The sequence below is a fragment of the Sulfitobacter albidus genome (assembly GCF_018200035.1).
GTDB classification, from domain to species: domain Bacteria; phylum Pseudomonadota; class Alphaproteobacteria; order Rhodobacterales; family Rhodobacteraceae; genus Sulfitobacter; species Sulfitobacter albidus.
The window spans coordinates 1,602,307-1,714,575 of record NZ_CP073581.1 but is presented as its reverse complement, the minus strand read 5'-3'; the positions used below and the strand labels follow the sequence as shown (position 1 = coordinate 1,714,575).

Here is a 112,269-nt window from a genome sequence, read left to right as displayed (position 1 = left end):
ACGTCCGTGAGGATCAGCTTGCCCCGCTCGAAATGATCGAGCAGGCGGCCCGGCGTGGCGATCAGCACATCGACGCCTTTGTCGATCAGCGTGTCCTGTTCCTTGAACGACACGCCGCCGATCAGCAGCGCCTTGGTCAGTTTGAGGTGCTGGGTGTAGGTGTCGAAATTCTCGGCCACCTGGGCGGCGAGTTCGCGGGTGGGGCACAGCACGAGGCTGCGCGGCATCCGGGCGCGGGCGCGTCCGCGCGCCAGCTGTGTGATCATCGGCAGGGTGAAACTGGCGGTTTTGCCGGTGCCGGTTTGCGCGATGCCAAGCACGTCGCGCCCTTCGAGCGCGGGCGGGATGGCACCGGCCTGAATCGGTGTGGGGCTTTCATAGCCGGCTTCGGCAATGGCCTTGAGGACCTTTGGATTAAGGTTCAGATCGGTAAATTTCGTCATATATGTCCGTATGTTGCGGACACTGACTTGGCCCGCGCGGCTAAGGTCGTGTCGGCCCTTGTGACCCTTTGGGGGCGGCGCCTGCCGCAACACGTGGCATGCGTGTACCAACAGGGGCGCGGGCGTCAAATACTTGCGAAATCGGGGAAATGTTTGGCGAGCGCTGCGTCAAAATCGTACCGCGTCTCAAACAGGCAGCCGTGGGTCGACAGGCGGCTGCGCAAGAGCGGCGTGTCGGCGCAGACCTCATCGAAAAAGCGGCGCAGCCCGGCCTCGCCATCCTCGTCGAGGATCATGGTATAGAGCTCATTGGCGGTGATGCCGCCCCGGTCGCGGGGGCGGGCGGGGCCCAGCCCCTCGCGGTAGGATCCGCGCGCCAGCCGGTAGTCAAAATGCGCGCGCCAGCTGTCCCAGTCGGTGGCGTGGAAATGCGCCAGATGCAGATCGGGCAGGGGCGCCTCATTAGGGTTCATCTCTTCGCCGCGAAAGGCGTTGTGGATGCGGAACTTGATCCCCTGCATGCCCGTCCGGGCAAAGAGTTTGCCTGCGATATGGCTCAGAAACCCGCCCTTCAGGTATTGCCCGAAATTGGGGTAGAGGGCCGCGACGATGCGCTCGCGCGATCGGCCCGCGGGCAGAAACATCTTGAACGCCGCATCCGTCGCCGGATCACCGCCTGCCAACAGCTCCATCGGGCGGGCGCGCGCGGTGAGCGTGCCCTCGGGCAGTGCGGCCAGCTGATCGGCCACGGGCGCGCCGGGGGTCAGGAATTCGTCCACATCGAGGTGCATCAGCCAATCAACGTCGCCCGCGCGGTTGTAGCCGTGGGTGGCGTTGAAGGTCTGGCGCGATTGATGTGCTGCGGGGCGGCCGTTGTTCTGGCGCTGCCAATAGCCATCGTCGCAGCGTTTGACGCGGCATTTGGGGTGCGCGCGCAGGGCCTCCTGGGCGTCGGGATTTGGATCGTCGAGATAGACGGTGATGCGGTGCGCGCCCAGCTCCAGATGCCAGGCGGCCCACCGCAGGATCGCGGGCGCCGGTGCCTTGATCGTGGCGACGACACCCCATGTCTGCATCAGACCATCATCTCCTTGGTGGCGGTCAGCGTCACGTCCGGGTAGTCGCGATCGACACGGTCGATGTCCCATTGCAGGCGCGTGAGGTACACGATGTCGCCATCGTGGTCATGGGCGATGTGCTGTTTGTTGGCTTCGGCAAATTTATCAACGGCTTGGCGCGCGCCGTTCACCCAGCGCGCGGAGGTGAACTGCGACGCTTCGAACCGCACGGGCAGGCCGTATTCCAGCTCGATCCGGCTCGCCAGCACCTCGAATTGCAGCTGGCCCACGACGCCCACGACAAAGCCCGACCCGATGGCGGGTTTGAACACCTTGGCCGCACCTTCTTCCGCGAATTGCATCAGCGCCTTTTCGAGGTGTTTGGCCTTGAGCGGATCGCCCGCGCGCACGCCCTGCAGCAGCTCGGGCGCAAAGGAGGGGATGCCGGTCACGCGGATCGCCTCGCCCTCGGTCAGCGTGTCGCCGATGCGCAGCTGGCCGTGGTTGGGGATGCCGATGATATCGCCGGCCCAGGCTTCCTCGGCCAGTTCGCGGTCGGAGGCGAGGAACATCACAGGGCTGCTGATCGCCATGGGTTTCTTGGTGCGCACATGGGTCAGTTTCATGCCACGTTCAAAATGCCCCGAGGCGAGGCGCACAAAGGCGACGCGGTCGCGGTGTTTGGGGTCCATATTCGCCTGAACCTTGAACACAAAGCCGGAGACCTTTGTTTCTTCGGGTAAAATCTGGCGCGGCTCGGCCTGCTGGATCTGCGGTTCCGGCCCGAATTCGGCGATGCCGGCCATCAGTTCCTTGACGCCGAAACTGTTGATCGCCGATCCGAACCAGATGGGCGTGAGCGATCCTTCGGCCATGAGCGCGTGGTCAAGCGGCGGCATAAGCTCGCGCACCATCTCAAGATCCTCGCGCAGCTTGTCGAGCAGCTCTGCGGGGACGTGCTGGGCCAGTTTGGGATCATCGAGCCCGTTGATTTCGATGCTCTCGGCGACCTTGTTGCGGTCGGCGCGGTCCATCAGCTCCAACCGGTCGCGCAGGATGTCGTAGCAGCCGACAAAATCGCGGCCCACGCCGATGGGCCAACTGGCCGGGGTGACATCGATGGCGAGATTTTCCTGGATCTCGTCGATGATCTCGAACACATCGCGGCTTTCGCGGTCCATCTTGTTGCAGAAGGTGAGGATGGGCAGATCGCGCATCCGGCACACCTCGAACAGCTTTTGCGTCTGGCTTTCCACGCCCTTGGCGCCGTCGATGACCATCACGGCGGCGTCCACGGCCGTCAGCGTGCGGTAGGTGTCTTCCGAGAAATCCGAGTGACCCGGCGTGTCGACCAGATTGAAGCGGTAGTTCGTGTCGCCACGTTCAAAATCGAACGACATGGCAGAGGCGGAGACGGAGATGCCGCGGTCCTTCTCCATCGCCATGAAGTCGGAGCGCGTGCGCCGTGCTTCGCCCTTGGCGCGAACCTGTCCGGCCATCTGGATGGCGCCGCCGAACAGCAGGAATTTCTCGGTCAGGGTGGTTTTGCCCGCGTCGGGGTGGCTGATGATCGCAAACGTGCGGCGACGCGCGATTTCGGGGGGAGCGGGGGGCGATTGGTATCTAGCATGGCTTGGGTATAGGCGCGCGGGCGCGGCGGCGCAATCTGGTGCTTGCGGCGAATCGACCGCAGGGGCATGGTCGGAACATTGGCGGAACACGGAGGCGGCAATGGACCTGAAGGAGATCGCGGCGGAATTGGTCGCGGGATGCCGCGAGGGGCGCGAACGCGCGAACCTCGATACGCTTTATGCGGCGGACGCCGTGTCGGCGGAGCCCAATGACAGGGACGGCCAATCGCGCATCACGCAGGGGCGCGACGCCATCAAGGCCAAGCATGATTGGTTCGACAGCGCCATGACGGATGTACAGGTCGAGACATCAGATCCGATGTTGCACGGGGACGACCGTTTCGCCGTGCGTTTTTATGGCACAATGAAAGACGCGCAGAGCGGCGAGATCTATCCGATGGACGAGGTTGCGATCTATCACGTGGCGGACGGCAAGATCGTGCGCGAAGAGTTTTTCTACAACGAATAGCGTAAGCGATTGAAAAAACGGCGCGTGCTGTGGTAGTGCACTGCCGTCGGCTCTCGCAGTCAAACGCTGCCTTTCGGGGGTGGCACGTTTCGGACGTAGAGTGGGCGGGAGGGTCGACACCCAGCCTAACGCATTGAGGCGCGGCGCAGCAGCTCTGCCACATCGGGCCGGTCCAGCAGCGCCTCGGCCACGTCGAGCCCTGCGTGCGGCAGATCGGAATGGCCGGGGATGACCTCGCCCAATTCACCTGCGATGGCGTCGGGCAGCACGGGGCGGGTGCGGCTGTCGATCAGCATGGATTCGGCGGCGATCCCTTCGGCATAGATGATCTGGTGGCTGTCAAAGAGCAGCTGGAAGTAATCGACAAACCCGCCTTCTTCGACGCGCACGGTGGTGCCGTTGACCAGATGACGCGCGCGCACCAGCAATTCGGCCCGGCCGGCCCCCAATGCGTCGCTGCGTTGGTAGATGAACAGCCGGTGGTCGGGGCTGACGGTCAGATCGCCGTCGTTGTTGAGCGTGCCCGCCGCGATGCGGATGGGGGCGAATTCCCCCACGGCGCGGGTGGTGGTGTGCCCGATCCAGCGCAGGGTCTGCACGCCGTCGTCGCGGGTCAGGATGCGGTCGCCCACGGCCAGATCCTCGACCGCGCGCTGCGCGCCGGTGGACAGCGTGATGCGGGTGCCGCGGGTGAAGCTCACGCAGGCGACCTGCGCGAATTTGCGCGGCCCGTCCTCGCGGTCGATTCCGACGAGGCGGTATTCGACCTTTGCCTGCAGCGCGTTGAGCGGCATCAGGTAGATCTCGGCCACATGGCCCTCGTCGTCGACCTCGACCAGCAACAGCGCTTCGTGCATCTGGCCTTGCGGCGACATGAAGCTGAGCGCGCTGTCGAGGTGCAGCCGCGCGCCGGCTGTGCCGATGGCGGTGTCGTGACCCACGGCAAAACGGTCTTTGCCACGTGCCACAAGCGACAGGCGGGCGGGCTCGGCGCCGAAGGCCACTTCGTACACGTCGTCGAGGATGAGCTCGGTCGCGAAGGACAGAAGATCGCCGGTGTTGGCCCCGTCGGTCGCCCTGATCTGCGCGGCGACATAGACGGGCACGCTTTGCGAGGATTGGGAGGGGCGGGACATGGGACGACCTTTCGCGGCTGCACGTATCCGCTACGCTAGGATTGTGGCGCGGCGGGGTCAACGCGGGGGTCTTTTGCTGGCGTCGCCCGTGCGGCTGGTGTTAGCTGGCGCAAACACCATCAAGGAGAGCGATCATGGATCTGGGGATCAAAGGCAAACGCGCGCTGGTCTGCGCATCGTCCAAAGGGCTGGGGCTGGGCTGCGCCGAGGCATTGGCCGAGGCGGGCGTACATCTGGTGATGAATGCGCGCGGCACCGAGGCGCTGGAGGCGGAGGCCGCGCGGCTGCGCGACACCCACGGTGTCGAGGTCACAACCGTGGCCGCCGATGTGGCAACGCAGGAAGGCCAGCGGGACGTGATCGCGGCGGCAGGCGACGTGGATATTCTGGTCAACAACGCGGGCGGCCCCCCGCCAGGCATGTGGCACGATTGGGACCGCGAGGATTTCATCAAGGCGCTCGATGCCAACATGCTGGCGCCCATCGCGCTGATCAAGGCGCTGGTGCCGGGCATGATGGAGCGCGGCTGGGGCCGAGTGGTCAACATCACCTCGCAATCCGTGCGTGCGCCCATCGGCGTGCTTGGGCTGAGCAATTCGGCCCGCACGGGGCTGACAGGCTATGTTGCGGGCACCTCGCGCCAGGTGGCGGGCAAGGGCGTGACGATCAACAACCTGCTGCCCGGCATCCACGCGACCGACCGCGCCGATGCGCTGGACGGGGCGGTGGTGGCGCAGCGCAACATCACGCTTGAGGACGCGCGCAAGGAGCGCGCTGCGACCATCCCCGCAGGCCGCTACGGCACGCGCGCGGAGTTTGGGGCGGCCTGTGCTTTCCTGTGCTCGACGCATGCGGGGTTCATCGTGGGGCAGTCGATCCTGCTCGACGGTGGGGCGACGAATATCACCATGTGATGGCGGATCCGCTGAAGGATCAGCTGTTTAACGCGCGCACGGTCGGCACGCTGGCGGCGGAATTTGCCGCAGGCGTGCCGGGGTTTGACGCGGACCGGTTTGCGCGCGCCGCCCTCGGCGGCTTTGCCGCGCGCGAGCTGATGGCGCGGATCGATTGGATGGCGGACTGCGCGGCGGCGCAATTGTCGGAGGATTTTCCGACCATGGCCGATCAGATCACCGCAAGCCTGCCCGCGCGCCTTGATCCGGCGCTGCGAGACGATGACTTTGGCCAGTTCATCCATGCCACCCACGGCGTATTGGCCGTGCGCCACGGGCTGGAGCAGCATCGCGACCGCGCGCTGGATCTGATATACGCCGTCACGCAACGGTTCACGATGGAATTCGCGATCCGCCCGTTTCTCAATCGCTGGCCGGAGGAGACGCTGGCACGGATGCGCCTCTGGGCGGAGGATGGCAATTATCACGTGCGCCGTCTGGTAAGCGAGGGCACGCGGCCCCGGCTGCCCTGGGGCGCGGGGGTGGCGCTGGTGCCGGACGACACATTGCCGCTGCTGGATGTGCTGCACGCGGACCCTGCGCGATTTGTGACCCGTTCGGTCGCCAATCACCTCAATGATCTGACGCGCGTGGCCCCCGATGCCGTGCTGGACCGGCTGGCGCAGTGGCAGGCGCAGGGCGCGCAGGACGCAAAGGAGCTGGCGTGGATGACCCGTCACGCGCTGCGCACGCTGATCAAGCAGGGGCATCCGGGGGCGATGGCGGCCCTTGGGTATCGCGCGGATCTGGACGTGACAGCCACCCTTACGCTCAAGCAGGAACGGGTCACGCCGGGGGAGGCCCTGACGTTTGATCTGACGCTGGAGGGGCCACAGGCGCCGGTGATCGTCGATTACCGCATCCGATTTGCCCGGCCCACGGGGCGCGCGGCGGAGCGGGTGTTCAAGCTCAAGACCACGCAATTGGATGGGACGCTCAGCCTGCACAAAAGCCACCCGATCCGCCAGGCCAGCACGTTTCAATGGCACTCCGGTGCGCATCTGCTGACGGTGCAGGTCAACGGGCGCGACGTGGCGCAGGCAGGGTTCGATGTGGCCGTCTAGGCGCGTTCACGTTTTTGCCAGCGGGTGATTTTTGCCGTGGCCCTTGCCGCTTGGCTGGCCTATCCCTGCGACAAATTTGCCCTTTGTTGAGAGTGTCCCCATGCAGCCCGTCATCCTGATTCTCGTGTTCGGCGCGATCATCGCCGCGTCAGTTCTGGCGGCGCCACGCCGCGCTACCGTCGAGGGATTCTTTGGCGGGCAGGGTGTGGACGGGCGCGATCCGGCGCTCTGGACGCTGGTGCTGAGCCAGGTCACCACGTGGATCTTTGCGCGCAGCCTGATGAACGCCGCGATCCTGGGCTATTACTACGGGATTGCGGGCACGCTCGCCTACGCGGCCTATTACGGCTCGTTCCTGACCGGGGGTTTTATCGTGATGCGCCTACGGGCCGATGGCGCGATGTCGGTGCAGGACTGGCTGGGCGCGCGGTTCGGCACGGTTGGCAACGGATGCTATAACTTCGTGATCGCGCTGCGGCTTTTGTCGGAGGTGTTTGCCAATCTGATCGTGGTCGGTCTGATCTTCAACGCCGTGCTGGCGGGCAGCGGCACCACTGCGATCCTTATCGTGGCGGTGCTGGGTCTGGCCTATTCCGCCTGGGGCGGGCTGAGTGCGGCGCTGCGCACGGATGTCGTGCAGATGGTGGTGTTTCTGGTGGTATTCGGCGTGGCCTTTGTGGCGCTTGTCGTCTCGCCCGGATTCGACGTGGGCGCAGTGCTGACGGCGCCGGGCACGGCGGGGCCCTACAACGGGTGGATCCTGCTGGCGGTCGCGGCGCTTCAGGTGTTCAGCTATCCCGCGCATGATCCGGTGATGATGGACCGCGGGTTCATCGCGGATGAGGCGACGACGCGCGCCTCCTTCCTGCACGCCTTCTGGATCTCGACGCTGTGCATCATCGGGTTCGGGTTCTTCGGTATCCAGGCCGGGCTGATCGGTGCCGCCTACGAGGGCGAGCTGATCGGCACATGGGCCACGATGTTCCCGACGTGGGTCTTCAGCGCGCTGATGATCTCGCTGCTGGTCTCGGCGCTCAGCACGCTCGATTCGGCGCTGAGCTCCGCCGCGCGGCTGGGCGTCGAAGAGGCCGGTCTGCCTCGTACGCTGAGCGCCGGGCGGCTTGTCATGCTGGGCTTTATGGTCGCGGGCACGGCGTTGACGCTCTGGGGGAATGCCACGCTGTTCGATGCGGTGGCCGTGTCGGGGACGGCCTCGATGTTTCTGGCGCCGGTGCTGATCGTGGGTCTGGTGATGGGCCGTGCGATCGCGCTCTGGGCCTATCTGGTGGCCTTTGCGGCGGCGATTGGCGGAGCGTTCGTGTATTTCGCGCGCGGCTGGGACAGCGTTTCGGGCTGGCTCTACGAAGGGCACAAATACGAGCAGCTGCTGGTGATCTGCATCGTGGTGCTGGTGGTGGGTTTTGGTGCGGTGCTTGCGGGGGCGCGGCGGGGCTGATAGGCGATGCCCGAGTAAAAACATCGGATAAACGCCTTGCCCGAGACGCCCCGTCTGGAAATCCGCAACCTCAAACGCGCCTTTGACGGGCGCGCGGTTGTCGATGATGTGAGCCTCAAGATCATGCCGGGGCAGGTGACCTGCCTTTTGGGGCCCTCGGGCTGCGGCAAATCCACGACGCTGCGCCTCATCGCCGGGGTCGAGATGCAGGACAGTGGCACGATCCACGTCGACGGCAATCTCATCTGCGACACGGTCACGCGCGTGCCGCCGGAACGGCGCGAGATCGGGCTGATGTTTCAGGACTTTGCCCTGTTTCCGCATCTGTCCGTGGGCGACAACGTGGCCTACGGGTTGCGCAAACTGCCGCGCGCGGAGCGGCACGCGCGCGCAGCTGAGCTTTTGGAGCGTGTGTCGCTGTCGCAATACATCAACGCCTATCCGCACCAGCTGTCGGGGGGAGAGCAGCAACGCGTCGCACTCGCCCGCGCGCTGGCCCCGCGCCCCAAGGTGATGCTGATGGACGAGCCGTTCTCGGGCCTCGACAACCGGCTGCGCGACGGGATCCGCGACGACACGCTGCGCATCCTCAAGGATGAGGATACCGCCGTGCTGCTGGTCACTCATGAGCCCGAAGAGGCGATGCGCATGGCCGACGAGATCGCGCTGATGCGCGACGGGCGGATCGTTCAGCAGGGCGCGCCTTACAACCTCTATACCCGGCCCGTCGATCTGGCATCGGTGTCGTTCTTCTCGGACGCGAATGTGATCCCGGCGACGGTCAACGGCGCACTGGCGCTGACCCCCTTTGGCCGCTTCCTGGCACCCGGACTGGCCGAAGGCACGCCGGTGGATATCGTCTTTCGCCCGCAGCATCTGCGCATCGATTTCGACCGGGGCGGGCGCGGCCCGTTGCCCACGGCCAAGGACGGCACGCCGGCGCGGGCCAAGGTTGTGCGGGCGCGCTTCATGGGCAACGAAAGCCTTGTGGAATTTGTGCTGGACGAGGGTGGCACGACGCTGAGTGCGACGATTCCCAACGTGTTCCTGCCCCAGCCCGGCACGGTGATGTGGTTGACCGTGCCGCGCGACCGGTGTTTCGTCTTTGCACGCAGCGGTGCGGCGCCGAGTTAAGGAAGAGATGATGCAAACGCTACTTGTGGAATTCGGCATGGGCACCTCGCTGCGGCGCGGCGACTATACGCAGGCGGCCAAGCGGGCGGTGCAGGACGCGCTGTGGCACAATTCGATCAACCTTGCGGAGCTTTTCGGCTTTGACAAAGAGGACATGCGCATCACCCTGGATGTGGGTGTGCAACACCCCGAAAAGGTCGATCGGGACGCGTTGAAGGCCGTATTTCCCTACGGCCATGTCACCGTGAACGTGGCGCAGGGCGGCCTCGACGTGCCGCGCCCGGAGGGAGAGGGAAACCCGACGATCATGGCCAATGTGGCGCTTTGCGTCGGTTTCGACATGGAGCGGGCCGATGACTGAACAGCGATTGATCATCGAAATGGGCATGGGCAATGACCTTCACGGCATGGACTACACCAAGGCCGCCCGCCGGGCCATCGAAGATGCCTTCCGACATTCTTCGCTGCCGATTTTTGGCGTCACCGGCCAAAGCTATGATGCGATGCGCGTGCAGGTCACCGTTGGCGTTCAGGAGCCGAACAAATTGGATCTGGACGCCTTGCGCGCCACGCTCCCAAGGGGCCGGGCCGAGGTCACCGGGGTTAAAGGAGGCCTCAACGTCTCTGCCAACGGGGAGACCATCGTCATCGCCCAGGCGGCAGTAGAAGCTTTCCTGCCGCCGGAAACCGCCTGGCGTCTCAAAGACAGCTGATCGAGCTCCGACACCCGCCCATGAGCGCGCCAGGCCCTCCTGCACCCTTTCACAAATACCTATTCACCACAGACCACCGAGGCGGGGCGTCGGCTGTTCACGGCGTCAGAAAATTGAAGTGCCTGCGAGGGGTGAGAGGGTGCATTAGGTATTTTTGAAAGGGTGCAGGGGCCATTGGACGGCAAACGCTACGATCGGGCGCTTGTAGCCGGCGGGTCGAAAAGTTCCGCGAGAGGTGTTGCGGATTGCATCAGATCAAGGCGGAACGTCTGTTGCGCTTGTGTCGTTTCGCACCAGGCGTGCAGAGACCAGATCCGGCCCCAATAGCTTACCTCAAGCGGATGAACGGTGCGTGTGGTGACCGCGCCAGTCGTATCGGTGTAGGTGATGCGTAGCTTTTGGCGCGCGGCAAGCGCTGCACGCAGCGGCGCAAGGAAGGCAAATCCACGGGCGGTGTCGGAGAAGGGGGTCGCCATGAGCGTGCGTGCCTGCGCGGCATCTGCAAGCGCCTGGGGCAGGGCCTTGTCCAGTTTTCCATTCAGGCTGGCGATGGCGGATTTCAGGGTCGGGTCCGCCAATTCTGCCGCGATGGCGAGGCCAAGATTGAGGGCTTCGAGTTCCTTTTCGGTCAGCGAAACCGGCGGCAGATGCGTCAGTTTGCCCGCGCGGTAGCCGGTGCCACGGATCGCTTCGACCTCGAAACCGGCATCAACGAGCCTCTCCATATCGCGGTAGAGCGTGCGCATTGAGACGCCCAGCCTGTCTGCCAATTCCTCGGCGGTATGGACCCGCGCGTCGCGCAGGATCTGCATGATTTGGTAGAGGCGGTCGGCGCGGGGCATGCTGTCTTCCAAAGAAAGATACTGACATAAACTTGTCAGGAGTGCCGCGCAAGGGGCTTGCGGATCGGCAAAACCGAAGGCGGCGGTGTGCTAATCTGGCGGGGCGGGCTTTTGCAATGCAGCATTGGCGCATAGACAGGCGAGGAGGGGGCGCTTGGGCGCCTGACGCTACGCATGGGAGAAATGCAATGTTGAACAATATCGGTCTGCCGGGTCTTCTGCTGATCGCGGTCGTGGTGCTGGTGCTTTTCGGGCGCGGCAAGATTTCGTCGCTGATGGGCGAAGTGGGCAAGGGCATCACAAGCTTCAAGAAAGGCATCAGCGAGGGCGAACAGGAGCTGAAAGACGAGGAAACGGCCGAGATCGCCTCGACGCCGCAGCCCGACGTCGAGACCAAGGACAAGGTGTAAGCCGCCATGTTCGATCTGGGCTGGACCGAGATGCTGGTCGTGGGGATCGTGGCGTTGATCGTCGTGGGCCCCAAGGATCTGCCGGTACTCTTTCGCCGTGTCGGGCAGTTTGTCGGCAAGGCAAAGGGCATGGCGCGGGAATTTTCCAGCGCGATGAACGACGCCGCCGATCAATCCGGCGTGCGCCAGATGAGCACGGATCTGAACAAATCGCTGAAGGCGGCCACCAATCCGGTGGGCGCTGCCATGGACGGGGTGAAAGAGGCCGGCAAATCGCTGGCCGATCTCGACCCCGAAAGCGAGACCGGCAAGCTGTCGGCGCAGCGCAAGGCGGATGCGGCCAAGATCCAGGCCGCCACAGCCCGCGCCGCGGCAGAGCGCAAGGCCCGCGAGGCGCAGGAAGCGCTGGAGCGGGCGGATGCCATGGAGGCATCGCTCAAAGAGACCCCCGAGGCGGACAAGACATGAGTGCAACGGACGATATCGACGACAGCACCGCCCCGCTGATCGAGCATCTGGCGGAGCTGCGCACGCGCCTCATTCGTGCGGTTCTGGCGTTTATCGTGGGCATGGTGATCTGTTTCAGCTTTGGCAGTGCGATCCTCGATTTCCTGCTGGTGCCGATTGAAAAGACGATGCGCAATCTGGGCAATCCCAATCCGGTGATGCAGTACACCGCGCCGCAGGAGTATTTCTTTACCCTCATACGCATCTCGATGGTGGGCGGTCTTGCAATCAGCTTTCCGGTCATTGCCACGCAGCTGTGGCGCTTTGTGGCGCCGGGGCTGTACCGGCAGGAAAAGAACGCGTTCCTGCCGTTCCTGATCGCCTCGCCGGTGCTGTTCCTGATGGGGGCGGCGTTTGCGCATTACGTGGTTGTGCCGCTGGCGATGCAGTTCTTCCTTGGCTTCTCGGACGCGGCGTCGATCCTGACGGCGCTTGTCGTCGAGGGGCAGGCGCCGCGAAAATCAGGCATCGACATCGTCTTCCAGGGGAAGGTGAACGAAAGCCTTGATATCACGCTGAAAATGATCGTGGCCTTCGGGCTGTGCTTTCAGCTTCCCGTATTGCTGACGCTGATGGGCAAGGCCGGTCTGGTCAATGCCGAAGGGCTTGGCAACGTGCGCAAATACGCCGTTGTGGGCATCCTTTTGCTGGCCGCGCTAGTGACGCCACCCGATGTGGTCACGCAGCTGATCCTGTTTGTGGTGGTCTACGGGCTGTATGAGATTTCGATCTGGCTGGTGGCGCGGGTTGACCGCAAGCGCGAGGCGCAGCTGCGCGCGGATGGGTATTACGACGACGAGGACGAGTACCTGGACGACGTCGACCCCGAGGAGCCGATTGTCGAGGACCGCAAGGAATGACGACCGATCCGATGGAGCGGATCGCGGCGGCGCTGGAGCGGATGGCACCGGCGCCGCTGGCCGCTCCGGACTTCGACGCCGGCGCGGGGTTCGTCTGGCACACCGCACCGGATCGGTTGGAGCCGGTGGCACAGGTCTCTCGCGTGGATCTGGGCCTGCTGGTCGGTATCGACCGGGCGCGCGACACGCTGCTGGCCAACACGCGGGCGTTTGCACAGGGGTTTGCGGCGAATAACGCGCTTCTCTGGGGCGCGCGCGGGATGGGAAAATCGAGCGTGGTCAAGGCGGTGCACGCCGAGGTTCATGCCGAACTTCCGCAGCTTAAGATCATCGAACTGCAGCGCGAGGATTTGCCGTCGGTCGGGCGCTTGCTGAACCATCTGCGCGGGGCGGACGCGCGGTTTATCCTGTTTTGCGATGATCTGAGCTTTGGCCACGACGACGCGCAGTATAAATCGCTCAAGGCCGTTCTGGACGGCGGGATCGAGGGGCGGCCGGAGAATGTCGTGCTCTATGCCACGTCCAACCGGCGCCATCTGATGCCCCGCGACATGATCGAGAACGAGCGCGGCTCGGGCATTAATCCGGGCGAGGCGGTGGAGGAGAAGGTGTCGCTGTCGGACCGCTTTGGCCTGTGGCTCGGCTTTCACGCCTGCGATCAGGATCAGTATCTGGCGATGATCCGGGGCTATTGCGACGCCCACGGGGTCGAGATCAGCGACGACGACCTGCGCGCCGAGGCGATCGAATGGCAGGCCACGCGCGGAAGCCGGTCGGGCCGGGTTGCGTGGCAGTATTTTGTGGATCTGGCCGGACGGCGGGGCATCGCGCTGCGCTAGCCCCGCGCGACGCTAATTCAGGAAGGTGTTGGGATCGACGCTGTCGAAACCTTCACGCACCTCGAAATGCACAAAGCTGTCGTCGCCGCTGCGGAGTTTTGCGATGCTTTGCCCACGGCTGACGCTATCGCCTTTCTTGACGCTCACGTCCGTCACATTGGCGTAGACGGTCAGCAGATTGCCCGCGTGGCGCACCACAACGATCGGGATGCCATCGCCGCTTTTGGTGATGGCCGCAACAGTGCCTGCGTCAGCTGCCTTGACGGCGGTGCCGGGGGCGGCCTTGATGTTGATGCCTTCATTCTTGCCCTTGGCATAGTCGCGGATGATCGTGCCGCTGACGGGACGCAGAAGCTTGCCTGCCTTGGCGGTTTGCGTGGTTTTGCCTACGTCGGCCACGGGCTTGGGCGGCTCGGCTGGTTTGGCGGCCTGTTGCGTCGGCGCCGGTGCGGCCTCGGCGGCGGGGGCGACTTTTTCGGCGGGCAACGGCTTGGTCGCCGACGGCGGTGTCGGCGTGGCGGAGCCCTGTCCGGGGGCCGGCGTTGCCTCTACCGTAGGGGCGGGCGCGCGCCGGGGCGGCTGCTGCTGGGCCACGGGGATCAGCAGGAACTGCCCCGCGCGGATCGCAAAATCGGCGCCGAGCCCGTTCCATTCGGCAAGCGAGGCGGCGGGCACACCGTAGAGGCGCGCGATGGTAAAGGCGGTCTCGCCCCGCTCGACCTTGTGGCGGATGGGCTCGTTGCCGGTCTGGCGCCGGGGCGCTGCGGGTGTGGGCGCAGGCTCAAGTGCTGCGGTCTGCACGCCGGGCGTGGCAGGCACGCGGTCAATGGCACCGCCTGCGACTGCGTTGATGTCGACCGGCTGGATCGGGCCAGTGGCGCGCGCGCCGGTGGCGGGGGAGGGTTCTGCCACGCGGGCGGGCAGCGCGATGATTTCATCGCGGCGCAGGGCGACATCGGCGTCTATGCCGTTGAAGCTGGCCAGTTGCGCGGCATCAAGGCCCACGCGCGTGGCCACATCGCGCAGCGTGTCACCGCGCCGCGCCACGGCCACCTGATAGTTGGGGTAGGAGATCACGCCGCGGTCGTCGGGCTGCGGACGGTCGGCGAGCGGCGCCTGAACCGCGTTTGCTGTGGTAAATCCGCCGCCAAGGCCGCGCAGATCGAAATCAAGCGGCTCGGCACAGCCGGCAAGGCTCACGCAGGCGGCACCTGCAAGAAGGGTCAGCCGCGTGGGGCGGCGCGAAATCGCTGTCATGGATGGGTCCTCATCACTGCCTGTCGCCCTGTTGTCGGACGTTGCGGGTACACTACCAGATTATGTGTCTTTACCCAAGCCTTCGAGAAGGGGCACGAAGCGTACGGGCCGTAATTCGTCATATTCCAGCCCATCGGCGGTTTTTCGCACACGAATGAGGTGCTGAACCGCGTCCGATTGGCCCACGGGGACCACCATGATGCCGCCTTCCTTGAGCTGGGCGAGCAGGGGGCCGGGCGGGTCTTCGGCGGCGGCGGTCACGATGATGCGGTCAAAGGGCGCCTGTTCGGGCAGGCCAAAGCTGCCGTCGCCCGAAATCGCGGTGATATTGACCAGCCCCAGACTGTCAAAGACCTCGCGCGCCTCGCGCACGAGACGGCGGTGGCGATCGACGGTGTAGACCCGGCGCGCCAGCCGCGCGAGGATCGCCGCCTGATAGCCCGAGCCGGTGCCGACCTCGAGCACCTTGTCGCGCGGGCTGACCTGAAGCGCCTGCGTCATCAGTCCCACGACCGACGGCTGGCTGATCGTCTGGCCGCAGGCGATGGGCAGGGGCATGTCCTCATACGCGCGCTCGGCAAAGATGCCGCGGATGAAGGGGCCGCGGTCGACCCACTCCATCGCCTCCAGCACGCGCTTGTCGGTGACGCCCTTCGACCGCAGGGCATAGAGGAACTGCATCTTGCGTTCCGCGTCCGAGCCGGGGGCGCCGTCGGTCATGTGTTTAGGCTGTCGAGGCTGGGCAGCACATCCGCCGCCGTGAGATCCGCGCGCATGGGCGTGACCGAGATATAGCCGTCTAGGTTGACCGCCGCATCGGTGCCGGGCGCGGGGGGCACGCGCTGATCGCCGCCGCCGATCCACAGGAACCGCCGCCCGTTGGGGGCGTCTTGGGCGACAGTGTGGAAATTCACGCCGGGGCGGCGGCCCTGATGGGCGGCGCGGATGCCGCGAACGTCCTTGGCGGCGACGGGCGGAAAGTTGACGTTCCAGAACAATGAGTAGCCGTGTGCCTCGGCCCCCGGCTGCGCGAGGATGCGGCGGCAGACGTCGGCGCCATGCGCCACCGCCGCCTCGAACGGGTCATCCAGATCGCGGTTGTCGGGGCCATAGAATTGCGACAGCGCAATGGTGGGATAGCCCTGCAACGCCGCCTCGATACAGGCGCCGATGGTGCCGGAATAAAGCGTGTTTTCAGCCGCGTTATTGCCCCGGTTCACGCCCGACAGGATCAGGTCCGGCTTCGCCTCGGCCATCGGATCGTAGAGCGCGCAGAGCACGCAGTCGGCGGGCGATCCTTCGACCATGTAGCGGCGCGGCTCAAGCTCGGTGATGAGGGTGGGTTTGGTGTAGTTGATGCAGTGGCCGACGCCCGATTGTTCAAACGCGGGCGCGACTGTCCAGACTTCGCCGTCCGGGCCCGCGAGCGTGTCGGCGATGCCTTTGAGAACGGCAAGGCCGGGGGCGTTGATGCCGTCGTCATTGGTGATGAGAATGCGCATGGGGCCCCCGTGATGCTGCTTGCCCCCGTGATAGACGCGGGGACGGGGGCGGGCAAGCGCTCAGAGGCCAAGCTCCGCGATGATCCGGGCGGCCTCTGTGTGGCAGTCGGTGAGGCGCGCGCGGTCCTCACCGGGGTAGAAACGCGCGCGGGTGGCCGTGGGCATCGGCACCGGAGTGGCGATGTCGATGCGCGGGCCGGTGCGCGCGCTCTCGGCCTGCCAGCTGCGTGCCAGGGCCATCTGCGCGGATTTGGACGCGCCATAGCTGGCAAAGAACTTCTGCCCGGCTTGTGGGTCGTCAAAGAATACCGCGCGCCCCTCGGTGCCCAGCAAAGGCGCCACATAGGTGATGAGCCGGGCGGTCGCGGTGACATTGCTGTCAAGCGATTTGGCAAAATCGCGTTCGTCCACATGCGGCGTGGGCGTCATCGGGGCGGCGTGCACCGCGCAATGGATCCAAAGATCCAAGGACCCCCAGCGATCAAAGATTCCCCGGCAGAGCGTCTGCATCGCGCCCGCGTCGGTCACGTTCATCGGGGCGAGCGTCGCCTCGCCGCCCTTTGCCTTGATCCGGTCGTCAAGCTCTTCGAGCGCGCCGACGGTGCGGCCCACGGCGATGATGTGGTGGGCGGGGGCCAGTGCCTCGGCCAATGCGGCGCCAAGGCCGCGCGAAGCGCCGGTGATCAATGTGGTCTGTGTCATGGGCGGGATATGCGGCCGCAACGCCGCAGGGTCAAGGGGCCTAGCCTGCGGGCAGGCGCAGGATCTGCTGGCGGCCCATGCGCGACAGCACGACACGGTCGTCGCCGATGGCCTCGACCCGCCCGCCCGCGACGGTATCGCCGACGCTGACGGTCTGGGTATCGCCTCGCGGCAGCAGGATTAGCGCCGAGGGGGCGGCTGAGCTGCCGAACACGCCCAGAAGGGCGGTGCGGGGCAGGCGCGCGCTTTCGGTTGCGTTTTCGCTCACTTCGGGCGGGGTCGGGGTGCCATCGTGTTCGGTGGCCATTGGGGTCTCTCCTGATCTGCGTTGGCGCGCTGATAGGAGGGTTCGCGGGCGCCCGAAAGGGGGCGCGCGCGGGGTCGGCAAAGGGCTGCTTATCGGCTCTGCAAGAACCCGCCGAGCGTTATTCGGCGGCGGGTTTCATCACAAATCCATCCTCGACCTTGTCGGCTGGCGTGACGGGATATTCGCCCGAGAAACACGCGTCGCAGTACTGCGGGCAGTCCTTCTTGCGCCCCTCGGCCTCGCCCACGGCGCGGTAGAGCCCGTCGAGCGAGATGAACTTGAGGCTGTCGACGCCCAGATGATCGCGCATCTCGTCCTCGGTCATGGTCGCGGCGAGCAGTTTCTCCCGCTCGGGCGTATCCACACCGTAGAAACACGGCCAGGCGGTGGGGGGGAGGCGATGCGGAAATGCACCTCGGCGGCACCGGCGTCGAGGATCATCTCCTTGATCTTGCGGCTGGTGGTGCCGCGCACGACCGAATCATCCACGAGGATCACGCGTTTGCCCCGGATCAGCGCGCGATTAACGTTGAGCTTCAGGCGCACGCCCATGTTGCGGATCTGCTCCGTCGGTTCGATGAAGGTGCGGCCCATGTATTGATTGCGGATGATCCCCATCGCGTAGGGGATGCCCGAGGCGAGGCTGTAGCCAATTGCCGCAGGCGTGCCGGAATCGGGGACCGGGCAGACGAGATCGGCGTCGACGGGGCTTTCCTTGGCCAATTCGCGGCCAATCGCCTCGCGCGTCTCATAGACCGAGCGGCCGCCGAGGATGCTGTCGGGGCGGGAGAAATAGACATGCTCGAAGATGCAGAATTTCGAGGGCTGTGGGCGGAAGGGGAAATGGCTCTCCACGCCCTTGTCGGTGATGACGACCATCTCGCCGGGTTCGATCTCGCGCACGAATTCCGCGCCAATGATGTCGAGCGCGCAAGTCTCCGAGCTGAGCGCCCAGCCGTCGCCGATGCGGCCCAGCACCAGCGGGCGCACGCCCAGCGGATCGCGCACGCCGATCAGCTTGGTGCGGGTCATGGCGACGACGGAAAACGCCCCCTCGACCCGGCGCAGCGCGTCCTCCATCCGCTCGGGGATGGTGCGTTGCAGCGAGCGGGCCATCAGGTGAATGATGCACTCGCTGTCGGAGGATGATTGAAAGATCGAGCCACGCTCGATCAGCTCGCGGCGCAGGGCGTTGGCGTTGGTGATGTTACCGTTGTGGGCAATCGCGGCCCCCCCCATGGCAAATTCGCCAAAGAAGGGCTGCACGTCGCGGATCGCGGTTTGCCCCTTGGAGCCTGCGGTGGAATAGCGCACGTGGCCGATGCCCAGCGGGCCGGGCAGGGTTTCCATCACCTTTTGGGAGGTGAAATTATCGCGCACGTAGCCAAAGCGGCGTGCCGACTGGAAGCCTGCGGCGGGATCGTGGGTGACGATGCCACCCGCTTCCTGTCCCCGGTGTTGCAGCGCGTGCAGGCCGAGGGCGACAAAGTTCGACGCATCCGCAACGCCGACAACGCCAAAAATACCGCATTCTTCCTTGAGCTTATCCCCGTCACCGGCATCGGTGAGATAGGTATGATCGAACGGATGCGCGGGGGGCATGGATTTGGGAGGGGTCTGGGACACGGGGGATGCAAGCTCCTGATACCGGCGGGACACGCCCTGTCTCTTAAGCGGCCTTGCACCGAGAGTCACGCCGCGATTGCGCATTTGGGGCGCCGCGTCGCAGGCGCGCGTCAGGAAGCGCGGGCGTGCGGGCTGGCGGCGGCGCGTTTCAGGGGCTGCGCGCCCTCGCGCGCGCTGAGCACCTGTGCGGGCAAGGTCAGCCGTATCAACCCGCCGCCATTCTCGGGCAGGTTTTGCGCGCTGATCGTGCCGCCGCGTGCCTTGATCAGGCGTTGGATGCCCAACAGACCATACCCACTGTCGACCCGGAATTCCCCGGTTTGCAGGAACAGCTTGCCGGGGTTGTCAAAGCCGCTGCCATCATCCTCGACGCGCATTTCGACAAAATCGCCGCTGGCCGGGATGACGGTGCAGCGGATATGCATCCGGTCGCGCTGGCCGTGTTTGATCGCATTCTCGAAAAGATTGCGCAGAACGATCTGGAATATCGGCTTTTCCCCCGTGAGCGCCAGCGAGGTGCAGCTGAAATGATGCAAGCGCTGCGGATCGAGAATGTCGCGAATGTCTTCGACGATGTCCGCCACGTCGAACAGGGCAAGCTGCCCTTGCGGCTTGAGCGCCATGGCGTGCTCAAGCACGTCCGAGATCAGCGCCATGGATTTATCCGCTGTCTCGCCCAGCATGTCGATCAGGTGCAGCTTGCCGTCCCCCTGGTCGACAAAGTCCTCGCGCAGCATTTCGGTCAGCATCATCACGTTGCGCATCGGGGCGCGCAGATCATGGGCGGCCATGTTCACGAATTGCTCGACCTCGCTGCCGAATTCCTGCAATTGCTGCTGCGCCTTTTGCGCGATCCATTCGACCGAGACATCCTCGGCGCTGCCGATCAGGCGAAAGACGCGGCCCGCCGCGTCGCGCTGCGGAAACAGCGTGGTGCGCACGATGCGCAGCTCATCCCCGATGGGCAGCTCGAATTCGTAGCGGCGCAGCTTGCCCTCGGCGATGGTGCGGCGTTGCTCGTCAACCGCCGACTGGCCGTAGTCGCTGCCGAACACCTCCGCCGAGGTCCGTCCGACGAAATCCGATAGCGGCCGGTTGAGCCGCAGGCGCGCGGCCTTGTTGTAATGGGCATAGACGGGATCGGCACCCGCGCGCACGTCCAGCACAAAGATCGGCGTGGGCACGCAATCAACAAGCGCAAAGAGGTCGTCAATCGCCATGGTGTCAGCTCCGGTTCAGTATATCTTCCGGGCTAACACCTTTGGTCTAAAGCTTTGGTAAAGCGGGTCGGATCAGCTGGCCGAGCAGCTCGAGACCAGCTCTTCGTATTTGCCGGTGATCCAGCCGAGGGCCTGATCGGGGTCGGAATTCTGGATGTCCTCGGCGTAGCTACCGAACACTGCGGACGAGCGGCTGTCGTCCACGATGGTGAACTGCTGGCCGGTGATGACGGTGGAGTAGACAAAGAACGCGATCGCCACCAGCAGGATGCCGCGCGCCACGCCAAAGATGAATCCCAGCGCCTGATCGAACCCGCCAAAGATCGAGCGCTGCACAAGCGACGAAAACAGCGGCGTGAAGAGCGAGACGATCACCAGCGTGATCGCCAGCACCAGCGTAAACGCCCCGATGATCGACAGCTCGCAGCTGTCGGCAAGGAACTCACCCACCACCGGCAGCTCGCGCACCAATGGCTCCACCTGCGGGGCAAAGAGATAGGCCAGCACCGTGGCCGCGATCCAGCCGACGATGGCCATCAGCTCCCGCACGAAACCACGCCCGTAGGCCAGCAGCGCCGAGATGACGATGACCAACGCCACCACGCCATCAATGATGGTAAAACCTTCCATGCCTGTCTGCCCTTCTTGCGCGGCGCTACCCTGCGCCGAAAATTTCACCCACGAAACCGGTCAGATCGGCCATGGGCCGCATCGTGATCCCATCGACGCCCACGGACTTCCCCCCCCTGGGTGCGATGGCGCTTGTAAAACCAAGTTTCTGCGCCTCTTTCAACCTGTTTTCGGTCTGGGTGGCGGGGCGCAGCGCACCCGACAGGCTAAGCTCCCCGAATACAACGGTTTCGGCGGGCAGGGCGGCGTCCTCGCGCGCGCTCAGAAGGGCCGAGGCGACGGCCAGATCGGCGGCGGGTTCGGTGATCTTCATGCCGCCCGCGACATTGAGGTACACATCAAGCCCCGCGAAGGGGATGCCGCAGCGCGCCTCGAGCACCGCGAGGATCATCGCGAGCCGCCCGCCATCCCAGCCCACGACCGTGCGCCGCGGCTGGCTGTGGGGCGAGGGGGCGACGAGCGCCTGTATCTCGACCAGCACGGGGCGGGTGCCTTCGATCCCCGCAAAGACCACCGATCCGGCGGCGGGCTCGCCGCGTTCGGACAAGAACAGCGCGGACGGGTTGGAAACTTCGGCCAACCCGCGCCCGGTCATCTCGAACACGCCGATCTCATCGGCGGGGCCAAAGCGGTTCTTGACCGAGCGCAGGATGCGGAAGGGGTGGCCGCGCTCCCCCTCGAAATAGAGCACGGTGTCGACCATATGTTCGACGACGCGCGGGCCCGCGATCTGGCCCTCCTTGGTGACATGGCCCACCAGCACGACGGAAGTGCCGGTGCGTTTGGCAAAACTGGTCAGCTCATGGCTGGCCGCGCGGACCTGACTGACCGAGCCGGGGGCCGACTCCACATTGTCGGCCCACATTGTCTGGATCGAATCGATGATCGCAAGGTCGGGGCGTTCGGCGTCCAGCGTGGTGAGGATGTCGCGCAGATTGGTTTCGGCCCCAAGCTTGACCGAAGCCTCCGCCAGCCCCAGACGGCGCGCGCGCATGCGGACCTGCGCGGAGGCTTCCTCACCCGAGATATACACGACCTTGAGCCCCTTGTTGGCAAACGCCGCCGCCGCCTGCAAAAGCAGCGTGGATTTACCGATGCCCGGATCGCCGCCTACCAGCGTGGCCGAGGCCGCGACCAGACCACCGCCCAGCACGCGGTCCAGCTCTGACAGGCCCGACATGGCGCGGGGCGGGGGGCTTCCTCGCTCGCCAGATCCATGAGCGCCATGGCCGATCCGCGCCGTGCGCCCAGTGATTTGGACGGCGGCCCGGCGCTGAGCGCCTTGTCCTCCTGTATCGTGTTCCATTCGCCGCAATTGTCGCAGCGGCCGGACCATTTCGGGAATTTTGCCGCGCAATTCGCGCAGGTGAAAGTGGTGGTTGATTTTGCCATGCCCCTAGTTGCCGCAGCGCGCGGGCGGGGTCAAAGGGGTTTGTCGGGTGGGAGCAACTTTCGCGGCCGGGGGCCTCGGGCGCTACTCTGCCGCCTTGGGCATCTCGTAGACGGTATTGTCCAGCGCGATCGGGTTCAGCGGGGTATCCGCCGGGCGATTGTCGACGACCCGCTCGCGGCCCAGCTGCGGCATGATCTCGTCCATCTCCTCGCGCAGGCGCGCCAGCTGTGCGGCGGCCACGGATTCTTCCAGCTCGACCTCGTGCAGCCAATGCTTCATCTCGGTCGAAATCCCCTTGGCCTGCTCAAGCCGCTCGTTGAAGAGGGCCAGCTCTTCCTGGCGCTGCTTGAGGAAGCTGCGGGCGCGCGCGATCTTGTCGTCGGAATAGACTTCGGCCAGTTCGCGGCTGACATGGCTCATCTGCGCGGCGGTCTCCAGCAGGGCAGGCTCCAGATTGCTGAGGTCGGGGTGGTCGCGCAGATAGGCCAGCCGTTCGCGCACACTGTCGAACTCAGAGCTGAGGCGGAACACCTCGCCACGGTCAGCGGCGTGTACCGCCCCGTAGGCGCGCGCGACATCGTCCATGGACATCGCAAAGCTGCGATGCGAATTCTCAAGCTTCATGATCCGCGCATTGGCGGGCAGGAAAAAGCACACGGCAGCCGCGAGCACGGTCAGGAACAATTGCAGATACATGCCCGCGTTGTCGACCGGAGCGCCGCCGACGGTGAGCGACAGTTCAGCCCAGGGCCAGAAACCGAGTGCTGCCATGATCGAGGCGGTCGTCAGCGCCGCCGCGCAGGCGGCGAAAAAGACCAATGCGGCGCGTTGCAAAAGATATTGCAGAAAAAAACCAATGGATTTCAAAACAGACATAATGTTCCCCACCGCAGTGTATCGGCAAAACCTTGCCGATACTACGCTTAAAGTAGAGTAAGGTTCCCGTCCCGACCTGCAAAGAGAAAATTAACCAATATCTCGCAGCTGTGACACGGATTGTCGGTACAAGGCGCTGAAATCTAGCGATTCTCGTGTGATTGTTGCGTTTTATGGCTCACCCACAGGGACGCGAGTACGCAAAAGGTAAAGAGGTACAACCCCCAGGCGGTCTCGATCCGCCCGACTCCGATTCCCTTTGCCAATGTGACATAAAGCGCAATCAGGAAGACGTCTGCCATCGCCAGCTTTCCGAGGATCCTCAATGCGGGCAGCCCGCGCGGACCGATCGCGCCGAAATGGATGAGTGTGAGGCAAACGGTTTTCAGCATCGGCGCCACCAGCGCAAAAAGCGCCACGATCAGCGCCAGAAACACATCAGAGGCCCAAAGCGACTGCAGGCCGGTGAGCACTGAAATCTCCTTGAGACCAAAGAGCGGCAGCAGCCCCGCGCGCATTAACGGCGCACCCCAGGCGATGGGATAAAGCACCAGCAGCGCGAGGTTGAGCGCGCGGACCGGCGCGGCAGGCCTAATCGCGCCAGACACGCTCATAGCGCCCGCCAAGCCCGGTGAGGATCTCGTAACCGATGGTCCCGGCAAAACCCGCCACCGTGTCGACAGACTGGTGCAGGCCGATCAGTTGCAGGCTGTCGGGCGCCTCCGGCAGATCGGTGACATCCACGGTGATCAGATCCATCGACACGCGGCCAACGACGGGCACGGCCCGGTCGCCGCTGTGCAGCTTCGCGCGCGCGCCCATGGCCCGGATCAGCCCGTCGGCATAGCCCGCCGAGATCGTGGCGATGCGCGAGGGGCGTGCGGCGGTCCACGCATTGGCATAGCCGACCGTCTCGCCCACGGCAACGTCGCGGATCTGGATCACCGGAATATCGAGCGTCACCACCGGGCGCGCATCCACGAAGGGCAGACCACCGTAAAGTCCGATCCCCGGACGCACCAGATCGTAGTGAAACGCCGACCCCAGCAACGTGCCCCCCGTCGCGGCAAGCGAGCGCGGCGCGTCGATGCCGGCCGTCATCTCGTCGAAGCTGCGGCGCTGCTGGTCGTTCATCGGATGCCCCGGCTCATCCGCGCAAGCCAGGTGCGACATCACCAGCGTGGGGTTCTGCGCAAGGGCGATATCGCGCAGGGTGGACCATTCGCCCGGCTCCATTCCCAACCGGTTCATGCCGGTATCGAGTTGCAGGCCAAAGGGGTGGCCGGGCAGGGTTTCCACATGGCGCAAAAGCTGGTCGATGGAATTGATCATGGGCACCAGATCGGCGCCGCGGATCGCCTCCCCGTCGCCCGCCATATGGCCCGAAAAGATCGAGATGCGCGGCCCCGATCCAAGCGCGCGGCGCAGCGCAACGCCTTCGGACGCGGCGGCCACAAAGAATTCCCGTGCGCCCGCTGCCGCCAAAGCGGTGCCGACGGCCCCCGCACCGAGGCCGTAGCCGTCAGCCTTGACCACGGCGGCGGTTTCGACCTGCGCGGTGCGCGCGAGACTGCGCCAGTTGTCTACAAGGGCGGAACGGTCGATTGTCAGGGTCGCGGTGCTCATGCGCCTTCTAAAGACGGCAGCGGCGCGCGCGTCAAGCCGGGTGGCCTAGGGAATGTCGAAATAGCTGCGGTTCTGGCGCCACATCTTTTCGCCCACAAGGCAATCGTAGCCCTGCGCGCGATAGGCTTTCTCAGGCGAAGATCGCGGCACAAGGCCCGCTATTTCCAGCACCATCTTACGGGTGACAGCGGCGGGGAAGGCATCCCATTGCAGGACCGGCACGACAAACGCCCCGGGCCCGCCGATCACGCAATTGGTGTAATAGATGTCGAGGTCGGGAATGCCCCAGATCTCGCTGAGCGCATCGGTGGTCATCAGCGGCAGCCCGTTGATCGTGATCCCGCGCGCCAGCACCTCGTCCCGCGCGGCGCGCACGGGCAACCCCATGTTGTTGGGCCCGTCGCCCGAGATGTCGATGACCCGGCGCAGCCCGTCGAACCCGTTGCTCTCGATGCTGTCGGCCGCCGCGCGCAACGCCGAAGAGATCGAGGTGCGCCGCAGCCCGCCCTCGTAATGGGCGGTGATCCGTGCTGCGACCGCCGCGGCCCCCGCAGGATCGGAGACTTCGGTCCAGGGCACGATCACCCGCTGCTGCCCGTCGCCGGCCCATTCGATATAGGTCAGCGCGATACGCCCCAGCAGCCCGCCCGTAATCGCCTTGATCACCGCGTCCGATCCCAGCGCCTCGGCGTAGCCGCGCCGTTGCAGCTCCAGCTCGGCGGGCGACATGGAGCGGCTGACATCCACGGCCAGTACCAGCTCGACATCCACTTCGCGCGCGGCAAGGGGCAGCGCGGTAATCAGGCACATGAGCACGGAAAGGACAAAACGCATGACGCCAGCATGTCCGATGTGCGCGCATCTGTCCAATGTTTCGCAGAATGAACGGGCGCGACGTCACCGCACGGGCGGGTTGTCGGACGCGGGGGAGCGGGTACACTCATTTCCATCAAAGGGAGAGAGAACATGACATTCGCAAAAATCAGCAGCCTGCCGCTTGCGGTCCTCGCCACGGGGACCATGGCACTGGCCAATCCCATCGACACCCAGCTGCCCAACGCGCCCGAGCTTGCCGCCTACGGCGATCTGCCCGTGGGCGTGCGCACGGTCGAGATGGTGAACCCCGATCAGATCAATATCCTTGCCATCGATCCGGCGGCAGACAAGCCCGCCGAGATGCCGCGCTACGACCGTCCGCTGACGGTCGAGGTCTGGTATCCGGCGGTCGCCGATGCGGTGGGGGAGACAGACTACCGCGCGTTCCTGCGCGACGGCACGACAGAGGTCACGCTGACCGGCCGCGCGATGCGCGATGCGGCCCCGGCAGAAGCGGGTGAGAGCGCCTATCCGCTCGTGCTCATCAGCCACGGCTATCCCGGCAACCGTTTCCTGCTGGCGCATCTGGCGGAAAACCTGGCCTCAAAGGGCTATGTGGTGGCGTCGATTGACCATACCGACAGCACCTACCGCACGCAGGCGGCGTTCGGATCAACGCTGGTGAACCGCTCGCTCGATCAGCTGTTCGTGCTGGAAGAGATGGCGAAACTGTCGCAGGAGGGCGATCTGGCCGGGCTGTTTGACGCGGAAAACACCGGGCTGATCGGCTATTCCATGGGCGGCTACGGTGCGGTGATCACGGCGGGCGGCGGCGTGACCGAAGCCTCCGTCGGCTACCCCTGGGGCGCACCGCACGGCACGTTGGGCATCCATCAGGCGGGCTCCGAGACCCACGAGGCGCTGCCGGATGACCGGATCAAGACCATCGTGGCCTTTGGTCCCTGGGGCATGAACACCGGATTCTGGGATGCCGAAGGGCTTTCCGGGGTGCAGGTGCCCGCGTTCTACATTGCGGGATCGCAGGACGACGTGTCGCTGTACGAGAACGGGGTGCGCGCGATGTGGGAGAATACCTCATCGGTCGAGAGCGCACTGCTGACCTACGTCAACGGCGGCCACAACGCCGGCGCGCCGATGCCCGCCCCTGCGGAGAGCTATTATTTCAACGAAGACAAGGGCTTTGACATCTCCGAACATTACACCGATCCGGTCTGGAACACCGCGCGCATGAACAATATCGCGCAGCATTTCGTGACCGCCTGGCTCGATGAGCAGCTCAAGGGCGAGGCCGAGAAGGGCGCGTATTTCGATCTGGTGGAAAATTCCAACGACGGGGTGTGGTCGGTGAACGACGACGGGTCGGAAAAGGAAGACCACAGCCACTGGAAAGGCTTTGCGCAGGGCACCGCCAAGGGGCTGATGTTTGAGGTCAAGACGCCTGAGTAACCGACGATCCGGCGTAGCGTTCCTTCGGTGCGCTACGCCGCGCCGCTAACCGATTTTTTCGAAAAAATCGGATCGGAATTTTCGAAAATTCCGGGCCCCGAAGCGGGCCTTAGAATTCGGTCTCGCCGCCGCTGTTTTGCTGCCAGGGCTGCACCAGGTTGCCGAAGCGCGTGAAACGACCCTCAAAGCTCAGCTCGACCGTGCCGATCGGACCGTGGCGCTGTTTGCCGATGACGACCTCGGCGCGACCGTGCAGACGCTCCATCTCGTCCTGCCAGACCGCCATCTTGTCGAGCTCGTGATCGCCGGGTTTTTCCCGCTCTTTGTAATACTCTTCGCGGAACACGAACATCACCACGTCGGCGTCCTGTTCGATCGATCCAGATTCGCGCAGATCGCTCAGCTGCGGACGTTTGTCCTCGCGGTTTTCCACCTGACGGCTCAGCTGCGAGAGCGCGATCACGGGGATATCGAGTTCCTTGGCGATGGCCTTGAGGCCCATGGTGATCTCGGAAATCTCGTTCACGCGGTTTTCGGATTTGCCGGTGCCGCGCACCAGTTGCAGATAGTCGATGATCAGCACGTCCAGCCCATGTGTGCGCTTGAGGCGCCGCGCACGGGCGGCAAGCTGGCTGATGGGCAGGGCGGGCGTGTCGTCGATGTAGAGCGGGCAGGCCTCCAGGGCCTTGGCGGCGTCCACAAAGCGGCGGAATTCGCCCTCGGTCATGTCGCCGGAACGAATCTGCTGCGACGGGATTTCGGCGGCCTCCGACAGGATCCGCGCGGCAAGCTGTTCGGCGCTCATCTCGAGGCTGTAGAAGCCCACAACACCGCCGTCCACGGCCCCTTCGGTCCCGTCAGGCAGTTGCCCGCGTTTGTAGGCCTTGGCCACGTTGAAGGCGATGTTGGTCGCCAGCGACGTCTTGCCCATCGACGGGCGCCCGGCGAGGATCAGCAGATCGGAGCGGTGCAGACCGCCCAGTTTCTTGTCCATGTCGATGAGCCCGGTGGAGACACCCGACAGGCCGCCATCGCGCTGGTAGGCCGCGTTGGCTACATTAACCGCGTCCGTTACCGCCTTGAGAAAGCTTTGAAACCCGCTTTCGACCTGGCCTTGCTCGGCCAGTTTGTAAAGCTCTTGCTCGGCCTCGACGATCTGCTCGCGCGGCTCACTGGCGACATCGACGGTGGCTGCCTTGGCCGCGATGTCACGACCCAGCGCGATCAGGTCGCGGCGCACCGACAGATCATAGATCATCTGCGCGTAGTCGCGTACCGCAAAGGCCGAAATCGCGGCGGAGGCGAGGCGGGCGAGATAGGCAGGGCCGCCAAGTTCCTTGAGGCCCTCGTCGTCCTCCATGAACGCCTTGAGCGTCACGGGAGAGGCGAGGTTGTTCTTGGCGATCCGGGCGGCTGCGATCTCGAAGATGCGGGCGTGCACGGGGTCGTAGAAATGCTTGGGACCGATGATCGACGCAATGCGGTCGTAGATGTCGTTATTGGTCAGGATCGCGCCCAGCAACTGCTGTTCGGCCTCGATCGAATGGGGCATCGTTTCCGCCGCCTGCACGGCGATACCTGCGGTATTTACGGATGAGATCTCGTTCATTCTTGCCCCCTGATTTTGTTCCGCCGTCTTACCGAACGGGGTCTGGCGGCGCAAATTGTATGTTTTTGTGGATAAGCCGGGCAAACGGTCGCCGCCCCTACATAATGGGGCAGCAGGCGGCATTTCGTCAAGTTGTGGGGTCAGCCCTTGCGGGATTCTTGCCATTCACGGGGAGAGGTGAGGAATTTTTCCACCTCCGCCAGCGTCTGGGGTGTAAACGATTGCTGCGCTTTGGCCTCGGCCAGCACATCCCACCATGTGCACAGATGATGCAGGGCCACGCCGTGATCGCCGAGGGTTTTCTGCGTCTCGGGGAAGATGTCGTAATAGAAGATCACGGCCGTGTGGGCGCAGCTCGCCCCGGTCTCGCGGATCGCGTCCACAAAGCTGAGTTTCGAGCCGCCGTCAGTCGTCAGATCCTCAACGAGCAGGACCCGCTGGCCTTCGTGCATATCGCCCTCGATCCGCGCGCCCTTGCCGTAGCCTTTGGGTTTTTTGCGCACGTAGGTCATGGGCAGGCCCATCCGCTCGGCCACCAGCGCGGCAAAGGGAATGCCCGCCGTCTCGCCGCCCGCGATGTTGTCGAACGCCTCGAAGCCCGCGTTGCGCATGACGGTGACGGTCAGGAAATCCATGAGCGTGGCGCGGATGCGTGGATGGCTGATGAGTTTGCGGCAATCGATATAGCTGGGCGACGGCAGGCCGGAGGCAAGGGTGAAGGGGGTGTCGGTGTTGAAATTGACGGCGCCGATCTCCAGCAGCATGCGCGCCGTGAGGCGGGCGATTTCGTCGGGTGTGGGGTAGCTGGTGGGGATCATCGCGGGCGTCTTTCCTGTGGGGCGGCTGTCGGGATTCAGGTATTTTTGAAAGGGTGCAGGGGCGGGGCGTTCAGGCTGTCCAATGCAGGGGGATCTGCGGATCGAAGACGGTGACGGGGCCGTCGGGCGTGTCGATGTGATCGGGGTGCTCGGGTGTTTCGCGCACGAGCGTCAATGTCGCCTCATTGGCGGGCAGGCCGTAGAAGGCGGGGCCGTGCAGGGAGGTGAACCCTTCGAGCCGGTCGAGTGCGTCGTGATTCTCGAACACCTGAGCTAGGATCGACATCGTGTTGGGCGCCGTGAAGCAGCCCGCGCAGCCGCAGGGCAGCAGTTTGTTCGCATCGGTGTGCGGGGCGCTGTCGGTGCCCAGAAAGAAGCGTGCTTCACCGGAAGTTGCGGCGGCGCAGAGTGCGCGGCGGTGTTCTTCGCGTTTGGCGACGGGCAGGCAGTAGTAATGCGGTTTGATACCGCCCGCGAGGATGTGATTGCGGTTGATGACCAGATGGTGCGTGGTGATCGTTGCCGCAAGATTGCCGTTGCTGGCACGCACGTAGTCGACGGCGTTGGCGGTCGTGATATGCTCCATCACCACCTTGAGGTCGGGGTGATCGCGGCGGATCGGGTCGAGCACGCGGTCGATAAAGACGGCTTCGCGGTCGAAAATGTCGACATCCCCATCGGTGACTTCCCCGTGGGTGCACAGCGGCAGGCCGATGCGGGCCATCGTCTCGAGCACGGGGGCGACTTTGGCAAAATCGCTCACACCGGAGGCGGAGTTGGTGGTCGCGCCTGCGGGGTAGAGTTTGACCGCGTGCACGAGGCCCTCGGCGTGGGCGGCTTCGACATCCGCCGGATCTGTGTTTTCCGTCAGATACAACGTCATCAGCGGCGTGAAATCAGCGCCCAGAGGCAGTGCGGCCATGATCCGGTCGCGGTAGGCGCGGGCGTCGGCAGCGGTGACCACGGGGGGCACCAGATTGGGCATGATGATTGCGCGGGCGAAATGCGCGGTGGTATGCGGCAGCACGGCGCGCAGCATGTCGCCGTCGCGCAGGTGCAGGTGCCAATCGTCGGGGCGGCGGAGCGTCAAGGTCTGTGTCATGACTGGCGTGCTAGCACGGCTTGCGCGCCGCGCGCCAGTGGGACCTCAGGCTTTGGCGTCTGTGCCGCGCTCCTTTTTGAGCTGTTCGAGCCTGCGGGCAAATTTTGGGGCATGCATGCGGGTGGTGACATTGCGGGCAAGGGCTTCGACCAGATGCGGGCGGTCGCGGGCGTCCAGCGCGGCCATCAGGTTTCGCAGGTAGGGCGGGTGCATGCGCCGCGCGCGCATCATCCGCGCAAAGCCCAGCGTGTCGAGACCGTCGTCGGCCATGGCCTTGAGCATAGGGCCGAGCTGTTCGATCTCCAGAAGATCGGTCTGAATCGCACCGCCCATGTGCGGGATGCGCAGTTTTTCCACATTGGGACGGGTGAAGAGCGCTGCGTGCATGGCGTCGGTCGTCTGGTGCGGATCGTAGACCACAAAGGCACGCTCGGCCGCGTCGAGCATGTCAGGCGCGTAGCCAAAGCGCTGGGTGAAATCGGTGCGGCGCATATGGGTGAATCGGTCGTCCCATTCCGTCACGCGCGGGTCCAGCGTTGCCTGCGGTTGCACCGCCAGCACCCGTGCGCCCGGGCAGGCGACCGAAAACGCCGCCGCCGCGTAGCCGCAGGGGCCGGCCCCGTAGAAGAGCACGGTTTCGTATTCGTCGAAAAAGCCTTCGTCGATCATGCGGTCGATGTAGGCATAGACCTTTCCATCGCGGAACCACGTATCGCCGTCCGAGGCGAGGCACAGGGAGGACCAGCCGTAGGTCTGCATCATCTCCCATCCCATGGGATGCGCCAGCGAAGAAAGTGCGGCGATGCCCTGAAGGGTCTCAAACGTGACCAGCAACGTGTCCGAGCGTTCGACGAAGGCCGCGAAGTGGCGCTTGCCGATGCTCTCGAAATAGCCGTCCTCGTCGCACAGCTGTGCGACGGCGGCGCGCCAATCGGCCTTTTTCATCCCCGCAAGCGAGGTCTCGAATGTCAGGTCATCATCACTCATTGTGCTGTCCTCAACGGGCTTCCCGGCGTTTGACGCGGGAATTTGGAGGAGTGCTATCTGATCAATTTGTCGAAATTGCGGTGATTTGGGTGCGAAGCCGGGGCGGTCAGCCGCGTTTGCCCCGGTTGGCGTGGTGCACGAGGAACTGCGCGGCCTGACGGCTCAGGGGCTGGGAGGGGGGTGTCATGAGCAGTCGGCCAAAGAGCGCGCGGTAGGGCTCCAGTTGCAAGAGCCGGTCGAATTCGGCCTTGCGCCAGCGGGCTGCGGCGGTGTGCAGCCGGGCGAGATCGGCATCGGCCATGATGGCGGCGTGCGCCTCGGCGCGGGGGGCGGCGAGGCTTTGAATGCTGGTATCGGTGTCGGTGTTGAAATTCCGCTCGACCCAGTAGTCGAGGCCCAGCATGTCGTCGCTGTGCACCGCACGCCCCCGCGCAGCCTTAAGCACGTAGCTCTCCAGCGCGCCCAGAGGGTAGTGGTTGAGCTGCACCAGACCGTAGTTGTCGCGCCCGTAGTTGGAAAAGATGCGCCGCGTCTTGAACTGATCGGGCAGGGCATCGCCGTTGCCATCGACCCATTGGGCGTGGCGCAGTTTCTTCTCGTTCAGATCGCGGGGCCGGTGCACGCCGGGTTTTCGGTAGGTGCCGTCGTTGCGGTAAAGCGTCTTGAACATCGCCGCGCGCCACGGCCAGTACATCACCGCGGGCGCGCAGGTGGTGAAAGTGTCGAGCACGGGCGCGTCCGTATAGTGCACCTGCGCGTTGGCGCCAAAAAGCCGCCAAGTGAGCGTGATTGCGGTGGCGTCCGGCACGGCGGCGTGCAGCGCGCCCAGCGTGTGACCGCCGCAGTGGATGTTGACGAATTCGTCGATATCGAGCGGCAGGATCCAGTCCGCTTTCTTCACCAGCGGGTGTTTTGCCGCCGCTTTCAGCGCGGTGAACTGGATGCCGCCCTTGTCATAGGGGCCATCGTTGCGCAGGTGGGTCAACACGCCCATCGCCTGCAACCTGTCCAGCATCGTGTCGGTGCCGTCCTGGCAATCGTTGGAGAACACCAGAAAATCGGTGAAGCCTACGGCGCGGTGATGGGCCAGCCATTCGAGCAGGAATGCGCCCTCGTTGCGCACGCATAGAATGGCGGTATGGCGCATCTACCAGGCGCGCCGGAAGCTGACGACCTTGTTGGTTGAGCCGCGCGCGTAATAGGCCAGCCCGCCGTCCATCATGGCGCGGAACACCTTGTTGATGCCCTCGGGGCCGACGATCTGGGGGTGCAGCTCGATCACGGCGGCGCGCAGTTTGCTCAGATCAAGCGCGGGCAGCAGATCGGCCTCGGCGCCTTCGATGTCGCAAACCAGCACATTGGCGCCTGTGTCGCGGAAGGTCTGTTTGGCGTTGAGCACGTCGACGCTGACCTTTTGCACCTTCTCCGGCGTGTCGCCCTCAAGCGGGCTGAGCGAGGAGGACAGCACATTGGCGCGCGCGTAGAAATCAGCGCGCCCCTTGCGCGCGCCAAGGATGGCGTGGGTGATGTGGCAATTGTCCAACTCATTGGCCGCGTGCACTGATTGGATATAGGGAATCAGCGCGGGATTGGCCTCGAACGAATGAACCGCCGTGACCTTGCGTTTACTGGCGATAAGCGAGGACATATAGCCGATGCCAGCGCCCAGTTCGATCACCGTGTCGCCCTCACGCACGACGCGCAGCACGGCCTCGGTCTCCTTGGCCTCATACGCGTTCTTGCGCAGCGCCCCGCGAATGCGCCCGGTGATGAAATGCCCGTCCTTGGGAAAGCGGATGCCGTTGCACACCACATAGGGGTTTTTCTGGTTGGGTGGGGGGGATCCGTCCATGTCAGCTCTCCATATCGAGGGCAAGCGCGTAGGCCACGCGCTCTGTCTCTGTCAGTTTCACCTTGAGCGCCTCTTGGTAAAGCTCGGCAAACTCGGGGGTCTCGTGCAGCTCGGCGGCCTTGTCGCGATGCCAGGCCAGCCCGTGTTCGTGCCAGCGGCGCAGGTCCGCGTCGGCCATCAGGCGGTCGTATTCCGCGCGCAGGCGGGGGATGTTGCGTTTGATGGTGATGTCGCGGAAATCGGACCAATCCATGCGGATCCAGTAGTTGATCCCGATGGAGCGATCGACGTGCAGCGCGCGCCCGCGCTGACGCTTGATCAAAAAGGATTCCGCCGAGCGCAGCGCGTAGTGATTGAGCTGCAACAGATCGTAGCCGATGGATTTCTTGGACGACCGCCAGCCGTTCTTGGCCACTTCGCGGGTCATGTCCTTGCCCGACCCGTTGACCCATTTCACTTTATTCTCAAACGCTTCGTCGAGTTTGTTCGGGCGGTGGCACGAGATTTTCTCGTAGGCGCCGATGTTCTTGAACATCGTCTTGAACCCCCAGACCGTGTGCGGCTTGGGGCAGAATTTCGGGGCGCAGGTGTCGAATTGGTCGATCACCAGATCATCGGAGAGTTTCGTCACGCCGTTATGACCGAATAGTCGCCACGTCATCGCGACATTGGTGGCGTCCGGCACCGCGTCGAGGAAATCCTGCACTGTGCCGTTGCCGCAGCGCACGTTCATGAATTCATCCACGTCGATGTGGATGATCCATTCGGCGTTCTGGATCACCGGCTCTTTCAGGGCCTGGTTCAGCGCGTATTGCTGGGGCGAATTGCCTTTCCAGTCGTCGTTGTTGCGGTGCTGAAGGATGCCCATGGCCTGCAACCGGTCCAGCAGTTCCGACGTGCCGTCGGAGCAGCCGTTGGTGTAGATCAGGAAATTATCGACCCCCATGGCGCGGTGGTAGGCGACCCATTCGACGATATAGGGGGCCTCGTTCTTCATGCAGCCGACGATCACGTTGCCGGAATTGCCCTGCGGCAGCACGCGCGGGGTGATTGGCGTATAGGCGGCGGCGAGCTGTTCTTCGTCGACCGATCCCATCTTGTTGTGCGGGGCAAAGGACGATGTGCGCAGGGTCTCGAAATTCTCGACCGCTTTGGGCGGCATCAGCGCGCGTGCGCTGGCGCTGAGCGCATCGGGGGTGTCGGTCTCGCTGCGCGGGGCCGCTTCCGTCGGTGCAGGGGCGGCGACATCGGCCATCTTGGCCTTGCGCTCTTGCTTGGTGGCGCGGTCGATGCGCCACATGAAGCCCAGCAGATACTGCGACGCGCGATAGCCAAACAGCGGATCGGCCTCTTCCCACGTGCCCTTGGCGCGCGGTGCCTTGAAGGTGGGGGCGAGGGCGGGGTGCGCCTTGGCCAGATCCTTGAGCCCGGAGGCGAAGTGTCTGGCGATGGCGTGCAGGCTCGCCTCGGGGGTCTCTGGGCCGTCGATGGCGACCTCCTGCACCAATTGCCGCCACAGCTGGCGCGGCAGGACGCGTTTGCGCCCCGCGAGCACCCGCAACAGCAGCGCGTTAAGCTGGCGACCGCGTGCAAGAGCGGCGGCAGAGGGGGCGGCGGCGGGGCTGACTTGGCGCGCGGGCGCAAGTGGGGCCTCAAGACCAAAGGTGCTGTGGATCTCTTCGCTGACGTCCGCGCCGTTGAAGAGTGCGGGGTCGAAGGGGCGCAGGATGACGGGGCCGAATGTGGCTTCCCAGAACGCGGCCCAGGCGGGCAGATCAAGCCAGGCGTTGGGCGCCTGCGTTTCGGCGAACACGCCCGCGACCGGGTCAATCGGCGGGATCGCCTTGCGCGCGCTGTCCCACCAATCGGTGCCGACCAGCGCAAGCTCTGCATCGAGGGAGATACCGCGCCCCTCGAGGATCTGTTCGTCGTAGCGGCGCAAGAGCATCCGCACGGGGTGATCGACGTGGGCGATGATCTGGACATCCTCCGACAGTGGTGCCAGCAGCGCGTGCAGACGCGCCAGTTCGCTCTCGCGCAGCAGGCTGTTGCCCAGCTGCGCACAGCTGAGGATGAGCGTATGCGGTTGATGCTTGGCGACTTCGGCAGCCAGATCGCGCGTGACTTCATCGCGCAGGGCCGCCTGTTTTTCGGCCGTGATATACCCGCGGTTATAGCGCAGCGGATCGACGTGTTCGGGATCGGTCACGGCCATGTAGAGCCGCGTATGGTTCTTGTTACCCGGGCTGCGGGCATAGCGCACGCCCTGGGCGTCCAGCGCATCGCGCTGCGCGCTCAGCACCGATTGGATGCGGTGTGCGCTGGTTTCTTCCGGGCCGATATGGAGCAGGATACGCATCAACCGGCCCTGTTGTTGGTGTTGGCGGCACCCCACCACGTCAGATCAGTGCCGATATGGGTGGCCACCGCGTCGCGCGCCCCCGCGTCGGCCACATCGTATTCCAGATAGGCCGGATCGCCCGCAAAGATCGCGCGCAGATGGGCGTAATGCCCGTCGATCCATTGAATCCGCTCGCGCGTCGTCTCGCCGTAGCCTTGCGGCAGGCCGGGAATGTCAGAGGCGGGCAGGCGGTCGATCCCCAGATCGGACCACGCCAGCATCGACTGCGACACATCCCAGCTGTCCCGGCGCGAGGCAAGGAAACGCACGCCGGGGTGGTGTTTGCGGATCGCGTCGATGATCGCAAAATCCATCTGCGGCCAGAGCGATTTGCCGCCCCGCAGGCAGCTCAGCTCGGTCAGGGCGGTGAAATCATCAAACAGCGCGCCGGGATCGCCCGTCTGGAAATAGCCACGGTAGAGCAGATCGGCGACATAGGCATCCGACAGATCGGCATTCGTGGTCTGGCGCGGGCGGATGCGGTGATCAGCCACGCGCAGCCCCGCGATTTTCAGCGCCCGCGCCAGCGTGGTGGTGCCCGTCTTGGGCAGGCCAAGGTTGACGATTCTGAGCGTGCTCATGCGTCCTCCAACAGGCCAAGATCGCGCAGCATGGCTTCCTCCTGCGGGGGCAGGGTCGAAGCACGGCGCAATTGGCGGCGCATGCGGATATAGCTTTGATGCGTGAGCAGCGCGTCGCGCTTGGCGCGGTGGGCGGTGACGGAGGCCTCATGCAGCGCACCGATGCCGCCGCGCGCCTTGAGCGCGTCCATCTCGGCGGCGAGCGCGGGCAGGTGACGCTGGATCGATGTATCCTCCCACGCGGGATCGTTGCGTTCGCGCCAGTAGGTATCGTCAAACGCGCGATTTGCGCGGTTCACGTCGCCGCGGTCGTTCTTGACCAGATAGCTGTCGAGGCTGCGCAGGGCGTAGTGGTTGAGCGTGGCATGCGCCCGCGCGCCCGCCGCCGGAAAGCGCCGGATGCGGCGCGGATTCGCGGCCACGAGGAATTTATGCGGCACCGGGCGGCCAGAACCGTCGGTCCATGTGACGCCTTTGGCCTTCTTGGCCTTTTGGAACGGGCGGTGCGCGCCGTAGTATTGCAGCGGGAAATCCGCGCGGACCAGTGATTTGACCTCGATCGCGGCCTCGCCGCACCACAGATCGGGGTTGTGCGAGCGGCTGAACTGGCCGATCACCGGCGCGTCGACATAGTCCTCGACCCCGTCATTGGCGAAGAACTGGAAATTCAGGCTGATCGCCTGCGGATCGCCGCACGCCTCGATGAGCGCGGCAAAGCTGTGATCGCCCACGTGGATATTCGGGAACTCGTCCACATCCGCGATCCAGACCCAATCGGCGTCCTGCACGACGGCCTGACGCTTCGCGTCCTTGAGCGCCTCCATCTGGTAATTGCGCCCCTCGGCGGGGTTGGGCAGGTGCACGCACAGGCCCTCATCCGCCAGCGCATCCAGCAGCGTATCGGTGCCATCGTCGCAATCGTTTGAATAAAAGAGGAAATCCGTCACCCCCAGCAGGCGATGATAGGCAATCCATTCGATCAGGAACGGTCCCTCGTTCTTGACGCAGGTGACGGCCGTGATCTTACGCTCATCCGCCATGGCGGGCGCCCTCGAAGTCGGGGGAAATACTCATCTGCTGCCTCGTACCGCTGCCGGGTCTGCGTGCGTGATGCCACAAACCTCTTATTGCTTGGTCAATAGCATCGCACGGCCCCCGAATCACGTCAATCGCGGCGTTATTTGCCCGCGCGCCCGCGTGACATATCTACCAAGGTGCCCTTGACGCTTGGCCCAGGCGGTGACCTTCTGGCGCGACATCAATTTGCGGGAGCACACCATGGCCGATACATCCTCCATTGACGGCGTACAGGCGATGCTGGCCGAGCAGGGCTATGTCTGCGGGCGGGCGCTGGCGACGGTGGTGTTTCTGAGCCTCACGCTGGGCCGGCCCTTGTTTCTGGAGGGCGAGGCCGGCGTCGGCAAGACCGAGATCGCCAAGGCGCTGGCCGCCGCACTGGGGCGTCGGCTGATCCGGCTGCAATGCTACGAGGGGCTGGATGCGACCTCGGCCGTTTATGAGTGGAACTTTGCCGCGCAGATGGTCGCGATCCGCACGGCGGAGGCCGCGGGCGGGGCAGAGCGCGGGACGCTCACGTCGGAGTTGTTCTCCGACGACTACCTGATCGAGCGGCCCTTGCTGCAGGCCATGCGCCCGGACGAGAACGGCGCGCCGATTCTGCTGATCGACGAGCTGGACCGCACCGACGCGCCCTTCGAGGCGTTCCTGCTCGAAGCGCTGTCGGATTTTCAGGTCACGATCCCCGAGATGGGCACCGTGAAGGCACCCGAGCCGCCCATTGTCATCCTGACCTCGAACCGCACGCGCGAGGTGCACGATGCGCTCAAGCGGCGCTGCCTCTATCACTGGGTCGACTATCCGGGGTTCGAGCGGGAGATGGAGATTCTCGCGGCCCGCGCCCCCGAGGCGGCGGAGAACCTGAGCCGCGAGGTCGTGGCCTTTGTGCAAAAGCTGCGGACGGAAGATCTGTTCAAGAAACCCGGCGTGGCCGAAACCATTGACTGGGCGAAATGCCTGCTGGCGCTGGATGTTATCACGCTCAGCCCCGAGACGATTGCCGACACCCTCGGCGCGATCCTGAAATATCAGGACGATATCGCCAAGCTGCAGGGATCGGAGGCGAAACGCATCCTCGACGAGGCGCGGGCAAGCCTGCCCGCCTGACAGATGGTCGAACACATCCCCCTTGAGCTGCCCGACGATCCGCGCCTTGCGGGCAACATCACGCATTTCGCCCGCGCCCTGCGCCGCGCGGGGCTGCCTATCGGGCCGGGGCGCGTGATCGACGCCATTCGCGCGGTAGAGGCGGCGGGGTTTACCGACAAGCGGGATTTCTACTGGACGCTGCACGCCTGTTTTGTGAACCGGCCAGAGCACGCGCGGGTCTATGCGCAGCTTTTCCGGCTGTACTGGCGCGACCCGCGTTATCTGGAGCATATGATGGCCGCGATGCTGCCCGCCATTCGTGGCGTGCAGGAAGACCGGCCGGCACAGGCGGCGGAAAAACGCGCGGCGGAGGCACTGCTGGACGGCGCCGAAGCGCCGCCGCAGGAGGAGGAAGAGGCGCCACCCGAGGAGGATGCGCTGATCGAGGTGGATGCCTCGCTGACAATGTCGACCTCTGAGCGGCTGAAAACACTGGATTTTGAGCAGATGGGTGTGGCCGAGATCGCTGAGGCGAAACGCATGCTCGCCCGGCTCAGTCTGCCCATCCGCCCGCTGCCTTCGCGCCGGGCGGTGGCGAGCGTGGGGCAGGGGCGCGTGGACGCCGCCCGCTCGATGCGCGCGGCGATGCGGCGCGGCGGCGAGATGGGGGCGCTGACGCTCAAACGGCCCAAGCCGAAGTGGCCCAATCTGGTGGTGCTCTGCGATATTTCGGGCTCGATGAGCCAGTATAGCCGGATCATCCTGCATTTTCTGCATGCGGTTGCGAATGAGCGCGGGGCGGGCTGGGCGCAGGTACATGCCTTCACGTTTGGCACGCAGCTCACGAATATCACCCGGCATCTGGCGACCCGCGACGTGGATGCGGCGCTGGCCGCCGCCGGGGCCGAGGCGCAGGATTGGGAGGGCGGCACGCGCATCGGGCAGAGTATCGAGGCGTTCAACCGCGATTGGTCACGCCGGGTGCTGGGGCAGGGCGCTGTGGTGCTGTTGATCACCGACGGATTGGACCGCGACGACCCCGAGGCGCTTGCCCGCCAGATGCAGCGGCTGCATTTGAGCGCACGGCGGGTGATCTGGCTGAACCCGTTGCTGCGCTGGGACGGGTTCGCGCCCAAGGCGGCGGGCATCCGGGCGATGCTGCCGCATGTGGACAGTTTTCGTGCGGGCCATTCGATTGCCTCGCTGGAGGCGCTGGCGGCAGCGATTTCGCGCCCCGATGACGTGGGCGAAAAGGCGCGGCTGATGGGGATGGTGGAGGGCGGGTAGGCGCTGCGGGTCTCTCCTATCCGGAAAATCGGAGCCGCCCTTACGCGGTCTGTCGTCTGCCCCCGGTCCCTTCGCCGGTCAAGAGAAATAGCCGTTTCCACGCGCCGGGGCGCGCGGACCCTCGGCGATTTATCTGGACCGCCTGCGGGTCCGGGGGCCGCCTGTGACCACGCAAGGGCGGCTCCGATCCGGAAAGCGGATCAGGTGACCGTGGCGGCGAAGGCGCTCTCAAAGAGGGCGGTGAGATCGGTGAGCGGGGCGGTATGGGCGCCGAAGGCGAGGCTGTCGCCACCGAACCGGCCGATCTGTGTGAGGGTGAGGCCCGCCGAGGTTGCCGAGGCGTGCAGCGCTGCTGCGTTTTCCGGTGTCGCGGCGATGAGGTAACGCGCTTGATCCTCGCCAAAAAGGGTTGGGGTGTCGCTGGCGTCGAGGGAAAGGCCAAGGCTCGCGTGGCGGGCCATCTCGAACGCGGCGAGGGCGAGACCGCCGTCGGAGAGATCGGTGCAGGCGTCGATGCTGGTATGATTGGCGCGGATGAAATCGCCGTGGGCGGCCTCAGCCGCGAGATCCACGGGCGGCGCGTCCCCTTCGCTGCGTTGGAAGGCTTCGGCGAGCAGGGCGGATTGGCCGAGGTGGCCGTGGGTTTCGCCGAGCAGCAGCAGCACATGGGTGTCGGTGACGTCAAAGCCGATGATGCGGTCGGTCGTCTCGATCAGGCCAACGGCGCCGATGGTCGGCGTGGGCAGGATCGCGGTGCCGTCGGTCTCGTTGTAAAGCGAGACGTTACCCGAGACGATGGGCATATCGAGGGCTGCGACCGCCTCCCCGATGCCTTTGATGGCGCCGACGAACTGGCCCATGATCGCGGGCTTTTCGGGATTGCCGAAGTTGAGGTTATCGGTGGTCGCCAGCGGGGTGGCACCCGTGGCGGTTAGGTTGCGGTAGGCTTCGGCCACGGCCTGTTTGCCGCCCTCGACCGGGTTCGCCTTGACGTAGCGCGGCGTCACGTCGGAGGTGAAGGCGAGCGTTTTGTCGGTGCCGTGCACGCGGATCAACCCGGCGCCAAAGCCCGGCGTGCGGGCACTGTCCGCCATGACCATGGTATCGTATTGCTCAAACACCCACGCTTTGCCCGCGTAGTTGGGGCTGGAGATCAGCGCGCGCAGCCCTTCGATGGGGTCGATGGCGGGCACGTCGGTGAGCGCTGCGGCGGGCGGCGTTGCCTCCCACGGGCGGTCGTATTCGGGGCGGTGCCCGAGAGCGCCTTGAGCGGCAGATCGGCTTTGACCTCGCCGTTCAGGCGGATGATGAAGCGGTCCTCGGCGATGGTTTCGCCCACGATGGCGAAATCGAGATCCCATTTGTCAAAGACGGCCTTGGCCTCGGCCTCCAACTCGGGGCGCAGCACCATGAGCATGCGTTCCTGGGATTCCGAGAGCATCATCTCGTAGGCGGTCATCGCCGCCTCGCGCGTGGGTACCTTTTCCAGATCAAGGATCACGCCAAGGTTGCCCTTGTCGCCCATTTCCACGGCGGAGCAGGTGAGGCCCGCGGCGCCCATATCCTGGATCGAGATCACGGCACCTGTCGCCATCAGCTCAAGCGTGGCTTCCATCAGGCGCTTTTCGGTAAACGGATCGCCGACCTGCACGGTGGGGCGCTTTTCCTCGATGGTATCGTCGAATTCGGCCGAGGCCATCGTGGCGCCGCCGACGCCGTCGCGTCCTGTCTTGGCGCCGAGGTAGACGACGGGCATGCCCACACCGGAGGCGGCGGAGTAAAAGATCTTGTCCGCGTCCGCGAGGCCCGCCGCAAAGGCGTTGACCAGGCAGTTCCCGTTATAGGCCGGATCAAACCGCACCTCGCCGCCCGCGCAGGGCACGCCAAAGCAGTTGCCGTAGCCGCCCACGCCCGCCACCACACCGTGCACGAGCTGTTTGGTTTTCCAGTGACCGGGCTCCCCGAACGACAGGGAGTTCATCGAGGCGATGGGGCGCGCGCCCATGGTGAAGACATCGCGCAGGATGCCGCCCACGCCGGTGGCGGCACCCTGATAGGGCTCGATGTAGGAGGGGTGATTGTGGCTTTCCATCTTGAACACGACCGCCTGACCGTCGCCGATGTCGACCACGCCCGCGTTTTCACCGGGGCCGCAGATGACTTGCGGGCCGGTCGTGGGCAGGGTGCGCAGCCATTTCTTGGAGGATTTGTAGGAGCAATGTTCATTCCACATCGCGGAGAAGATGCCGAGTTCGGTGAAGGTCGGCGTGCGCCCGATCAGATCAAGGATGGTCTGATACTCGCTGTCGCTCAGACCGTGGGAGGAAATGATTTCTGATGTGATCTCGGGCTCGGACATGGGGGGCGCTCCACGGGGCAGGGAATGTTGCGCCTGCCATACTGGAGTTGTGCTGTTGCTTCAATGCGCCTGTTGCGCAAACAAAAAGACGCCCCCACACCTAGAGGTGCGGAGGCGTCTTTGGTCGTAGCAATATGTACGCTTACGAAGAGATCGTGACGGATGTTGACGTCTCGTCGTCGCGCTTGGATCCCTGCTGTGCCTTCAGGTACAGCTCATCTGTAGTGGTATCGAGGAAGATTTTCCCATCCACGATGTTGATGGTTTCGGGCAGCAGCGTAATCACCAACTCTTCAGCGTCGATCTTGGCCTCGGGGACAAGATCCACGACCAGTTCGGGATTGCCCATGCCGTCAAAGGTCACTTCGGTGATTGTGCCGAGCTGCTCATTGTCAGTGGTCAGCAGTGGATCACCCACAGTGTTGCGCAGAGCGTCGTACTGGTCTTGCTGCACACCCATGATGGTGGGGTCATACTCGGCAATTCCGATGCCGGGACGCTTGGTTTCGATCTCGACGTTGGTCACGTCATCGCTGACGGTTTGTGCAGTTGCCATCGGAGCGGCGAAAAGGGCTGCGACGGCGGCGGTTGTGATCATAAGATTGCGTGTCATTTGAAGTCTCCTTCGTAGTCTGTTTACCGATCCATGCCGGTGTTGCAGATACAACGGGCGATGCGTGCCTGCGTTCCAGAAAAGCAGCGCTGAGATCTGATTTTTTCGCCCAAGCCGTTGAAATCATTTTTGTTTTGGTCCGATTTTTTTTGGCGGCCCGCTGTGGAGAGCACAACCGGAACGGTCGTGGCCCGCGATTTCGGGCAAAAAAAGACCGGGCACAATGGCCCGGCCAAGTCCAACAGGGAGGTACAGGGCGAGACAAAACAGCCTCAATCCCTGTGCGTGACCAATTAGTGTGCGACGTGCCACCGATCAAGGCAGATTCTGCACAACCTTGGGCATAGCAGCTATGCGCCTTGCGCATAGCGTTGGATCAACTGTCACGCGCCAGCTTGCGGTAGGCGATGATTTCGTCCTGCACGAAATCCTTGAAGGCCGCGACCCGCTGCGATTGGCGCAGCTCTTCGGGGTAGGCCAGGAAAACCGGGACATCCGCCGAGGTGATCTGCGGCAGCACCCGCACCATGTCCGGGAAATCCTGTATAAGGTAGTCGGGCAGCACACCGATGCCGAGATCGTTCAGCACGCCTTGCAACACGCCAAAGTAGTTGTTGACGGTCAGCAGCGACTTGATGTCGTAAAGCATGAGTTGCTGGATCAGATTCAGACCCGCGCCCACCTGATCGCTGTTGGTGTTCTGGCAGATCAGCCGATGTGCGCTCAAATCTTCCAACCGCTCGGGCGTGCCTGCGGCCTTGAGGTATCCGGGTGTCGAATAAAGACCCATCTGTACGGTCATCAGCCGCTTGCGCACTAGATCCGCCTGACTGGGCTCCTTGAAGCGGATGGCGACATCCGCCTCGCGCATGGGCAGATCGAGCACACGTTCCTCCAGCATCAGATCGACTTTGAGCTCGGGGTATTTCTCGTAAAGCTTTGACAGCCGTGGCGCGAGCCAAAGCGTGCCGAAACCGGTGGTGGTGGTCACACGCAGCTCGCCAAAGACTTCTTCCTCGCTGTCGCGAATGCGCGCGCCCGCTGCCTCGACCCGTTTGCTCATGGCGCTGGTGGCATCAAACAGCAGCTCACCCTGTTCCGTCAGGATCAGCCCGCGCGCGTGGCGGTGAAAGAGATTGGTGTTGAGCTGTTCTTCGAGACCGCGAATCTGTCGGCTGACGGCGGATTGCGACAGGTTGAGCCGCTCCCCCGCGTGGGTGAGCGAGCCCGCATCGGCCACCGCGTGAAAGATTCGCAATTTGTCCCAGTCCATGTCGCGCCCTCGCTTTCTGGGCGCAGGCATACCGCATGCAACGCGCCAGACCCAGTACGAAGCGCGGGGAATTTGCCGATTGATTGACACAGGGCTATACAGGTCACAATCTATGACCTATTGTGCACGTTAAAGATGCATGTACGATACAGTATTCGCCGGGTTTCTTGGGAGGGACACCATGACGACGCAGAAGATTTCACTCAACGACCGCTTTGATCTGGAGAAAAGCCCCGTTCTGTTGAACGGCACGCAGGCGCTTGTGCGCGCGGTGATGATGCAGGCCGAACGCGACCGCGTGGCCGGTTTGAACACCGCCGGGCTTGTGACCGGCTACCGTGGCTCGCCGCTCGGCGCGGTCGACATGCAGATGATGCGCGCGCAAAAACAGCTCGCCGCGCATCGCGTCACGTTCCAATCGGGGTTGAACGAAGATCTGGCCGCCACCGCCCTGTGGGGCGCGCAGCAGGCAGAGCTGCGCGGTGAGGGGAAATACGACGGCGTCTTTGGTCTGTGGTACGGGAAGGGGCCGGGGGTGGACCGGTCGGGCGATGTGATGCGCCACGCCAATATGGCCGGATCATCCAAACACGGCGGTGTCGTCATGGCGATGGGGGACGATCACACCGGTGAATCCTCTACCGTGCTGCACCAATCCGAATTTGCGATGGTCGACACCTACATGCCCGTGCTGTCGCCTGCGGGCGTGCAGGAGATGCTGGATTATTCCGTCTATGGCTGGGCGCTGTCGCGTTATGCCGGCGTCTGGGTGGGGCTCAAGACGATGAAGGACACGGTCGAGGTGACCTCCGTCGTGGACGGCGATCCGCACCGGATGTCATTTGTCACACCCGAATTCGATCTGCCCGACGGGGGGCTGAACATCCGCCTTGTCGATGACCGCATCGAACAGGAGGCGCGGCTGATCGACTACAAGCGCTACGCCGCCGAAGCCTTCGCCCACGCCAACAACATGGACAAGCGCATGTGGGGCAAACCCGGCGCCAAGATCGGGTTTGTCGCGGCGGGCAAGAACTACCTCGATCTGGTGCACGCGCTGAGCCTGCTGAATATCGACGCCGCCGAGGCAGAGCGTCTGGGAATCACCACCTATAAGGTGGGCCAGACCTGGCCGCTGAACATGAAGGGCTTTCACGACTGGGCAGAGGAGTTGGACCTGATCGTCGTGGTCGAGGAAAAGCGCAAGCTGATCGAGGTGCAGATCAAGGAGGCGCTGTTTGACGATGACATGCGCCACCGGGTCTACGGCGGGCGCAAGAACGGGGCCGAATTCTTCTCCGCGCGCTGGGCGCTGGATCCGACGGATATCGCGACCAAGCTGGGCGAAGTTCTGTGCGAGGAGGGGCGCGGCACCGACGGGATCAAGGCCGGGATGGCCAAGCTCGACGAGGCGCGCCGCGCCGACAACGCGCCGCAGCTGGCGGCGCGACTGCCGTATTTCTGCTCGGGCTGCCCGCACAACTCCTCGACCAAGGTGCCGGAGGGCAGCCGCGCCTATGCGGGCATCGGGTGCCACTTCATGGTGCAATGGATGGACCGCGAGACGTTGGGTTTCACCCATATGGGCGGCGAAGGCGCGAACTGGATCGGCGAGGCGCCGTTTTCCAACACGCCGCATGTGTTCCAGAACCTTGGTGACGGGACGTATAACCACTCGGGTGTGCAGGCGATCCGCGCGGCCATCGCGGCGGGCACAAACATCACCTACAAGATCCTGTATAACGATGCGGTCGCCATGACCGGCGGGCAGGGCAACGAGGGCGATCTGGACGCGCCGCGTATCGTGGATGAGCTGCGCGCCATGGGGATCAAGAACCTCGCCGTGGTCTACGACGAAAAGGAAGACGTGGATTTTGCCCGCTTCAAGGGGGTGGAGACGCACGAGCGGGCCGAGTTGCAGAATGTGCAGGAACGTATGGCCAAGACGACAGGCGTCAGCGCCATCGTCTATATCCAGACCTGTGCTGCCGAAAAGCGCCGCCGTCGCAAGCGGGGCACCTTCCCGGATATCGACAAGCGGGTGTTCATCAATACCGACGTCTGCGAGGGCTGCGGCGATTGCGGGGTGCAGTCCAACTGCGTCTCGATCGTGCCCAAGGAGACTGAGCTGGGGCGCAAGCGCGCGATCGACCAGTCGTCGTGCAACAAGGATTTCTCCTGCGTCAAGGGGTTCTGCCCCTCTTTCGTGACGCTGGAAGGCGCCAAGGTGCGCAAGGAGGCGACGACGGAGGTGAAGATCCCCGATCTGCCCGATCCCGCGCTGCCCGCGATCAAGGGCACGTATAACGTCGTCATCACAGGCGTCGGCGGAACGGGTGTCGTGACCATCGGCGCGGTGTTGGCGCAGGCCGCACAGATCGACGGCAAGGGGGCGGGCATGATGGAAATGGCCGGTCTGGCGCAGAAGGGCGGCGCCGTGAGCATCCATTGCCGGCTGGGGGAGCGGCCCGAGGATATTTCGGCCATTCGCGTGGCCACTGGGGAGTGCGACGCGCTCATCGGCGGCGATCTGGTGGTGTCGGGCGGCAACAAGACGCTGGGCCTGACAAGCGCCGGGCGCACGGGGGCGGTGGTGAACTCCCACCAGATCATCACCGGCGATTTCACCCGCGATACCGAATTCCAGATGCCATACGATCAGCTTGAGCTGTCGTTGCAGGCGCGTCTGAAAGACCGTGTCGTGCTGTTCGACGCCTCCGATCTGGCCAAGGCAACACTGGGCGATTCGATCTATTCCAACATGATGATCTTTGGCGGGGCGTGGCAGCGCGGCCTGATCCCGCTTTCGTTGCAGGCGATCCGGGAGGCCATCAGCCTCAACGGAGCGGCGGTCGAGCGGAACCTGCGTGCGTTCGAGCTGGGGCGCTGGGCGGTTGAGCATCCGGCCGATGCGCAGGCGGTGCTGACACCCAAGGTCGTGGCGCTCCCCAAATCGCTCGATGAGCGGATCACCTACCGGGCCGAACATCTGACGGCCTATCAGGGCAAGCGGCTGGCCAAGCGCTATCGCAAGCTGGTCGAGGGAATCGACGACAAGGCGGTGCGCGAAGCGGCCGCACGGGGTTATCACAAGCTGCTGTCCTACAAGGACGAATACGAGGTGGCGCGCCTGCTGCTCACCTCGCGCGAGAAGGCAGAGGCGGAGTTCGAGGGCGATTTCCGCATGAGCTTCCACCTCGCCCCGCCCATGCTGTCGAAAACCGGACCCGACGGGCGGCCGATGAAACGCGAATTCGGCCCCTGGCTGGAGCGGCCCCTGCGCCTGATGACCAAGCTCAAGGCGCTGCGTGGCACGCCGCTCGACGTGTTCGGCTACACCGCCGAGCGCCGGATGGAGCGGGCGTTGATCAAGCAGTACGAGGCCGACATGGCCGACGTGCTGCCCAAGCTGACGGATGCGACCCGCGAGGCCGTTGTGGCGCTGGCCGAATTGCCGATGCAGATCCGCGGCTTTGGCCCCGTCAAGCAGGCCAATGAGGCAAAGGCCGCCAAACGCCGCGAGGAGCTGCTGGCCGTCATCCGCGCGGGCGGAGAGCGCATGGACCGCGCGGCGCAGTAGCGTCACGCGGCTGTAACATGGGCCGTGTAAAGGGAGCCAAGGAGAGCGATATGCACCCATGCCTGACCACCCCCCGTGATCTGAGCTATGCGAGCGCCGCGCGTACGCGCGGGGGCCGTGCCGTCATCCGTCTGATGGAGAATACGACTGGACGTGTCGGCCTGATTAAACGCGCGGTCGGCTATCAGGAAGAAGTGGCGCGGGGGCGCAATTTCTTTGACGTGATGATAGAGCGCTACGGGCTGAGCCTTGATCTGAACCGGGGACGCCTGTCGGACGTGCCGCGCGATGGCCCGTTGATTGTGATCGCCAACCATCCCTACGGCATCCTCGACGGGTTGGTGATGGGGCATCTGCTGGCGCGCACACGCGGGGATTTCCGCATCATGGCCAATGCGGCCTTTGCCAAGGCGCCCGATTTGCACCGGCTGCTGCTGCCCATCGATTTTGCGCAGAGCAAGGAGGCTGTCGCCGCCAACCTCGCCACGCGGCGCACGGCGCTTGATTATCTGGGGGACGGGGGCGCTGTCGGTATCTTTCCCGGCGGCACTGTCAGCACTGCGGCGAAGCCTTTCTCGCGCCCCATGGATCCCGGTTGGCGCAGCTTTACCGCGCGGATGGTCGCGAAATCCGATGCGACCGTCCTGCCTGTCTATTTCGACGGGCACACCAGCCGGATGTTCCAGATCGCAAGCCACCTGCACCAGACGCTGCGCATGGGGCTGCTGATCAAGGAATTCCGCAAACGGATCGACACGCCCGTGCGGCTGAGCATCGGCGCGCCCATCGGGCGCGATGTTCTGGACCCTCTGGCAAAAGATGGCAAAGCAATGATGGATTTCCTGCGCAAAGCCACGTATGGACTGGCCCCAGAACCGCTGGATTGGTCCCACGCGGGATATGAATTCGAGGACCGGCATCGCAGCCGGTAGGGCGCACATGGCGGTAGGCATTTTCGACAGTGGCTTGGGCGGATTGACGATCTGGGACGCGGTGCAAAAGCGCCTGCCGGATCAGGAGTTTGTCTACCTTGCCGACAGTGCGCACGCGCCTTACGGTGTGCGCTCTGCCGATGACATTTATGATCTGACCGTCGCCGCCACGCAGCGCTTGTTCGATGCGGGCTGTGATCTGGTCGTGCTGGCGTGCAACACCGCCTCAGCTGCCGCCCTGCGGCGCATGCAGGAAGGCTGGGTGCCGCAGGACAAGCGCGTGCTGGGGGTCTTTGTGCCGCTGATCGAGGCGCTGACGGAACGGCAGTGGGGCGACAACTCCCCGCCGCGCGAGGTGGGCACAAAACACGTGGCGCTTTTCGCCACACCCGCAACCGTTGCCACCCGCGCCTTCCAGCGCGAATTGGCGTTCCGCGCCATTGGCGTGGACGTCGAGGCGCAGGCCTGCGGCGGTGTCGTCGACGCGATCGAGGACGGCGATATGATCCTCGCCGAAGCACTGGTGAAATCCCACGTCGACGCGCTCAAACGCAAGATGCCGCACCCCGATGCGGCGATCCTTGGCTGCACGCATTACCCGCTGATGAAGGACGCCTTTAGCGAGGCGCTGGGCGCGGATGTACGCGTGCTGAGCCAGGCCGATCTGGTGGCCGAAAGCCTCGCCGACTACCTGGAGCGGCACCCTGACAAACGCGGCGCGGGTGATGCGGCGTTTCTGACAACGGGCGATCCCAAACGCGTGAGTGACCGCGCCACGCAGTTCTTGCGACGACAGCTGACATTTACCGCTGCCTGACCTTACGCAAGACACCCTTATTCTGGACGAACACATGATATACAACATCGCAATTCTGGGCGCCTCGGGCTACACGGGCGCCGAATTGATCCGGCTGATCGCCAATCATTCCCACATGAAAATCAAGGCTTTGGGCGGGAATTCCAAAGCGGGCCAAAGCATGGCGTCGGTCTTTCCGCATCTGCGCCACCTGGATCTGCCCGATCTGGTCACGATGGAAGAGATCGATTTTTCCGGCATCGATCTGTGCTTTTGCGCGCTGCCGCACAAGACCTCGCAGGAGGTGATCGCAGCCCTACCCAAGAATCTGAAAATTGTGGATCTTTCGGCGGATTTCCGGCTGCGGAATCCCGCGGACTACGAAAAGTGGTACGGCAACGCGCACGCCGCGCTCGCGCAGCAGGAAGAGGCTGTATACGGGCTGACCGAGTTCTACCGGGAGGAAATCCGGGCGGCACGGTTGGTTGCGGGAACGGGATGCAATGCCGCCACGGGCCAGTACGCGCTGCGCCCGCTGATTGCGGCGGGGGTGATTGATCTGGACGAGATCATCCTGGATCTCAAATGCGCCGTCTCCGGCGCAGGGCGGGCGCTCAAGGAAAATCTTTTGCACGCGGAGCTTTCCGAGGGCTATCACGCCTATGCCGTGGGCGGCACGCACCGGCATCTGGGCGAGTTCGATCAGGAGTTCTCTGCGCTCGCGGGGCGGCCCGTGCAGGTGCAGTTCACCCCGCATCTGGTGCCCGCAAATCGCGGCATCCTTGCGACCTGCTACGTGAAGGGGGACGCGCAAGCCATTCATGATACGTTGAAAACGGCCTATGCCGCCGAGCCGTTCATCGAAGTGCTCCCGTTCGGAGAGGCGCCTTCGACGCGGCATATCCGCGGCTCTAATTTCTGCCATGTCGGCGTGTGTGCGGACCGGATCAGTGGCCGCGCGATCGTCATCGCGGCGCTCGATAACCTCACGAAGGGCTCATCGGGTCAGGCGTTGCAAAATGCCAATCTCCTCCTAGATATTGAAGAGACCGAGGGGCTGATGATGGCCCCGCTCTTTCCGTGAGGGGCCGATGAAAAGCCTGAAAAAGCAACGCCGTATTCAGGTGATCGCCGTCGCTGTCTGCGCGCTGATCGCGGCGACGGCGCTGATTGGCTACGGGCTGCGCGACGGGATCAATTTTTTCCGCGCGCCCAGTCAAGTGGTGGCCGAGCCGCCCGCGCCGACGGAAGTGTTCCGCATCGGCGGTCTGGTCGAGGAAGGCACGCTCAAACGCGGTGAGGGGGAGCAGACGCGCTTTTCCGTCACCGACGGCGGCGCGTCAGTGCCGGTGGTCTATACTGGTGTGTTGCCGGACCTTTTTGGCGAGAACGAGGGCATGGTGGGCACGGGTCGCTATATTAACGGCGTCTTTGAAGCTACTGAAATCCTTGCACGACACGATGAGACCTACATGCCGAAAGAGGTTGTGGACGCGCTGAAGGAGCAGGGCGTCTACCAAGAGCCCGACACCTGATACCGTACGCTGAGGTGAGCGCGCGTTAACTCTTTTTTCGGCAGTGTCCCCCCAGACGCAAAGGGGGCGACCATGCAGACAGTGACCGAGATTGCCGAAGATATCGTACGCCGTGAAGGCGGTTATGTGAACGACCCGGACGACCCCGGCGGGGCCACGAATTTTGGGGTCACGATCCATACGATGCGCAGGCTGGGCCTTGATCTGGACGGCGACGGGCAGATCAGCCCGGCGGATGTGCGCAAACTGACCCGCGAACAGGCGGTGCAGATCTTTCTCAAGCATTACTACGAAAAACCGTTGATTGCGGAGCTGCCCCGCGCCCTGCAGGCGAGCGTTTTTGATATGTACGTCAATGCCGGCGCGAATGCTGTGAAAATCCTGCAACGGCTGCTGGTCGACATGGGCTATGCCGTGACGGTCGACGGGGCGCTTGGGCCGCAAAGCCTGGCCGCCGTCCGCGCGGCCTGGCGCGCCTCGCCCGATCATCTGGTGGACGCCTACGGGATCGCGCGGCGCAACTATTATTTCCGTCTCGCCGACCGTCGCGCGGCCTCGCGCAAATACGCCCGCACGCGGGCAGGCGGGAAGGGCGGTTGGATCAAGCGGGCGGAGGAGTTCATCTCTCCGCGCTATCACCTGAGCCGCGAGGCATTTGCACAAAGGACAGCGTCATGGGCCTGATCGAACGTCTTTTCGGGGTCGTTTTTGGCGGCAATCGCAACGTCGTGCGCGAGACGGTCGAGGTCTTTCGCGAAAACGCCGAAGCCGGGGCCGTACGCGGGGCCGAGGTGCAGCAGCAGGCGATGCAGCAATACGGCAGCGAATTTGTCGCGGCGCCAAAGGGCTGGTTTGACCGCTTCATGGACGGGCTCAACCGGGTGCCGCGCCCGGCGCTGGCGCTTGGCACGCTGGGGCTGTTTGTCTCGGCGATGGTGGCGCCCCTGTGGTTTGCCCAGCGGATGCAGGGGATCGCGCTGGTGCCGGAGCCATTGTGGTGGTTGCTGGGGGTGATCGTCTCGTTCTACTTTGGCGCGCGGCACCAGGTGAAAAGTCAGGAATTCCAGCGCTCTATCGTCGACACGATTGCCCATGTCGGCCCGGTGGTGAACAACATCAAGGCCATCGAGGAACTGCGCCACGACAGCATTGGCGCAGCCGATCCCGGGCCGGACGTGCGCGCGGCGGCTCAGGCGCTGCGCAGTGAGGAGAATCCCGCGCTGGAGGACTGGCGCGCGGCACGCTGACTGCGGCACGATGACCAATCTAATGTGATTGGAACCGGGCGCAGGGGCGTCTATGTTCAGCCCATGATTACAGAGCTTGGACATTTCGCCCTGCTGCTCGCCCTTGGCGTGGCGCTCATTCAAACGGTTGTGCCGCTGGTCGGCGCAGCGCGGGGCTGGCACAGCTGGATGGCCGTGGCGGAGCCCGCGGCGACCGTGCAATTCGTGCTGATCGCGGCATCCTTCGGGGCGCTTACATGGGCTTTCGTGACGTCGGATTTCAGCCTTGCGGTCGTCACGGCGAACAGCCATTCGATGAAACCGATGATCTACAAGATCACCGGCACGTGGGGAAACCACGAGGGGTCGATGCTGCTGTGGGTGCTGATTGTGGCGCTCTTTGGTGCCATGGCCGCGTGGTTCGGCGGGCAGTTGCCCGCCAGCCTGCGCGCGCGGGTGCTGAGCGTTCAGGCGGCAATTGGCGTGGCGTTTCTGCTGTTCATCTTGCTGACCTCAAACCCCTTTGCCCGTCTTGCGGTGCCGCCTTTCGATGGGCAGGATCTCAACCCGCTGTTGCAGGATCCCGGCCTCGCGTTTCATCCGCCGTTCCTCTACCTCGGCTATGTCGGGCTGAGCATGGCGTTCAGCTTTGCCGTGGCCGCGTTGATCGAGGGGCGCGTGGATGCGGCCTGGGGCCGCTGGGTGCGGCCCTGGACACTGGCGGCGTGGGTTTTTCTGACCATCGGTATCGCGCTGGGATCGTGGTGGGCGTACTACGAGCTGGGCTGGGGCGGGTTCTGGTTCTGGGATCCGGTGGAGAACGCCTCGTTCATGCCATGGCTCCTGGCCGCCGCCCTGCTGCATTCGGCCATCGTGGTGGAGAAACGCGAAGCCCTGAAAAGCTGGACGATCCTGCTGGCCATTCTCGCTTTCGGCTTTTCGCTGATCGGGACCTTTATCGTGCGCTCGGGGCTGCTGACCTCGGTACACGCCTTTGCCAACGATCCCGACCGTGGCGTATTCATTCTTGCCATCATGGCGTTCTTCATGGGCGGGGCGCTGGTGCTGTTCGCGCTCCGCGCGGGCGCGATGGAGGCAAAGGGCGTCTTTGGCGTCGTCAGCCGCGAGAGCGCGCTGGTGGTCAACAATCTGCTGCTGGCCGTGTCGTGTTTTGTGGTGTTCGTCGGCACGATGTGGCCGCTCGTGGCCGAGATGTTCTTTGACCGCAAGCTGACCGTCGGGCCGCCGTTCTTTGACGCGGCCTTCACGCCGTTCATGGTGGCGCTGGGTCTGGTGCTGCCGATTGGATCGGCGCTGCCGTGGAAGCGCGGCGGGATCGGGCGCAGCACGACGCCGCTGAAGCTGGCGTTTGCGCTGGCGGTGGCGATTGGCGGGCTGGTCTGGGCGGTGCAGACCGGAAACAGCCTGATTGGACCCATCGGCATGTTCCTCGCTGCGTGGCTGTTGATGGGCACGGCGATTGATCTGGCGCAGCGCACCGGGCGCGGCGCTTTGCGTGAGCGGCTGGGCCGACTGGCGCGCCTTCCGCGTGCCGATTGGGGCAAGGCGGTTGCGCACGCGGGTCTTGGCATCACCATGCTGGGGATCGCGGGGCTGACCGCCTACACCGTCGAGGACATTCGCGTGGCGCAGGTGGATGAACCCTTTACCGTGGGGGACTATGACATGACCCTGCGCGAGGTGAACGATATCGAAGGGCCGAATTACGTCGCGACCCGCGCGATCATCGACGTCGCCCGCGACGGAGAATTCATCGCGACCCTCGCGCCGGAGCGGCGGTTCTACCCCGTCGCGCAGATGCCCACGACCGAAGCCGCGATCCACCAGAACCTTGCGCGCGATCTATACCTTGTCATCGGCGATCCGCAGGTCGGCGGCGGCTGGGCCGTGCGCACCTATATCAAGGCGATGACGAACTGGATCTGGATCGGCTGCGCGCTCATGGCACTGGGTGGCACGCTCAGCCTGACGGACCGCCGCTTCCGCGTGGCCGCAGGGGCGCGCAAGGCCAAGGCAGTACCGGCAGAATGAAACGGCTGATCCTTGCGTTGATGCTGCTGGCGACGCCACTGATGGCGGTGGAGCCCGACGAGGTTCTCGATAATCCCGTTCTTGAAGAGCGCGCCCGCGACATCTCGAAAGGGCTGCGCTGCCTCGTGTGCCGAAACGAGAGCATCGACGAAAGCTCGGCCCCCTTTGCAAAGGACATGCGCCTGCTGGTGCGCGAGCGGCTGACAGAAGGCGACAGTGATGCGCAGGTCGTCGATTTCATCGTGGACCGTTACGGCGAATACGTGTTGCTGAACCCGCGCGCGACGGGCTCGACGATCCTTCTGTGGCTGGCCGGACCGCTGATGCTGGTGCTGGCGCTTGGTGTCGGCATTGCCTATCTGCGCCGCCGCAGCGCGGCCCCTGCGCCGCAGGACGATGCGCTCAGCGAAAGCGAAGCCCGCGCCCTGCGCGATATTCTCGATAAATAGCCCGGCTTTGGCGCTGGTGAGCCGCGTATCTGCGGGCTAGGATGCGCGCGATTGATACCGGAAAGGGATCCCGCATGGACTATCAAACCATCACCTATGAGCTGACCGGCGGCGTCGCCATCGTGACCTTCAACCGGGCGGAAAAGTTCAACGCGCTGACCACGCAGATGCGGGCCGAAATCGCGCATGCCGTGCGCGCGGGCGGTGAGGAGGCGCGCTGTGTCGTGATTACCGGCGCGGGCAAGGCGTTCTGCTCGGGTCAGGATCTGGGGGATCGGGCCAACGCCTCCTCGATTGATCTTGAGCGGACGCTGCGCGACGAATATCAACCGCTGTTGCAGGCGATTGTGGAATGCCCCGTGCCCACCATCGCCGCCGTCAACGGGCCCGCTGCGGGGGCAGGGGCCAACATCGCGTTGGCCACCGACGTCTGTTTTGCGACCGAAAGCGCGTATTTCCTGCAGGCCTTTGCGCGCATCGGCCTGATCCCCGACGCGGGCGGCACCTATGTCATGCCGCGCCAGATGGGCATGGCCAAGGCAATGGGCGCCGCACTTTTCGCGGACAAGATCACGGCCCGGCAGGCGGATGACTGGGGCATGATCTGGCAGGCGGTGCCGGACAGCGAATTCGACGCGCACTGGCGCGAACGCGCGGCCCATCTGGCCGCCGGCCCCACCGCCGCCTATGGCGCGATCAAACGGACGTTGCGCGCCAGCTGGGACAATGACTACGCCGATCAATTGACGCTGGAAGCACGTGAGCAGGGCGAATGCGGTCGCTCGCGGGATTTCAAGGAAGGGGTGCTTGCCTTCACGGAAAAACGCCCCGCGACATTCGAGGGGCGTTAATCAGAGACTAGTGATGCGCGCTGCGCGCCACCAACAGGACATCCGACGGGCTGGGCACGCGGCCCGATGTGTTGGCGACTACGGCCACCGCAATCCCGTCTGCCAGAACCGTATGTACGGTGCCTGAGACCTGTCTGATCGTTATCTCGGGCGGGGTGTCGCCCTCGTCATAGACCACGGCGATGTGGTCATGTTCTTCCTGGCGATCTGGCACCAGGGCACCTTGCGGCCCTTTTTCACACTCCGCAGCGCGGGGCATCAGGCTTTTGGCGTCTTCCCACCCGTATCGCGGGCTTGGCGTTGGACTGGCCATACTGATCCTCCTGAAAGCTGAGATTTGGTCGGGTGTGCGGGGGCGGCATATCACCCCCGCGCACGCTCAGCTTCAGGCGGCCGCGGCGCCGTTGGGATCGAACAGGCTTTCGACCGTATTCTCGGCAATCAGCGTCACGTCGTCTGCCGTCACCGTCGAGGCACCGCCGGTGATCCGTGCCAGCACCTGATCGCCCATGCGGATCAGCGCATCCTCGCCATCGGTATCGACCGAGATGTCATTGTCGGCGTCGATATCGTCGACGATTACCGTGATCGCGTCCTCACCGTCGGTGAAGTCGTTGATCAGCGCGCCAAAGTTCTCTTCGGTCTGCTCGGACAGGATGTGGAAGGTATCGTCACCGTTACCGCCCATGACCGTATCGCCGGAGCCAATGACGATGTCATCGTCACCGCCACCACCGAACATCCGACCGCCAAAGCGGTCATCGCGGATCTCGATCCCGCCGTTGAGATCCTCAAGGCTGCCGCCGTCGCGCAGCTCTTCGAGCTCATCAAGGCTGAGGGGCAGGCCGTTGATGATGCCGCTGAACAGCAGATCATCGCCCTGGTTGCCCGCAACATCATCGGTCCCGCGACCGCCCACGATGGTATCGTTGCCTTCGTTGCCAAAGAGCGTATCGGCGCCGTAATCACCAGAGACAAAATCGTCGCCCTCCTGGCCCTCGATAAAGTCAAAGCCACGGTTGCCGGAGATGATGTCGTCGCCGTCACCCGAGCACAGCATGTCGTCGCCGTCCTCGCCCTGGAGCACGTCGTCACCGTCGCGGCCAAAGATCGTGTCGTTGCCCGCGCGACCGTTCAGAACGTCGTCACCGGCCTCGCCGTCCAGAAAATCCGATCCGACCTCGCCCGAGATGCGATCGTCGTCATCGGTGCCGTTGATCTCAACGGAGGTTTCGTCGTCGTCGCTTCCGCCGTCGACGGCAAACGCCAACAGCCCAAGCGGCAGCAGTCCAAGTAGCATCAACATAGCAGTATCCCCTAAGCATGCGTGATTGCGTTCAGATAGTCGGGGATTTTCGCACCGGTCAAGCACGCGTTAACTATTGTGGCAACGGGCGAAACAATGCTCGTTTCTGGCCGGTTTTGCGTAATCCTCAGCCAAATTTTGCCACATTTGCGATAAACAATAGCAGGGGGAATCACGCATTTATGTGCCCCCGGCGGCGGGGCGCGGCACGATTCGCGCCGCCGGTCACAAAAAAGCCCCGGTGTGACCGGGGCTTTCTCGCTTAGCGTTTTTCGATGTCGGTGTAGGACCGGATGTCGGAGCCCTGATAGAGCTGCCGGGGCCGCCCGATCTTGAGCTGCGGATCGGCAAGCTGTTCTTTCCACTGCGAGATCCAGCCGACGGTGCGCGCCAGCGCAAAGATCGGCGTGAACATCGAGGTGGGGAAGCCCATCGCCTCGAGGATGATGCCCGAATAGAAATCGACGTTGGGGAACAGCTTTTTCTCGGAGAAATACGGATCCTCCAGCGCAGCCTTCTCCAGTTCCTTGGCGACCTGCAGGATCGGGTTGTTCTCGACGCCAAGCAGCTCCAGCACCTCATCGGCGGATTGCTTCATCACCGTCGCGCGGGGGTCGAAGTTCTTGTAGACGCGGTGGCCAAAGCCCATCAGGCGGAACGGATCATCCTTGTCCTTGGCGCGCGCGATGAATTCGGGAATGCGGTCGGGCGTGCCGATTTCCTTGAGCATCTCCAGACACGCTTGGTTGGCACCGCCGTGCGCGGGCCCCCACAGGCAGGCGATCCCGGCGGCGATACAGGCAAACGGGTTCGCGCCCGAGGAGGACGCCAGACGCACGGTCGAGGTCGATGCGTTCTGCTCGTGATCGGCGTGCAGGGTGAAAATCCGGTCCATCGCGCGGCTCAGGATCGGATCGACGTTGTAATCCTCGGCGGGTACGGCAAAGCACATGCGCAGGAAGTTCGACGCGTAGTCCAGATCGTTGCGCGGATAGATGAACGGCTGACCGATGGTGTATTTATAGGCCATCGCGGCAATCGTGGGCATCTTGGCGATCAGGCGGATCGAGGCGACCTCGCGCTGGTGCGGATCGTTGATGTCGGTACTGTCGTGATAGAACGCGGACATCGCGCCGACCACACCCACCATAACGGCCATCGGGTGCGCGTCGCGGCGGAAGCCCCGGAAGAAATTCATCATCTGCTCGTGCAGCATTGTGTGATTTGTCACGAGGCTTTCGAATTCTTCCAGCTGCGCGGGGGAGGGCAGCTCCCCGTAAAGCAGCAGATAGCAGACTTCGAGGTAATGCGATTTTTCCGCCAGCTCGCCAATCTGGTAGCCACGGTGTGTCAGGATCCCTTCGGTGCCGTCGATGAAGGTGATCGTGCTGTCGCAGGCCGCGGTCGAGGTGAAGCCGGGGTCATAGGTGAACACGCCGGCCTGCGCGTAAAGCTTGCGAATGTCGATCACATCGGGACCGGAGGTCGGGGTATAGACCGGCATCTCGACCGTCTTTTCCCCAATCGTGAGCGTTGCTGTCTTGGTGCTGTCGGCCATGTCCGTCCCCTTCTAGGTTGGCTGTCGAAGGGCGTGGCCCCCCGTCTGTATGCCCGGCGTCTCGGGCGCCCGGTCTTGTGTATCTACCGCAATCTTAATGACAGATTGACGACTGTCTCAACCGCTTGCGGCGTCATTCAGGCGGGCACGGGTCTCATCGGGCCCGAGCACCAGCATCATATCGAAAACCGAAGGTGTCACGGCACGTCCCGCGAGGGCTGCGCGCAGCGGCCCGGCAAGTTTGCCGAATTTGGTGTCCCGGTCGGCGGCAAAACCGTTCAAGACGTCTTCGAGCGTTTCTCGTGTCCAGCTAACATCTTGCAGCTGCGGCGTCAATTCTCCCAGTATACCACGGGATACCGTATCAAGGTGCTTTGCCGCTTTCTCATCCGGTGCGATGGGGCGCGAGGCCAAAACAAATTCCGCTTTTTCAAGGAGTTCCGGAAATGTCTTTGCGCGTTCTTTGAGGCAGTACATCGCCCGCTCCAACCCGTCCGACTGTGCGGGCGTCAGCGCGGGTTTGTTGGCGGCAGCCAGATAAGCCTCGATTTCGTGCCGCAATGCAGCGTCATCCGCAACAGCGATGTGCTGGCCGCAGATATTCTCAAGCTTCTTGAGGTCAAACTGGGCGGGCGCGCGGCGGATGCCGTCGATATCGAACCACTCCTTGGCTTGTTCGTCGGTGAAAAATTCATCGTCCCCATGGCTCCACCCCAGTCGGGTAAGGTAGTTGCGCATGCCAGCCGCCGGATAGCCCATCTTCTGATATTCATCCGCGCCCAGGGCGCCGTGGCGCTTGCTGAGTTTCTTGCCGTCGTCGCCGTGGATCAGCGGGATGTGCGCCCAAACGGGCACATCCCAGCCAATGCCGTGATAGATCATCATCTGCCGCGCCGCATTGTTGAGGTGGTCGTCGCCCCGGATCACATGGGTCACGCCCATGTCATGGTCGTCGACAACCACGGCGAGCATATAGACGGGCGAGCCATCCGAGCGCAGCAGGATCATGTCGTCAAGCTGCGCGTTGTCGATGGTCACATCGCCCTGAACCGCGTCGCGGATCACGGTCTCGCCGCCTTCGGGCGCCTTGATGCGAATGACAAAGGGGGTGTTTTCGGGATGATCGGCGGGATCCGCATCGCGCCAGGGCGAGCGGTAAAGCGTGCTGCGCCCCTCGGCGCGTGCGGCTTCGCGCGCGGCCTCTATCTCCTCCTGGGTGGCAAAGCATTTGAAGGCGGCCCCGTTTTCGAGCAGCTGATACGCCACCTCGGCGTGGCGGGCGGCCTGTTCGTGCTGGCTGACCACTTCGCCGTCGTGATCCAGTCCCAGCCAGTCGAGCCCCTGCAAGATCGCCGCCGTCGCCTCGGGCGTATAGCGCACACGGTCCGTATCCTCGATCCGCAGAAGGAATTTGCCCCCGTTGCCGCGCGCGTACAGCCAGTTGAACAGCGCCGTGCGCGCGCCGCCGATGTGCAGATAGCCCGTGGGCGAGGGGGCAAAGCGGGTGACGATCTGGGCGCTCATGCGGGGCTCCTTTGGGATGTCGGTGGTTAACCCTTCGGCAATATTTACCATTTGGTAACCAGTCGGGGCGTAGGTTTGGGCCTGTCTATCCAGTGCGGGGAACGGGGGCAAGCGATGGGGCTGATTGCCCGTTTCGAAAGCGTGATGGCCGGGCAGCGTGGCGCGCTGTTCGGCTGGGTGCCGGTCTGTCTCGCGATTGGCGTTGGCCTTTATTTTGCGCTGCCGGTGGAGCCTTCGATTCTGGCGCTGTGTACCGCCGCCGCCGCCCTGATCGGCGCCGGTGTGGTGGCGCCCCGGATCGGGGAGGGCGCGCGCCCGCTGTTCATCGCGGGTGTGCTGATCCTGGCGGGCGGCGTGATTGCGGCGGGCCGGGCGCATCACGTTGCAGGGCCGGTTCTGGAATTTCGCTACTACGGCGCCATCGAGGGGCGTGTCGTGGCCGTCGACCGCAGCCAATCCGACGCGCTGCGCCTGACGCTCGACCGCGTACGCCTCGACCGGGTCACCCCCGACCGCACGCCCGCGCGCGTGCGCATCTCCCTGCACGGCGACCGCAGCCAGGATGCCCGTGCCGAACCCGGCTCGGCGATCATGATTACCGGACACCTCAGCCCGCCGTCTGGCCCGGTTGAGCCCGGCGGCTTTGATTTTCAACGCCACGCCTGGTTTGCTCGGCTTGGCGCGGTCGGCTACGCGCGTAGCCCGCTGATGGCCGCGGGCGGTAGCGTTGACGGGATGCGCGTGGGGCGCGTGCGGGCGGCGGCTTCCCAGCGGATCACGACCGCGCTGCCCGGTGATATCGGCGGATTTGCCAGCGCCATCACAACCGGGGATCGTTCGGCCATCAGCCAGGACGCTCTGGAGGATCTGCGCGCCAGCAACCTTGCGCATCTGCTGGCGATTTCCGGTCTGCACATGGGGCTGATGTCGGGCGTGGTGTTCGCCGCGCTGCGGCTGTTGCTTGCGGCCATACCGCGCGTGGCGCTGCGCTGGCCCACCCGTGCCATTGCCGCGGGCGGCGCGTTGATCGTCGCCGCCGGATACCTTGCGCTGTCGGGGGGCAATGTCGCCACCCAGCGCGCCTTTATCATGGTGGCCGTCGCCCTGTGCGCGCTGATGATCGGCCGTCGCGCCATCAGCCTGCGCGCCGTCGCCATCGCCGCCGTCATCGTGTTGATCCTGCGGCCCGAGACACTGTTCAGCCCCGGTTTCCAGATGTCCTTTGCCGCCACGACCGCGCTGGTGGCGGTGTTTGGCCTGATCCGCGACCGGGGCTGGCGCCTGGGTCCCGCCTGGATCCAGCCCGCCGTTGCCGTCTTTATCTCCTCGGCGGTGGCCGGGCTCGCCACCGCGCCGGTCGCCGCCGCCCATTTCAATGCCATTGCGCAATACGGGCTGATTGCAAATCTCGCCTCGGTGCCATTGATGGGGGTGCTGGTGATGCCGGCCGCCTTGTTGGCCGCCGTGCTGTCACCGCTGGGGCTGGAATGGATCGGGCTGGAGATCATGGGCCTTGGCCTGCGCTGGATCCTCTTTGTCGCCGGGCTTGTCGCCGATCTGCCCGATGGGCGCCGCTTTGTCCCGAGCCCGGATCCGCTGGTGCTGCCGCTGTTCGCACTGGGGTCATTGCTTTTGATGCTTTGGGTCGGTCGGATGCGGTGGGCAGGCGGGGTGGTCGTCGCAGCATCTTTCGTGCTGTGGGCGCAGACCGATCGGCCCGATCTGCTGATCGACGCGGAGGGCAAGCTGGTCGGGCTCATGACGCCGGAGGGGCGCGCGCTCAGCCGGGACCGCGCGGGCGGCTTTGTTGCCCGCAATTGGCTGGAAAACGATGGGGAACGTATCGCGCAGGACGTTGCCGCGGCGCGTTGGCAGGCGCCCCCGGGTGTGGCGCATCTGACCGGCAAACGGGCCGCTGCGGCCTTTGTCGGCTGCCGTGCGGGGGAGCTGGTTATCAGCAATACCGTGCTTGAGGCACAGGATCTGCCCTGCCACGCCCACGACCCGAAACGACTGCGCACGACGGGTGCGGTGGCCTACCGCCTGGGGCCTGACAAGAAATGGATCCTGCACGCGACCGCCCGCGGCGCCGCGGGAGAGCGGCTTTGGACCCGGTGGGAAGGACAGCGCAAAACCCAGCGTTTGACCTTCACGGCGCTGCGCGAGAGGTTTCTGGGGGCCGGCGCACCGACCGGCCAGATCGCCCTACGAAACAATACCGGTGAGCCATAGCGAGGACGCCCGGTTCAAAAGCATGGGCAAAGGCAGCCCGCAGCCAAGCGCTCATACACATTGAGACACTCTAGCTGGTGCGTCCGGCGCCCAATCCGCGCAATGGCGTGATGGGGCGCCGCTGGGCCAGATCAAACGGCGCACGGCCGCTTGAGCGGTGCATTGCTCAGTAGCTGCGGATCAATCCGACCAGACGGCCCTGAACCTTTACCTGATCGGCGGGCAGCACGCGGGTCTCGAACGCGGGGTTCGCGGCCTCCAGCGCAATGGCGTCACCGCGCCGTTTGAAGCGTTTGAGCGTTGCCTCCTGATCCTCGACCAGGGCCACGACGATATCGCCGTCATCCGCCACGGAGGTTTCGCGGATCACCACGACATCACCATCGTTGATCCCGACCTCGATCATCGATTCACCTTTGACCTCCAGCGCGTAATGCGCACCGGATCCGGCCAGCATCGACGCGGGCACCGTCACGCCGCGCACCCGCTGATTGATCGCCTCGATGGGGACACCGGCGGCAATCTTGCCCATAACGGGCAGCTCCTGAGCCTCGATCGTGACGACGGGCTGGGCAGCGGGGGGCGGCGGTGTGTCGGGCAGATCCCCGTCGATGACGCGCGGGGTAAACCCGCCGTCGGTCATGCTGTCGGGCAGCTTGACCACCTCAATCGCGCGCGCACGATGCGCCAGACGCCGGATGAAGCCGCGCTCTTCCAGCGCTGTGATCAACCGGTGGATGCCGGATTTTGACCGCAGGTCAAGCGCCACTTTCATCTCGTCAAAGCTCGGCGGTACGCCGTCGCGCTGCACCCGTTTGTGGATAAAGGCGAGAAGATCGAGTTGTTTCTTGGTCAGCACAATGCGCTCCCATCCCTGTTTTGTTCTATTTTGTTCTAGGGATGTTCCATTTTTCTGTCAACGGCTATATCAGATCGGGATGATCTCGACAGTCTCGCCCGCGCGCGCGGCGGGGCATGGGGCGGACGTACCAACAGGGCGTCGGCCTGTGACAGGACGCCCAGCAGCGCGCTGTCCTGACGCGGTAGGGGGGTGACGCAGCCTGCGGCAAGCGTGGCGCGCATGTAGTGTTCGCGCGGGCCCCCTTCGGGCATGTCGGTGGCAAGCGGCGCCGTCTGGCGCGGAGCCGGATGCGCGCCCAGGCCCAGCATCGCGCGGATCATCGGCGCCACAAAGATCGTGCCGCACACCATGGCAGAGACGGGATTGCCCGGCAGGCCGACCATCGGGGCATCGCCCAGACGGCCCGCCATCAGCGGTTTGCCGGGGCGCATCGCCACCTTGTAGAACGCCTGTTGCATTCCCAGTTCCGCCGCCACTGGCGCGACAAGATCGTGATCGCCCACGGACGCCCCGCCAATCGTGACGATCAGATCAGCGGGCTGTGCCAGCTCGAACCCGCGCCGCAGCGACGCGGGCGTGTCGCGCGCCACGGGCAGCAGCCTCACCTCGGCGCCCGCATCCGCCAGCAGCGCGGCAAGGCCGTAGCTGTTGGAGGCGATGATCTGATCGGGGCCGGGATCCTCCCCGGGCTGCACCAATTCATCCCCGGTGGCGAGGATCGCGACGCGCGGTCTGCGCACTACCGGCACGATGGCAATGTTCATCGCGGCCAGAAGGGCGATATCGGCAGGGCGCAGCACGCGCGGCCCGCTCAGCGTATCGCCCGCGTGGAAATCGCCGCCGGCGGGGCGAATATTGTCTTTGTCGCCAATGCTATGGCCAAGGGTGATCAGATCGCCGCGCCGGGTTACATCCTCTTGTATGACGACAAAATCCGCGCCCTGCGGCACCGGCGCGCCGGTAAAGATGCGCACCGCCTGACCGGCTTTGACCGTCCCCTCAAACCGGTGGCCCGCCGCCGCCTCGCCAATGACCTTAAAAAGCGCGTCCGGCTCCACCTCATCGCGCCGCAGCGCGTAGCCGTCCATCGACGAGGCGGCAAAGGGCGGCTGGGTGCGCCGGGCAGTCACATCGCATGCCAATGTGCGCCCGGCGGCGGCGCGCAGGGGCACTTTCTCGGTCTCAAGCGTGTGCGTGAGCGCAAACAGCGCGTCCAGGGCTTCGGCGACGGAGATCACGGGGCGGCCTCGTTCAACTGATCCGCTTCCCACTCGGCGTAGGTCTGGCCGGTGTCGCGATGGCGCCAAGCGGTGCGCCCGTTGGTGGATCGGCCATTGATGACGGCGCCCGCCGCCGAGGGGCTTGAAAAGGCATGATTGCTTTGAAAAACAGCGTGCGCCCCATCGAGCATCAACATTCCGTTCTCTACCAAACGGCTTTCGATGTATTTCGCGTGCACCTTTTGGAGCAAATCGCCCGTGGTGCCGATCAGGATCGCGGTTTCCCACCAGTCCTTTTGCGCGGCGTGGTTGCGCATCCGCTCGGACAGGGTTTCGGCCTCTCCGATATAGGCGAGCGGGCCGTCATCGCCGTCGCCCAACAGGACATAGACCCCGGTGCGTGCGGCCTCGGGGCGGGTCAGCGCCTCGCGCAGGCGGGTGCGCGGAAACCGCAGCACGTGGCCTGTCCAGTTGAATACCTCAGCGGTCAGCATCCCGTCGGGCAGCCCGTCGATAAAGAACAGCTCAAGCGAGCGCGCCCGCACGTCTATTCCGCCTCGAAGCGGCCGGATTTGCCGCCATCCTTGAGGGTCACGCGGGTGCCACCGATCTCCATGGTTTTGTCCACGGCCTTGCTCATGTCGTAGACGGTGAGGGCGGTGACCGACGCGGCGGTCAGCGCCTCCATCTCGACACCGGTCTGGCCGGTGGTCTTGACCGTGGCGGTGATGCGGATGCCGGGCAGATCCGCGTCGGGCGTCAGATCGACGGAGACCTTGGTGATCGGCAGCGGGTGACACAGCGGGATCAGCGTCGAGGTTTGTTTGGCCGCCATGATGCCCGCGAGACGGGCCACGCCCAGAACGTCGCCCTTTTTCGCGCGGCCTTCGGTAATGATATCAAAGGTTTCGCGCTGCATCTTGATCCAGCTTTCGGCGGTCGCGATCCGGGCGGTCACGGCCTTGTCCGAGACATCGACCATATGCGCGTGACCGTCACCGTCAAAATGCGTGAGCGCCATCAGACCCCTCCGCCGCCGGTCAGCGGGTTGGCGAGGATCTGCCGCGTGGCGGTTGTCACGTCGTCCTGCCGCATCAGGCTTTCGCCGATGAGGAATGTGCGCGCGCCGAAACGCGCCATATCCGCCAGATCATCCGCCGTGCTCAGCCCGCTTTCGCACACGATCATGCGGTCGCCGGGGATCATCTTGCTCAGCGCGCGGGTGGTGTCGAGCGTGGTCTCGAAGGTGTTGAGGTTGCGGTTGTTGATCCCGATCATGCGGCTATTGAGGTGCAGCGCGCGCTCCAGCTCTGCGGCGTCATGCGTCTCGATCAGCGCGTCCATGCCGTAGTCGGTGGCGGCGGCCTCAAGCTCTTCGGCCTGCGCGTCGGATACGCTGGCCATGATGATCAGGATGCAATCGGCGCCAAGCGCGCGCGCCTCGGCCACCTGATAGGGGTCGTACATGAAATCTTTGCGCAGGGCTGGCAGCTCGCAGGCGTCGCGGGCGGCGGTCAGAAATTCCTTTGCGCCCTGAAAGCTGGGCGTGTCGGTCAGCACCGACAGGCAGGTGGCCCCGCCCTTGGCGTAGGCGGCGGCGAGCGTTGCGGGGTCGAAATCGGCGCGAATGAGCCCTTTGGACGGGCTCGCCTTCTTGATCTCGGCGATCAGCCCGTAGCCCTCGCGCGACGCGCGATAAAGCGCATCGGCAAAGGGGCGCACCGGGTCCGCGGCGCGCGCGGCGGCGTCAACGTCCTCGAACGTGCGCTGCGCCTTGTCGGCGGCGATTTCTTCGAGTTTGTAGGCTTTGATCTTGTCTAGGATGGTCTGGGTCATGGGGCCTCCGGGTCGCCCCAGTTTATGGCGGCGTGGCCCTGCGACTGCAACCACGCATTGGTGCGGCTGAAGGGCCGTGCGCCCAGGAAGCCACGGTAGGCCGAGAGGGGCGAGGGGTGGGCGGTTTCGATCTTGAGGTTGGTGTCGGCGTCGACATCGCGCGCGGCCTTTTGCGCAGGCGCCCCCCAGAGCAGATAGGCGCGGGGCCGGTCCGCCAGCCGGTCAAGGATTTGCGCCGTAAGCGCCTGCCAACCCAGCGCCGCGTGCCCTTTGGCCACGCCCTGCGGCACCGTCAGGATCGTGTTGAGCAGCAGCACGCCTTGATCGGCCCAATCGTCCAGATCGGTGCGGCTGCGCGGGGTGCCCAGATCATCCGCGATCTCTTTGAAAATATTGCCAAGACTGTCGAGCCTGCCGCCAAACCCTTGCGGGATCGAAAACGCCAGCCCGTCGGCCTTGCCCGACGTGTGGTAGGGGTCTTGCCCCAGGATCACGACGCGCACGGCATCGGGCGTCACCCGTTCGAGCGCGTGAAACACCACCGGCGCGGGCGGCAGCGTCGGGCGCGGATCGGCGGTAAGCGCCACCTCGATCCCCGGCAGCGTGTCGGTGAAAAAGGGCAGGGCGGCCCAGTCGCCCAGCCCGCCGGTGTCAAGCATTCTGGGTGATGCGCGCCACGGCCTCGATCTTGTCACGCGCGGCGCCGCTGTCGATGCTTTGCGCGGCCATGGCGACACCTTCGGGCAGGGTGGCGGCCGCCCCCGCGATTTTCAGCGCCGCGGCGGCGTTGAGAAGGACGGCATCGCGATAGGCCGAGGCCTCGCCATCCAGCAGCGCGCCAAAGGCGATGGCGTTTTCCTCGGGCGTGCCGCCGACGATTGCTTCGAACGGGTGCACGGGCAGGCCCGCGTCTTCGGGATGGATCTCGAAATCGGTGACGGCTCCGTTCTCCAACGCCGACACCCAGCTGACGCCGGTGATGGTCAGCTCATCCGTGCCGTCCGATCCGTGCACCAGCCACGCAGCCTCCGATCCCAGCGCCATCAGCGTCTCCGCCATGGGGCGGATCAGATCGCGGCGGTAGGCGCCGGTCAATTGGCGTTTGACGCCTGCGGGATTGGTGAGCGGGCCGAGGATGTTGAAGATCGTGCGTGTGCCCAGCTCGCCCCGCGTTGGCATCACATGGGCCGTCGCCGGATGGTGCATCGGCGCCATCATGAAGCCGATCCCGGCCTCGCTCAGCGCGCGTTCCACCACCGGCGCGCCGACCATTGTTTTCACGCCCATCTGCGTCAGCGCATCCGCCGCGCCGGATTTCGAGCTGAGGTTGCGGTTGCCGTGCTTGGCCACGACCGTCCCGGCCCCCGCCACCACAAAGGCCGTCGCGGTCGAGATGTTGAGCGTGCCCTTGCCGTCGCCGCCGGTGCCCACGATGTCCATCGCCCCCTCTGGCGCGCGCACCTTGTTGCATTTGGCGCGCATCACGGCGGCGGCGGCGGCGTATTCATCGACCGTCTCGCCGCGCGTGCGCAGCGCCATCAGCAGCCCACCGATCTGGCTTGGCGTGGCCTCCCCCGCGAACAGGATGCCAAAGGCCTCTTCGGCCTGCGCGCGGGTCAGCGGCCCGTCGGCGGCGGCGTCGATCAGGGGTTTGAGGTGCTCGCTCATGCCGGCTCCTTCACGCAGTCGAGAAAGTTCTGCAGCATCCGGTGCCCGTGCTCGGAGCGGATGGACTCAGGGTGGAACTGCACGCCGTGGATCGGCAAGTCGCGATGCTGCAGCCCCATGATGGTGCCGTCCTCCAGCGCCGCGGTGATCTCTAGGCAGTCTGGCAGGCTCTTCCGCTCGACAATCAGCGAATGATAGCGCGTGGCGGCAAAGGGCGTCGGCAGCCCGGCAAAAACGCCGCGCCCGTCGTGGTGCATCTGACCCAGCTTGCCATGAACGATATCATCTGCGCGCACGACCCGCCCGCCAAAGGCTTCGCCAATCGTCTGGTGGCCCAGACAGACGCCCATCAGCGGGATGCGGTGCGTGGCGGCGGCGCGTGTCAGCTCAAGGCAGATACCCGCCTGCGCCGGATCGCAGGGGCCGGGCGACAGCAGGATGGCCGAGGGCCGCAGCGCCAGTGCCTCGGCCACGCTCAGCTGATCGTTGCGGTGGATCGCCATTTCGGCGCCAAGCTGCCCAAGGTAATGCACCAGATTATAGGTGAAACTGTCGTAATTATCGATCAAGAGCAGCATTGGCGGACAAACTTCGCAAAAGGGCTAGAGGTCATACCGCGTCGCACGGTATAGTATGCTTAAATGGTCAGGCTTCTCCTGCGGGGTCAAGGGGCTGGACCGGCCTCAAGCAGCGTAAACCGGCGCAGAAAGCCCGGAAATCCTGTGCAGGGACGGCGAATGAGACGACGGCAGTATTTTGATCAAGGTGGATGGCATGGCACATAGCGTGTTGAGCGGGATCGGATTGGGCGCGGTATTCAGCCTCGCGCTGGCGGGGGCTGTCTCGCTTTTGGTGCCGATCACCCCGCAGACGCCGCCCCAGACCGGCGGGGCAGAGGGCGTGGCGCCCGCTGCCGTGCCCCCCGGAGAGGCCGCCCCGCGCCCGGTGGCCGAGGCGCCGCGCCCGCTGCCCGCGCAGCCGCAGGTCAGCCTGCGCGCGCCGGTCGAGCCTGCCGCCGAGCCCCCCGAGGAGCCCGCCGCCGCAGCGCAGCCGCCCGTCGTGGGAACTGCGGTGCCCGCGCCGGTGACGGGCGCGCCCACCACGGATCAAACCAGCCCGACCGCGCCCACGCCAGAGGTGGCACCGGCGCGCACCGCTGCGGCCCCACGTCCCGATGTGCAGCAAAGCGTCGAGGCCGCGCCGGTCATTCCAGCGCGCCCTGCCGTGCCGCAGACCGGCCCCGCCGGTGATCTGACCCAGCCGCGCCCCTTGCCGGATGGCGTGATCGCCCGAAGCGAAGGGGATGCGCCCGTGCTGCCGAACCCGCAGGCGCTGGCGCCGATGCTGCCGGACGGCACGCCCGATCCCGACATCTCGACGGAGACGGCCGCGCTGCCGGAGGCGGACGCCGGTGAGGAAAGCTTTGTACTCGTCCCGCAGATCCCCGCGCCCGAAGAGGACGCGCCCGCAGCGACGGCGGAGGCGGAGACCGCACAGCCGCCGAACGATACGCCTGAAACGGCGCAGACCGCCGAGGCACCGCAGCAGCCCGATACCGAGCAGCCCGATACCGCGCAGACCGAGACCGACGAGCCCGAGACCGTCGAGACCGCGCAGACCGTGCTGCCCCGTGTCATTCCCGCGCCGGGCAGTGCCGGTGTCGCCCAGCGTGACGGCGACCGTCCGCGCATCGGTCGCCCCGCAACGACGTTGATCGCCCCCGATCCTGCGGACACCGGTGCGGCGCCCGCGGTTGCCGATGTCGTGCAGGATCCGGCCACCCTGCCGCCGATCCAGCGCTTCGCGGCAGAATTTGCGAACCCGGACGACAAACCCCTGATGAGCATCGTGCTGATCGACGACGGCGCCCCGCAGGATGCCGATGACATCGGATTGCCCGCGCTGGCCAGCTTTCCCTATCCGATCACCCTCGCCATCGACGCCGATCTGCCGGATGCGCCACAGCGCATGGCGCGCTACCGCGCCGAAGGGTTCGAGGTGCTTGCCATGGTCGATCTGCCGCCGGGGGCGCGGCCCACGGATGCCGAAGTCTCGCTTGGCGTGGCGCTGGCCGCCTTGCCCGAAGTGGTGGGCGTGCTCGACGGGACCGGTGCGGGCCTGCAAAGCAGCCGCGAAGTGGCCGATCAGGTGACCGCCATCCTCAAAAGCGAGGGCCTGGGGCTGGTGGCGCAAGGCAAGGGGCTCGACACGATGCCCAAGCTTGCGGTGAAGGAAGGCGTGCCTGCCGCGCCGGTTTTTCGTGATTTTGACAGCGAAGGGCAGGACGCCCGCGTCATCCGGCGATTCCTCGATCAGGCGGCGTTCAAGGCAGGGCAGGAAAACGGCGTCGTCACCCTTGGCCGTCTGCGCCCCGAGACGATCAAGGCGCTGCTGGTCTGGGGATTGGCGGACCGCGCGGGCCGCGTGGCGCTGGCCCCTGTCTCGGCGCTGCTGCGCGCGCGGGTCGAGTAACCACGCGATTGTGTGCGCCCGGCGCTTGCCGACACGCGCCCGGCGCCCCTAGGGTGGTACACATACACAGGAGAGACAGCATGCGGATGCGCAACAGATTTCTGGCATTGGTTCTGGGCGGGATGCTTGCCGCAGGAACGGCGCAGGCCTGCGCGTTCCACGGCTACACCCCGAACCCGACGCTGGTCGATGTGCTTTTGAGCACCGAACAGGTCGCCATCGTAAAGCGCAGCGCCGCCGATCCGCGCGGCTACGATCCCGTGGCGACGCTTGTTGGTCCGGAATTGACCGACGTGCCCCTTGGCGTCGGCCCCGAGGCCGCGATCCGGCTCAAGGCGCAGCCGGGGGCAAACGTGCTGATCGCGCGCGATGGCTCCTACGGGCCGTGGGTCGAGATTGCGGTGATGGACGACCGCTATCAATCCATGGTCGAGGATGTGATGGCGCGCCAGTCCGACTGGCAATTGGGCGAGGAACGCGCGCGGCTTGCGTTCTTTGCCCAGCGGTTGACCGATCCAAACGCCGATATCCGCTATCTGGCCCTGCGCGAGCTGGATCGTGCGCCCTACGGCATGCTCAAGCAGCTTGATCTGCCGCCGATGCCCGACCTGCGCGCCGACATCGAAGGGGGGATCCGTCGCTTGTTCCGATCCGCATTCTGCTGGCTGGCCTGTCGGGGGATCGTGGCCTTGCGCCGATGATCGCCTCGGGGCTGGCCGTGGCGGTGGGCAACGATATCCCCTTCATGGGGGCCTACGCCACCGCCCTCATAGAGCTTGAGGGTGCGGCGGGGGTTGGCCGGATCATCAACGGCCATCTGAAGTCGGGCCGTATTGATGCGCTCACCGGGGAGCGGTTGCTGGAAGCGCTTGCGTTGCAGCAGAAGACAGCCGCAGGCCCGCTGCGCAATACGATCACGCGTGAAGTGGCCACTTTGGTGCGCGAAGAGCCGCTGTTTGCGGGGGCCGCCGCGCGGCAATTCGGCTACGGCGGGCGGTGGCGCCCGGACCGGACTGCGGACCGTTAGGGCCGGGGCGGGTCTTAAGGTGCTGCACGACCGTCGGGCCGCCACCGGCGTCGCATCCATTTGAGGATCGCACCGAAAAATGCCGCAATGCTGCACAGTCCCCCGACAACACTGACCCAATACAGGATGTCGTCGCGATAGCGCGTGAACAGGCCGCGCGTGTCCGGCTCGGCTACGATGGCAAAGGTGATCCGGGGGTCGCCAACACCCAGCCGCGCGCTTTTGACAGGCCCCAGTTGCCTGAGGTGCACATAGCCGGTCATCAGCCCGTTGGGCAAATTCTCTACCGTGACATCCCACGTCGGGGCGAGCGTATCCGGAAGCGGCATCGGCCCCTTCGGCAGCAGTTGCGACGCGCCCGGCAGTTCCAGTTGAACCTGGTAGAGACCGGCGAACCAGCCGGGATCAAGCACGGTCTGCGGGTCAGGCGGGGCGAGCGAGATGGTCAGCGCAAACGGAACGCCCAGCATCGGCGGCGACGGTTCGGTCGTCACCTTTCGGGAAAGCTGCGTCATGCTGTCGTGCTGCCACGCCGGGATGGAAGGCTGGTGGGCGTTCCAGCCAAACGGTTCCCAACGTTGCACGGGTGCCAACGCCTTGACCGCAAGCGGCGCTCCGGTGGGGGCCACGGATTGGGCTGCGCCGACAAGCCCGATCAGCCCGATGCCAATCGCGCCCAGCGTCGCGGCGGACGCGGTCGCGTAGAAATCAGCGAGCCGGTGGAAAAATCTGCGCATGTCTGGAGATCTCCGATCCCGCGACCCTAGCCGGTGGCGGGCACGCCAGTCTAGCCGTTGCCGCTGCCGCCAAAGCGCGCGGCATCTTCGGCCGCGCGGCGGATCGCGCCGGATTTATGCACCGTCTCCATGAACTCGGCCTCGGGGTCGCTGTCGTAGACGACACCGCCGCCGGCCTGAATATACAGGGTTTCGTCCTTGATGACGGCGGTGCGCAGGGCGATGCACATGTCCATGTCGCCGCCCGCGCTGAAATAGCCGACGCCGCCGCCGTAGATGCCACGCTTTTCCGGTTCCAGCTCGTCGATGATCTGCATCGCGCGGACCTTGGGCGCGCCCGACACCGTGCCGGCGGGCATCCCGGCAAAGAACGCATCGAGCGCGTCCTTGCCCTCGTCCAACTCCCCCACCACGTTCGAGACGATGTGCATCACATGGCTGTAGCGCTCGACGATGAATTCCTCGGTGGGGTGCACCGTGCCGATCTTCGCCACGCGGCCCACATCGTTGCGGCCCAGATCGAACAGCATCAGATGCTCGGCCAGCTCTTTCTCGTCGGCCATCAGATCGGCCTCCAGCGCGCGGTCTTCCTCGGGCGTCGCGCCGCGCGGGCGTGTGCCCGCGATGGGGCGGATTGTGACCTCATTGCCAAAGACCCGCACAAGGATCTCGGGGCTGGCGCCGACGACATGGAAGCCGCCAAAGTTGAAATAGAACATGAAGGGCGACGGATTCGTGCGCCGCAGGCTGCGATAAAGTGCAAAGGGCGGCTGCGGGAACGCCTGCGCCCAACGCTGGCTTGGCACGACCTGAAAGATGTCTCCGGCCTTGATGTATTCCTGCGCGCGGCGCACCGCGTCCTTGTAGCCGTCTCGGGTAAAGTTGCTGACGGGCTCGGGCACCGGTGCGGCCTCCCCCAGATCGCGGGTGGCACTGGCGGGGGAGCGTTCGAGATCGCGCACCGCGTCCATCACCCGCTCCGCCGCCTGCGCGTAGGCGGCGCGCGCGGTTTGCCCGTCGGTGACCCAGGCGGGGGAGACGACCGTGACCTCGCCCTTGACCCCGTCGAGCACGGCAATCACCGAAGGGCGCAGCATCACCGCATCGGGCAGACCCAGCGGGTCGGGGTTCACATCCGGCAGCCGTTCCACTAGCCGGATCATGTCATAGCCGAGATAGCCGAACAGGCCCGCGGCGGCCTGCGGCAGATCCTCGGGCAGCTCGATACGGCTTTCCGCGATAAGGCTGCGCAGCGCGTCCAGCGGCCCCCCATGCATCGGCGTGAAAGCGTCGGGATCATAGCGCGCGGCACGGTTGACTTCGGAGGTCTCGCCCCGGCAGCGCCAGATCAGATCGGGTTTCATCCCGATGATCGAATAGCGCCCGCGCACCTCCCCGCCGGTGACGGATTCGAGCATGAAGGCGTTTTCCGCCGCCCCCCCGAGTTTCAGCATCAGCGAGACGGGCGTGTCGAGATCGGCGGCAAGCCGGGTATAGACGATCTGCGGGCGGCCCGCGTCATAGGCCGCGCGGAACGTCTCGAAATCCGGGGTCAGCGCCATTACTGGAAGTTCACGTTGACGGCGTTGACCGCGCGCTGGTCGATGTTCTGGCCCGCACGTGCCAGCGTATCGTCGGCAAAGATGTTGAACAGGGCGCGCGCCAGCGCCTCGTTCTGCTGGTTGCGCAGCTCACCCACCAGTGCCTGCGCCTCGGCGTTGTCGGCGGCGGGGGTGATCGCATCGAGGCGCACCAGAACGGCGCTCGCGTCGCCGGGCAGGATGCGGGTTTTGCCCGGCTCCATTTCGAACACGGCGGTCATGAAGCCCTGCGGCGTGCCGGTGATGAAGCCGCTGCGGTCCTCGCCGGTGACGACGCGGGTTTCAAGGCCCTGTTCGGCCAGCGGGGTGTCGGCATCGCGGGCGGCTTCGGCGCGGGCCACCAGCGCCTGTGCGATCTGATCGGCGCGCCAGGCTTCGGTCACGTCATCCGCGACCTCGTCAAAGGTTGCGTCGCGCTCGGGCAGGCTTTCGTCAAGGCGGATGGCAAAGATGCCGCCGTCCTCCAACTGGTCGATCTGCGCAAAATCGCCCTCGGTCACGTCGCGCGCGGCGCGGCGGAACGCTTCATAGGCGGCGATGCCCTCGCTGGTGTCGGCGGTCCAGTCGATCTGGCCCAGTGTCATGTCGGTTTCTTCGGCCAATTGCTCCAGCGTGGCGCCGCCGGCGAGTTGGTCGTCGAAGTCCTCGGCCAGTGCTTCGACCTGACGGATGGCGCGGTCGGTGGCGAGCGCATCGCGCAGCTGTGGCTCGGCCTCTTCAAAACTGACGGTCTGCGCGGGCAGCACGGCGTTCACGCGAAAGAGCGCGGGGCCAAGGCCGCTTGGCCCTTCGACCACATCACCGGCTTCGGCCGTAAAGACAGCGTCGGCAGCGGTGCCCAGATCGGTGCGGGCGACATCGCCCAGATCGACGTCCTGCAAGGCCAGACCGCGCTCTTCGACCAAGGCCTCGAACGTGGTGCCATTGACCTCAAGGGCCGCCAGCGCCTGATCGAGCGCGTCCTGATCGCTGAAGACCAGACGTTCCACCAGACGGCGTTCGGGCTGATTGTATTGCGCGTCGCGCGCGGCGTATTCGGCGCGCAGCTCGGTTTCGGGCAGCTCGATGCTGTCGACGATGTCGGTGGGGTTCAGCCAGGCGTAGGTGATCCGCTTGGTCGCGGGCAGGCGGAAATCATCGGCATTTTCCTCGAAATACGCCTTGAGCGTGGCGGTGTCGGGGGCGGCGATCTCTTCCTCCAGCATGGTCTCGTCGAACCGCACCCAGGTGAAATCGCGCGTCTCGCCGACGTAGTCAACCAGTGTCTGCGCGTAGGCGGCGGGCATTTCGACGCCGGACACGATGGCCCCTGAATGAGTTGGCGCGCGGCTTCCTCGCGCAGGCCGGTCTCAAACTCACCCTCGTTCAGGCCCGCGCTTTGCAGCGCCTGGGCATAGCCTTCGCGGTCGAATTCACCGTTGATGCCCTGGAACGCGGGGATCTCGACGATGCGTTCGCGCAGGGCCGCGTCCCCGATGGACAGGCCGATCTGCTGGGCCTCATGATCGAGCGCGCGGTCGCGCAACAGGCGTTGCAGTACGGCACGGTCCAGCCCCAGCTGTTGCGCCTGCGCGAATGACATGGGCCGCCCGGCCTGCTGGCTGATGACGCGCAATTCCTGCTGCAATTCGCGTGCATAGGTGTCCGCGCCCACGGGCATCTCGCCCACGGAGCCGATGGTGCGGATGTTCCCGCTGAGGTTCACAGCACCAAAGCCGCCAAGGCCAAGGAACAACAGACCCATCAGGATCCACATGGCGGTTTTCGACAGGCTCGATTTCTGGGCCATCAGGCGCCCCCTTGCTCGCGTGTTTGCGCCTGTCTACCGCCCGCTTTGACGGGGGCAAGGCGTCAGCCGGTGCGGCGCGGCAGATCAAGATGGGCGAGCCTGTCAAACAGCGTGGCGATGCCGCCCGCGTCGAGGTTGGCGAAGGCGATGCGCAGCTCTTGCCCGCCGCCGCCCTCGGGGTGGAACATCGTTCCGGGCAGGCACAGGATGCCCGCATCGCGTACCAGCTTCGGCGCCAGTTCCGCGCTCGACAGCGCGAAAGGATGGCGCAGGTAGGCGAAATAGCCACCCAGCCCCATCAGCTCCCAACCATCGGCGGCGAAGGGTGGGAAAAGCTCCGCGATGGTGGCGCGGCGCAGCAGGATCTCCGCGCGCTCGCCCGCGAGCCATTGGTCGAGGTTCTCCATACCCCAGAGCGCGGCGCGCTGGCCCACTTGCGCGGGGCAGATCGCGACGGTGTCGAGGAACTTCTCGACTTCAGCCAGACGTGTCTCGGAGGTAATAACAGCGCCGACACGGTGGCCCGTCAGCCGGTACGCCTTCGAGAACGAATAGAGGTGCACGAGGGTCTTGTCCCAATCCGCGCGCTTGAACAGGGTATGCGGCGCGCCCGTCTCGGCGTGAAAATCGCGGTAGGTCTCATCCACGATCAGCGCAATCCCGTGCTCGGCGCACAGATCAAAGAACGCCTCCATCAGCGCGGGTGGGTATTCCTGCCCGGTGGGGTTGTTGGGGGTCACAAGCGCGATGGCGCGGGTGCGGTCGGTAATCGCGGCACGCGCGGCGTCGATCTGCGGCTGCATCGCACCGTCGCAGGGCAGGGGAACGGCGGTCACCCCGCCCATGTCGAGCCACATCTTGTGATTGAAGTACCACGGCACCGGAAGCATCACCTCGTCGCCCTCGGCGCAGAGCGTGGCGATGGCGGCGGCAAACGCCTGATTGCAGCCCGAGGTGATCGCCACCTGCGCATCCGTCACGGCCCCGTCGTAGATCACGCTGGTGCGCCGCGCGAGGGTCAGCCGTAGATCCGGCAGGCCCAGGACGGGGCCATAAAGATGCGTGCTTTCGTCGTTGAGCACCGCATCGGCCATGGCCGCGCGCATGTCCGGGTGGGGCGGGTCGACCGGGGCGGCTTGGCTGACGTTGATCAGCGGGCGGTCGGGGCGGAAATTCGCGCCCTCCAGCCAGCGGCGCGCCTCCATCACGGGGGGCGGAAAGGTGGTGGCGGTGCGCGGTGCGTTCATCGGGATCAATCCTTGCCGCGGTAGGGTTCGACGTATTGCAGCGCCATGTCCCACGGGAAGAAGATCCACGTATCCTGGCTCACCCCGGTGATGAAGGTATCGACCTGCGGCTCGCCCTCGGGTTTGGCGTAGACGGTGGCGAAATGCGCCTTGGGATAGAGCTGGCGCACAAGCTCCAGTGTCTTGCCGCTGTCGACCAGATCATCGACGATCAGCACGCCCTCACCGTCGCCCATCACCTCGGCGTCGGGGGATTTGAGCACGCGCGCCTCGCGGCGCTGGTCGGCCTTGCCGCCACCCGAATGGTAGGACACGACCGAGATCGTATCGACGGTGCGCACATCCAGCTCGCGCGCGACGATCATCGCGGGCGCCATGCCGCCACGGGTGATCGCGACGACCGCGCGCCAGGCGCCCTCGTCGGGGCCTTTGCCGTCCAGCCGCCACGCAAGCGCGCGGCTGTCGCGGTGGATCTGATCCCAGCTGATGTGGAACCCTTTTTCGTGGGGGAGGCGATTGTCCATGGCGGCGTCCTTTTGTCTTATGGCTGCCGGAATACCCCCATTAGACGGCGGAGGGAAGGCCGCAGCAACTCAACGCGCGGGCGCAGGCCAAGCCGGACCTCGACCGTGCGCACAAGATCCGGGGAGCGCTGGAACTGGCGCACCCGGACCCATTTTTCGATCATCCCCGCGTAGAGAAAGGCGCGCAGCAGCCCCGGATCCAGGGCGGGCCCGAACACCTGCCGTGCGGCGGCGAGGTTTGCCCTGTCGGCCCCTGCGCCCGGCAACCGGCGATTGCTGAGCGCGCGGCGCCAGTTGCGCTGCTGCATCCACGCAAGCCAATGCGCGACGTCGCGTTCCAGCGGCAGCTTTGCCGCCGCCACATAGTCGATCCCGATCAGCGGCGCGCCGGGGGCCGTTCGGCACAGGTTTTCGGGTTTCATGTCGCCAAAGACGGTGTGATGCACCCGTTCGTGACCCGCATAGGGCGCCATCATCCGCGTGAGGGAGCGCAGCGCGCGGCGGGCCCGCGGGGCATAGCGCGGATCGAGACTGTCGCAGAGCTGTCTGGCGTGGCCCATCGTTGGTTCGGGATCAAAGCGGCTGTTGATCGTGGGGGTTTGCGCGACAAAACTCTGCAACCAGCGCATCGCCTCCAAGGTGCAGTCGCTTCCGTCGTCGTCGCCCAGATCGTCGGCGAGGGTCGTGCGCCCCGCATCCTGCATTGCGTAGAGATTGCGTGCGGTGTCCAGAAAAACCGGTGCCACCACCCGTTCGGTGTGCCGACGCAACTCGGTCAGCTGATCAAAGCGCAGTTGCGCCTGACCCGGTTCGGCGTAGACCTTCAGCACCATCGACTGCGCGCCGTCGGGCGCAGCCGCCCGGATCAGGCAGCGTCCGCCACGGATGTGGTCGGCCCGGTTCTCCATCACGGCGAGCGTCCAGTCGTCAAAGCCTGCGTCTGCAAGGGCTGCGGCAGCGCGCGCACTCTCCGGGGACGGTTTCACGGATGTCACCGGTTCAGCAACAGGCGCAGACCAAAGCCGCCCAGCAACAGCGCCGCCGCCCGGTCCAGCAGCGGCTTGAGGCGCAGGTACTGCGCGCGCGCGAGCGGGGCGCTCAGCACAAAGGCGCAGGCGGTGTAGAACACGATCTCAAGAACCAGGTGATTGGCCCAGACCAGCGCGATCTCCCGCCCGCTGAGATCGCCGGGAAAGACCACCACGATGACGGCCGCCGCAAAAAGCACGGATTTGGGATTGCCCAGATTGACAAGCATCCCTTCGGCAAAGGCGCGCCGCGCCGGTTTCACATCCGCGCTGAGCGAGCGATCGGCCCCGCGCCACGTCATGACCGCAAGATACATCAGGTACGCGGCGCCGCCGATCTTGAGCGCGGTGAAGGCCCAGGGGAAAAGCGTGAAGACAGCTTCCAGCCCCAGAAGTGCTGCAAGTGTCCAAAGGCTAGCCATCAGACCCAGGCCAAGGCCCGTCACCACGCCCGCCCGGCGCCCCGCGGCCACGGTCGTGCGAACAGCCATCAGGAATGCCGCCCCCGGACTGAGGATCGAGGCGATGAGAACGGCGTTGAACGCCAGCAGGCTCTCGACCGTCACGCGCCGCTATCCCTTGGCCATATCCGGCGCATCCACGGCCTTCATCCCGACGACGTGGTAGCCCGCATCCACGTGCAGGTTCTCCCCCGTGGTGCCGGAGCCCAGATCGCTGAGCAAAAACAGCGCCGATTTGCCGACCTCGTCGATGGTCACGTTGCGGCGCAGGGGCGAGTTATACTCGTTCCATTTCATGATGTAGCGGAAATCGCCGATTCCCGAGGCCGCCAGCGTCTTGATCGGACCTGCGGAGATGGCGTTCACGCGGATCCCATCTTTGCCCAAATCTTCGGCAAGGTATTGCACGGATGCCTCCAAAGCGGCCTTTGCCACGCCCATGACGTTGTAATGCGGCATCACCTTTTCGGCGCCGTAATAGGTGAGCGTCAGGCAGGAGCCGCCATTGGTCATCATCTTTTCGGCGCGCTGCACCACGGCGGTAAAGGAATAGACCGAGATGTCCATGCTCATCGCAAAATTCGCGCGGCTGGTATCGACGTAGCGGCCGCGCAGTTCGTTCTTGTCGGAGAAACCGATGGCGTGAACGATGAAATCAAGGCTGTCCCAGCGGGCGGCCAATCCGTCGAACAGCGCGTCGATCGAGGACTCATCGCCAACGTCACAAGGCAAAACCATGTCCGAGCCCAACTGCGCCGCCAGCGGATCCACCCGCTTTTTCAGCGCCTCGCCCTGATAGGAAAACGCAAGCTCAGCACCCGCTTCGGCCAATTGGCGGGCGATGCCCCAGGCAATGGATTTGTCATTGGCCAATCCCATGATCAGCCCCCGTTTGCCGGCCATCAGGTTATTGGACATCGTACACGCCTTTCAAATCGGATCTTCCCTTTCGGTCTATGTCAAAGCCCGGCGCGCTTCAAGATCATGGCGCAGGCGCGGCGAATGTGGTTGCATCTGCAGGATTATTAATGAGACTGTGTCTGGAATAACGGGAGCGTCGGCCCGGGATGGCGCATGTGCGGTGTTCTGGCCGGAGACAGCAGAAACGGGGCAGGGCATGTCGGATCGGGCGGGAATATTTGCGGGCGATGATCCTTTTGCGCTGATCCGCAGCTGGATGGACGCCGCCGCACCCCAGGAACTCAACGATCCCAACGCGATCGCGCTGGCCACCGTGGACGAGACCGGGATGCCTAACGCGCGCGTCGTGTTGCTCAAGGATGTCGAGGACGATGCGTTCGTCTTCTATACCAACTACGAGAGCGCCAAGGCGCGTGAGCTGGATCACGCTGGCAAGGCGGCATTTGTCATGCACTGGAAATCGCTGCGTCGTCAGGTGCGCGCGCGGGGTCTGATCACCCGTGAGGATGGCGCCAAGGCCGATGCCTACTACAAGTCCCGCTCTCTCAAGAGCCGTCTGGGGGCCTGGGCATCGGCGCAGTCGCGCCCGCTGGCCGATCGCGCCACCCTTGAGGCGGCCCTCGAAAAGGTCACGGTTGAGCAGGGCGACGACCCCGCGCGCCCGCCGTTCTGGGGGGGCTTTCGACTGACCCCGGTCGAGATCGAATTCTGGGCGGATGGGGACGCCCGCCTGCACAACAGGTTTCAATGGCGTCGCAGCGCCCCGGGCCAGCCATGGGATATTTCGCGCCTGAACCCCTGACGACTGTTACGAGTATCCCCGCATATTTTCGCGGGCGGCCTCCCGAAAAGGCCGGTGTTTTGAATTTAAGATATGCATCGAGGTGATAGAGATGCCTGTAGACGATAGCGGCCCGTATGAGGTGGTCGGATCGGTAAAGTGGTTTGACCCTGTAAAAGGGTTTGGGTTTGTGCTTGCCGATACCGGTGGCTCCGACATTTTGCTGCACGTCAACGTCCTGCGCAATTTTGGCCAGAGCTCTGTCGCGGACGGCGCGCGGGTCACGCTTTTGGCGCAGACCACCGCACGCGGTGTTCAGGCGGTCGAGGTCCGCGCCATTGCCCCGCCCGAGGGCAGCGATCCCGGCCTGCCCGAGATCGAAGGTCTTGCGCCGCAGGATCTCAGCGCCGTGCCGGTGCAGGCCGCGCGCGTCAAATGGTTCGACAAGGGCAAGGGCTTTGGATTTGCCAATGTCTTTGGACACGGCGATGATGTATTTGTGCATATAGATGTGTTGCGGCAATCGGGGTTGTCCGACCTGCAACCGGGCGAAGCGATTGCGATGCGGGTAATCAATGGCAAACGCGGTCTGATGGCCGCACAGGTACAGGCATGGGAAACGGTCATATCACTACCAGACGCGGCGCCCTAGCGCTTGGTCTCGCCGCGCTTTTGGCGGCACCTGTCGCCGCGCAGCGCGTTCCGATCCCCTGCGCGCCTGAGCGGGTAACGATCCGCGGTGATTTTGGCGCGGCGGTCTTTACGGTCGATGTGGTTGCGGATCCGGCATCGCGCGCGCAGGGGCTCATGCACGTCGAACAGATGTCGCTGAGCCGGGGCATGTTGTTCATCTACGAGCGGCCCGAGCGGCTCTCGTTCTGGATGCGCAACACGCTGATCCCCCTCGACATGCTGTTTCTGGACAGCGATGGCGTGATCCGCCACATCCACGAAAATGCCATCCCCCTCGACGAAACGCCGATTTCGGGCGGGCCTGATCCGCTACTGGGGGTGCTGGAGATCAACGGCGGGCTGGCCGCGCGGCTGGGCATTTCGGTTGGTGACCGGTTGGAGCACGGGGCCTTCGGGCCCGCGCGCGACACCTGGGAATGCACACCCGCCTGAGCGCCGGGGCAGGGGCCGGATTTCGCGCCGCGCGGCCCGATTTGCTCTTTTCAATCTCTGCGGGGTTTTGTAGACAGCGCTCAGTCGGGGCGTGGCGCAGCCTGGTAGCGCACCTGTTTTGGGTACAGGGGGTCGGATGTTCGAATCATCTCGCCCCGACCACTTCTTACAATTGGAAGTTGATTGAGGTTTCAGCGTTAAGCGCGGGAGCCTCAAGCCGCGTGCGGCACCGTTCAAAGAATCGCTGACCGCACGATTCTCGGCCACCCAGCGCCGACCACGCGCTAGATATGGTGTTTTCAGGTATACAAAAGTCTACATAGGCCGGAAATGTTTCATTTTTGCGACGCCTTTGCCGACCCTGCCACATCCAAGGCGCGAGTATGCGTCCCGCGCCGCATCCGTGAAGTTGTGCACAACTTTTAGGCGAGTTTTGGGGATATGTTCGCGACCGCCTGCCAAGCGCCGGGGGCGTGCTGCGTAAATCAACTGAAACACTGCGTTTTCTGTACCGCTCTTGGCCCGTCGGTTTTTTTCACAGATCGCGCGCGTTGTGGAGGAATCGCCGCACGATCGGGCATTCAGATCGGCCCCCCTCGGGTCAATCGTTTTATTCCAAAAAATCCTCAAAATACCGTTGACCCGGTAGGCGTGGATACGGCACTTTGTGGAGGCTGACGGCCATGCCACAACATGTAGTGCAAAACTACGGCGGCGGGCCGAGGGGCAAGACGAGCGGGCGATCTACAGACGTCGAACGAAAAACCGGGTGCACTCGCAAGATTGCACACGGTGATCTGCGGCCCAGTCTTGCCGGAACGGCACCGATGAGTGGGTCCGCAAAGCGTGGGCTGGAACGATAAGCTGATGAATGGGGCAGCGATATGAAAATTGAACGTAAATTCACGACCGAAGGACAGGACGCCTACGCGGCACTGGATTTTATCTCGACCGTATCCGAGATCCGGAATCCCGACGGCTCGATCGTGTTTCACCTCGACAACGTCGAAGTCCCCAAAAGCTGGTCGCAGGTCGCCTCCGATGTGATCGCCCAGAAATACTTTCGCAAGGCCGGTGTGCCCTCCAAGCTCAAGCGCGTGAAGGAAAAGGGCGTGCCCGAATTCCTGTGGCGCTCGGTCGCCGCCGATGATGCGGAAATCGGGGGAGAGACGTCCTCCAAGCAGGTGTTCGACCGTCTGGCAGGCGCCTGGGCCTACTGGGGCTGGAAGGGTGGCTATTTCACCACCGAGGAAGACGCGCGCACCTACTACGACGAGATGCGCTATATGCTGGCCACCCAGCGCGCGGCGCCGAATTCGCCGCAGTGGTTCAACACCGGTTTGCACTGGGCCTACGGCATCGACGGTCCCGCGCAGGGGCACTATTACGTCGATCACCGCACCGGTAAGCTGACGCGCTCCACATCGTCCTACGAGCATCCGCAGCCGCACGCGTGCTTCATCCAGTCGGTGGCCGATGATCTGGTCGGCGACGGCGGCATCATGGATCTGTGGGTGCGCGAGGCGCGCCTGTTCAAATACGGCTCCGGCACGGGCACGAATTTCTCGTCGCTGCGCGGTGAGGGCGAAAAACTGTCGGGCGGTGGCAAATCTTCCGGTCTGATGGGTTTCCTGAAAATCGGTGACCGCGCGGCGGGTGCGATCAAATCCGGCGGCACCACGCGGCGCGCGGCCAAGATGGTGATCGTCGACGCCGACCACCCCGATATCGAGGACTTCATCAACTGGAAGGTGCTCGAAGAGCAAAAGGTCGCCTCGATCGTTGCGGGCTCGAAGATGCACGAGCAAAAGCTCAACCTGATCTTCAAGGCGATTGCCGCCTGGGACGGTCTGGAAGCCGACGCTTATGATCCGGGCAAGAACGACGCGCTGAAAAACGCCATCCGCGAGGCCAAAAAGGTCGCGATCCCGGAGACCTACGTCAAACGCGTTCTGGATTACGCAAAGCAGGGCCACACCGGCATCGAATTCCCGACCTACGACACCGATTGGGATAGCGAGGCGTATAACTCCGTCTCCGGCCAGAACTCCAACAACTCGATCCGCGTGACAAATGCTTTCCTTACGGCCGTCGAGAAAGACGCCGATTGGGAGCTGATCGACCGCGTCGACAACCGGGTGAGCAAGACCATCCGCGCCCGTGACCTCTGGGATCAGGTCGGCCACGCCGCCTGGGCCTGCGCCGATCCCGGCATCCAGTACCACGACACGGTCAATGACTGGCACACCTGCCCCGAGGACGGCGCGATCCGCGGCTCGAACCCCTGCTCGGAGTACATGTTCCTCGACGACACCGCCTGCAACCTCGCGTCGATGAACCTGCTGACCTTCCTCAAGGAGGGCGAATTCCAGACCGAAGACTACATGCACGCCTCCCGCCTGTGGACCGTGACGCTGGAAATCTCGGTGATGATGGCACAATTCCCGTCCAAAGAGATCGCGCAGCGCAGCTATGATTTCCGCACGCTGGGTCTGGGGTACGCAAACATCGGCGGCCTGCTGATGAACATGGGCTATTCCTATGACAGCGACGAGGGCCGCGCACTCTGCGGTGCGCTGACCGCGATCATGACCGGTGTGAGCTACGCCACCTCGGCCGAGATGGCCGGTGAGCTGGGCGCGTTCCCGGGCTACCACCGCAACAGCGCGCACATGCTGCGCGTCATCCGCAACCACCGCAACGCGGCCTACGGCGAGGCGAGCGGCTACGAGAAGCTGGCGGTCAAACCCGTCCCGCTGGATCACGGCAACTGCCCCCAGGCAGAGCTGGTGCAAACCGCCAAATCCTGCTGGGATGAGGCGCTGGCCCTGGGGGAAACCCACGGCTACCGCAACGCCCAGGTCTCGGTCATCGCGCCTACCGGCACCATCGGTCTGGTCATGGATTGCGACACCACGGGGATCGAGCCTGACTTTGCGCTGGTGAAGTTCAAGAAGCTTGCGGGTGGTGGTTATTTCAAGATCATCAACCAATCGGTGCCCGCAGCGCTCGAAAAACTCGGCTACGGCTCGGCGCAGATCGAGGAGATCGTCAGCTACGCCGTGGGCCACGGCACCATCGGCAACGCGCCCGGCATCAATCACACGACGCTGATCGGCCACGGGTTTGGCGCCAATGAGCTGGCCAAGGTGGATGCGGCACTGGCAAGTGCCTTCGACATCCGCTTTGTGTTCAACCAGTGGACGCTGGGCGAGGAGTTCTGCACGCAGGTGTTGGGCATCCCTACCGAAAAGCTGAACGATCCGACGTTCGATCTGCTCAAATCGCTGGGCTTTTCCAAGAAGGACATCGATGCAGCCAACGATCACGTCTGCGGGACAATGACGCTGGAAGGCGCACCGCACCTGAAGAAAGAGCACTACAGCATCTTTGACTGCGCCAACCCCTGCGGCAAGAAGGGCACGCGTTTCCTGAGCGTGAACAGCCACATCACCATGATGGCCGCGGCGCAGTCGTTCATCTCCGGCGCGATCTCGAAAACGATCAACATGCCCAACGACGCGACCATCGAGGATTGCCAGAAGGCCTATGAGCTGTCGTGGTCACTCGGCGTGAAGGCCAATGCGCTCTACCGCGATGGCTCAAAACTGTCGCAGCCGCTGGCGGCGGCGCTGGTCGAGGATGACGACGACGCGGCGGAGGTTCTGGAAAGCGGCTCCATGCACGAAAAGGCGCAGGTGCTGGCCGAAAAGATCGTCGAGAAGGTCGTGGTCAAGGAGATCATCAAATCCCACCGCGAAAAGATGCCCCAGCGCCGCAAGGGCTATACCCAGAAGGCCAACGTCGGTGGGCACAAGGTCTACCTGCGCACCGGCGAATACGAGGACGGCTCGCTCGGTGAGATCTTCATCGACATGCACAAGGAAGGCGCGGGCTTCCGCGCGATGATGAACAACTTTGCCATCGCCGTATCCGTGGGCCTTCAGTACGGCGTGCCGCTGGAGGAGTTCGTGGATGCCTTCACCTTCACCAAATTCGAGCCTGCGGGCATGGTGCAGGGCAATGACAGCATCAAGAACGCGACCTCGATCCTCGACTACATCTTCCGGGAACTGGCGGTGAGCTACCTTGACCGCACGGATCTCGCACATGTGCAGCCCGAAGGGGCGACCTTCGACGATCTGGGTCGCGGTGAGGAAGAGGGCGTGGCCAACGTCAGTGAGCTGAGCGAGAGTGCGGCGGTCAAATCGCTTGAGGTGCTCAAGCAGATCACCTCACCCGGCTACCTGCGCAACCGCGTCCCGCAAAGCTTCACCGTGCTCCAGGGCGGTCAGACGGCGATTGCGGATGCGGTCAGCAAAGCGGCCGCCGAGGTGGCGGGAGACGTGGCGGTGATGACTTCCGCGCCAGCCGCCTCCGCGACCGCGATGGACGCCCGCACCAAGGCCAAGATGCAGGGCTACGAGGGCGAAGCCTGCGGCGAATGCGGCAACTTCACCCTCGTGCGCAACGGCACCTGCATGAAGTGCAACACCTGCGGCGGCACCTCGGGCTGCAGCTGATCGCGGGCAAACTTTCGAACGAAAGTTTGGGCCCAAAGTTTGCGGGCAAACTTTGCGGTCGCGCGGGATGAGAAATTTGGGGAAAGCGGTCATTGGCGCGCTTTTTCCGGCACGATCGGGAGGGTTCTCGCGCATCGCTTTGCGATACGCTGCCACCCTTCCGCGCCCCGGCTTCGCCGGGGCGCTTACACGGGGCGGGTGCGCTCGCCCCCTGACGACGCCAGAGCCGCAGGCAAAAACAAACTCGAGCGGTTAACATATTGAGCTCTGGTGGCGAGACTTATGGGGAGGGCTTCTGGCTCTTCCCCTTTTCGTATGCGCTAGAGCAACTCGTGCAGCGAACCGCGCTCGGGCATATCGAAGCGCGCACGCAGGCTTGCCCGGGCCCGCGCCAGCCGTGACATCACCGTCCCGCTCGGCAGATCCAGCATCTGTGCGATCTCCGCCGGGCTTTCGCGGCCGCTCAGGATCAGCCGAAGGATGCAGGATTGCTCTGGCGGCAGCGTGTCGAGTGCTGCGGTCAGCTCCGCCAGCGAAAGGCGGGCGATGGGCTGCGGGATCAAGCGGCCGTCGTTCTCGCCGATCTGCTCGGGGGGCGGCGCGGCGCGCCCGCGGGCGCGGGCAAGGTTTCGCAGGATCGTCTGGGCATAGTGTTCGGGTCGGCTGATCGGCGCGCGGCGCTGCGCCAACATCAAGCGCAGCAGCACTTCTTGTGCGGCGTCCTCCGCGTCCGGGGGCGGCATGCCCAGTCGTCGCGCGCGGCGCACCAGTTTCTGGCGGAAAGGAACGGGGTCGGGTGTATGCATCTTGGCCTCCTGCGCTTTGACCCCGAGCATGGCAGACGGCGCGCATTCAACCAGCCCGGGTATTTCCGCCTATGGCAGGCGCCCCCCCTTTTTCGGCGGCAGGGCGCGCACGGGAGGGCGCCGATCGGCGGGCGCTCGCAGGCTGGCGCGGGGCAGGGACGCGCAGGCCCCGCCGTGCATCTGTCTTGTCGAGGGCGCGTGAAAGCGTCCCGTCACACCAACCACACAGAGGAAGATCCCGATGACACATCTCAAGACATTCACGTTGTTCGCCGCCACAGCCCTGTGCCTGCCGGCCTACGCGATGGGGCAAAGCGCCGTGGCCATCGACGCCAACGAGGACGGCGTGCTGAGCCTCGAAGAGGTTCAGGCCGTCTATCCGGACGTGACAGAAGATCAATTCACCACCGCCGATCTGAACGGTGACGGTGCGTTGGAAGATGCCGAAGTGCAGGCAGCGCAGGAGGCCGGGCTGATGCCGTCAGGCTAAGCCCGCGACATTCCCCGGTCGGCGTGCGTGGCAGCGCGCGCGGGCAGAGGAAGAGGGAGGACCCGGCACCCCAGTGCCGGGTCCTCTTTGCCTACACGGTCAGGTGGATGTTGAACCGGTCCCGGATCACCCGGTCGATACGCGGATCAAGCGCCGCTGCGGGCCGCTGGCTCAGGATCGCCTCCTTGCGGGCGGTGGCGGTGGCCAGCAGATCGGGTTTCTCCATCTCGACCCATTCCTTTGGCGACATGCGGTTGCCGTAGGTGGGATAGCAGTGATCCGACTGCATCCGGCCCAGCGTCTGCTCGGTCCCCAGATAGTGGCCCGGCCCGCCCATGCAGACGGCGGCGATCTGATCCAGCGCGAGGGTCTCATCATTGACCTCGATCCCGCGCACGCAGCGCAGTGCCTGTCCGATCACGTCATCGCCCAAGATAAGGCTTTCGTGGCAGAACCCCAACAGTGAGGCATGCATGCCCGCTGCCTCATACACCATGTTGAGCCCCGACAGCCCCGCCATCACGTTCGAGCACATCGTCTCCCATCCGGCCTGCATGTCGGGCAGTTTGCTGTCGGCGATCCCCGCAGCTGCCCCGCCGGGCAGATCGTAGAACGCATGCATCTGCGCACAGCCCGCACTCAGCAACGCCTGCTCGCCCGAGCCGCCGGTCATCGCCCCGGTGCGCAGATCCAGACCAAAGGGCCAGGTGCCGAACACCGCCGGATGCCCCGGCGCGATGGCGTTGACGTAGACAAGACCGCCCAGACATTCGGCCACCGCCTGCGTAATTGCGCCCGCGATGGTCGACGGCGCGGTGGCCCCCGCCATACCCGCAGAGAGCAGCAGCACAGGCATGCCGTGGCGGATGCACTCCTCCATCACCAGACAGGATTCGGTCGCGAATTTCATCGGCGGCACGACAAAGCAGTTGGTGTTGCTCACGAAGGGGCGTTCACGCCACGCGGCCTCGCCGCCCGCGATTTCGTGCAGCATCTCGATTGTCGGCGCGACAAAGGCGGGATCGGTAAAGGATGTGCCGATGTGTTTCGTGGTGCCCGATACGCAGGCGTAGACCGAGTTGTAATCCATCTCGAGGTTGTCGGGGATGTCGCGGCAGACCATCGGGCGCTGGCAGAAATGTACGTTGTCCAACTGATCGACGATGCGCGCGGCATCGTGCAGATCCTGCACGGTGCTGTCGCGGTAGTGTTGGCCGTCCACCTCCACCAGATGCACCGCAGCCCCGGCCGTGCCGTAATGCACGCGGGTGCCGGACAGATCCAGATCGTGCCGCGCGTCGCGGCTGTGCAGCACGACCGCGCGGTTGGCCTTTGCCAGCGCGTCCTCGACCACCGCGCGCGGAAAGCGGATGCGTCCGTCCTCCCCCTGCACGGCACCGGCCCCGGTCAGGATCTCGACCCCGCTGGGCGGCGCGTCGGCAAGGCCGATGGTCTCCAGCGCGGTCAGGGCGGCGTCGTGGATGCGGGCGACATCAGCGTCGCTCAGCGGTTTGTACTGGCCGCCCTCAAGGCCGGGGCGCACGGGGCGCAGATTGTCGGGCAGGGCAGCGGCCCGTGCGGCGCGGCGCGCGGCGCGGCCACCGGAGCGGGCATTGGTCTGTACATTCATCGGGGATCTCTCGTGCAAAACTGTGGAAAGGGGCGGCGGATCATGCGCCCGTCGGCGCCCCTCGGGCGGCACGACCGCGCATCGCACCAATGGTGCGCGCGACCAGCAGACTGGTGCAGGTTTTGCTCTGCATTGGCTCTCTCCCTGACACCAGCGTGGCAGCGGTGCGGGCAGGGGTCTGTTCCGTTTGCGACCCGCGCCAACGGAGGAAAGTGTCGCGAATAAGCGAAGACTGGCCGATTTTGCCTGCCGCGACGGCCAATCGTTGCGCGAGCGCAACAGGTTGCGAAATGCCGTGGAACCACTCGGCAGGCACGCCGTTTGCTCATCACAGCGACGCCGCGGCGCCGCGCAACACAGACATGTTCCAGGAGAACCAGTATGACACGTATCACGAAATTCGCCCTCGCCACCGCTTTTGGCAGCACCGCACTCACCTCCGCCGCCTTTGCCGGCAACCTGGCAGAGCCGGTCGTCGAGGCGCCCGTCATCACACCCGAAGTCGTCACCTACGACGAGGATTGGACGGGCTTTTACGGCGGTCTGAACCTCGGCTACGCCGACATTGACGGAGACGGCGCCGTCGATGGCGACGACACGACCTACGGTCTGCACATGGGCTACGACTATGACTTTGGCGACTATGTCATCGGCGGCGAAGTCGAATATGACAAGCTGGACGTGGATCTGAACGGCGCGGCCGAAGGCGAGGACGTAATCCGCCTGAAAGTCAAAGGCGGCTATGATCTGGGCCGCACATTGGTCTACGCGACCGCTGGTTCCGCGATCCTCGACACGGATGTGGGCGGCGATACCGGCCAATTCGTGGGGGTCGGCGCGACTTATAAGGTAAACGAGCGGTTCACCGTGGGTGGTGAACTTCTGGAGCATCGTTTTGACGATCTGGGCGGTACCGGTATCGACGCCGATGCGACAACCTTCAACATCAAGGGGTCGGTGCGCTTCTAAGCTTGCCCCACCTGATCCGTGCGCCTGCAAGGCGCAAGGGTAGTGTACTGTAACGAGTACCGGGCGGTTCTCCTTTGGGAGGGCCGTCTTTTTCCTCTCAGGCGGCGTGTTGCGCGGCAAAGCTGCACAGCGTGCGCAGGGCATCGATGAACCGGTCGTCGTCGATGGTCATCGCAACCCGCAGATGGCCTGCCGCTGCCGCGCCAAAGCTTTCGCCGGGCATGACGGCGATGTGATGCGCGTCGAGCAGGGCGAGGGCGAAATCCTCACCGCTCAGCCCCGTGCTGCGTATATCGAGCATCAGATACATCGCGCCCGCGCTGGGGATGAGACCGACGGTGTTCTGCGTGGCCAGAAGGTTCTGGGCCAGTGCCCGACGGCGACGGAACGGCTCCGCCACCTCCGCCTCGAAGTCAGCACCGAGACCCAGCGCAAATTCGGCCGCGTCCTGGATGAACCCCGGCACGCCGTAGGTGGTGTGCGTGGCCAGATTGGTCAGATGGGCGATGATCGCTTCGGGGCCCACGACCCAGCCGATGCGCGATCCGGTCATGGCGTGGCTTTTCGACATGGAGCCGACAACCAGCGTGCGCTCGACCATGCCGGGCAGGGCGCGGGGCGAGATATGCGACCCTTCCCATATCTGGCTGTCATAGACCTCATCCGAGATTATCCAGAGGTCATGCTCACGTGCGACCTGTGCGATACCGTCCATCGTCGCGGCGCTGTAGACGACCCCGGTGGGGTTGTTGGGCGAGTTGACGAGCAGCGATTTCGCGCCGGGTGCGACGGCTGCGATGGCTTCGGCGCGGGGCTGAAACGCATCTTCGGCACGCGCCTTGATCGCGACCGGGCGGGCGGAGGCGCCGCGCAGAGTGCCGGGGTAGGTCGCGTAATAGGGATCGATGTACAGCGCGGTATCACCGGGGTCGATCACCGCCATATGCGCGGCAAAAAGTGCTGCCTGCCCGCCGGGCGTGATCATCACATTGGCGCGTGAAGTGGGAACGCCGGTGGCCGATTGCACGCGGGCCGCAACGGTGTCGCGCAGGCTGTCGGTACCCGGCACGGCGGCGTAGCCTGTGTGCCCGCCCATGGCCGCGCGGTGCATGTCCTGCAGGATCGGGGCGGCGGTGCGGATATCATGCTCCCCGATGGTCAGCTCCGTGACCGGGGTGCCGTCGGCAATCATGCGGCGCGCCTTGAGGAACACGCCCCATCCGTCGTCGCCGCCGCCCAGGAGTGTTTCGATCCGCTGTGATGCCTTCATTGGTGCCTCCGTCCCAGATCCGGCCAAGGGGTCAGAGAGTGCGGGAATTGTCAATCGGCGTTGACGGCGCGGCTGCTTGCCACTACGCATGTGCCATGATCACCCGTATTTGCACAGCTGTCTGCATTATTACCTGCTGAGACGACTCTCGCGGGGCTTGATCACGTTGTTTTCTTTGAATTGAAACTGTGCCATGTCCCGCACCACCCCCCTTGTGACGGGGCTGCCCGAGGACTGACCATGACGACGCTGAAATTCCACAACACCAAGACCCGCAAACGCGAGGTGTTCACGCCCATCGATCCCCAAAACGTGCGCATGTACGTCTGCGGACCGACGGTCTACGACCGCGCGCATCTGGGCAATGCGCGTCCCGTGATTGTGTTCGACACGGTGGCGCGGCTGTTGCGGCATGTCTACGGGGACGATCACGTCACCTACGTGCGCAATTTCACCGACGTGGAGGACAAGATCAACGCCCGCGCCGCCGAGAGCGGGCGCGCGATTGCCGATCTGACCGAAGAGACGATTGGCTGGTTTCTCGAAGATATGGCCGCCGTGGGCGCGGAAGAGCCCGACCATATGCCGCGTGCAACCGCCTATATCGGCGAAATGGTCGCGATGATCGAGGACCTGATCGCCAAGGGGCACGCCTATGCCGCCGAAGGACACGTGCTGTTTGCGGTCGACAGCTACCGCGACTACGGCAAGCTGTCGGGCCGCACGGTTGACGACATGATCGCCGGGGCGCGGGTCGAAGTGGCGCCGTTCAAGCGCAATCCGATGGATTTTGTGCTGTGGAAGCCTTCGGACGCGCAGACGCCGGGGTGGGACAGCCCGTGGGGCCGGGGGCGTCCGGGCTGGCATATCGAATGCTCGGCCATGGCCGACGCGCTCTTGGGGCGCGAATTCGACATCCACGGCGGCGGCAACGATCTGATGTTCCCGCACCACGAAAACGAGATCGCGCAAAGCGTCTGCGCCCATCCCGGCCACGGCTTTGCGAATGTCTGGATGCACAACGAGATGTTGCAGGTCGAGGGGCGCAAGATGTCCAAATCGCTGGGCAACTTCTTTACCGTGCGCGATCTGTTGGAAAAGGGCGTGCCGGGCGAGGTGATCCGGTTTGTCATGCTGTCCACGCACTACCGCAAGCCGATGGACTGGACCGAGGCAAAGGCCCGCGAGGCCGAGCGCACGCTGCGCAAATGGTACGCTGTCGCAGTGAGCGCGGATGCGGGCGCGCCCGATGACCTGCTTCTGGGGTTGCTGGGGGACGATCTGAACACGCCGGGCGCCATCGCGCATCTGCACAAGCTCGCGGGCGCGGGGGAGGCGGCATCGCTGCGTGCGGGGCTCAAGCTGATGGGGCTGATGGGCGATCTGATGCCCGAGTGGGCGGCGCAGGAGGCCTTCGATCTGACCGACTACGAAGCCTTTCTGTCCGACGCCCGCGTGACGGCGATGGAGAGCAAGGATTTTGCCGAGGTGGACAGGATCAAGGCGATGCTGACGCAAGCGGGCGTCGAGGTGCGGATGAGCCGGAACGGGGTCGCGCTGAGCGCGGGGCCGGGGTTTGACGCCGACCGATTGGATCCGCTGTGAGACGGCCCGTGCGCCGCTCTTGCGCGACTGCGCAAGTCGCCCCGCCCGCCGTCCCGTGCGGGGGCGTCTGATGGAACGGCTGTATCTCTACGACACCACCCTGCGCGACGGGCAACAAACGCAGGGCGTGCAGTTCTCGACCGATGAGAAGCGGCAGATCGCGCAGGCGCTCGATACGCTGGGCGTGGACTACATCGAGGGCGGATGGCCCGGCGCCAACCCCACCGACAGCGCGTTTTTCGACGCGGCGCCGGCGACGCGGGCCACCATGACCGCCTTTGGCATGACCGCGCGCAACGGCATCTCGGCCGCCAACGACGATGTGCTGGCCGCCGTCACCAACGCAGGCACGCCGGCCGTGTGTCTGGTGGGCAAGACCCATGATTTCCACGTGACCCGCGCCCTTGGCATCACGCTGGAGGAAAACACCGCCAATATCACCCGCAGCGTCGCGCATCTGGTAAGCCTCGGGCGGGAAGCGCTGTTCGATGCGGAACATTTCTTTGACGGCTACAGGGCCAATCCCGACTACGCGATGCAGGCGATCCGCGCGGCGCATGAGGCGGGCGCACGCTGGATCGTGCTGTGCGATACTAACGGGGGCACCTTGCCCGCCGAGGTGGGCCGGATCGTGGGCGAGGTGATCGCCGCAGGCATCCCCGGCGACCGTCTGGGCATCCACACACACGACGATACCGAAAACGCCGTCGCCTGCACGCTCGCCGCCATCGACGCGGGCGCGCGGCAGGTGCAGGGCACGCTGAACGGTCTGGGGGAGCGTTGCGGCAACGCCAATCTGACAGCACTCATCCCGATCCTGTCGCTGAAAGAACCCTACGCCAGCCGGTTCGAGACCGGCGTGACGCGCAAGGCGCTTGCGGGGCTGACCCGTACCGCGCGGATGCTGGATGAGATCCTCAACCGTGTGCCGCAAAAGCAGGCGGGGTTCGTCGGATCAGCCGCCTTTGCCCACAAGGCCGGGCTGCACGCCAGCGCGATCCTCAAGGATCCCAGCACCTATGAGCATATCGACCCCGCGACGGTGGGCAACGCGCGCATCATCCCGATGTCGAACCAGGCGGGCCAGTCCAACCTGCGCCGTCGTCTGGCCGAAGCGGGTCTCAAGGTGGCCAAGGGCGATCCGGCGCTGGCCGCGATCCTCGACGAGGTGAAGGCGCGCGAGGCCGAAGGCTATAGCTATGACACCGCCCAGGCGAGCTTTGAGCTGTTGGCGCGCAGTGTGCTGGGGCGGATGCCGGAGCTGTTCGAGGTGAAGCGCTACCGCGTCACCGTCGAGCGGCGCAAGAACAAGTACGACCAGATGATCAGCCTGTCCGAGGCCGTCGTTGTGGTAAAAGTGGACGGTGAAAAACGTCTGAGCGTGTCGGAAAGCATGGATGAGACCGGCGGCGACCGTGGCCCGGTGAACGCGCTGTCAAAGGCGCTGGCAAAGGATCTGGGCCAGTATTCGGCGCTTTTGGAAGACATGCGGCTGGTCGATTTCAAGGTCCGCATCACCCAGGGCGGCACCGAGGCCGTCACCCGTGTCATCATCGACAGCGAGGACGGGCAGGGCGTGCGCTGGTCCACGGTGGGGGTCTCCGCCAACATAGTCGATGCGTCCTTCGAGGCGCTGCTGGACGCGATCCGATGGAAACTGATCCGGGATCGGGGCGAGACGTGAAGATCATCCTCAGCATCGCGGCGTCTTTTGTCGTCACGCTGATGGTGGCGGTGGGCCTTGCGTTCTCGCAAGAGCCGCAGGTGCCCGAGGGCGGCGGCGGCCTTGATTTCAGCGAACAGCTGGGCGGGTCGGACACCGCGCCCGCGCCGCTGCAATCGGTGCCCGCCCGCGATGGGTACGCGATGCAGTATCGTCGCTACGAGGGCGCTGAAGGGGCGCCCTTATTGGTCCTTGTACATGGATCGGGCTGGCATGGGCTGCAATTCGACAGCCTTGCCAAGGCGTTGCAGGGCAAAGCTGATGTGATCGTGCCGGATCTGCGCGGCCATGGCACCGCGCCGGGGCGGCGTGGCGATATCGACTATATCGGCCAGTTCGAGGATGATTTGGCCGATCTGATCGACAGCCAGCGCAGGCCGGGACAGGCGGTGATCCTGGGCGGTCACAGCTCGGGCGGCGGGTTGGTGATCCGGTTTGCGGGCGGTGCCTATGGGGAGACGCTGGACGGTGCCGTGCTGCTGGCGCCGTACCTGCAACACGACGCGCCCACGACGCGCAGCGCTTCGGGCGGTTGGGCGCATGTGGCGCTGCGGCGCATCATCGGCCTGTCGATCCTCAACACCTTCCGCATATCCGTGTTCAACCACCTGCCGGTGATCGCGTTCAACATGCCGCAAGACGTGCTCGACGGTCCGCTGGGCGACACGGCGACGACGCGCTATTCCTACCGGCTCAACACTGGTTTTGCCCCGCGCCGCGACTATCTGGCCGATGTGGCAGCACTGCCACCCTTCCTGCTGCTGGCGGGCAGCCGGGATGAGGCGTTTGTGGCCGAGCTCTACGGCCCGACCATGGCTGACGCGACCGAGAAGGGGCGCTATCTGGTGCTCAACGGGGCCACGCACCTTGATATCGTGAACGACGGGCGAACACGGGCAGAGATAGAGGCGTTTCTGGATGGATACTGAGGCTGAACGCGCGGCGTTTTTCAAGCTGCACAGCGATTTGCCCCGCGAAGGGCCGGGGGTGGCGGAAGATGTCGGATGGGCCGCGGATCTGATTGATCTGCCGCGGCATGCCGAGATTGCCGATGCAGCCTGTGGCCCCGGTGGCGACATTGCAGCGCTTCTGGCGGCGGCACCTGAAGGGCACGTCACAGCACTCGATCTGCACGCGGGCTTTGTCGCGCAGGCCCGCGCGCGCTGGGGCGGTGATGACCGCGTAACGACGCTAAAGGCCGATATGACCAGGATCAAGAACAGGCACGATCTGATCTGGTGCGCGGGGGCGGTGTATTTCATCGGGATCGAGACCGCGCTGCGCGGCTGGCGTGAGGCGCTCAAACCCGGTGGGGCGGTGGCGTTTTCCGAAGTCTGCTGGTTCACCGATACACCGTGCGAGCGGCCCCGTGCGTTCTGGAAAAGCTACCCCGCCATGACCGACCGCGCGGGAATCGATGCGCGCATTCATGCTGCGGGCTATGAAATTATCGGCCAGCGCCAGCTGGCCGACGCGGCGTGGGAGGCGTATTTCGGCCCCCTTGACGCGCGCATCGCGGCCCTGCGTCCCGGCGCGGATGCGGCGCTTGCCGCCGTGCTGGACGAGGCCGAGGAGGAGGCCGCCTGCTGGCGCAATCACCGTGATGAGTGGGGGTATCTGTTGAGCGTGGTGCGCCCCGCATGAGCCTCAGCGCCGATCTGACCGCCTGCGCGGCCATCGTCGAACGCGGCGATCCGCTGCGCTTTCGCTGTGCGATGACGGCACCGGTGGCGCAGCGCGGCGCGCTCTTTGCGCTTTACGCCTTCAACGTCGAGGTCAGCCGTGCGCCCTGGGTGACGCAGGAGCCGATGATCGCCGAGATGCGCCTGCAATGGTGGCGCGACGCGCTCGAAGAAATCGCGGGCGAGGGGAGCGTACGCCGCCACGAGGTCGCCACCCCCTTGGGCGCTGTGCTGAGCGCCAAACAGGCGCAGCGGCTCGATACGCTGGTGGCCGCGCGGCGCTGGGACATCTACCGCGATCCGTTCGAGGATAGGGACGATTTCGACCGCTATATCGCGCAGACATCGGGCGCCCTGATGCAAACGGCGGCGGAGCTGTTGACGGAGGATCAGTGTGACACTGCCGATGCGGGATACGCCGCTGGCGTCGGTGCGTGGCTGCGGGCCGTGCCGGGATTGCAGGCGCAGGGCCGTGTGCCGATGCTTGATGGCACGCACGCGGGCGTGCGCGATCTCGCGCAGCGCGGTCTCGATGCGCTGGCCCACGCGCGCCGGGCGCGATTGCCCCGTGCGGCCACGCCCGCGCTGCTGCCCGCCACCGCCGCCGAGCCTGCCTTGCGCGCAGCGGTGAGCGATCCTGCCGCCGTGATCGACGACCGCCTGCCGCAGCCCGGCCTGCGCTTTACCCTGCGAGCCGCATTCAGCTGGTGGTAGCAAGCCCGCGCTCGCGCAGGCTCAGCCAGATGAGCGCGCCGCCCGCGAGGATCAGGAACGGCACCATGGCGTAGTTCACCGCCGCCCAGCCTTCCACCGCCGAGCCGCCCGAGCAATTCATCAATCCGCCCGACGCGAGCGAGGCCAACGTCACCCCGCCAAACACCAGCAGATCGTTGAGCCCCTGCATCCGTCCCCGCTCCTCCGGCTTGTGCGCGCCGGCCAGCATCGCCGTCGCACCGATAAAGCCGAAGTTCCAGCCGATCCCCAGCAGCACCAGCGCCACAAAGAAATTGCCCAGCGTGACGCCCATCAGCGCCACCACGCCGGCCGCACCCAGAATCGCGATGCCGGTGCCCACGATCCGCTCGACCCCGAAACGGTTGATCAGATGGCCGGTAAAGAACGAGGGCGCGAACATCGCAAGCACGTGGCCCGTCACGATATAGCCCGCGAGCGTCTTGAACTGATCGTAGGTCGATCCGTCGGGCACCACGCCCGACAGGCTGTCGGGCAGCACCGTCGCGCCGGACAGGCCACAGCCCACCACGGCCAGTGGCGTCGAGGTCATCACAAGGTTCATCAGCGCGTAGCTGACCATGGCGCAGATCACCGACACGGCGATGCGCGGCGTGGTGATCAGCTCCCACCGGGTGCGGCCCTTGGGGGCCCCTTCGACCGGAGCGGGCGGTTTGGGAATGTCGACAAGGAAGAACAGCAGCGAGCCCAGCAGGTTCAGCACCATTACCGCCACATAGGTGCCGACAAAGGGCACCACATAGCTGAGTGAGGTCGCCGTCGCCAGCTGCGGCCCGATGACCGCCGCCACAAGACCCCCGGCCATGACGTAGGAGATCGCCTTGGGCCGAAACGCCTCCGACGCGGTATCGGCGGCGGCAAATCGGTAGAATCCCTGTGCGCTCATGTAGATGCCCGTGCAGAACGATCCAAGCAGGAAGATCGGAAAGGATGTCACGATCAATCCATAGGCGGAAATCGCCCCGCCCACGGCCCCGCCCAATGCGCCGATGAAAAAGCCGACGCGCCGCCCGTAGCGTTGCATGATCGCCGACACCGGCGTGGCCGAAATCATCGAGCCCAGAACAATCATCGAAATCGGCAGCGTCGCCAGACAGACGTTCGAGGCAAGCGAGCTGCCCGCCAGCCCGCCCACAAGGAAAATCATCGGCATCTGCGCGCCCAGAATGGCCTGTGCGGCCACCAATACGGCCACGTTGCGCTTTGCCCTGCTGTCGTCGATCATCGCCCGCGTCCCTTTTGCTTGGCGTAATCGGTACGCCGCGGGGCAGGGCGGGGCAACCCCGCTTGCGCATCGGGGACGGGCGCGCGAATGTGCGGGCGATGGGACCATCCTCGCATATCCTCCTGCTGTCGGGCAGTTTTGAGGCCCGGCGCGTGGCCGAAGGGCTGGCTGCCGCGGGCGTGCGATTTACCGCGGTGCTGTCCGAGGCGCCCCGTGGTCCGTCATTGATGCCGCAACCGCCCGTGCTGCGCCGGTTCGAGGATGCGTCTGCGTTGGCGGCCTTTGTGCGCGAGGCGGGCGTTACGGCCGTGCTTGACGCCAGTCACGTGTTTGACCGCAGGCTGACCGCGCAAGCGGTCGCGGCCTGTGCGCAGCTCTCGCTGCCCTATCTGCGGCTTGAGCGGCCCGCGTGGCCCACCGACCCGCCGCATTGCACCTCTGCCCCGGACGCACATGCAGCTTTTGCGGCCGCCGGCGCCCGCGTCTTTGCCGCCACCGGTTGGGACAGTCTGCCCGCGATGCAGCGCTTCGGCGGAGAGGTGGTTTTCCTGCGCCAGACCCGTCGGCACGACCGCCCCGCGCCGGTGCCCTTTGTCACGCTCAGCTTTGGCGATCCGCCTTTCGACACGGCACAGGAACGCGCGCTCTTTGCCGAGCTGCGCATCGACACGCTGATCGCGCGCAATCTGGGCGGCACCGCCAGCCGCCCCAAGATCGACGCCGCGCGCGCCCTTGGCATACGCACGATCCTGATCGACCGGCCCGCGCTGCCGGCAGAGATCACTATCACCTCAGCGCCGGAAAGGGCCATTGCATGGGCCAGCACCTGATCCACACCGACGCAGATGTCGCCGAAGGGGCCGCCTGGCTCGCCGCGCGTGAGCCGCGCTTTGCCCATGCGCTCACGGAAATCGGCCCGTTGCCGCTGCGGCTGGAACCCGACGGATTTGCCGCCCTGCTGCAAAAGATCGTAGGCCAGCAGGTCTCCGTCGCCTCGGCGCGCGCGATCTGGGCGCGGGTCGAGGGCGCGGGCCTGACGACCCCTGCCGCCATCAACGGCGCGGATGAGGACGCCCTGCGCGCCTGCGGCCTGAGCCGTCCCAAGATGCGCTATGCCCGCGCGCTGGCTGAGGCCGGGGTGGATTTCGACGCTTTGCGCGACATGCCCGATCCGCAGGTGATCGCCACGCTCACCCGGATCACGGGCATCGGGGCCTGGACCGCGCAGGTCTACGCGATGTTCAACCTGGGGCGCCCGGATGTTTTCGCCCCCGCCGATCTGGCGCTGCAGGAGGCCACGCGCATGCTCTTTGATCTGCCGCAGCGCCCGACCGTCAAAGAGCTGGACACCCGCGCTCAGGACTGGTCGCCCTGGCGGTCGGTTGCGGCACGGCTGCTCTTCACCTACTACAGACACGCCAAGCAACGCGAAGGAATGCTATGACACGGGTACTCAATTCGGAACGCCGCGAACCGGTCAGCGGCACGACCCGCTCGGTCGTCGTCTTCCTGCACGGCTACGGGGCCAATGGCGCGGATCTTCTGGGGCTTGCCGATCCGCTGGGCGAGCATCTGCCCGATACGCTTTTTGTGGCCCCCGACGCGCCCGAAAACATCCCTGGCATGCCGAACGGCTACCAATGGTTCCCGATTCCCTGGATCGACGGCTCATCCGAGGAGGAATCGTCGCGCGGCATGGAAATGGCCGTCGCCGACCTGAATGCCTATCTGGATGCGCTCATGGTCGACGAAGACGTGCTGCCCGAACAGGTCGTCCTCTTTGGCTTTTCCCAGGGCACCATGATGTCGCTGCACGTGGCGCCACGCCGCGAGGACGAGGTTGCGGGCATCGTGGCCTTCTCGGGTCGCCTGCTGAACCCCGAAACGCTCAAGGATGAGGCGATCAGCCGCCCGCCGGTACTCTTGGTGCACGGAGATCAGGACGACGTCGTGCCGCCGCAATCGCTGCCGCAAGCCGCCGAAGCCCTGCAGGAGGCCGGTTGGACCGAAGTCTACGCCCACGTGATGAACGGCACCGCGCACGGTATCGCGCCCGACGGGTTGCAGGTGGCGCTCGCCTTCATGCGCGACAAGCTCAACCTCTGATCGCCGCGCGCCGTCCCCCCTGCACCCTTTTCAAAATACCTATTGCACGGCGGCTGCTCCACATGCGCCCTCTGCGGTGGGGCGCATCGTCAAATCCCTGTAACATTTACCTGCGACATCTTGTGGCAACGCAAGGCTTGCCAGCTTCAAACCGCGAGATATAGTCAGACCATGGTTGTGAGGGGATGACACCGCATGGACGGAGATTTCAGGACCGAATTCACCAGACAGCCCGCCGGGCTGAAGCACCGTCCGGCGCTGGTGCTGAATGCGGACTATCGCCCCCTCAGCTATTACCCACTGTCGCTATGGACCTGGCAGGAAGCGGTGAAGGCGAAATACCTCGACAGGGTCGATATCGTCGCCGAATACGAAGACTGTGTGCACAGTCCGACCACCACGCTGCGCATACCGTCGGTGGTGGTGCTCAAGGATTACGTCAAACCCCAAAAGCGCGTGGCCTTCACGCGCTTTAATTTATTTCTGCGCGACCAATTCGCGTGTCAGTACTGTGGCGCGCGCGGTGATCTGACGTTCGATCATGTGGTCCCGCGCGCCAGCGGTGGCATCACCAGTTGGCAAAACGTCGTGGCCGCCTGTAGCCCCTGCAACCTGCGCAAGGGGTCACGCTCGCTCAAACAGGTCGGGTTCTCGCTGCGCCGCGCGCCGCGCCAGCCGCAGGCCGAAGAGCTGCGCAATCTGGGCCGCAAGTTTCCCCCCAACTACATGCACGACAGCTGGATGGACTTCCTCTACTGGGACGCCGAGCTCGAAGCGTGAGTGAAGCCGCCCGCGCAACCCTGATCGTCATCGTGACGGGGATCTTCTGGGGCCTCTACTGGATCCCGGTGCGCGCCCTTGACGGCGCCGGTGCGCAGGGCGCGTGGGGTACGGTTGCGATTGCCCTGGCCGGAACGCTGTTTCTGTCACCCGTGGCCTGGCGCGCGCGGCGGAGCCTGGCCCGTGCCGACCGGCTGGCCCTTGCGGCGCTTTTTGCCGGGGGCGCGGGGTTTGCGCTCTATTCGATCAGTTTCATCTACGGCCGTGTCGCCATCGTGACGCTGTTGTTCTTTCTGACCCCGGTCTGGAGCACGCTGATTGCGCGGCTGGTCCTTGGCCAGCGCGCCACGGCCCTGCGCATCGCTGCGATTGCGGCGGGGCTCGCCGGTCTTGCCCTGATGCTCGCCGCAAAGGGCGACTGGCCGATCCCGCGCGCGCTGGGGGAGTGGATGGGGCTGGCTTCCGGTATCCTCTGGGCCATCGGCTCGACGGGCATCCGGCTGCGCAATACGCTCGCGCCACTGCCCTCGGCGTTTGTGTTTGTGGTGGGGGCCGCGGTGATGGCGCTGATCCTCGCGCCGGTTCTGGCGCCGCTGCCGCCGGTGGGTCTGCGTGCCGCGCTGATTGCGGGGGGGCAGGTGTGTTGTGGTGGGGGATCTCTATCGCCGCGCTGATGTGGGCCACCGCGCGCCTTGATCCCGCGCGCACGGGCATCTTGTTGATGAGCGAAGTCCTGATCGCGGCCCTCTCCGCTGCCGTGCTCGCCGGGGAGCATCTGCATCCCATCGAGATAGCAGGCGGGGCGCTTGTCTTGCTTGCGGGGGTGTTGGAAGTGTTGCCTGCCCGGCGCAGTCGGGCGTGATTGCGCCGGGCGGAGGGGGCGCGGATCCTTCCCGCGCCCCCCAAGCCGTCCTTATTTATCGAGGTTGCGCACCACGTTATCGGCAAAGGCGTCGATCATCGCAGTGTAGTAGACATCGCTCGACAGGGTGAAATCGGCCAGCTGTGTCCCGTCGGGGAAATAGGCCTGCGCCTGGCTGGAAGAGACGGTCAGCGTGTAATTCTGGTTGTTGGCGATGCCCGGGATACGCAGGCTCACATCGCCCACCAGCACGGCATCTTCCGACCCCACCGCCTGCTCGAAACTGTTGGCGAGCGAGACTTCGTCGATGTCGATAAGCACGCGCGCGCCGCGATCGTCCAGACGGTCCACGAGCCGTGATGCGATGGCTTTCTCAAGGTCGGCGTCCAGTGTCGTCAACACCTCGACGGCGCGTTCGTTCTGGATGGCCGAAAGTTCGGTATCCACGTCAATTTCCTTGACCATCGTGGCAGATGTGGCGGCGGTCGCGCCCAGAGCAAGTGTCAGAGCGGCGGTGGCAAATACTGTACGTTTCATTGTGTCGTTCCTTTTATTCAGGCACCCGTTCGGTGCGTCGCAAAGGGAACGACGCAAAGGCCCGTACCGTTCCCGGCCAGACGCTTTTGTGACTGATCTGTCGGTCTGTCACATTGTGTGAGACCCCGGCATGGCCCTTGGACTAAAGGTCCAGCTCCACCCAGACCGGCACGTGATCCGACGGCTTCTCGTGGCCGCGGATTTCCTTGTCGATCTGGCAGTCGCGCAGACGGTCGGCGGTATAGGGGCACAGCAGGAAGTGATCGATGCGAATACCATCGTTGCGGTTCCACGCGCCGGCCTGATAATCCCAGAACGAATAATGCCCCGGCGCCTGAACGCGTGCGCGAAACGCCTCTGTCAGACCCAGCGCCAGCAGCTCACGCCACGCCGCACGCGATTCGGGCCGAAAGAGCGCGTCCTCGGCCCATGCCTGCGGGCGGGCAGCGTCTTCGGGTTGTGGAATGATGTTGTAATCCCCGGCCATCAGAAACGGCGTCTCTTCGGCCAGCAAGGCCTGCGCGCGGGCGCGCAGGCGCTTCATCCAGGCCAGCTTGTAGTCGTATTTCTGCCCCGGTGCGGGATTGCCATTGGGCAGATACAGCCCGCACAGCCGCACGGCATCGCGTGCGCCAACCACCGTTGCCTCGATATAGCGGGCCTGATCGTCCGCTTTGTCGCCTGGCAGGCCTCGCTGCACGTCCTCAAGCGGGTATTTGGACAGGATGCCGACCCCGTTAAAGGATTTCTGCCCGTGTACCTCGACGTTATAGCCACGCTCTTCAAAAATCTCGCGGGGGAACGCCTCGTCGACGGATTTGATCTCCTGCATCAGCACCACGTCCGGCGCCGCCTCATCGAGCCAGGCGGGCAGGGCGTTGATACGCGCCTTGATGCCGTTGATGTTGAAGGTGGCGATTTTCATGGGCGCACTCCTTGGATCCTTCTCTCTATCGCCGATGACCGCGGGCGGGACAAGCCCGGTCGCGGCTCGCCCATACCGGGTGCGCGGAAAAAGACTTCCCGCTTGGGCCGTATTCTGCTAGCCTAAAGCTACCTGTTCCGATGGCGCGCGGTTGCCCAGCCAGGCAATCACAAACGCGCGGCGCGGGTCAGTACCTGGGACATCTGCCTTGCCGTCGATTAGGGGCAGGGCGCATCGCACGACACGACCCCGACAGCTTTTGCCCTTAAATCCGTAGCCGACGCCGGGCGCCGAAGTCGAGAAGAACCCCCACGCCACGGGCGCTCACGTGGCGGCCCGCCAGCGACCGGGCCACATCCGTGGTGTGGGGTCGTCCCCCCAAGACCGCGACAGCCGGGGCGGGGGTGCGTTCGGGATCTACATCGAAAAGGACGTCCCGCAGCCGCAGGACGAGGTGGCATTGGGATTGTCGATCACAAAACGCGCGCCAATCAGCTCTTCGGTGAAATCAATCGTGGCGTTGGCCAGAAACGGCAGCGACACCGCATCGACAACAACCCGTTGGCCCGCGCCCTCGAGCACCAGATCATCGTCCTTCGCGGCGTCCAGCGCGATTTCGTACTGAAACCCCGAACACCCACCGCCTTCGACGGCCACGCGCAGGGCCTTGCCCTCGGCATCCGCGCCGATCTCTGCGAGGCGGGCAAAGGCGCGGTCGGTGACTTTGGGCGGCATGTTCATGAGCGGACCTCCGGACGGGTGTCGGTTTTCATTACGGTATCCCTGCAATATAGAGGGGCGCAGAGCGGGCAACAAGAACCCCGCCGAATTGGGACACCACATGCGCGCATCCTATGCCTCTGATCCGACGCTCACCCGGGGCCGTCTCGTGCCCGAGGACGAGAGCAGTTTTCGCACCTGTTTCCAGCGTGACCGCGACCGCATCATCCACGCCAGCGCCTTTCGCAGGCTCAAGCACAAGACCCAGGTGTTTGTGGAGCATGAGGGTGATTATTACCGCACGCGACTGACCCATTCGATCGAGGTGGCGCAGGTGGCGCGCACCATCGCGGGCGCGCTGCGTCTGAACGGAGAGCTGACGGAGGCGATTGCGCTGGCCCACGACCTGGGCCATCCGCCGTTCGGACACACCGGCGAGGACGCGCTGGCCGCCCTCATGGCGCCCTACGGCGGGTTCGACCATAACGCACAGGCCATCAAGATCGTCACCGATCTTGAACGGCACTACGCCGCTTTCGACGGGCTCAACCTGACGTGGGAAACGCTGGAGGGGATTGCCAAGCATAACGGTCCGGTGGCGCCTGCCGCGGGCGATGATCCGGCCAATGATCCGCTGCCGCATGCGTTAGCGGGCTACAACGCGCGCCACGATCTGGAACTACACACCCACGCCAGCGCCGAGGCGCAGGTCGCGGCCCTGTCGGACGATATCGCCTACAACAACCACGATCTGCACGACGGTCTGCGTGCGGGGCTGTTCACGGATGCGCAGATTGCCGAACTGCCGATCATCGGCGCGGCCTACGCGCAGGTCGATGCCGCCTATCCCGAGATCAACGGCTACCGCCGCCGCCATGAGGCGCTGCGCCGGGTGTTTGGCGTGATGGTGGCCGATGTGATCGAAACCTCTGCCGCCGCACTCGACGCCTCAGGCGCGCGCAGCGCGCAGGACATCCGCGATCTGGGCCGACCCGTCATCCGGTTTTCCGATCCGCTTTGGTCGGATCTGCGCCAGATCCGCGATTTCCTGTTCACCCGCATGTACCGCGCGCCGTCGGTGATGAAAATCCGCGCCGAGGTGACCCGCGTGGTTGAAGAGCTGTTTCCATTGTTTCTCGATCAGCCGGGATTGTTGCCGAAACACTGGGCCGCGCAGGTTGCGGCGGCGGGGGCAGACCGTACAATGCTGGCAAGAATGGTCAGCGATTACATCGCCGGGATGACCGACCGCTTTGCGCTGCAGGAGCACGCGCGATTGATCGGCGGCACGCCCCGCGCGGCAGGGAGACAAAGCGATGCTAGATACACAGACACGTAAATCGACGCGCGGCCGGGGCGCGCTTCACGGCCAGCGGATACTGATCCTGGGGGCGTCGGATGGTTTCGGGCGTGCGATGGCGCGCGCCTTTGCGGGCTCGGGCGCGAAGGTGATCGCAGCGGATACGGATGCCGCAGCCCTCGATCGGGTCGACCGTGCGATCCCGCTCGCGCTCAACGGTGCGCCCGAAGACGCGCTGCGCCGAGTGGGCCGCAAGTGGGGGGAGGCGCGGCTGGATGCGGTCCTCAACCTTATGCCGCTGCGCGCGCCGCGCCAGATCGACCAGAACATCGCCGTCCTGCAGGGTATCGTGCAGGGGTTCATGCCTGCGCTGACCGCGCGCGAAGGGCAGATCATCACCGTGGCCAGCCGCCCCGAACAGGCGCTTGACGTGGGCGCGGGCGCGATGGTGCCGGCCTTGCGCGCGGCCCAGGATGCCTTTGCCGCCACGCTGCACCGCGATGGGCTGAGCCTGAACCTCGTCACCGTACGCGAGGACGCAATCACCCCGGCGCGCGCGGCGGTGATGGGGCTGATGATGGGCAGCGTCGGGCCCCTGACCGGGGCGGAGCTGCGTCTCTAGATTGACGCGCGCGGCGCGCGTGGTACACGGGGGCCTCACGTTAGCCAAAGAGCCGCCGCCATGAACCTTTTCGCCGATATCCGTACCCTTGTCCTAGCCTCGCTCGAAGCGATGCACGCCGCGGGCGACCTGCCCGCAGGGCTGGTTTATGACAACGTCACGGTCGAGCCACCGCGCGATGCGGCCCACGGCGACATGGCGACCAACGCCGCGATGGTACTGGCCAAGGCGGCCGGGCTAAAATCGCGCGACATCGCGGATAAACTCGCCGCCCTTCTGCTGGACGATGACCGTATCACCACCGCCGATGTGGCCGGGCCGGGGTTTTTGAACCTGCGGCTTGCGCCATCTGTCTGGCAGGATGTGGCGGGCGCCGTGCTGGCGGCGGGCACCGATTTCGGGCGCAGCACCATGGGCGCGGGCAGCCGGGTGAACGTCGAATATGTCTCGGCCAACCCGACCGGGCCCTTGCACGTGGGCCACACGCGTGGCGCGGTCTTTGGCGACGCGCTGGCCTCGCTTTTGGCGTTCGCGGGGCATCACGTCACGCGCGAATATGTCATCAATGACGGCGGCGGCCAGATCGACGCGCTCGCCCGCTCGGTCTATCTGCGCTATCTCGAAGCGCACGGGCAGGAGGTCGCCTTTCCCGACGGAACGTACCCCGGCGATTACCTGATCCCCGCCGGTCAAAAGCTGAAAGAGCAGGTCGGCACCGAATACCTCGACCAGCCCGAGGATGTCTGGCTGGTGCCGATCCGCAATTTCGCCACCGACGAGATGATGGCGCTGATCCGCGAGGATCTCGCACTGTTGGGCGTGCGGATGGATAAGTTCTTTTCCGAAAAATCGCTCTACAACACCGGCAAGATCGAGGCTTGCCTCGACAAGCTGGATCAGATGGGGTTGATCTATACCGGCACGCTTGAGCCGCCCAAGGGCAAGCTGCCCGATGATTACGAGGCGCGCGAGCAGACGCTGTTCAGATCCACCGATTTCGGCGACGATCAGGACCGCCCGATCAAGAAGAACGATGGCTCCTGGACCTATTTTGCGCCCGACATCGCCTATCACAACGACAAGATCGAGCGTGGGTTTGACGCGCTGATCAACGTCTTTGGCGCCGATCACGGTGGCTATGTCAAACGGATGAAGGCGGCGGTGAAAGCGCTGTCGGGGGGCGTGTGCCGCTCGACATCAAGCTGACGCAGCTGGTCAAGCTGTTCAAGAACGGCGAAGAGTTCAAGATGTCCAAGCGCGCGGGTAATTTCGTCACCCTGCGCGATCTCATCGACGAGGTGGGCAGTGATGTGACCCGTTTCGTGATGCTGACCCGCAAGAACGACGCGCCGCTGGATTTCGATTTCGACAAGGTGATGGAGCAGTCGCGCGAGAACCCGGTGTTCTACGTGCAATACGCTCACGCACGGGTGGCGTCGGTCCTGCGCCGGGCGGCGGAGGCCGGGATCGCCGTGGATGACGCGGCGCTGAAATCCGCCGATCTGGGCAAGCTGGACCATGCCGCAGAGCAGGGATTGTTGCGCAAGATCGCCGAATGGCCCCGTCTGGTGGAAACCGCCGCCCGCACCAATGAGCCGCACCGCGTCGCCTTCTATCTGTATGAATTGGCAGGGGATTTGCACGGTCTGTGGAATCGCGGCAACGAAGAGACGCAGCTGCGGTTCATTCAGGAGGACGATCCTGCAACATCGCAATCCAAAATTGCGCTTGCCCGCGCCACGGCCCTTGTGATTGCGGCCGGCTTGGGTATCCTTGGCGTCACCCCCGCGGACGAGATGCGATAACGCACGCGGCGCTTCGGGGGTGCACAGGCAACCCAAATGATCCGTCGGCCCCGTCGCAGGGGTGACAGGCGGGCGGCGAGGCAACGATGGCAGAACATTCCTATGATCCCGGCACGGGTGCGTCCGCGCACGCGCAATACGCCGTTTCCCCGACGAACACGATTGGCAAGCTGACCACCTTTGCGGGGGCGGCCGTGTCGCTGGCGCTGGTCGTCGGCGTGAGTGTCTGGGGGTACAAGCTTTTGGTGCGCGACGTCAGCGGCATCCCCGTGGTGCGCGCCGCCGCAGGAGAGATGCGCGTGCGCCCCGAAGATCCGGGCGGGCAACTGGCACGCCATCAGGGGCTGTCGGTCAATACCGTCGCCGCGATCGGAGAGGCGTCAGCCACGCCCGACCAGCTGCGCCTCGCACCCGGCCCGGTGGATCTTGCCGACGAAGACCAGCCCATGCCGCAGATTGCCGAAACCTCCGCTGCGCCCGAAGCAGCTCCTGTGCCACAGCCCGAAGCGGCTGTAGCGACCATTGATGTCGACGTGGCCGCAGCACTGAGGGACGGGTCCGTCGAGGATCTGGTCGCCCAGCTGACCGATGGGGTGGACCCTTTGCAGCAGCTTGAGGCCGCCGATGATGCGGCGCCGGTGCTGGCGTCCCTGTCGGGCTCCGCGCTGTCGGGCGAGGGCCTGCGCGCGTCGTTGCGGCCCATGGTGCGCCCGGCGCGCGCCGCCGTTCCCGCCGCCGCCAGCCCAGCGGCGCGTGCTGCGACGACGACTGGTGAGATCGATATCGCCAGCCTGCCCGCAGGGACACGTCTGGTGCAGCTTGGCGCCTTTGACAGCCCCGAGATCGCCCGCGCCCAGTGGGACAAGCTGGCGGGCCAGTTCGCGCCCTTCATCGACGGCAAATCCCGCATCGTGCAGCAAGCAAAATCCGGCGGGCGCACCTTCTACCGCCTGCGCGCGCACGGTTTTGCCGATATCGCGGACGCGCGGCGCTTTTGCTCGGCCCTGGTCGCCGAAAGCGTCGACTGCATCCCGGTCGTCACCCGGTGAGCCGGTTCGGCGCCACCATCCTCGACGCGGACGGGCACCGTCTAAGCCGGGAGGAACGCGCGTTTTTCCGCGATGTGAACCCTTTTGGCTTCATCGTGTTCGCGCGCAACATCGACACGCCCGATCAGGTGCGCGCGCTGTGTGACGATTTCCGCGATGCCGTGGGGCGCGAGGCCCCGATCACCGTTGATCAGGAGGGCGGACGGGTGCAGCGCCTGCGCGGGCCCACATGGTCCGAATGGACGCCGCCGATGGATTTTGTGACCGCCGCAGGGGATGCCGCGGCAGAGGCGATGTATCTGCGCTTTCGCCTGATCGCGCATGAGTTGCGCGCAATCGGGATCGACAGCAATTGCGCGCCGATGGTCGATGTGCCGGTCGCGGACACCCACGATTTCCTTCGCAATCGCTGCTATGGCACCACGCCCGCGCAGATCACAGCGATGGGGCAGGCGGCCAATGACGCGATGCTGGCCGGTGGCGTGCTGCCCGTCATCAAACATATTCCCGGCCATGGCCGTGCCACGCAGGACAGCCATTTCGAGCTGCCCCACGTCAGCGCCACCCGCGCCGAGCTGGAGAGCGACTTTGCCCCCTTCAGCGCCCTGCGCGATACGCCCATGGGGATGACCGCACACGTTGTGTACGAGGCGATTGACGACGCCCCCGCGACGCTCTCGCCCGAGGCTATGCGCGTGATCCGCGAAGAGATCGGTTTTGACAATCTCATCATGACCGATGACGTCAGCATGAAGGCGCTCAGCGGCACGCTTACCGATATCACGCGCGGCGCGCTGGCCGCAGGGTGCGACGTGATCCTGCACTGCAACGCCCCGCTGGCCGAGCGCGCAGAGGTGGCCGAGGCCGCCGGAGAGATGTCGGATGCCGCGCAGACCCGCGCCGAGCGGGCGCTGGGATACCGCGAAACCCCCGATGATGTTGACATTCCCGCCCTCGAAAGCCAGCTTAAGGCGCTTTTGGGCGGGGCAGCGTATGGCTGACGACACCTTTGAGGAAGACCGCACAACGGTGGCCGACAGGCTCGCCGCCGAAGCGCTTGTCGTCGATGTCGACGGCTACGAGGGGCCGCTCGACGTGCTGCTGACGCTGTCGCGCACACAAAAGGTTGACCTGCGCCAGATCTCGGTGCTGCAACTGGCCGAGCAATACCTCGCATTCGTCGAGCGCGCCAAGGCGCTGCGGCTGGAACTGGCGGCTGATTATCTGGTCATGGCCGCGTGGCTTGCCTTCCTCAAATCGCGCCTGTTGCTGCCGCCGGATCCGGCGGAGGAGGGGCCGTCTGGTGAGGAACTCGCCGCGCATCTGGCGTTCCAGCTTGAACGTCTTGCCGCGATGCGCGACGCGGCGGCCCGGCTGATGGCGCGGGATCAACTGGGGCGCGATTTCTTTGCGCGCGGGCAGACGCAGATCGTCGAGCGGGTGCGCTCGGTCACCTATACCGCGACGCTGCTGGATCTGATGCAGGGCTACGCCCGCATCCGCACCCGCGACGATTTCCGCCCCTTCACCATGGATCGCAAGGCGGTGTTTACGATGGAGCAGGCGCTGGAGCGGATGCGCGGGCTTATCGGCTTTGCGGGCGATTGGGGCGATTTGATGAGCTTTCTGCCCGAGGGGTGGGAGAGCGACCCGGTCAAGCGCCGCTCGGCCACCGCCGCGACCTTTGCGGCCTCTCTGGAGCTGGTCAAGGAAGGGCATCTGGAGATCCGGCAGTCGGACACTTTCGGCGCCATCCAGCTGCGCAAAAAGGATCAAGACCGTGACTGAAGATGTTGATGACACAGAAGAAAGCCTGTTCGAGGCACCCGTGATGGCGGAACAGGAGCGCATGATCGAAGCCGTGCTTTTCGCCAGCGCAGAGCCCGTCACGCTCAAGGAGTTGGAGGCGCGTATGCCCCACGGCTGCGATGCGGGCGAGGCGATGGCCCATCTGCGCCGCCGCTACGAGGGGCGCGGCGTGCAGGTGATGAAGATCGGCGATGCCTATGCCATGCGCACCGCTGCCGATCTGGGCTTCCTGATGCAGAAGGAAACCGTCGAGACCCGCAAGCTGAGCCGCGCGGCGATCGAAACGCTGGCCATCATCGCCTACCACCAGCCCGTCACCCGTGCCGAGATCGAAGAGATCCGGGGCGTGTCGGTCTCGCGCGGCACGGTCGATCAGCTGTTGGAGCTGGAATGGATCCGGCTGGGCCGCCGCCGCATGACGCCGGGCCGCCCGGTGACATTCGTGGTGACCGAAGGGTTCCTCGATCATTTCGGGTTGGAAAGCGCGCGCGATCTGCCGGGGCTGAAAGAGCTGCGCGCGGCGGGTTTGCTGGAAAACCGGCCCAGCTTTGCGCCCGTGGGCGATGCGGACGAGGGCGAAGAGGAAGCGACTGAAGGGCAGAGCGAACTTTTTGAGGATTGACCCCAAAAGCGCCACAATCGTCCCTATATTGGAAACAAGCCAGTTTCAGGAGCACAGCAATGAATCAGATCATCAATATGATCATGCGCCAGGTGATGCGCAAACTCGTCAGCAAGGGCGTGGATGCGGGCATCAACCGCGCCACCAAGGGACGCAAAAGCAACGGACCCGCGCAGGGGCAGCAAAGCGCAAAGCAAAGCAAGCAGGCTATCCGCGCAATGCGCCGCGCCAACCGGATGTAAGGCTAGCGTTCCGCGAAATGCTTGGATAGCTTGAGCCCCTGACCCTGATAATTCGACGCAATGCCCGCCCCGTATAGCTGCGAGGGCGCTTGCGTCATGCGTTCGTACACCAATCGGCCCACGATCTGCCCGTGCTCCAGCACAAAGGGCGCCTCGTGGCAGCGCACCTCAAGCACGCCGCGCGATCCAGCACCGCCGGCGGCTGCATGGCCAAAACCGGGATCGAAAAACCCCGCGTAATGCACGCGGAATTCGCCAACGACCGCCAGAAACGGCGCCATCTCGGCGGCGGTGTCGGGCGGGATCGTGACCGCCTCGCGGCTCACCAGAATATAGAACGCACCGGGGTCGAGGATGATGTGGCCGCTGTCGCTGTGCACTTCCTCCCAATACTCGGCGGGGGGTAGTGGCCGATGCGGTCCAGGTCGATCACGCCGGTGTGCGGCTTGGCCCGGTAGCCGACGAGCGTGCCGCCAGCGGGGCGCAGATCGACGGAAAACCCCAACCCCTCGTCAATCACGGCAGGGCCGTTGACCAGCGGCGTGGTGGCGTGCAGCGCGCGCAGGTCATCATCGCTCAGCACGGCGGCCCCTTGCGCAAATCGGATCTGGTTCAGCCGCATGCCCGGACGCACCAGAACCGAAAACGAGCGCGGGCAAATCTCGGCGTAGAGCGGGCCGGTGTAGCCGTCGGCGATGCGGTCAAACTCGGTGCCGCCGTCGGTGATGAGGCGCGTCAACAGATCCAGCCTGCCGGTCGAGCTTTTCGCGTTGGCCTTGGCGGCGGTGCCAACGGGAAGGGAGAGGGATTCCATCAGGGGCACCACATACACCGCGCCTTTTTCCAGAACGGCGCCCGCGGTCAGGTCAATCTGGTGCATTTCAAAATC

General features: G+C 64.9%; 106 protein-coding genes, 1 tRNA gene and 6 pseudogenes (2 of these 113 cut by a window edge). 54 read left to right on the top strand and 59 right to left on the bottom strand.

Annotation, left to right across the window (positions count from 1 at the left end; translation table 11 throughout):
• From KDD17_RS08205 to KDD17_RS08195, 3 genes are all read right to left on the bottom strand, one after another.
• Window positions 1-443: the beginning of a DEAD/DEAH box helicase gene (locus KDD17_RS08205; protein WP_212706093.1), read on the bottom strand. Its footprint begins 1,084 nt before the window's first position; only the first 443 of its 1,527 coding nucleotides appear in the window; it begins with the start codon at window positions 441-443; its stop codon lies beyond the left edge, outside the window.
• 125 nt (window positions 444-568) lie between these two features.
• On the bottom strand, window positions 569-1,519 hold the full coding sequence (locus tag KDD17_RS08200; protein ID WP_212706092.1) for a glycosyltransferase family 2 protein: 951 nt from the start codon (window positions 1,517-1,519) through the stop codon (window positions 569-571).
• Window positions 1,519-3,096, bottom strand: coding sequence for a peptide chain release factor 3 (locus KDD17_RS08195; RefSeq protein ID WP_212706184.1), 1,578 nt, complete (start codon window positions 3,094-3,096; stop codon window positions 1,519-1,521). Before KDD17_RS08195 ends, KDD17_RS08200 begins: the two co-directional genes overlap by 1 nt.
• 136 nt (window positions 3,097-3,232) lie before the next feature.
• Between KDD17_RS08195 and KDD17_RS08190 the strand changes: the two genes are divergently transcribed.
• Complete coding sequence (locus tag KDD17_RS08190; RefSeq protein ID WP_212706091.1) at window positions 3,233-3,601, top strand: nuclear transport factor 2 family protein; 369 nt, start codon at window positions 3,233-3,235, stop codon at window positions 3,599-3,601.
• 125 nt (window positions 3,602-3,726) lie between these two features.
• On the opposite strand, the gene KDD17_RS08185 is transcribed toward KDD17_RS08190, so the two are convergent.
• Window positions 3,727-4,737: a Hint domain-containing protein gene (locus KDD17_RS08185; RefSeq protein ID WP_212706090.1), complete on the bottom strand. Its 1,011-nt coding sequence runs from the start codon at window positions 4,735-4,737 to the stop codon at window positions 3,727-3,729.
• Window positions 4,738-4,871: 134 nt separating this feature from the next.
• Between KDD17_RS08185 and KDD17_RS08180 the strand changes: the two genes are divergently transcribed.
• The 6 genes from KDD17_RS08180 (at window position 4,872) to KDD17_RS08155 (ending at window position 10,057) form a co-directional block, all read left to right on the top strand.
• Window positions 4,872-5,651, top strand: a complete 780-nt coding sequence (locus KDD17_RS08180; protein ID WP_212706089.1) for an SDR family oxidoreductase — start codon at window positions 4,872-4,874, stop codon at window positions 5,649-5,651.
• Window positions 5,651-6,754 (top strand): hypothetical protein, encoded by a 1,104-nt coding sequence (locus KDD17_RS08175; protein ID WP_212706088.1) that lies wholly within the window; start codon window positions 5,651-5,653, stop codon window positions 6,752-6,754. The genes KDD17_RS08180 and KDD17_RS08175 overlap by 1 nt, the downstream gene beginning before the upstream one ends.
• A 100-nt stretch (window positions 6,755-6,854) precedes the next feature.
• Window positions 6,855-8,210, top strand: coding sequence for an SLC5/6 family protein (locus tag KDD17_RS08170; RefSeq protein ID WP_212706087.1), 1,356 nt, complete (start codon window positions 6,855-6,857; stop codon window positions 8,208-8,210).
• Window positions 8,211-8,246: 36 nt separating this feature from the next.
• The gene (locus KDD17_RS08165; protein ID WP_254796932.1) at window positions 8,247-9,344 is read left to right on the top strand and encodes an ABC transporter ATP-binding protein; all 1,098 of its coding nucleotides are present in this window, start codon (window positions 8,247-8,249) and stop codon (window positions 9,342-9,344) included.
• A gap of 10 nt (window positions 9,345-9,354) precedes the next feature.
• Entirely contained in the window at window positions 9,355-9,705 is a 351-nt protein-coding gene (locus KDD17_RS08160) for a Lin0512 family protein (RefSeq protein WP_212706086.1), read from the top strand.
• Window positions 9,698-10,057, top strand: a complete 360-nt coding sequence (locus KDD17_RS08155; protein ID WP_212706085.1) for a Lin0512 family protein — start codon at window positions 9,698-9,700, stop codon at window positions 10,055-10,057. Before KDD17_RS08160 ends, KDD17_RS08155 begins: the two co-directional genes overlap by 8 nt.
• Window positions 10,058-10,245: 188 nt before the next feature.
• Here KDD17_RS08155 and KDD17_RS08150 read toward each other — a convergent pair whose 3' ends face one another.
• Entirely contained in the window at window positions 10,246-10,899 is a 654-nt protein-coding gene (locus KDD17_RS08150; protein ID WP_212706084.1) for a helix-turn-helix transcriptional regulator, read from the bottom strand.
• 188 nt (window positions 10,900-11,087) lie between these two features.
• Here KDD17_RS08150 and tatA point away from each other — a divergent pair, with 188 nt between their 5' ends.
• The 4 genes from tatA to KDD17_RS08130 are packed head-to-tail and all read left to right on the top strand — an operon-like array spanning window position 11,088 to window position 13,515.
• Entirely contained in the window at window positions 11,088-11,309 is a 222-nt protein-coding gene (gene tatA, locus KDD17_RS08145) for a twin-arginine translocase TatA/TatE family subunit (protein ID WP_212706083.1), read from the top strand.
• A 6-nt stretch (window positions 11,310-11,315) separates the two neighbouring features.
• Window positions 11,316-11,777 carry a Sec-independent protein translocase protein TatB gene (tatB, locus tag KDD17_RS08140; protein ID WP_212706082.1) on the top strand — a complete coding sequence of 154 codons (462 nt, stop codon included), beginning with the start codon at window positions 11,316-11,318 and terminating at the stop codon, window positions 11,775-11,777.
• On the top strand, window positions 11,774-12,676 hold the full coding sequence (tatC, locus tag KDD17_RS08135) for a twin-arginine translocase subunit TatC (RefSeq protein WP_212706081.1): 903 nt from the start codon (window positions 11,774-11,776) through the stop codon (window positions 12,674-12,676). Before tatB ends, tatC begins: the two co-directional genes overlap by 4 nt.
• On the top strand, window positions 12,673-13,515 hold the full coding sequence (locus KDD17_RS08130) for an ATP-binding protein (RefSeq protein ID WP_212706080.1): 843 nt from the start codon (window positions 12,673-12,675) through the stop codon (window positions 13,513-13,515). Before tatC ends, KDD17_RS08130 begins: the two co-directional genes overlap by 4 nt.
• Before the next feature lie 12 nt (window positions 13,516-13,527).
• Here the strand turns inward: KDD17_RS08130 and KDD17_RS08125 are convergent, their stop codons facing one another.
• The 13 genes and pseudogenes from KDD17_RS08125 to KDD17_RS08065 form a co-directional block, all read right to left on the bottom strand.
• Window positions 13,528-14,772 carry a LysM peptidoglycan-binding domain-containing M23 family metallopeptidase gene (locus KDD17_RS08125; protein WP_212706079.1) on the bottom strand — a complete coding sequence of 415 codons (1,245 nt, stop codon included), beginning with the start codon at window positions 14,770-14,772 and terminating at the stop codon, window positions 13,528-13,530.
• A gap of 60 nt (window positions 14,773-14,832) precedes the next feature.
• Window positions 14,833-15,492, bottom strand: a complete 660-nt coding sequence (locus KDD17_RS08120) for a protein-L-isoaspartate(D-aspartate) O-methyltransferase (RefSeq protein WP_212706078.1) — start codon at window positions 15,490-15,492, stop codon at window positions 14,833-14,835.
• Entirely contained in the window at window positions 15,489-16,274 is a 786-nt protein-coding gene (gene surE / locus KDD17_RS08115) for a 5'/3'-nucleotidase SurE (RefSeq protein ID WP_212706077.1), read from the bottom strand. Before surE ends, KDD17_RS08120 begins: the two co-directional genes overlap by 4 nt.
• Before the next feature lie 60 nt (window positions 16,275-16,334).
• Window positions 16,335-16,976 (bottom strand): SDR family NAD(P)-dependent oxidoreductase, encoded by a 642-nt coding sequence (locus KDD17_RS08110; protein WP_212706076.1) that lies wholly within the window; start codon window positions 16,974-16,976, stop codon window positions 16,335-16,337.
• A gap of 40 nt (window positions 16,977-17,016) precedes the next feature.
• Complete coding sequence (locus KDD17_RS08105) at window positions 17,017-17,283, bottom strand: type II secretion system protein N (protein WP_212706075.1); 267 nt, start codon at window positions 17,281-17,283, stop codon at window positions 17,017-17,019.
• 118 nt (window positions 17,284-17,401) lie between these two features.
• A pseudogene (purF, locus tag KDD17_RS08100) lies at window positions 17,402-18,885 on the bottom strand (amidophosphoribosyltransferase).
• Between the two features lie 134 nt (window positions 18,886-19,019).
• Window positions 19,020-20,129: a sensor histidine kinase gene (locus KDD17_RS08095; RefSeq protein ID WP_212706074.1), complete on the bottom strand. Its 1,110-nt coding sequence runs from the start codon at window positions 20,127-20,129 to the stop codon at window positions 19,020-19,022.
• 72 nt (window positions 20,130-20,201) lie between these two features.
• A complete protein-coding gene (locus tag KDD17_RS08090) occupies window positions 20,202-20,759 on the bottom strand; it encodes a CvpA family protein (protein ID WP_212706073.1) in 558 nt (185 codons plus the stop codon).
• Between the two features lie 25 nt (window positions 20,760-20,784).
• Window positions 20,785-22,151, bottom strand: a pseudogene (radA, locus tag KDD17_RS08085) (DNA repair protein RadA).
• An 82-nt stretch (window positions 22,152-22,233) separates the two neighbouring features.
• The gene (locus KDD17_RS08080; protein WP_212706072.1) at window positions 22,234-23,028 is read right to left on the bottom strand and encodes a DNA repair protein; all 795 of its coding nucleotides are present in this window, start codon (window positions 23,026-23,028) and stop codon (window positions 22,234-22,236) included.
• Window positions 23,029-23,171: 143 nt separating this feature from the next.
• Entirely contained in the window at window positions 23,172-23,636 is a 465-nt protein-coding gene (locus tag KDD17_RS08075) for a paraquat-inducible protein A (protein WP_254796931.1), read from the bottom strand.
• Complete coding sequence (alr, locus tag KDD17_RS08070) at window positions 23,620-24,654, bottom strand: alanine racemase (RefSeq protein WP_212706070.1); 1,035 nt, start codon at window positions 24,652-24,654, stop codon at window positions 23,620-23,622. The genes KDD17_RS08075 and alr overlap by 17 nt, the downstream gene beginning before the upstream one ends.
• A 45-nt stretch (window positions 24,655-24,699) precedes the next feature.
• On the bottom strand, window positions 24,700-25,488 hold the full coding sequence (locus KDD17_RS08065) for a DUF1194 domain-containing protein (RefSeq protein ID WP_212706069.1): 789 nt from the start codon (window positions 25,486-25,488) through the stop codon (window positions 24,700-24,702).
• A gap of 132 nt (window positions 25,489-25,620) precedes the next feature.
• On the opposite strand from KDD17_RS08065, the gene KDD17_RS08060 reads away from it, so the two are divergent.
• Window positions 25,621-26,937, top strand: coding sequence for an alpha/beta hydrolase family protein (locus KDD17_RS08060; protein ID WP_212706068.1), 1,317 nt, complete (start codon window positions 25,621-25,623; stop codon window positions 26,935-26,937).
• 109 nt (window positions 26,938-27,046) lie between these two features.
• On the opposite strand, the gene KDD17_RS08055 is transcribed toward KDD17_RS08060, so the two are convergent.
• The 9 genes from KDD17_RS08055 to KDD17_RS08015 form a co-directional block, all read right to left on the bottom strand.
• Window positions 27,047-28,546 (bottom strand): replicative DNA helicase, encoded by a 1,500-nt coding sequence (locus tag KDD17_RS08055; protein WP_212706067.1) that lies wholly within the window; start codon window positions 28,544-28,546, stop codon window positions 27,047-27,049.
• A 140-nt stretch (window positions 28,547-28,686) separates the two neighbouring features.
• Window positions 28,687-29,364 carry an orotate phosphoribosyltransferase gene (locus tag KDD17_RS08050; protein WP_212706066.1) on the bottom strand — a complete coding sequence of 226 codons (678 nt, stop codon included), beginning with the start codon at window positions 29,362-29,364 and terminating at the stop codon, window positions 28,687-28,689.
• Between the two features lie 70 nt (window positions 29,365-29,434).
• Window positions 29,435-30,466, bottom strand: coding sequence for a dihydroorotase (gene pyrC / locus KDD17_RS08045; RefSeq protein ID WP_212706065.1), 1,032 nt, complete (start codon window positions 30,464-30,466; stop codon window positions 29,435-29,437).
• 45 nt (window positions 30,467-30,511) lie between these two features.
• Complete coding sequence (locus KDD17_RS08040) at window positions 30,512-31,453, bottom strand: phosphoadenosine phosphosulfate reductase (protein ID WP_254796930.1); 942 nt, start codon at window positions 31,451-31,453, stop codon at window positions 30,512-30,514.
• Between the two features lie 106 nt (window positions 31,454-31,559).
• Window positions 31,560-32,600, bottom strand: coding sequence for a glycosyltransferase family 2 protein (locus KDD17_RS08035; protein ID WP_212706064.1), 1,041 nt, complete (start codon window positions 32,598-32,600; stop codon window positions 31,560-31,562).
• Window positions 32,601-33,305 (bottom strand): FkbM family methyltransferase, encoded by a 705-nt coding sequence (locus KDD17_RS08030; protein ID WP_212706063.1) that lies wholly within the window; start codon window positions 33,303-33,305, stop codon window positions 32,601-32,603.
• A 1-nt stretch (window position 33,306) separates the two neighbouring features.
• On the bottom strand, window positions 33,307-35,664 hold the full coding sequence (locus KDD17_RS08025) for a glycosyltransferase family 2 protein (RefSeq protein WP_212706062.1): 2,358 nt from the start codon (window positions 35,662-35,664) through the stop codon (window positions 33,307-33,309).
• Complete coding sequence (locus KDD17_RS08020; RefSeq protein WP_212706061.1) at window positions 35,664-36,287, bottom strand: sulfotransferase family protein; 624 nt, start codon at window positions 36,285-36,287, stop codon at window positions 35,664-35,666. The genes KDD17_RS08025 and KDD17_RS08020 overlap by 1 nt, the downstream gene beginning before the upstream one ends.
• Window positions 36,284-37,327 carry a glycosyltransferase family 2 protein gene (locus KDD17_RS08015; RefSeq protein WP_212706060.1) on the bottom strand — a complete coding sequence of 348 codons (1,044 nt, stop codon included), beginning with the start codon at window positions 37,325-37,327 and terminating at the stop codon, window positions 36,284-36,286. Before KDD17_RS08015 ends, KDD17_RS08020 begins: the two co-directional genes overlap by 4 nt.
• Window positions 37,328-37,565: 238 nt before the next feature.
• Here KDD17_RS08015 and KDD17_RS08010 point away from each other — a divergent pair, with 238 nt between their 5' ends.
• Together KDD17_RS08010 and KDD17_RS08005 are read left to right on the top strand one after the other, a co-directional pair.
• A complete protein-coding gene (locus KDD17_RS08010; RefSeq protein ID WP_212706059.1) occupies window positions 37,566-38,471 on the top strand; it encodes an AAA family ATPase in 906 nt (301 codons plus the stop codon).
• A gap of 3 nt (window positions 38,472-38,474) precedes the next feature.
• Entirely contained in the window at window positions 38,475-39,740 is a 1,266-nt protein-coding gene (locus tag KDD17_RS08005; RefSeq protein WP_212706058.1) for a vWA domain-containing protein, read from the top strand.
• A gap of 200 nt (window positions 39,741-39,940) precedes the next feature.
• Here KDD17_RS08005 and purL read toward each other — a convergent pair.
• From purL to KDD17_RS07990, 3 genes and pseudogenes are all read right to left on the bottom strand, one after another.
• Window positions 39,941-42,099, bottom strand: a pseudogene (gene purL / locus KDD17_RS08000) (phosphoribosylformylglycinamidine synthase subunit PurL).
• Window positions 42,100-42,241: 142 nt separating this feature from the next.
• The gene (locus KDD17_RS07995) at window positions 42,242-42,712 is read right to left on the bottom strand and encodes a PRC-barrel domain-containing protein (protein WP_212706057.1); all 471 of its coding nucleotides are present in this window, start codon (window positions 42,710-42,712) and stop codon (window positions 42,242-42,244) included.
• Window positions 42,713-43,088: 376 nt separating this feature from the next.
• Window positions 43,089-43,985: a LysR family transcriptional regulator gene (locus tag KDD17_RS07990; RefSeq protein WP_212706056.1), complete on the bottom strand. Its 897-nt coding sequence runs from the start codon at window positions 43,983-43,985 to the stop codon at window positions 43,089-43,091.
• Window positions 43,986-44,166: 181 nt separating this feature from the next.
• Between KDD17_RS07990 and KDD17_RS07985 the strand changes: the two genes are divergently transcribed.
• From KDD17_RS07985 to KDD17_RS07940, 10 genes are all read left to right on the top strand, one after another.
• Window positions 44,167-47,565, top strand: coding sequence for an indolepyruvate ferredoxin oxidoreductase family protein (locus tag KDD17_RS07985; RefSeq protein WP_212706055.1), 3,399 nt, complete (start codon window positions 44,167-44,169; stop codon window positions 47,563-47,565).
• A 50-nt stretch (window positions 47,566-47,615) separates the two neighbouring features.
• Complete coding sequence (locus KDD17_RS07980) at window positions 47,616-48,497, top strand: lysophospholipid acyltransferase family protein (RefSeq protein ID WP_212706054.1); 882 nt, start codon at window positions 47,616-47,618, stop codon at window positions 48,495-48,497.
• Between the two features lie 7 nt (window positions 48,498-48,504).
• Window positions 48,505-49,314, top strand: coding sequence for a glutamate racemase (gene murI / locus KDD17_RS07975; RefSeq protein WP_212706053.1), 810 nt, complete (start codon window positions 48,505-48,507; stop codon window positions 49,312-49,314).
• A 34-nt stretch (window positions 49,315-49,348) separates the two neighbouring features.
• Window positions 49,349-50,377: an N-acetyl-gamma-glutamyl-phosphate reductase gene (gene argC / locus KDD17_RS07970; protein ID WP_212706052.1), complete on the top strand. Its 1,029-nt coding sequence runs from the start codon at window positions 49,349-49,351 to the stop codon at window positions 50,375-50,377.
• Window positions 50,378-50,384: 7 nt separating this feature from the next.
• Window positions 50,385-50,828, top strand: coding sequence for a cytochrome c maturation protein CcmE (gene ccmE / locus KDD17_RS07965; protein WP_212706051.1), 444 nt, complete (start codon window positions 50,385-50,387; stop codon window positions 50,826-50,828).
• A gap of 72 nt (window positions 50,829-50,900) precedes the next feature.
• Complete coding sequence (locus KDD17_RS07960) at window positions 50,901-51,512, top strand: holin-associated N-acetylmuramidase (protein WP_212706050.1); 612 nt, start codon at window positions 50,901-50,903, stop codon at window positions 51,510-51,512.
• Window positions 51,503-52,075, top strand: a complete 573-nt coding sequence (locus KDD17_RS07955) for a holin family protein (RefSeq protein ID WP_212706049.1) — start codon at window positions 51,503-51,505, stop codon at window positions 52,073-52,075. The genes KDD17_RS07960 and KDD17_RS07955 overlap by 10 nt, the downstream gene beginning before the upstream one ends.
• Before the next feature lie 63 nt (window positions 52,076-52,138).
• Window positions 52,139-54,106 (top strand): heme lyase CcmF/NrfE family subunit, encoded by a 1,968-nt coding sequence (locus tag KDD17_RS07950; protein WP_212706048.1) that lies wholly within the window; start codon window positions 52,139-52,141, stop codon window positions 54,104-54,106.
• Window positions 54,103-54,555 carry a cytochrome c-type biogenesis protein gene (locus KDD17_RS07945; protein WP_212706047.1) on the top strand — a complete coding sequence of 151 codons (453 nt, stop codon included), beginning with the start codon at window positions 54,103-54,105 and terminating at the stop codon, window positions 54,553-54,555. Before KDD17_RS07950 ends, KDD17_RS07945 begins: the two co-directional genes overlap by 4 nt.
• A gap of 74 nt (window positions 54,556-54,629) precedes the next feature.
• The gene (locus tag KDD17_RS07940; RefSeq protein ID WP_212706046.1) at window positions 54,630-55,406 is read left to right on the top strand and encodes an enoyl-CoA hydratase-related protein; all 777 of its coding nucleotides are present in this window, start codon (window positions 54,630-54,632) and stop codon (window positions 55,404-55,406) included.
• 7 nt (window positions 55,407-55,413) lie between these two features.
• Here the strand turns inward: KDD17_RS07940 and KDD17_RS07935 are convergent, their stop codons facing one another.
• From KDD17_RS07935 to gltX, 4 genes are all read right to left on the bottom strand, one after another.
• Entirely contained in the window at window positions 55,414-55,620 is a 207-nt protein-coding gene (locus KDD17_RS07935) for a hypothetical protein (protein WP_212706045.1), read from the bottom strand.
• 171 nt (window positions 55,621-55,791) lie between these two features.
• Window positions 55,792-56,706, bottom strand: coding sequence for a calcium-binding protein (locus tag KDD17_RS07930; protein WP_212706044.1), 915 nt, complete (start codon window positions 56,704-56,706; stop codon window positions 55,792-55,794).
• 268 nt (window positions 56,707-56,974) lie between these two features.
• Window positions 56,975-58,270 carry a citrate synthase gene (locus tag KDD17_RS07925; RefSeq protein ID WP_212706043.1) on the bottom strand — a complete coding sequence of 432 codons (1,296 nt, stop codon included), beginning with the start codon at window positions 58,268-58,270 and terminating at the stop codon, window positions 56,975-56,977.
• A 117-nt stretch (window positions 58,271-58,387) separates the two neighbouring features.
• A complete protein-coding gene (gltX, locus tag KDD17_RS07920) occupies window positions 58,388-59,794 on the bottom strand; it encodes a glutamate--tRNA ligase (protein ID WP_212706042.1) in 1,407 nt (468 codons plus the stop codon).
• Between the two features lie 114 nt (window positions 59,795-59,908).
• Between gltX and KDD17_RS07915 the strand changes: the two genes are divergently transcribed.
• A complete protein-coding gene (locus KDD17_RS07915; RefSeq protein WP_212706041.1) occupies window positions 59,909-62,026 on the top strand; it encodes a ComEC/Rec2 family competence protein in 2,118 nt (705 codons plus the stop codon).
• Window positions 62,027-62,192: 166 nt separating this feature from the next.
• On the opposite strand, the gene lexA is transcribed toward KDD17_RS07915, so the two are convergent.
• From lexA to KDD17_RS07875, 8 genes and pseudogenes are all read right to left on the bottom strand, one after another.
• On the bottom strand, window positions 62,193-62,885 hold the full coding sequence (gene lexA / locus KDD17_RS07910; protein WP_212706040.1) for a transcriptional repressor LexA: 693 nt from the start codon (window positions 62,883-62,885) through the stop codon (window positions 62,193-62,195).
• Window positions 62,886-62,954: 69 nt separating this feature from the next.
• Window positions 62,955-64,126: pseudogene (locus KDD17_RS07905) on the bottom strand (molybdopterin molybdotransferase MoeA).
• On the bottom strand, window positions 64,123-64,653 hold the full coding sequence (locus tag KDD17_RS07900) for a GIY-YIG nuclease family protein (RefSeq protein WP_212706038.1): 531 nt from the start codon (window positions 64,651-64,653) through the stop codon (window positions 64,123-64,125). Before KDD17_RS07900 ends, KDD17_RS07905 begins: the two are co-directional and overlap by 4 nt.
• 2 nt (window positions 64,654-64,655) lie before the next feature.
• Window positions 64,656-65,129 carry a cyclic pyranopterin monophosphate synthase MoaC gene (gene moaC, locus KDD17_RS07895; RefSeq protein ID WP_284438389.1) on the bottom strand — a complete coding sequence of 158 codons (474 nt, stop codon included), beginning with the start codon at window positions 65,127-65,129 and terminating at the stop codon, window positions 64,656-64,658.
• Window positions 65,129-65,944, bottom strand: coding sequence for an indole-3-glycerol phosphate synthase TrpC (gene trpC, locus KDD17_RS07890; protein WP_212706037.1), 816 nt, complete (start codon window positions 65,942-65,944; stop codon window positions 65,129-65,131). The genes moaC and trpC overlap by 1 nt, the downstream gene beginning before the upstream one ends.
• Window positions 65,941-66,603: a uracil-DNA glycosylase gene (locus KDD17_RS07885; protein ID WP_212706036.1), complete on the bottom strand. Its 663-nt coding sequence runs from the start codon at window positions 66,601-66,603 to the stop codon at window positions 65,941-65,943. Before KDD17_RS07885 ends, trpC begins: the two co-directional genes overlap by 4 nt.
• Window positions 66,596-67,612, bottom strand: coding sequence for an anthranilate phosphoribosyltransferase (gene trpD, locus KDD17_RS07880; protein WP_212706035.1), 1,017 nt, complete (start codon window positions 67,610-67,612; stop codon window positions 66,596-66,598). The genes KDD17_RS07885 and trpD overlap by 8 nt, the downstream gene beginning before the upstream one ends.
• A complete protein-coding gene (locus KDD17_RS07875; protein WP_212706034.1) occupies window positions 67,609-68,190 on the bottom strand; it encodes an anthranilate synthase component II in 582 nt (193 codons plus the stop codon). Before KDD17_RS07875 ends, trpD begins: the two co-directional genes overlap by 4 nt.
• A gap of 196 nt (window positions 68,191-68,386) precedes the next feature.
• On the opposite strand from KDD17_RS07875, the gene KDD17_RS07870 reads away from it, so the two are divergent.
• From KDD17_RS07870 to KDD17_RS07860, 3 genes are all read left to right on the top strand, one after another.
• Complete coding sequence (locus KDD17_RS07870) at window positions 68,387-70,084, top strand: divergent polysaccharide deacetylase family protein (protein ID WP_212706033.1); 1,698 nt, start codon at window positions 68,387-68,389, stop codon at window positions 70,082-70,084.
• 80 nt (window positions 70,085-70,164) lie between these two features.
• Complete coding sequence (locus tag KDD17_RS07865) at window positions 70,165-70,785, top strand: hypothetical protein (RefSeq protein ID WP_212706032.1); 621 nt, start codon at window positions 70,165-70,167, stop codon at window positions 70,783-70,785.
• Entirely contained in the window at window positions 70,782-71,111 is a 330-nt protein-coding gene (locus KDD17_RS07860) for a hypothetical protein (protein ID WP_212706031.1), read from the top strand. The genes KDD17_RS07865 and KDD17_RS07860 overlap by 4 nt, the downstream gene beginning before the upstream one ends.
• A gap of 14 nt (window positions 71,112-71,125) precedes the next feature.
• Here the strand turns inward: KDD17_RS07860 and KDD17_RS07855 are convergent, their stop codons facing one another.
• From KDD17_RS07855 to fabI, 9 genes are all read right to left on the bottom strand, one after another.
• Window positions 71,126-71,848 carry a hypothetical protein gene (locus tag KDD17_RS07855; RefSeq protein WP_212706030.1) on the bottom strand — a complete coding sequence of 241 codons (723 nt, stop codon included), beginning with the start codon at window positions 71,846-71,848 and terminating at the stop codon, window positions 71,126-71,128.
• A 50-nt stretch (window positions 71,849-71,898) separates the two neighbouring features.
• Window positions 71,899-73,410, bottom strand: coding sequence for an anthranilate synthase component I (trpE, locus tag KDD17_RS07850; RefSeq protein ID WP_212706029.1), 1,512 nt, complete (start codon window positions 73,408-73,410; stop codon window positions 71,899-71,901).
• Window positions 73,410-74,654: a peptidylprolyl isomerase gene (locus tag KDD17_RS07845; protein ID WP_348541500.1), complete on the bottom strand. Its 1,245-nt coding sequence runs from the start codon at window positions 74,652-74,654 to the stop codon at window positions 73,410-73,412. The genes trpE and KDD17_RS07845 overlap by 1 nt, the downstream gene beginning before the upstream one ends.
• Window positions 74,540-75,238 carry a SurA N-terminal domain-containing protein gene (locus KDD17_RS19130; protein WP_348541490.1) on the bottom strand — a complete coding sequence of 233 codons (699 nt, stop codon included), beginning with the start codon at window positions 75,236-75,238 and terminating at the stop codon, window positions 74,540-74,542. Before KDD17_RS19130 ends, KDD17_RS07845 begins: the two co-directional genes overlap by 115 nt.
• Before the next feature lie 62 nt (window positions 75,239-75,300).
• Window positions 75,301-76,485 (bottom strand): aminotransferase, encoded by a 1,185-nt coding sequence (locus KDD17_RS07840; RefSeq protein ID WP_212706028.1) that lies wholly within the window; start codon window positions 76,483-76,485, stop codon window positions 75,301-75,303.
• Between the two features lie 5 nt (window positions 76,486-76,490).
• Complete coding sequence (gene gpt, locus KDD17_RS07835; protein ID WP_212706027.1) at window positions 76,491-77,009, bottom strand: xanthine phosphoribosyltransferase; 519 nt, start codon at window positions 77,007-77,009, stop codon at window positions 76,491-76,493.
• Window positions 77,010-77,026: 17 nt separating this feature from the next.
• Window positions 77,027-77,995, bottom strand: a complete 969-nt coding sequence (locus KDD17_RS07830; RefSeq protein WP_212706026.1) for a hypothetical protein — start codon at window positions 77,993-77,995, stop codon at window positions 77,027-77,029.
• A 5-nt stretch (window positions 77,996-78,000) separates the two neighbouring features.
• Window positions 78,001-78,603: a LysE family translocator gene (locus tag KDD17_RS07825; protein ID WP_212706025.1), complete on the bottom strand. Its 603-nt coding sequence runs from the start codon at window positions 78,601-78,603 to the stop codon at window positions 78,001-78,003.
• Between the two features lie 6 nt (window positions 78,604-78,609).
• On the bottom strand, window positions 78,610-79,416 hold the full coding sequence (fabI, locus tag KDD17_RS07820; protein ID WP_212706024.1) for an enoyl-ACP reductase FabI: 807 nt from the start codon (window positions 79,414-79,416) through the stop codon (window positions 78,610-78,612).
• Between the two features lie 199 nt (window positions 79,417-79,615).
• On the opposite strand from fabI, the gene pdxH reads away from it, so the two are divergent.
• The 5 genes from pdxH to KDD17_RS07795 all read left to right on the top strand — a co-directional run bounded on the left by pdxH (window position 79,616) and on the right by KDD17_RS07795 (window position 85,848).
• A complete protein-coding gene (gene pdxH / locus KDD17_RS07815; protein WP_212706023.1) occupies window positions 79,616-80,221 on the top strand; it encodes a pyridoxamine 5'-phosphate oxidase in 606 nt (201 codons plus the stop codon).
• A gap of 91 nt (window positions 80,222-80,312) precedes the next feature.
• Window positions 80,313-80,852, top strand: a complete 540-nt coding sequence (locus KDD17_RS07810; RefSeq protein ID WP_212706022.1) for a cold-shock protein — start codon at window positions 80,313-80,315, stop codon at window positions 80,850-80,852.
• Window positions 80,813-81,325: a DUF192 domain-containing protein gene (locus tag KDD17_RS07805; RefSeq protein WP_212706021.1), complete on the top strand. Its 513-nt coding sequence runs from the start codon at window positions 80,813-80,815 to the stop codon at window positions 81,323-81,325. The genes KDD17_RS07810 and KDD17_RS07805 overlap by 40 nt, the downstream gene beginning before the upstream one ends.
• A gap of 85 nt (window positions 81,326-81,410) precedes the next feature.
• A tRNA-Pro gene (locus KDD17_RS07800) sits at window positions 81,411-81,487 on the top strand.
• A gap of 722 nt (window positions 81,488-82,209) precedes the next feature.
• On the top strand, window positions 82,210-85,848 hold the full coding sequence (locus KDD17_RS07795; protein ID WP_212706020.1) for a vitamin B12-dependent ribonucleotide reductase: 3,639 nt from the start codon (window positions 82,210-82,212) through the stop codon (window positions 85,846-85,848).
• A gap of 320 nt (window positions 85,849-86,168) precedes the next feature.
• Here KDD17_RS07795 and KDD17_RS07790 read toward each other — a convergent pair whose 3' ends face one another.
• Window positions 86,169-86,654: an RNA polymerase sigma factor gene (locus KDD17_RS07790; protein WP_212706019.1), complete on the bottom strand. Its 486-nt coding sequence runs from the start codon at window positions 86,652-86,654 to the stop codon at window positions 86,169-86,171.
• 241 nt (window positions 86,655-86,895) lie between these two features.
• Between KDD17_RS07790 and KDD17_RS07785 the strand changes: the two genes are divergently transcribed.
• A complete protein-coding gene (locus KDD17_RS07785) occupies window positions 86,896-87,144 on the top strand; it encodes an EF-hand domain-containing protein (RefSeq protein ID WP_212706018.1) in 249 nt (82 codons plus the stop codon).
• A gap of 91 nt (window positions 87,145-87,235) precedes the next feature.
• Here the strand turns inward: KDD17_RS07785 and KDD17_RS07780 are convergent, their stop codons facing one another.
• Window positions 87,236-88,774, bottom strand: a complete 1,539-nt coding sequence (locus tag KDD17_RS07780; RefSeq protein WP_212706017.1) for a trimethylamine methyltransferase family protein — start codon at window positions 88,772-88,774, stop codon at window positions 87,236-87,238.
• A 381-nt stretch (window positions 88,775-89,155) separates the two neighbouring features.
• On the opposite strand from KDD17_RS07780, the gene KDD17_RS07775 reads away from it, so the two are divergent.
• The gene (locus KDD17_RS07775) at window positions 89,156-89,743 is read left to right on the top strand and encodes an outer membrane protein (protein WP_212706016.1); all 588 of its coding nucleotides are present in this window, start codon (window positions 89,156-89,158) and stop codon (window positions 89,741-89,743) included.
• Window positions 89,744-89,840: 97 nt separating this feature from the next.
• Here KDD17_RS07775 and KDD17_RS07770 read toward each other — a convergent pair whose 3' ends face one another.
• A complete protein-coding gene (locus tag KDD17_RS07770; RefSeq protein WP_212706015.1) occupies window positions 89,841-91,013 on the bottom strand; it encodes a pyridoxal phosphate-dependent aminotransferase in 1,173 nt (390 codons plus the stop codon).
• Window positions 91,014-91,253: 240 nt separating this feature from the next.
• On the opposite strand from KDD17_RS07770, the gene cysS reads away from it, so the two are divergent.
• The 5 genes from cysS to KDD17_RS07745 all read left to right on the top strand — a co-directional run bounded on the left by cysS (window position 91,254) and on the right by KDD17_RS07745 (window position 96,737).
• On the top strand, window positions 91,254-92,618 hold the full coding sequence (gene cysS, locus KDD17_RS07765) for a cysteine--tRNA ligase (RefSeq protein ID WP_212706014.1): 1,365 nt from the start codon (window positions 91,254-91,256) through the stop codon (window positions 92,616-92,618).
• A gap of 70 nt (window positions 92,619-92,688) precedes the next feature.
• Window positions 92,689-94,302 carry a citramalate synthase gene (gene cimA / locus KDD17_RS07760; RefSeq protein WP_212706013.1) on the top strand — a complete coding sequence of 538 codons (1,614 nt, stop codon included), beginning with the start codon at window positions 92,689-92,691 and terminating at the stop codon, window positions 94,300-94,302.
• Complete coding sequence (locus tag KDD17_RS07755; RefSeq protein WP_212706012.1) at window positions 94,269-95,270, top strand: alpha/beta hydrolase; 1,002 nt, start codon at window positions 94,269-94,271, stop codon at window positions 95,268-95,270. Before cimA ends, KDD17_RS07755 begins: the two co-directional genes overlap by 34 nt.
• Window positions 95,260-95,985, top strand: coding sequence for a class I SAM-dependent methyltransferase (locus tag KDD17_RS07750; RefSeq protein WP_212706011.1), 726 nt, complete (start codon window positions 95,260-95,262; stop codon window positions 95,983-95,985). Before KDD17_RS07755 ends, KDD17_RS07750 begins: the two co-directional genes overlap by 11 nt.
• The gene (locus tag KDD17_RS07745; RefSeq protein ID WP_212706010.1) at window positions 95,982-96,737 is read left to right on the top strand and encodes a phytoene/squalene synthase family protein; all 756 of its coding nucleotides are present in this window, start codon (window positions 95,982-95,984) and stop codon (window positions 96,735-96,737) included. Before KDD17_RS07750 ends, KDD17_RS07745 begins: the two co-directional genes overlap by 4 nt.
• Here KDD17_RS07745 and KDD17_RS07740 read toward each other — a convergent pair.
• Entirely contained in the window at window positions 96,724-98,001 is a 1,278-nt protein-coding gene (locus tag KDD17_RS07740; RefSeq protein ID WP_212706009.1) for an MFS transporter, read from the bottom strand. The genes KDD17_RS07745 and KDD17_RS07740 overlap by 14 nt on opposite strands.
• Before the next feature lie 98 nt (window positions 98,002-98,099).
• Between KDD17_RS07740 and KDD17_RS07735 the strand changes: the two genes are divergently transcribed.
• The 6 genes from KDD17_RS07735 (at window position 98,100) to KDD17_RS18800 (ending at window position 101,749) form a co-directional block, all read left to right on the top strand.
• A complete protein-coding gene (locus tag KDD17_RS07735) occupies window positions 98,100-98,831 on the top strand; it encodes a precorrin-6A/cobalt-precorrin-6A reductase (RefSeq protein WP_212706008.1) in 732 nt (243 codons plus the stop codon).
• Window positions 98,816-99,445 carry a DNA-3-methyladenine glycosylase family protein gene (locus KDD17_RS07730; protein ID WP_212706007.1) on the top strand — a complete coding sequence of 210 codons (630 nt, stop codon included), beginning with the start codon at window positions 98,816-98,818 and terminating at the stop codon, window positions 99,443-99,445. Before KDD17_RS07735 ends, KDD17_RS07730 begins: the two co-directional genes overlap by 16 nt.
• The gene (locus KDD17_RS07725; protein ID WP_212706006.1) at window positions 99,442-100,107 is read left to right on the top strand and encodes an alpha/beta hydrolase; all 666 of its coding nucleotides are present in this window, start codon (window positions 99,442-99,444) and stop codon (window positions 100,105-100,107) included. Before KDD17_RS07730 ends, KDD17_RS07725 begins: the two co-directional genes overlap by 4 nt.
• 195 nt (window positions 100,108-100,302) lie before the next feature.
• Complete coding sequence (locus KDD17_RS07720; RefSeq protein WP_212706005.1) at window positions 100,303-100,887, top strand: HNH endonuclease; 585 nt, start codon at window positions 100,303-100,305, stop codon at window positions 100,885-100,887.
• A complete protein-coding gene (locus tag KDD17_RS07715; protein ID WP_254796929.1) occupies window positions 100,884-101,561 on the top strand; it encodes a DMT family transporter in 678 nt (225 codons plus the stop codon). The genes KDD17_RS07720 and KDD17_RS07715 overlap by 4 nt, the downstream gene beginning before the upstream one ends.
• Window positions 101,561-101,749, top strand: a complete 189-nt coding sequence (locus tag KDD17_RS18800) for a DMT family transporter (protein WP_254796928.1) — start codon at window positions 101,561-101,563, stop codon at window positions 101,747-101,749. Before KDD17_RS07715 ends, KDD17_RS18800 begins: the two co-directional genes overlap by 1 nt.
• Window positions 101,750-101,800: 51 nt before the next feature.
• Here the strand turns inward: KDD17_RS18800 and KDD17_RS07710 are convergent, their stop codons facing one another.
• From KDD17_RS07710 to KDD17_RS07700, 3 genes are all read right to left on the bottom strand, one after another.
• Complete coding sequence (locus KDD17_RS07710; protein WP_212706004.1) at window positions 101,801-102,286, bottom strand: hypothetical protein; 486 nt, start codon at window positions 102,284-102,286, stop codon at window positions 101,801-101,803.
• A 142-nt stretch (window positions 102,287-102,428) separates the two neighbouring features.
• Window positions 102,429-103,211, bottom strand: a complete 783-nt coding sequence (xth, locus tag KDD17_RS07705) for an exodeoxyribonuclease III (RefSeq protein WP_212706003.1) — start codon at window positions 103,209-103,211, stop codon at window positions 102,429-102,431.
• A gap of 417 nt (window positions 103,212-103,628) precedes the next feature.
• Window positions 103,629-103,952, bottom strand: coding sequence for a HesB/IscA family protein (locus KDD17_RS07700; RefSeq protein WP_212706002.1), 324 nt, complete (start codon window positions 103,950-103,952; stop codon window positions 103,629-103,631).
• Window positions 103,953-104,052: 100 nt separating this feature from the next.
• Between KDD17_RS07700 and KDD17_RS07695 the strand changes: the two genes are divergently transcribed.
• The 8 genes and pseudogenes from KDD17_RS07695 (at window position 104,053) to KDD17_RS07660 (ending at window position 111,380) form a co-directional block, all read left to right on the top strand.
• Window positions 104,053-105,270 carry a deoxyguanosinetriphosphate triphosphohydrolase gene (locus tag KDD17_RS07695; protein WP_254796927.1) on the top strand — a complete coding sequence of 406 codons (1,218 nt, stop codon included), beginning with the start codon at window positions 104,053-104,055 and terminating at the stop codon, window positions 105,268-105,270.
• Window positions 105,248-105,853: an SDR family NAD(P)-dependent oxidoreductase gene (locus KDD17_RS07690; protein ID WP_212706000.1), complete on the top strand. Its 606-nt coding sequence runs from the start codon at window positions 105,248-105,250 to the stop codon at window positions 105,851-105,853. The genes KDD17_RS07695 and KDD17_RS07690 overlap by 23 nt, the downstream gene beginning before the upstream one ends.
• 60 nt (window positions 105,854-105,913) lie before the next feature.
• Window positions 105,914-107,658 (top strand): annotated as a pseudogene (argS, locus tag KDD17_RS07685) (arginine--tRNA ligase).
• 86 nt (window positions 107,659-107,744) lie between these two features.
• The gene (locus tag KDD17_RS07680; protein ID WP_212705999.1) at window positions 107,745-108,707 is read left to right on the top strand and encodes an SPOR domain-containing protein; all 963 of its coding nucleotides are present in this window, start codon (window positions 107,745-107,747) and stop codon (window positions 108,705-108,707) included.
• Window positions 108,704-109,708, top strand: coding sequence for a beta-N-acetylhexosaminidase (nagZ, locus tag KDD17_RS07675; protein ID WP_212705998.1), 1,005 nt, complete (start codon window positions 108,704-108,706; stop codon window positions 109,706-109,708). The genes KDD17_RS07680 and nagZ overlap by 4 nt, the downstream gene beginning before the upstream one ends.
• Window positions 109,701-110,495: a segregation and condensation protein A gene (locus KDD17_RS07670; RefSeq protein ID WP_212705997.1), complete on the top strand. Its 795-nt coding sequence runs from the start codon at window positions 109,701-109,703 to the stop codon at window positions 110,493-110,495. The genes nagZ and KDD17_RS07670 overlap by 8 nt, the downstream gene beginning before the upstream one ends.
• A 43-nt stretch (window positions 110,496-110,538) precedes the next feature.
• Entirely contained in the window at window positions 110,539-111,138 is a 600-nt protein-coding gene (gene scpB / locus KDD17_RS07665; protein WP_212706180.1) for an SMC-Scp complex subunit ScpB, read from the top strand.
• A 59-nt stretch (window positions 111,139-111,197) separates the two neighbouring features.
• A complete protein-coding gene (locus KDD17_RS07660; RefSeq protein WP_212705996.1) occupies window positions 111,198-111,380 on the top strand; it encodes a hypothetical protein in 183 nt (60 codons plus the stop codon).
• Between the two features lie 2 nt (window positions 111,381-111,382).
• On the opposite strand, the pseudogene KDD17_RS07655 reads toward KDD17_RS07660, so the two are convergent.
• Window positions 111,383-112,269 (bottom strand): annotated as a pseudogene (locus KDD17_RS07655) (2'-deoxycytidine 5'-triphosphate deaminase); it runs 189 nt beyond the window's last position.

Bases quoted from the DNA above. Each gene is read 5' to 3' on its own strand.
- KDD17_RS07700 (WP_212706002.1), bottom strand. From the start codon at position 103,952: ATGAACATGCCGCCCAAAGTCACCGACCGCGCCTTTGCCCGCCTCGCA.
- tatC (WP_212706081.1), top strand. From the start codon at position 11,774: ATGAGTGCAACGGACGATATCGACGACAGCACCGCCCCGCTGATCGAG.
- fabI (WP_212706024.1), bottom strand. From the start codon at position 79,416: ATGTCCAATAACCTGATGGCCGGCAAACGGGGGCTGATCATGGGATTG.
- KDD17_RS07985 (WP_212706055.1), top strand. From the start codon at position 44,167: ATGACGACGCAGAAGATTTCACTCAACGACCGCTTTGATCTGGAGAAA.
- xth (WP_212706003.1), bottom strand. From the start codon at position 103,211: ATGAAAATCGCCACCTTCAACATCAACGGCATCAAGGCGCGTATCAAC.
- KDD17_RS08125 (WP_212706079.1), bottom strand. From the start codon at position 14,772: ATGACAGCGATTTCGCGCCGCCCCACGCGGCTGACCCTTCTTGCAGGT.
- KDD17_RS08190 (WP_212706091.1), top strand. From the start codon at position 3,233: ATGGACCTGAAGGAGATCGCGGCGGAATTGGTCGCGGGATGCCGCGAG.
- KDD17_RS08155 (WP_212706085.1), top strand. From the start codon at position 9,698: ATGACTGAACAGCGATTGATCATCGAAATGGGCATGGGCAATGACCTT.
- KDD17_RS08200 (WP_212706092.1), bottom strand. From the start codon at position 1,519: ATGCAGACATGGGGTGTCGTCGCCACGATCAAGGCACCGGCGCCCGCG.
- KDD17_RS07885 (WP_212706036.1), bottom strand. From the start codon at position 66,603: ATGCTTGACACCGGCGGGCTGGGCGACTGGGCCGCCCTGCCCTTTTTC.
- KDD17_RS07860 (WP_212706031.1), top strand. From the start codon at position 70,782: ATGATCGCCTCGGGGCTGGCCGTGGCGGTGGGCAACGATATCCCCTTC.
- KDD17_RS07875 (WP_212706034.1), bottom strand. From the start codon at position 68,190: ATGCTGCTCTTGATCGATAATTACGACAGTTTCACCTATAATCTGGTG.
- cysS (WP_212706014.1), top strand. From the start codon at position 91,254: ATGACGACGCTGAAATTCCACAACACCAAGACCCGCAAACGCGAGGTG.
- KDD17_RS07660 (WP_212705996.1), top strand. From the start codon at position 111,198: ATGAATCAGATCATCAATATGATCATGCGCCAGGTGATGCGCAAACTC.
- KDD17_RS07755 (WP_212706012.1), top strand. From the start codon at position 94,269: ATGGAAACTGATCCGGGATCGGGGCGAGACGTGAAGATCATCCTCAGC.
- KDD17_RS07870 (WP_212706033.1), top strand. From the start codon at position 68,387: ATGGCACATAGCGTGTTGAGCGGGATCGGATTGGGCGCGGTATTCAGC.
- KDD17_RS08175 (WP_212706088.1), top strand. From the start codon at position 5,651: ATGGCGGATCCGCTGAAGGATCAGCTGTTTAACGCGCGCACGGTCGGC.
- KDD17_RS07980 (WP_212706054.1), top strand. From the start codon at position 47,616: ATGCACCCATGCCTGACCACCCCCCGTGATCTGAGCTATGCGAGCGCC.
- KDD17_RS08055 (WP_212706067.1), bottom strand. From the start codon at position 28,546: ATGAACGAGATCTCATCCGTAAATACCGCAGGTATCGCCGTGCAGGCG.
- trpD (WP_212706035.1), bottom strand. From the start codon at position 67,612: ATGAGCGAGCACCTCAAACCCCTGATCGACGCCGCCGCCGACGGGCCG.
- argC (WP_212706052.1), top strand. From the start codon at position 49,349: ATGATATACAACATCGCAATTCTGGGCGCCTCGGGCTACACGGGCGCC.
- KDD17_RS07925 (WP_212706043.1), bottom strand. From the start codon at position 58,270: ATGGCCGACAGCACCAAGACAGCAACGCTCACGATTGGGGAAAAGACG.
- KDD17_RS08090 (WP_212706073.1), bottom strand. From the start codon at position 20,759: ATGGAAGGTTTTACCATCATTGATGGCGTGGTGGCGTTGGTCATCGTC.
- KDD17_RS07735 (WP_212706008.1), top strand. From the start codon at position 98,100: ATGGGACCATCCTCGCATATCCTCCTGCTGTCGGGCAGTTTTGAGGCC.
- murI (WP_212706053.1), top strand. From the start codon at position 48,505: ATGGCGGTAGGCATTTTCGACAGTGGCTTGGGCGGATTGACGATCTGG.
- cimA (WP_212706013.1), top strand. From the start codon at position 92,689: ATGGAACGGCTGTATCTCTACGACACCACCCTGCGCGACGGGCAACAA.
- KDD17_RS07750 (WP_212706011.1), top strand. From the start codon at position 95,260: ATGGATACTGAGGCTGAACGCGCGGCGTTTTTCAAGCTGCACAGCGAT.
- KDD17_RS07940 (WP_212706046.1), top strand. From the start codon at position 54,630: ATGGACTATCAAACCATCACCTATGAGCTGACCGGCGGCGTCGCCATC.
- KDD17_RS08105 (WP_212706075.1), bottom strand. From the start codon at position 17,283: ATGGCCACCGAACACGATGGCACCCCGACCCCGCCCGAAGTGAGCGAA.
- KDD17_RS07945 (WP_212706047.1), top strand. From the start codon at position 54,103: ATGAAACGGCTGATCCTTGCGTTGATGCTGCTGGCGACGCCACTGATG.
- KDD17_RS08080 (WP_212706072.1), bottom strand. From the start codon at position 23,028: ATGTCTGTTTTGAAATCCATTGGTTTTTTTCTGCAATATCTTTTGCAA.
- KDD17_RS07805 (WP_212706021.1), top strand. From the start codon at position 80,813: ATGGGAAACGGTCATATCACTACCAGACGCGGCGCCCTAGCGCTTGGT.
- KDD17_RS07810 (WP_212706022.1), top strand. From the start codon at position 80,313: ATGCCTGTAGACGATAGCGGCCCGTATGAGGTGGTCGGATCGGTAAAG.
- KDD17_RS07710 (WP_212706004.1), bottom strand. From the start codon at position 102,286: ATGAAACGTACAGTATTTGCCACCGCCGCTCTGACACTTGCTCTGGGC.
- ccmE (WP_212706051.1), top strand. From the start codon at position 50,385: ATGAAAAGCCTGAAAAAGCAACGCCGTATTCAGGTGATCGCCGTCGCT.
- gpt (WP_212706027.1), bottom strand. From the start codon at position 77,009: ATGGACAATCGCCTCCCCCACGAAAAAGGGTTCCACATCAGCTGGGAT.
- KDD17_RS07795 (WP_212706020.1), top strand. From the start codon at position 82,210: ATGAAAATTGAACGTAAATTCACGACCGAAGGACAGGACGCCTACGCG.
- KDD17_RS08065 (WP_212706069.1), bottom strand. From the start codon at position 25,488: ATGCGTTTTGTCCTTTCCGTGCTCATGTGCCTGATTACCGCGCTGCCC.
- KDD17_RS08130 (WP_212706080.1), top strand. From the start codon at position 12,673: ATGACGACCGATCCGATGGAGCGGATCGCGGCGGCGCTGGAGCGGATG.
- KDD17_RS07720 (WP_212706005.1), top strand. From the start codon at position 100,303: ATGGACGGAGATTTCAGGACCGAATTCACCAGACAGCCCGCCGGGCTG.
- KDD17_RS18800 (WP_254796928.1), top strand. From the start codon at position 101,561: ATGTGGGCCACCGCGCGCCTTGATCCCGCGCGCACGGGCATCTTGTTG.
- KDD17_RS07840 (WP_212706028.1), bottom strand. From the start codon at position 76,485: ATGAACGCACCGCGCACCGCCACCACCTTTCCGCCCCCCGTGATGGAG.
- pdxH (WP_212706023.1), top strand. From the start codon at position 79,616: ATGTCGGATCGGGCGGGAATATTTGCGGGCGATGATCCTTTTGCGCTG.
- KDD17_RS19130 (WP_348541490.1), bottom strand. From the start codon at position 75,238: ATGGCCCAGAAATCGAGCCTGTCGAAAACCGCCATGTGGATCCTGATG.
- moaC (WP_284438389.1), bottom strand. From the start codon at position 65,129: ATGGCGCTCACGCATTTTGACGGTGACGGTCACGCGCATATGGTCGAT.
- KDD17_RS08095 (WP_212706074.1), bottom strand. From the start codon at position 20,129: ATGGCGATTGACGACCTCTTTGCGCTTGTTGATTGCGTGCCCACGCCG.
- KDD17_RS08010 (WP_212706059.1), top strand. From the start codon at position 37,566: ATGGCCGATACATCCTCCATTGACGGCGTACAGGCGATGCTGGCCGAG.
- KDD17_RS08120 (WP_212706078.1), bottom strand. From the start codon at position 15,492: ATGACCGACGGCGCCCCCGGCTCGGACGCGGAACGCAAGATGCAGTTC.
- KDD17_RS08150 (WP_212706084.1), bottom strand. From the start codon at position 10,899: ATGCCCCGCGCCGACCGCCTCTACCAAATCATGCAGATCCTGCGCGAC.
- tatA (WP_212706083.1), top strand. From the start codon at position 11,088: ATGTTGAACAATATCGGTCTGCCGGGTCTTCTGCTGATCGCGGTCGTG.
- alr (WP_212706070.1), bottom strand. From the start codon at position 24,654: ATGAGCACCGCGACCCTGACAATCGACCGTTCCGCCCTTGTAGACAAC.
- trpE (WP_212706029.1), bottom strand. From the start codon at position 73,410: ATGGCGCTGACCCCGGATTTCGAGACGTTCCGCGCGGCCTATGACGCG.
- KDD17_RS08030 (WP_212706063.1), bottom strand. From the start codon at position 33,305: ATGGACGGATCCCCCCCACCCAACCAGAAAAACCCCTATGTGGTGTGC.
- KDD17_RS07990 (WP_212706056.1), bottom strand. From the start codon at position 43,985: ATGGACTGGGACAAATTGCGAATCTTTCACGCGGTGGCCGATGCGGGC.
- KDD17_RS08005 (WP_212706058.1), top strand. From the start codon at position 38,475: ATGGTCGAACACATCCCCCTTGAGCTGCCCGACGATCCGCGCCTTGCG.
- KDD17_RS07745 (WP_212706010.1), top strand. From the start codon at position 95,982: ATGAGCCTCAGCGCCGATCTGACCGCCTGCGCGGCCATCGTCGAACGC.
- KDD17_RS08025 (WP_212706062.1), bottom strand. From the start codon at position 35,664: ATGCGTATCCTGCTCCATATCGGCCCGGAAGAAACCAGCGCACACCGC.
- KDD17_RS07865 (WP_212706032.1), top strand. From the start codon at position 70,165: ATGCGGATGCGCAACAGATTTCTGGCATTGGTTCTGGGCGGGATGCTT.
- KDD17_RS07690 (WP_212706000.1), top strand. From the start codon at position 105,248: ATGCTAGATACACAGACACGTAAATCGACGCGCGGCCGGGGCGCGCTT.
- trpC (WP_212706037.1), bottom strand. From the start codon at position 65,944: ATGACCCAGACCATCCTAGACAAGATCAAAGCCTACAAACTCGAAGAA.
- KDD17_RS07995 (WP_212706057.1), bottom strand. From the start codon at position 42,712: ATGACACGCAATCTTATGATCACAACCGCCGCCGTCGCAGCCCTTTTC.
- KDD17_RS07725 (WP_212706006.1), top strand. From the start codon at position 99,442: ATGACACGGGTACTCAATTCGGAACGCCGCGAACCGGTCAGCGGCACG.
- KDD17_RS07790 (WP_212706019.1), bottom strand. From the start codon at position 86,654: ATGCATACACCCGACCCCGTTCCTTTCCGCCAGAAACTGGTGCGCCGC.
- KDD17_RS08060 (WP_212706068.1), top strand. From the start codon at position 25,621: ATGACATTCGCAAAAATCAGCAGCCTGCCGCTTGCGGTCCTCGCCACG.
- KDD17_RS07775 (WP_212706016.1), top strand. From the start codon at position 89,156: ATGACACGTATCACGAAATTCGCCCTCGCCACCGCTTTTGGCAGCACC.
- KDD17_RS07785 (WP_212706018.1), top strand. From the start codon at position 86,896: ATGACACATCTCAAGACATTCACGTTGTTCGCCGCCACAGCCCTGTGC.
- KDD17_RS08040 (WP_254796930.1), bottom strand. From the start codon at position 31,453: ATGAGTGATGATGACCTGACATTCGAGACCTCGCTTGCGGGGATGAAA.
- KDD17_RS08050 (WP_212706066.1), bottom strand. From the start codon at position 29,364: ATGATCCCCACCAGCTACCCCACACCCGACGAAATCGCCCGCCTCACG.
- tatB (WP_212706082.1), top strand. From the start codon at position 11,316: ATGTTCGATCTGGGCTGGACCGAGATGCTGGTCGTGGGGATCGTGGCG.
- KDD17_RS07960 (WP_212706050.1), top strand. From the start codon at position 50,901: ATGCAGACAGTGACCGAGATTGCCGAAGATATCGTACGCCGTGAAGGC.
- KDD17_RS07680 (WP_212705999.1), top strand. From the start codon at position 107,745: ATGGCAGAACATTCCTATGATCCCGGCACGGGTGCGTCCGCGCACGCG.
- KDD17_RS07930 (WP_212706044.1), bottom strand. From the start codon at position 56,706: ATGCTACTTGGACTGCTGCCGCTTGGGCTGTTGGCGTTTGCCGTCGAC.
- KDD17_RS08180 (WP_212706089.1), top strand. From the start codon at position 4,872: ATGGATCTGGGGATCAAAGGCAAACGCGCGCTGGTCTGCGCATCGTCC.
- KDD17_RS07955 (WP_212706049.1), top strand. From the start codon at position 51,503: ATGGGCCTGATCGAACGTCTTTTCGGGGTCGTTTTTGGCGGCAATCGC.
- KDD17_RS08015 (WP_212706060.1), bottom strand. From the start codon at position 37,327: ATGGCGGATGAGCGTAAGATCACGGCCGTCACCTGCGTCAAGAACGAG.
- KDD17_RS07695 (WP_254796927.1), top strand. From the start codon at position 104,053: ATGCGCGCATCCTATGCCTCTGATCCGACGCTCACCCGGGGCCGTCTC.
- KDD17_RS07915 (WP_212706041.1), top strand. From the start codon at position 59,909: ATGGGGCTGATTGCCCGTTTCGAAAGCGTGATGGCCGGGCAGCGTGGC.
- KDD17_RS07770 (WP_212706015.1), bottom strand. From the start codon at position 91,013: ATGAAGGCATCACAGCGGATCGAAACACTCCTGGGCGGCGGCGACGAC.
- KDD17_RS07730 (WP_212706007.1), top strand. From the start codon at position 98,816: ATGGGCCAGCACCTGATCCACACCGACGCAGATGTCGCCGAAGGGGCC.
- KDD17_RS07845 (WP_348541500.1), bottom strand. From the start codon at position 74,654: ATGCTGGAGGAAGAGATCGCCGCCCCCGACACCGCCACGCTCAAGGCG.
- KDD17_RS08160 (WP_212706086.1), top strand. From the start codon at position 9,355: ATGCAAACGCTACTTGTGGAATTCGGCATGGGCACCTCGCTGCGGCGC.
- KDD17_RS08110 (WP_212706076.1), bottom strand. From the start codon at position 16,976: ATGACACAGACCACATTGATCACCGGCGCTTCGCGCGGCCTTGGCGCC.
- pyrC (WP_212706065.1), bottom strand. From the start codon at position 30,466: ATGACACAGACCTTGACGCTCCGCCGCCCCGACGATTGGCACCTGCAC.
- KDD17_RS08020 (WP_212706061.1), bottom strand. From the start codon at position 36,287: ATGAGCACGCTCAGAATCGTCAACCTTGGCCTGCCCAAGACGGGCACC.
- gltX (WP_212706042.1), bottom strand. From the start codon at position 59,794: ATGAGCGCCCAGATCGTCACCCGCTTTGCCCCCTCGCCCACGGGCTAT.
- KDD17_RS07855 (WP_212706030.1), bottom strand. From the start codon at position 71,848: ATGCGCAGATTTTTCCACCGGCTCGCTGATTTCTACGCGACCGCGTCC.
- surE (WP_212706077.1), bottom strand. From the start codon at position 16,274: ATGCGCATTCTCATCACCAATGACGACGGCATCAACGCCCCCGGCCTT.
- KDD17_RS08170 (WP_212706087.1), top strand. From the start codon at position 6,855: ATGCAGCCCGTCATCCTGATTCTCGTGTTCGGCGCGATCATCGCCGCG.
- scpB (WP_212706180.1), top strand. From the start codon at position 110,539: ATGGCGGAACAGGAGCGCATGATCGAAGCCGTGCTTTTCGCCAGCGCA.
- KDD17_RS07780 (WP_212706017.1), bottom strand. From the start codon at position 88,774: ATGAATGTACAGACCAATGCCCGCTCCGGTGGCCGCGCCGCGCGCCGC.
- KDD17_RS07670 (WP_212705997.1), top strand. From the start codon at position 109,701: ATGGCTGACGACACCTTTGAGGAAGACCGCACAACGGTGGCCGACAGG.
- KDD17_RS08185 (WP_212706090.1), bottom strand. From the start codon at position 4,737: ATGTCCCGCCCCTCCCAATCCTCGCAAAGCGTGCCCGTCTATGTCGCC.
- KDD17_RS07740 (WP_212706009.1), bottom strand. From the start codon at position 98,001: ATGATCGACGACAGCAGGGCAAAGCGCAACGTGGCCGTATTGGTGGCC.
- KDD17_RS07950 (WP_212706048.1), top strand. From the start codon at position 52,139: ATGATTACAGAGCTTGGACATTTCGCCCTGCTGCTCGCCCTTGGCGTG.
- KDD17_RS08035 (WP_212706064.1), bottom strand. From the start codon at position 32,600: ATGCGCCATACCGCCATTCTATGCGTGCGCAACGAGGGCGCATTCCTG.